Source organism: Streptomyces sp. NPDC003284 (assembly GCF_053589675.1).
In genome coordinates, this window is the sequence record NZ_JBSFSI010000014.1 from 1 (window position 1) to 115343 (window position 115343).

The following is a 115343-nucleotide window of genomic DNA, read 5'->3' on the forward strand; positions in this document are numbered from 1 at the left end:
GCCAGCCCCGCCCGGTGCCCCAGATCCGCCGCCAGCGCCTGCTCCTGCTCGTCGAACACGGCACCCGGCGCACGCCGCACGAACGTCAGCGCGCCCAGTGTCTGCCGTCGTACGCGCATGGGCACGATCAGCGCCGTCCCTGCGCCCAGCATGCGGTACAGCGCCCGCTGGGCGGCCTTGAGGGGGTCCTGCGGGTCGGGTTCGCCGAAGTCGGTGATCTCCAGCGGGCCCGCTCCGCGCAGCACCTTCGCGACGGCGGCGCCCGAGTCGTCCGGGCCGGGCAGGAATCCCCCCGGCAGCACCCGCAGCGCCCGCTCCGGGTCCCGGTCGGTGACCGTGAGACGGCGCAGTCCCTCGCCGTCGACGACGTCGACCACACAGGCGTCGGCCAGGTTGGGCACCACCACCCGGGCCAGGCGGCGCAGCGCCTCCTCCGCGTCCAGGCCCGAGGCCAGCGCCCGGCTCGCCTCGGCCAGCAGCCGCAGCCGGGCCGCCGCGGGCTCCGGTACCGGCTCGCCGGACGGTCCTCCCGGCGGTGCGGGCTCCCGCTTCATCACGCTCCCTCCTGACGGCGCCGCCGCCGGTGCCGCCGCCGTGCGGGACGGCGGGGAGGACCGGCGGATCGCCTCCAGTCTGCGGCTCCGGCGGGCCGAGGACATCCGGGCGCGCCGGGCGGCCGGGAGGTCGTCGGCGGAGCGCCGGGCGCGGGGCGGGCGCGGGCAGCGGTACCGGCGCGTCGCCGGGTGTGTCAGCCGCCGGTCTCCTCGGCGAGCTGCTTGATGCCCTGGAGGGTGGTCTCCATGCCGCGGCGCAGTTCGTCCCGGCGGTAGGCGAGGATCGCCTCCTTCCGGTCGGGCCGCTGCTCGATGGCCACGGTGACCCCGCTGCGGCCGGGTCCGCCGCGCATCGACTGGCGCAGCAGGGTGCCGCCGTCGTCCGCCTCCAGTTCGTAGCGCCAGAAGGCGAGGGCCTGGGCGAGGTCCTGGGCCGGTGCGCCGTAGCGGCCGTCCGGGTCGGTGACGGCCCAGGCGAAGACGCGCCGTTCGTCCAGTTCGACGACGTGGGAGACGGTGCGCCAGTCACCGGCCAGGGGGTTGCTGTTGTGGCCCTCGAAGCGTGCGCCGAGGGCGGGCCGGTCGGCGCCGTCGAGCCACTCGGCCCGTTGCAGTTCCGGGCTGAGCCGGGCGGGCAGGTGGATGTCGGTCACCAGCTGCCACACCCGGGCGGGATCCGCCCGGACGCGGACCTCGCAGCGGACGCGCAGACCCTCGGCATCGTGCATCTCTTCCCCCAGGTGAGAACCGTCGCCGACCGGCCACCGGGTCCCGCGTCCGCGGGCAGGCCGATCATGCGCAGGCTAGTCCAACGCGCCGCCCGCGCGGGTGTGTTCCATCTCCCGTTTCAATCTCCCTCGCTCCCCGCGGTCCCCTCGACCAGGCGGCGCAGCGAGGGCAGCAGCGCGTCGAGGTCCTGCCCGGTGCGGAAGGCGACGACGGTGGTGCCGCCGTCGCCGCCCTCCGCGGGGCGCGGGCGGGTGCCCGGTGCCGGGAACAGGTCCAGCACCTCGCGCATCGCCTCGTCGATCTCCGCCACCGGGTCCGCCGACTCGCCGCGCAGCCACCGCCGCAGCACATGGTTGTGGGCGGCGACGACCGAGGCCGCCATCAGCTCGGCGCGCAGCGACGCCGACGCCGTGGGGGCGCCCATCCACTCGGCGATGAACTCGCGGAACAGCCGCTGGTAGCGCGCCACGCTCGCGATCTCCCGGTCGCGCAGGACGGCCACCCTGCTGGTCAGCGCGTAGCGGCGGCGGGCGAGGCCGCCCTCCTCGACGTAGTGCAGCAGGACCAGGCGCACCGCGTCCGAGACGGCGGCCAGGGCGGTGCGGTGGCTGGAGGTCGCCAGCCGGTCGCGGATCAGCTCCAGCAGCCGGTCGTGGTCGGGGAAGACGACGGCTTCCTTGGACCGGTAGTTCCGGAAGAACGTCGTACGTCCCACTCCGGCCCGTTCCGCGATGTCGTCCACGGTCGTCTGCTCGTACCCGCGCTCGTCGAAGAGCGCGAAGGCGGCGTCCGCCAGCCGGATCCGCGTGGGTGTCTTGCTCATGACCGCTCATCCTCCCCTGTCCCGGCCGGTGTCCACCACAAGGGGCCCGCGCGGGCGGCGGCGGTTCAGTGCGGGCGGCCGCGGGCCCGGCGGAAGCGCGCCAGGCCCTCGGACAGCCCGACCACCGGATCGGGGTAGTCGAGCGCGGCGCGCTCGGGTCCCGGCAGCTTCCACGGCTCGTGCACCCGGCGGCCGTCGACGTCCGCCAGTTCGGGCACCCAGCGGCGGACGTAGGCGCCGTCCGGGTCGTACCGCCTGCCCTGGGCGACCGGGTTGAGGACCCGGTTGGGGCGGCTGTCGGTGCCGGTGCCGGCCGTCCACTGCCAGTTGAGCTGGTTGTTGGAGATGTCGCCGTCGACCAGCCAGTGCAGGAAGTGGGCGGCGCCGACGCGCCAGTCGACGTAGAGGGTCTTGGTGAGGAAGCTCGCGGTGAGCAGGCGGGCGCGGTTGTGCATCCAGCCCTCGTGGCGCAGTTGGCGCATCGCCGCGTCGACGACCGGGTAGCCGGTGCGGCCCTCGCGCCACGCCTCGATGTCGGCCCGCGCGGCGCGCTCGGGGCGCCAGTGGTCGTGCCGGGTGCGGTAGTCGGCGTGGGCGGCGGCGGGGCGGGCGGCGAGGACCTGGCGGTGGAAGTCGCGCCAGGCGAGCTGCCGTACGAAGGCGTCGGCTCCCGGGCCGCCGCGGCGGCGGGCCCGGTGCACCAGTTCCACCGGGGACAGGGTGCCGAAGTGCAGGTGTGCGGAGAGCCGGGAGGTGGCGTCGCCCGCCAGGTCGTCGTGGGTGCGCTCGTAGTCGTCCAGGCCGCTGCGCCAGTACGCGGTGACGCGGCGGCGGGCCTCGCGCTCGCCGCCGGGCGGCAGGGCGGGCGAGAGGCCGCCGACGTCGGCGCGCCGCGGCAGCCGTTCGCCCTGCACACGGTCCGGGACGGGGACGCGGCGCGGGGCGGCCGCGGCCGCCCGCAGCGGGGCCTTCGCCCAGCGCCGGTGGTACGGCGTGAAGACGGCGAAGTGGTCGGAGGAGGCGGGGGTCACCTCGCCGGGCGGTACCGCCACGGTGACCGCGTCGTGCGCGGTCAGGCGGCGCCCGTCGGCCTCCAGCGCGGTGCGCAGCCGCTCCTCGCGGCGGACCGCGAACCGGCTGTGCGCGGCCGACAGATGGACCTCGGCGGCGTCCGCCTCGGCCGCCACCCGGCACACCTCCTCCACCAGGTCGCCGCCGCGCACCACGAGCCGTCCGCCGCGCTCGCGCAGCGCGGCGTCCAGGTCGGCCAGGCAGTCGGCGAGGAAGGCCGCGCGGTTGGGCGGGTCGAACCCGGCGGCCGTCACGGCGCGGTCGCGCACGAAGAGCGGGACGACGGCGTCGGCGCCCGCCAGGGCGGCGCGCAGCGGCGGATGGTCGTGCACCCGCAGGTCGGAGGTGAACAGGACGACCGAAACACGCATGGGCTCAGTTCCTCCTCCGTGGCCGGGCTCGGCCCGGGGCGACGCTACCGGCTCGCGGCCGCCGGGTGCGGCACCGGCGCGGGGCGGTCCTCCTGGGCGCGGGAGGCGGCGCGGACGATGTTGCGGGCCATGCCGCCGAAGACGACGGCGTGGAAGGGCGAGACGCTCCACCAGTAGAGGTGGCCGAGGAGTCCGCGGGGGTGGAACAGAGCCCGCTGCCGGTAGCGGACGGGGCCGGCGCCGTCGCCGTCCACGCGCATCTCCAGCCAGGCCAGGCCCGGCAGCCGCATCTCGGCGCGCAGCCGCAGCAGCCGGCCGCGTTCGATCTCCTCCACCCGCCAGAAGTCCAGCGAGTCGCCGACGCGCAGCCGCCGGGCGTCCCTGCGGCCCCGGCGCAGTCCCACCCCGCCGACGAGCCGGTCCAGCCAGCCGCGCACCGCCCAGGCCAGCGGGAAGGAGTACCAGCCGTTCTCGCCGCCGATGCCCTCGACGACGTCCCACAGGGCGCCGGGCGACACGTCGGCCTCGCGTTCGCGTTCGTCGGTGTAGAGGCTGCCGCCGGACCAGTCGGGGTCGGTGGGCAGCGGGTCGCTGGGCGCGCCCGGTACGGAGGCGGAGGACCAGCGGGTGCTGACCTGGGCGTCCCGGATGCGTTGCAGGGCCAGGGAGAGGGCCCGGTCGACACCGAAGGGGTGGCCGGGCGGGCTGGGCACGTACCGTTCGATGTCGTGGTCCCGGCAGACCACCTCGTGGCGCAGGGACTCCGTGAGCGGGCGGGCGATCGAGGCCGGTACCGGGGTCACCAGGCCGACCCAGTGGCTGGACAGGCCGGGGGTGAGCACGGGCACGGGCACGATGAGGCGCCGGGGCAGCCGGGCGACGGCGGCGTAGCGGCGCATCATGTCCAGATAGGTGAGGATCTCCGGGCCGCCGATGTCGAAGGCGCGGCTGACGTCACCGGGCAGGGCGGCGCAGCCGACGAGGGTGCGCAGCACGTCGCGTACGGCGATCGGCTGGATGCGGGTGTGCACCCAGCGCGGGGTGACCATCACCGGGAGGCGTTCGGTGAGGTAGCGCAGCATCTCGAAGCTGGCGGAGCCGGAGCCGATGATGACGGCGGCGCGCAGCACGGCGGTGGGCACGCCCGAGTCGAGCAGGATGCGGCCGACCTCGGCGCGGGAGCGCAGGTGCGGGGAGAGCCGGTCCTCGGGGACGCCTTCGGGGGTGAGTCCGCCGAGGTAGACGATGCGGCGCAGGCCGCTCCCGCGGGCCTGCTCGCCGAAGACGCGGGCGGCCTCGCGGTCGGTGCGTTCGAAGTCGCGGCCGGTGCCGAGGGCGTGCACGAGGTAGTAGGCGACGTCCACACCGGCCATGGCGCGCGCCACCGAGTCCGCGTCGGTGACGTCGCCGCGGACGGTCTCCACCCGGTCCGCCCAGGTGTGGTCGCGCAGTTTGGCCGGGGTGCGGGCCAGGCAGCGCACCCGGTACCCGGCGTCCAGCAGCTCGGGGACCAGGCGGCCGCCGATGTAGCCGGTGGCGCCGGTGACCAGGCACAGCGGGGCGCGGCCGGCCGTCCCTGTGCCCCGGGGATCCGGCCGCTCGTCCCCGCTGGATCCGGTGGTCCGCTCCTCGTGCATGGTCCCGCCTCCGCCGCCTTCCGGGGTGTCGTGGTCGGGGGTACGGGTTCCACCGCGCGGGCGGTCCAACCGGACCGGCCGGGCGGCGGGCGGCTCAGCCGGGTGTGAAGCGGACCGGTGTGCCGACCGCCGCCTGGGCGGCGGCGGCCAGGCCGGGCGCAGCGACGACGCCGATCACCGGGTAGCCGCCGGTGGTGGGGTGGTCGTGCAGGAACACCACGGGGCGGCCGTCCGGCGGGACCTGGAGCGCGCCGAGGACCATGCCCTCGCTGGGCAGCTCGCCGGGCACGGCCCTCTCCAGCGGCGGTCCCTCGGTGCGCAGGCCGACGCGGTTGCTGTGCGGGGAGACGCGGTAGGCCGCCGAGAAGAGGGTGCGCAGCGCCGCCGGGGTGAACCAGTCGGCGCGGGGGCCGGGCCGCAGCGGCAGGACCAGTTCGGCGGGCGGCGCGGGCCAGGGGGCGGCGCCGGGCAGCGCGGCGGGGCGGGCGGCCGCGTCCGGCGGGGGGCTGTCGCCCAGCGGGAGGACGTCGCCCGCGCGCAGCGGGGCCGGGCCCAGGCCGGAGAGCAGGTCGGTGGAGCGGCTGCCGAGGACGGGTGCGACGGCGATGCCCCCGGCGAGGGCGAGGTAGGCGCGCACGCCCGCGGTGACGGGACCCGCGTCGAGGACCGCGCCCGCGGGCACGTGCACCGGGGCGCCCCAGGCGGCGGGCCGGCCGTCGACGGTCACCGGGCAGGGCGCGCCGCCGACGACCACGGTGACGGGGCGGTCGGGGCGCAGGGCGCAGCCGGTGACGGTGGTCTCCAGGACGGCGGCGCCGGGGTCGTTGCCCAGCAGCCGGTTGGCGAGCCCGGCCGCGGGGGCGTCCAGGGCGCCGGAGCGCGGCACGCCCAGGTGCGCGTGGCCGCGCCTGCCGGTGTCCTGCACGGTGGTGAGGGCGCCGGGGCGGACGACGGTGACGGTGGTGGTGGTGCTCATGCGGCGGTGTCCTCGGTGACGAACCGGACCCGGGTCCCGGGGGTGAGGAGCGCGGGCCGGTCCCGGGTCAGGTCCCACAGCGCGGCGGGGTCGGGCATGGTGCCGATGAGCTGCCAGCCGCCGGGGGTGGCGCGCGGGTACACGGCGCTGTAGGGGCCGGCGAGGCCCAGCGCGCCGGCCGGGACCCGGGTGCGGGGGGTGGCGCGGCGCGGTACGTGCAGGGGCTCGGGCAGCCCGGTGAGGTAGCCGAATCCGGGCGCGAAGCCGCAGAAGGCGACGCGGTAGGTGTACGAGGAGTGCCGGGCGGCGACCTCGTGGGCGCCGATCCCCCACAGGGCGGCCACGTCGGCGAGGTCGGGGCCGTCGTAGCGCACGGGGATCTCGACCACCTCGCCGGTGTCGGCGGCCCGGTCGGGGACGTCCCAGCCGGTGAGGGCGCGGGCGAGGGCGTCCGGGTCCGGTACGCCGTCCAGCAGCACGGTCCGCTCGCCGGGCACGATCTCCTCGACGGGCGGCAGGGTGCCGGCCGCGCGCCGCCGCAGCAGTTCGGCGTGGAAGGCGGCGGTCCGCTCGGCGTCGGGCAGGTCGACGAGCAGGGCGTGCCGGCCCGCCGGGCGCAGGGTCGGGGACCGGTCCGGGCTCATGCGAAGGCACCGACCGCGACACCGGCGGTCTCCAGGGCCGTACGGACCCGGGCCGCGATCCGGGCGGCGCCGGGCGTGTCGCCGTGCACGCACAGCGACCGGGCGGCGACCGCGACGGTGCTGCCGTCGACCGCGCGGACCGCGCCGTCCACCGCGAAGGCGAGGGCGCGCCGCACCACGGTGTCCTCGTCGGTGACCACGGAGTCCGGCTCGCTGCGCGGCAGGAGGGTGCCCTCGGGGGTGTAGGCACGGTCGGCGAACGCCTCCGGCACGGCGGTGAGGCCGGCCTCTGTGGCGGCGGCGAGCAGCCGGGAGCCGGGCAGGCCGAGCACGGGCAGCCCACCACCGGCCAGGCGCACTCCGGCGATCACCGCCGCGGCCTGTCCGGCGTCGTGGACCGTACGGTTGTAGAGGGCGCCGTGCGGTTTGACGTACACCACGTCGGCGCCCGCGGCCTGGGCGAAGACCCTGAGGGCGCCGATCTGGTAGGCGATCTCGGCCGTGAGTTCGTCGCCGGGCACGTCCATGGCGCGCCGGCCGAATCCGGCCAGGTCGCGGTAGGACACCTGGGCGCCGATGCGTACGCCGCGCTCGGCGGCGAGGTCGCAGACGCGGCGCATCACGGCGGGGTCGCCCGCGTGGAATCCGCAGGCGACGTTGGCGCTGGTGACGACGGACAGGAGGGCGTCGTCGTCGGTGAGGGTCCAGCGGCCGAAGCCTTCACCGAGGTCCGCGTTGAGATCGATCACACCCTGAACGTAGACGATTGTTGAACGATCCGACAAGGGGGTGGCGGGCGATCCGGCACAGGGGGAACATGTCGGCCCGATGACAGGAGTGTGAATTCACCCCTTGTTCGATCGTTCAACGATCGCCTAAGGTCCGTGCATCTTCCCCATGGATCCGGTCCCCGGATCCGCGTCCCCCGCGGGACGCCCCCGTCCCCAACGCCCGAAGAAGGCCGCGCATGATCGTTCTCCTCGGTGTGGTCGTGGTGATCCTCGGATTCGTCACCCGCCGCAACCCCGTCCTGGTCGTGGGCGTCGCCGGGATCGTCACCGGCCTGCTCGGCAAGATGAACCCGCAGGAGGTCCTCGCGGCCTTCGGCCGGTCCTTCGCCGACAGCCGCTCGGTCACCGTCTTCGCCATCGTGCTCCCGGTGATCGGCCTCCTGGAGCGCTACGGCCTGCGCGAACAGGCCCGCAATCTCATCGGCCGCCTCGGCAGCCTCAGCGCCGGCCGGTTCCTCACCGTCTATCTGCTGGTACGCCAGGTCACCGCGGCCTTCGGCCTCAACAGCATCGGCGGCCCCGCGCAGACCGTACGGCCGCTCGTCGCCCCCATGGCCGAGGCCGCGGCCGAGCGCACCACGGGCGCGGCGCTGCCCGAGCGGATGCGCGAGAAGGTCCGCTCCTACGCCGCCTCGGCCGACACCGTGGGTGTCTTCTTCGGCGAGGACTGCTTCATCGCGATCGGCTCGATCCTCCTGATCACCGGATTCGTGAACTCGACGTACCACCAGGAACTGGAACCGACCCAGCTGGCCCTGTGGGCGATCCCGCTCGCCGTGTGCGCCTTCCTCATCCACGGAGCCCGGCTGCTGCTCCTGGACCGGCAACTGGAACGCGACATGGCGCTGGCCGCCGCCGAGCACGAGCTGCCGCTCCCGAAGGGAACCGCCAAGTGATCAAGGTCGAATGGCTCTACTGGCTGGTGGGGCTCGTCTTCGTCGTGATGGCCGTGCAGATGGCGGCCGACCGCAGCAACCCGAAGCGGTGGACCTCCGCCGCGTTCTGGGGCCTGCTCGGGCTCACCTTCCCCTACGGCACCGGCGTCGCCAACGGCGAGGCGCACAACGGCGGCTGGACGCTGCCCGCCGAGCCGCTCGGCGTGGCGGTCCTCGTGCTGATCGTGCTCGCCGGGTTCAACTTCCTCGGCAAGGGCGTCCCGGTCACCACCACCGCCGAGCAGCGCGAGGCCTCGGCCGCCCGGCTGGGCAGCAAGATCTTCGTTCCGGCCCTCACGATCCCGGTCGTCGCGATCATCTGCGCCTCGGTGCTCGACGACTCCGGCCTGTTCGAGACGGGCAAGGCCACCCTGATCGGCCTGGGGGTCGGCTGCGTGGTCGCCCTCGTCGTCGGCATGCTGGTCACCGGCGAGCGGAAGATCTCCGTCCCGCTGCACTCCGGGCGCTCGATGCTGGAGGCGATGGGCTCCGCGCTGCTGCTGCCGCAGCTGCTGGCCGTGCTCGGGTCGATCTTCGCGCTGGCCGGGGTCGGCACCCAGGTCGGCAAGATCGTGGACGATGTGCTGCCGGACAACTCGAAGTACCTCGCCGTGCTGGCGTACTGCCTGGGCATGTTCCTCTTCACCGTGATCATGGGCAACGCGTTCGCCGCGTTCCCGGTGATGACCGCGGCGATCGGCTGGCCCGTCCTCATCCAGCAGATGCACGGCAACGAGGCCGCCGTCCTCGCGATCGGCATGCTGGCGGGCTTCGCCGGCACGCTGTGCACCCCGATGGCCGCCAACTTCAACATCGTCCCGGCCACCCTGCTCGAACTGAAGGACCAGTACGGGCCGATCAAGGCACAGATACCCACGGCGATCCCGCTGCTGGGCTGCTGCATCGTGATCATGGCGGTCTTCGCCTTCTGAGCCCGCGGGCCGCCGCGCCCGCCGCACCGCCCGCCGCACCGCCCCCCGCCCTGCCCCCTGGCCCTCGTACCTCCTCAAGGAAGTCCCATGACCCGTGTGCTCGTCACCGGCTTCGCCCCGTTCGGCGGCGAACAGGTGAACCCGTCCTGGCAGGCGGCCTCGCTGCTGGCCGCCGAACCGCCCACCGGCCTCGGTGTCACCGCCGCCGAACTGCCCTGCGTCTTCGGCGCCGCCCTCGACGCGCTGCGGGACGCCGTCCGGGCGAGCGCCCCCGACCTCGTCGTGTGCCTGGGCCAGGCGGGCGGCCGGCCCGCCGTCACCGTCGAACGCGTCGCCGTCAACATCGACGACGCCCGCATCCCCGACAACGCCGGCGCCCAGCCCGTCGACGAGCCCGTGATCCCCGGCGGCCCCGCCGCCTACTTCTCCACGCTCCCGGTGAAGGCGTGCGTGGCCGCCCTGCGCGCCGCCGGTGTCCCGGCCGCCGTCTCGAACACCGCGGGCACCTTCGTCTGCAACCACGTCGCCTACGGCCTCGGCCATCTGCTCGCCACCGAGTTCCCCGGCGTGCGCGGCGGCTTCGTGCACGTGCCCTGGGCGCCCGAGCAGGTCACCGACGGCTCCGCGCCCGCCCTGGAGCCCGCCACCGTGGCCCGCGGGCTGCGCGCCCTGCTGGCCGCCGCCGCGAGCACACCCGCCGGACAGGACCTGCGCGTCACCGAGGGGGCCACCCACTGATGCCCCTCGCCTCCCACGCGGCGCCCTTCGCCCGGCTCGCCCTGGCCAACATCACCCGCGAGTACCCCCACTTCCCCGCCCACCTGGTGGCCGCCCCGGACGAGGACACCCGTCCCAGCACCCTCCACCCGGCCTTCTACGGCGCCTACGACTGGCACTCCAGCGTCCACATGCACTGGCTGCTGGTACGGCTGCTGCGCCGCTACGGCGGCACCCCCGCGCTGCCCGGCACCGCGCCGTTCACCGCCGTGCTCGACCAGCACCTCAGCACCGGGCACATCGCCGCCGAGGCCGCCTACCTGCTCGACCGGCCCTCCTTCGAGCGGCCCTACGGCTGGGCCTGGCTCCTCGCGCTCGCCGCCGAGTGCCGCGCCCACGGCGGCGAGCCGGGCGCCCGTTGGACCGAGGCGCTGGCACCGGGCGTCGCCGCCGTCGACCGGCTGCTGGCCGACTGGCTGCCCAAGGCCACCTATCCCGTACGCCACGGCAACCACCCCAACAGCGCCTTCGCACTCGGCCTCGCCCTCGACTCGGGCGAGCTGTCCCCCGCGACCGACCGCGCCGTACGGGACCGGCTGCTGGCCTGGTTCGCCGACGACCACGACGCGCCCGCGCACTGGGAGCCCTCCGGCCAGGACTTCCTGTCCCCCGCCCTGACCGAGGCCGACGCCGTGCGCCGGGTGCTGGAGCCGGAGCGGTTCGCGTCCTGGCTCGACCGGTTCCTGCCCGCCCTGGGCACCGGGGCGCCCTGCCCGCCGCTGGACGTGCCCGTGGTCTCCGACCGCGCCGATCCGCAGATCGGCCATCTGCTCGGCCTCGCCCTCAGCCGGGCCGCCGCGCTGCGCTCCCTGGCGGCGGCGCTGCCGGACGGACCGGTCCGCACCCGGCTCGCCGGGGCCGCCGACGCCCATCTCGCGGCGGGCCTGCCCGCCGTGGAGCGCGGCGACTTCACCACCGACCACTGGCTGGCCACCTTCGCCGTCCTCGCCCTGGACCCGGAGCCCGGCACCGGCCGCTGACCCGCCCCTCCCCTCCCCCGCCCTGCCCTCCCCGACGCCGCCGGGGAGGGCGGAGCTATCCTGACCGGCGTACCTGGACACGGGGTGCCCCCGCACGGGGGCTGAGATCACACCCGTCGAACCTGAACCAGTTAGGACTGGCGGAGGGATGTCACATGTCAGTGCCGTATGCCCGCGGTGAAGCGGCCCCCGGAGATCCCCGGCACGTCTTCGACGGGCGGATGCCGACGGCTCCGGGCGATCTGCGCGTGGAGGCGCGGGGCATCACCCCGGTCCCCGAGGACGCCCGCTACGGCAGCCCCGCGCGGCTGTTCACCGTCTGGTTCGCCCCCAATCTGACCATGACCGGCGTGTTCACCGGCACGGTCGGCATCACGCTCGGCCTGGACTTCCCGACCGCGCTGGCCGCCGTCGTCCTCGGCACCCTGCTGGGCGCGGTGCCGACCGCCTATCTGGGCACCTGGGGCAGCCGGACCGGTGCGGCGCAGCTGCCGCTGGCCCGCCTCGCCTTCGGCCGGGCCGTCACGGTGCCGGGCGCGCTGCAATGGCTGTCCTCCATCGCCTGGGACGCCCTGATCGGCCTGTTCGGCGGGGACGCGCTGGCCCAGCTCTGCGGCTGGCCGTTCTGGGCCGGGGTGCTGGTGATGATGGCGGGGCAGGGCGCGCTGGGCGTGCTCGGCTACGAGGCGATCCACCGCCTCCAGACGGTCATGACGTTCGGGCTCGCCGCGGCCTTCACCGTCGTCGCCGTCAAGCTCGCCGACGGCGGCCACACCGGCGCGAGCGCCACCGCGCACGGCGCCGACCGGGCCGGGGCGTTCGTCCTGACCTGCACCGTCGCGCTGAGCCTCGCCCTGTCCTGGGCCCCCTACGCCAGCGACTTCAGCCGCTATCTGCCCCGGACGGCCTCCCGTCCGCGCATGTTCTGGTGCACCCTGCTCGGCATCGGCCTGTCGTTCGTCGCGGTGCAGGCGCTCGGCCTGTGGGGTGCCGCCCAGTTCACCGACCAGACCGCCCGGGGCGTCGACCGGCTCCTCGGCGGCGGCGCCCTCGGCGCGTTCGGGCTGCTCGCGGTCGCCCTGGCGGCCCTGTGCAGCAACGCCATGAACGACTACAGCGGCTCGCTGGCCCTCCAGACGATGGGGGTGCGCCTGCCGCGCCCGGTGGCCGCCGCGTTCGCCGCGGTCCTCGGCTTCCCGCTGGTGCTCTGGATGCACGCCGCCGACACCACCGCCCGCTTCCAGAACGTCCTGCTCTTCGTCGGGTACTGGATCCCCGGCTTCTGTGCCGTCGTCATCGTCGACTGGGCCGCCCGCGCACGGGCCCGCGGCGGCCGCCCGGTCGATCTGGCCGAGGAGACGGCCCGCCCGCAGCCGTGGTGGCCCGCGCTGACGGCGTTCGCCGTCGCCTTCGCCGCCGCGGTGCCCTTCATGAACACCGGCCTCTACCTGGGTCCGGCCGCCGAGGCGCTGCACGGCGCCGACCTCGCCTATCCGGTGGCGTTCGTGGCCGCGCTGCTCGTCTACGCGCCGCTGCGGGGACTGCGGCCGCGGCGCTGACGGCACCGGCCGCCAAGAGCACCGATCTCGCCGAAACCGTGCGCGCCAAACCGTAGTTGGGCATGCTCACCGCAGCGAGGTGTCCCGCGGACGGGCCGGGCGGGGCCGCAGGGGAAGGCGGTGGGCCGGGTGGCGCACGAGAAGGCGGGGAACGCCACGGGGGCGCGGGCCGCGCGGGCCGGGGCGGTTGCCGCGACCGAGCATGCGGCCCGGGTCGCGGAGCGGCACGGGTTCGGCGCGCACCGCGCCACCCGCGCGCTCGGCGGCGGGGACGTCGGCTGCGCGGGCTTCGGGGCGGGAGCCGTCCTGCTGGCGCCGGGGATCGGCCTGACCGCCGGTTCCCACGGCACGGCGGTCACCGCGCTCGGCGCCGCCTTCCTGGCCCTCGCCGTCGCGCTGCCTCTCGCGGCCCTGCGCCACGAGAGGCACCGCGACGGCCGCCTGCCCCGCCTGCATGCCTTCGACGGCGGCCTCGTCCTCACCGGCAGGGACGAGGCCGTCGCGCACCCCTGGCGGGACATCCGCGTGGTGGAGCGCACCGAGACCACGACGGTCGGCCAGGGCGGCAACCGCATGACCGTCCGGCGCATACGGTTCCAGCACGTCGGCGGGCAGGTGCTGTGCTCCATGGCGGCGGACGCCACCGCCGTCGAGATCGCCAGGGTCGCGCTCGCGGGCGGCGCACACACCTGACGGACCCTCAGGTCACCTCTGTCTCACGCCCGTTCACCCGCCTGCGCCAGCACCCGGGAACCCTGCCCGGCCGCGTCGGCGGCGGCCGTGGCCGTGGCCGCGCGTTCGGCGTCGCGCCTGGCGACCTCCTCACGGACGAGCGGGATCACGTACCGGCCGAAGTCGATCGCGTCGTCCAGCAGGTCGTACCCCCGGGCGGAGAGGATGTCGACGCCGAGGTCGTAGTAGTCCAGGAGCGCGCGGGCGACCGTCTCCGGGGTGCCGACCAGGGCGTTGGAGTTGCCCGCTCCGCCGGTCGCGGCGGCGGTGGGGGTCCACAGCGCGCGGTCGTAGCGCTCGCCCTGCGCGGCGATGTCGAGCAGCCGCTGGGAGCCGGTGTTCTGCGGCGCGTCGCCCCGGTGGTGCCGTACCGCACCGGCGGCCCGCCGCTCCCGGATGGCGCCGACCGTGCGGTGGGCCTTCTCCCACGCCAGTTCCTCGGTCGGGGCGATGATCGGGCGGAAGGCGGCCTGGATGCGCGGGAGGTCGGTGCGGCCCGCCGCCCGCGCGGCGGCGCGCACGGACTCGATCTGCTCGGCGGTCCGGGCCAGCGGCTCGCCCCACAGGCAGTAGATGTCGGCCTCGGCGCCGCCCGCGGCGTACGCGGCGGGCGACGAGCCCCCGAACGAGACGCCGGGGCGCGGCTGCTGGACGGGGAAGACATCGCTGACGAAGTCGTGGAAGCGGTAGTGCTCGCCCTCGTGGTCGAAGGGTTCGCGGGTGGTCCAGATCTTCTTGACGACACCGATGTACTCGCGGGTGCGGGCGTAGCGCTCGTCCTTGGTCAGGGTGTCGCCCTCGCGGCGCTGCTCGTGGTCGCTGCCGCCGGTGATGAAGTGGACGGTCAGCCGGCCGTCGCTGATCTGGTCCAGGGTGGCGAAGGTCTTCGCGGCGAAGGTGGGATAGGAGACGTTGGGCCGGTGGGCGAGCAGGATCCCCAGCCGCTCGGTCCGGCTCGCCACGTACGCGGCGGCCGGCGCGGGGTCCGGGGATCCGGAGCCGTAGGCGAACAGCACCCGGTCCCAGCCGTACTCCTCGTGCGCTCGGGCGAGGCGGAGCGTGTAGTCCTTGTCGAAGGCGGCGCCGGAGCGCGGGGTGGTCTCGGAGCCGTCGTTGGTGGCGGCGATGCCGAGGAATTCCACGGGCATGCGAGGGGCCTTTCGTCTGCTGGGCCGGGGAGAAGCCGGGGTGGCGGTGGGCGCGCGGGCGCGGCGGCGTCGGCTCGCCGCGCCGCCGGTTCAGCGCGGCGGGGACGCGAGGAGGGACGATGCGACGGCTTCGGGCGCCGGGTGCGGATCCGGGCGTCGGGTACGGGCGTCGGATACGGACAGGTGCGCTGCGCAGAGGAAGCGCCGGGGGCCGCGGACGTGCGCGGAAGCCGCTCGGTCCGCGGTGGGGTCACCCGGAGGCAGCGGGGCGGGCCGGTCGGGCGGGCCCTTGCCGGGTCAGGCGCGACACGCCGCGGACCACACCCGACCGAAGTCGATGTGGTCGCGCGTGGTCAAGCGCTGCTGCCGGGCCGTCATGCCCTCCATTGAGCAAGAGATCGCGCCGCGCGTCAACAGGTGACCGGATGCCGGACCCTTCCCGACGGGCCGACTGACGGGTCGCCCGACGGGCCGTCGGCGGGGCGGCTGACGGGCCGTCGGCGGGGCGGTCGGCCGGGGCGGTGGTGGCGGGGCCCGGCGGTCCGGGGGCTCAGCTCCAGGGGGCCGCAGAGGCCCGCGCGCCGTGCAGGAAGTGGTCGCCGAGGGAGCGCAGGAGCGGGGCGGCGGGGCCGCGTCCGGTGAGCACCCGGATGTTGCGCCAGAACCGGTCGAGCCCCTCGGCGTCCGCCAGTTCCAGGACCCCTTCCCCGGCGCGCAGGGCCGACCGCGCCGTGACGGTCTCGGCGGCGGCGACGAGGGCGGCGGTGTCCGCGCGCCGCTCGGTGTCCAGCTCCGGTCCGGCGTCCAGGCTCCGTGCCATGGCGGCCGTGGCGCGGTCGACGACCGCCGAGGCACTGTGCACGGCCAGCGCCAGTTCCCCGAAGGCGAACAGCACGTCGGCGTCCGCGCCCGGGGGCAGGTCGGGACAGAGCCCCGTTCCGTTCACGGGCCGGGCGTGGGAGGCGGCACGGGCCAGGTCGCGCGCCTCGGCGAGCGCGCCCTCGGCCACGCCGAGGACGACCTGGGCGAGCATGAGCCGCAGGGCCAGCGGGGCGAGGGTGGCCGAGGGAGCCACCGCGTCCTCGTCGTGCGCGGCGGCCCCGATGACGTCGGACGGGCCGACCGGGACGTCCTCGAAGACCACCGTGCCCGCGCCGGTCAGCCGCTGGCCCAGCCGGTCGGTCACAGAGGTGCGGCCGGCCCCGGGGTGGTGCGGGTCCACCAGGACGACGAGGGCGTCGCCGCCGGACACGCGGACCGCGTCCAGGACGAGCCGGTCTGCTGTGTCCACGGCGGTGGGCAGGGCCCGCCGGCCGTTGAGGCGGTAGCCGTCACCGGTCCGGGTCAGGGTCAGGCCGGCACCCGGGTCGCCGGGGTGCCGGGCCTCGTCCGTGCCGTCCGGTCCGGTGCCGCCCGCCAGCAGCCACTGCTCGTGCGCGGCACGGGACTCCAGCTCGGCCGCGCGCCCCGGCTCGGCGAGGAAGCGGGCGGTCCAGGACAGCACGTAGTGGCGGCCGAGGAGTTCACCCATCGAGCCGTCGGCGACCGCGATCCGGCGGACGATGTCGCAGGCGTCCCGCCACCCGGTGCCCGCGCCCCGCGCGCCCGGCGGTACGAGGGCGGCGGTGAGGCCGGAGTCGCGCAGCCGGGCCACCTCGTCGTAGGGCGGCTTTCCGGCGCGGTCGCGGTCGATCGCGTCCACCGCGAGGTCGTCGGCGAGGTCCTGGGCGACCCGCTGCCAGATCCCGGTCCCCCCGGCCGCGTCGTCGGTGCCACCGGCGGCGCCGGCCTCCGCGGCCCCGCTCATCGTCGTACCCCGGACGGACGCGCAACGGGTGTGCTCACGGCGACCCCCACCATTCTCCATTTTTCCTATCGGATAAGTAGGGAATCATCCTGAGCGCGCGGCACGGCCCCGGCAAGAGGGCGTCCGCCAGGCGGACATGGCCGTCCCGCGCCTCGGGACGCGGCGACGCGGGGAAACGGGGAAACGGGGATCCGACGGGTGGCCGGGGCGGCGCGCACGACAGGTCCGTACGGCGTGTTTGTCAGGGCGGCCCGGGGAGCGTCCGGCGGGCGCTCTCGGCGACGCGGTCCGCGAACGCGGCGACGAGGCCGCGGAGTTCGCCGGGGCGCTCGACGGCGAAGGGCAGGTCGAGCGAGGCGAGGACCGGGGGCAGCCAGTCGAGCCGTTCCACGCGCAGGGTGACGCGGTACCAGCGTTCGGGGACAGGATCCGCGTCCGGCACCTCCTCCACGGTCGCGACGGAGGCGGGCAGCCGGGTGCGGATGCGGGCGGGCGTCCCGTGGACGTGCAGCACCACCTCGTGCCGGTAGGCGGCGGTAGCGAAGCCGGTGAGGACCCGCTCCGCCGGTTCGGGCCCGGCGGCGGGCGCCTCGAACGTCCCGGGGAGGGTGCGCGCGCCGGTGATGCCGTCCAGACGGAACGTGCGCTCCTCCCCGATGCCGGGGTCGGTTCCGGTGACGTACCAGCGGCCCGAGTGCACCACCAGACCGTCCGCGTGCAGGGTGCGCTCGCTGTGCCTGCCGCGCCGGTCGGTGTACCTGATCGACAGGGGCCTGCGGTGGCGTACCGCGTCGGCGACGGTGAGCAGGACACCGGCGTCGGGGGCGGCGGCCGGGCCGGGGCCGGGCGGCCCGGTGAAGGTGAGCGAGTCCAGCACCGCGTCGAGCCGGTGCGCCAGACGGCGGGGCAGCACGCGGCGGATCTTGGCCGCCGCCGTCTCGCTCGCGGTGGCCGTCGCCGCCGTCAGACCGGTCCGGTGCGCGGCGACCAGGCCGAGCAGGACGGCGAGTGCCTCGTCGTCGCCGAGCATGAGCGGCGGCAGCCGGTGGCCGGGGGCCAGCCGGTAGCCGCCGTAGCGGCCCCGCACCGCTTCGACGGGGATGTCGAGGTCGTGCAGATGGCCGATGTACCGCCGCACGGTGCGCGGGTCCACGCCGAGCCGGTCGGCGAGTTCCGCGAGGGTCCGGGTGCCGCCCGACTCCAGCAGTTCCAGGAGGGTGAGCACGCGTCCGGTGGGTCGGGTCATGCCGTGGAGGCTAGCCGCAATAGTGGACCGGTTCTGTCCACTATCTGTCCTACCTTCGAAGACGCAGCGGCCGCACGAGCCGCAACCGCCCCATCGGGCATGCCGCAGAAGCACAGGAGAACGCCATGGACTTCGTCTCGATCCGCATCATCACCGCCGACGTCGCACGCCTCGTCGCCTTCTACGAGCGGGCCACCCAGGTGGCGGCGACCTGGGCCACCGAGGACTTCGCCGAACTGCGCACCCCCACCGCGACCCTGGCCGTCGCGGGCACCCGCACCGTGCCGCTCTTCGCGCCGGGCTCCGCCCGCCCGGCCGACAACCACAGCGTGATCGTCGAGTTCCGGGTCGACGACGTGGACCGCGTCCACCGGGACCTGGCCGGTACGGACACCGACTTCGTCACCGAGCCGACCACCATGCCCTGGGGCAACCGCTCGCTGCTGCTCCGCGACCCGGACGGCAACCTGGTCAACTTCTTCACCCCGCCGGCCGCCGCGGAGTGAGGGCCGGACCGTTTGCCATACACCCTGTATCGGATGCACCATGTATCCGATACAGGGTGTATCGCACAGCGGCCACCCGCGTCCGGAGCCCGTGGAATGCGGAGAGCGGAAGAGAGACGACCATGACCTTCACCGTCCCCGAGGCGGTCGGCGACCGGCCCGTGACCGTGATCGGCGCCGGTACCCTGGGCCGCCGTATCGCACTGATGTTCGCCGACCGCGGCGGCGAGGTGCGGATCTACGATCCGTCCCCCGGCGCCGCGCGGGCCGCCCGCGCCTATGTCGAGGAGCACCTCGGCGAGGTCGCCGCGAAGGTGCCCGGCGGGGCGCCCGGGAAGGTCGTCGCGAGCGAGGACGAGGCCGCGGCGCTGGCGGGCAGCTGGCTGGTGGTCGAGGCGGTGCCGGAGAAGCTGGAGCTGAAGAAGGAGGTCTTCGGGGAGCTGGACAGGCTCGCCGACCCGGACGCGATCCTCGCCAGCAACTCCTCGTCGTACCCGGCGCGGCAGTTCACCGACCGGGTGCGCTGGCCCGAGCGCGTGGTGAACCTGCACTTCTACATGCCGCCCGAGCAGCCGGCCGTCGACCTGATGTCCGGCGGCAGCACCGACCGCGCGGTCCTCGACCTGCTGCTGCGGGTGCTGCCCGGGTACGGGATCCACCCCTTCGAGGCCCGCCGCGAGAGCACCGGCTTCATCTTCAACCGCATCTGGGCGGCCATCAAGCGCGAGGCGCTGGCCGTGGTCGCCGAGGGCGTCTCGACCCCGCAGGAGGTCGACCGCATGTGGCAGATCAACACCGGCTCGCAGGCCGGTCCCTTCCGCATGATGGACAAGGTCGGCCTCGACGTGGTCCTGGACATCGAGGACCACTACGCCGCCGAGCGCCCGGAACTGCCCGCGGGCCCGCGCGAACTGCTCCACCGGTACGTCGACGCCGGGCACCTCGGGGTGAAGAGCGGCCGGGGCTTCTACGACGACTACGGCACCGGCGGCTGAAGCACCGGGCGCGCCGTTGGACACTGGTCCCGCAGAGGCCCTCGCGCCACCGCCGTACGAAAGGTCCCGTCTTGCCCAAGTCACCCACGAAACGACGTCCGCGCACCGTCGCCAGCCTGCTGGAGAGCGCGCTGGCCCTGTTCACCGAGAAGGGCTTCCACGCCACCTCGGTGAGCGACATCGTGGAGCGGGCCGGACTGACCCGCGGCGCCTTCTACTCCAACTACCGGGACAAGGAGGAGCTGTTCCTCGCCCTGTACGACGCGCACACCGACCGGCTGCTGGCCCGGCTGGAGGAGACGGCGGCGGGGCTGGACCCGCGGGCCGATCCCGTGGCGCAGTTCCTGGACCGGATCGCGGAGCGTCCCGAGGAGCGGCGCTGGTTCGTGGTCTCGATGGAGTTCACGCTGCACGCGGCGCGCTCCCCGGAGACCGCGCGGGCGCTGGCCGCGCACGAGGAACGGCTCACCGAGGGCCTGTCACGCCTGGTCCTGCGCGCGCTGAGCGCGACCGGCCGCCGGCCGTCCGTGCCCGCCGAGGACCTGACCCGGCTGATCGTCGCGTTGTCCGAGGGCCTGACCGCGCTCCAGCTGATCCAGAGCACCCGGGACGGCGACGTCCGGGGCCTCTCCCACCGCCTCGTCCCGCATCTGATCGAGGCCCTGACCGAGGAGGCGCCGAGGACGACCGCGCCGCCCGCCCGGACCCCGGCGGACGACAGCGTGGGCGGGCCGTTCCAGGGGTGAGCCGCACAGGTGCCCGGCGCGTCCCGTCCCCGGCGGTGCGCGAGCACCGCGCGGGACGCACCGGGCGGGCGGGTCAGGCGCCGCTCTGGACCGGTCCGACGAGGGTGCCGGGGGTCACCGTGAGGGTGCCCTCGCCGACGGACGTGCCGGGGATCTCCCCGTCCGGGGCGCGCAGCGTGAAGGCGACCTCGTCGGCGGCGGCCCCGCGGCCCTGGCCGGGCACCTGGATGTCGAAGTGCACCGGGTGGCCCGGTCCGAAGGTCACCGGCGCCTTCTGATCCCCGTAGCGGCCCGCGGCGACGGCGACCTGTCCGCCGTCGCGGGAGAACCGCACATCGGTGGGCGAGCCGGCCAGTGTGCACGGCTCGTACCCGCGCGGCGCGGTCAGGGTCACGCGGTAGTGGCTGTGTCCGGAGCTGGCCTGGTCCTGGGTGATCCGGGCGAGATGGTTGGCCGGACGGCAGGCCGAGGGGGCGGCGGCGCGGGTCGTCGCGGAGGCGGTGCGGTGCGCCGTGGGGGACGCCTGCGCGACGCCCGTACAGGCGGCCCCCGTGAGCGCGGCGGTGGCGACGGCGATCGCGTACTTCGTGTGGGAACGCATGCTGAACACTCCTTGCCTTGCTTGATGGTCCCGCCGGGTGTCCTCCGCCGGAACCATGGTCGACACCATCTCTGCCCCCTCCCCCGGACCGGGAATGTCTCAGGACTGCCACAGGCGGCCGGGGGCCCGCCGCGGGCGTCCCGGCGGCTTCAGGACTCCGGCCCGGCCGCCTCCGCCGCCGGGAAGGTCCACCGGGTGTGCGTGTAGACACCCTGGTCGCGGCCGAAGCCGTACGCCGTGACCGGGGCCACCGCGAAGACCACCGCGCCGCCGTCGCGGAAGGCGTCACCGATGCCGTGGAAGGTGCCCTCGGGCGAGGTGATGTGCGGCCCGTACTTCGCCTCGTAGGCCGCGATCACCTCCTCCAGGAGGGCCGGATCGGTGACCTGTTCGGCGCACCCCTCGACCACGAGGTCGAGCCCCTCGGTGAGCGCGTTCGCCCCGGTGGTCAGCGCGCACTGCGCGTGCCGGGCGAGGTTCCTGGCCTTCTGCTCCCCGGGGCCGGTGGAGAAGTACAGCGTGCCGTCGTGCCAGGCCGCGATCACGGGTGTGACGTGCGGCCTGCCGTCGGGGCGCACCGTGGAGACCCAGAAGATCTCGGCCGCCCGCAGCCGCCGCTCGGCCTCGGGCCACGGGGTGGCGGTGGCCTCGGCGGCACCCGGGCGGGGGCGCAGCGCGGAGCTGTAGCGGGCGTCGAAGTCGGTCGTGGGTCGCTGTACGGGCATGGCGGTGTTCCTTTCCGTTCCTTCTCGGTCACGTTCCTTCTCGGTGTTCCTCTCCCGTACTACGACCGCCGGGCCGCTCCGGAGTCATCGCCGTACGGCGGTCCGTCGTACGACAGACCCGCGCGGCCCGACGGACGCGTACAGCCGGTCGTGTCACACCCAGACCGTGGCGAGCCGGACGGTCAGCGCCGCGGTGAGCAGCAGGGTGATGTTGAGGCCGATCGCGCGGTCCCCGCGGCGCAGGTGGACCCCGGTCGCGCCGGTCTGGAGGACGACGAACCCGAGGGCGGCGGCCAGGGCGAGCCCGGGGGCGATGCCGGTGAGCGGCGGCAGGACCAGTCCGAGCGCGCCGAGCACCTCGACCGCGCCGAGGGCCCTGACGGCGGGCATCGGCATGGTGTCGACCCAGGCCATCATCGGCTGGAGCTGTGCACGGCTGCGGACCGTCTTCAGCGCGCCCGAGTAGAGGGAGAACAGGGCGAGCAGACCGGCGACGACTCCGTAGGCGAGGGTCATGAGGGGCGCTCCCCGGGACGCGGGGCGAGGTCGGTGGCGGGCTCCGTGGCGTAGCGGCGCATCGTGCGGACGGTCTCCCCCGGGTCGGGCGTCCCGCCCCCGGCGTACAGGTCCCGCAGGTCCCGGAAGTACTGCACGTACAGGTCCGGTGTGAAGGTGCTGACCATGACGGCCGGTTCGCCGGTGATGTTGGCGAAGGTGTGCGGGGCGCCGGGCGGGACCATCACGAGGGTGCCCGCGGTGGCGTCGTGGACCTCGTGGCCGACGGTGAAGCGCACCGTGCCGGAGACGATGTAGAAGCCCTCGTCGTGCTGGGCGTGGCGGTGCTGCGGCGGGCCGGGGGTGTGCGGGGCGAGGACGGATTCGGCGAGGCCGAGGCGGTGCCCGGTGGTGCTGCCGTCCTCCAGGACGCGCATGCGCGTGGTGCCCAGCCGGATCGTCTCACCCTCGTCCGGGCCGACCACCGACACGGCCGGGGCGGTGTCCGGCCGCTGGTGCTCCGGGAGGCCGGCGGACGCGCCGGAGTGCGGTTCATGTGTCATGTTCCGATTCCACGGCCGGGCCGCCCGCGCTGTCCAAGACCTGTTCCGCGGCCTCGATACCGTACGGGTATCGTCGCAGCATGGAGCTGCGGACCCTGCGGTATTTCGTGGCGGTGGCCGAGGAGCTGCACTTCGGCCGGGCCGCCGCGCGGCTGCACATGAGCCAGCCCCCGCTGAGCCGGGCCGTCAAGCGGCTGGAGGCGGACCTGGGCGCCGCGCTGTTCGACCGCTCGCCCACCGGTGTGGCGCTCACCGGGGCGGGCGCGGTGCTGCTCGACGAGGCGCGCGCCCTGCTCGACCAGGCCGACCGGGTGCGGGTGCGGGTGGCCGCGGCGGCCGGGACCGCCGTTCTCACCGTCGGCATCCTCGGCGACAGTTCCGATCCGGGCGCCAACCGGCTGGCCGGTGCCTACCGGCGGCGGCACCCGCAGGTGGAGGTCCGGGTCCGCGACACCGATCTGACCGACCCGGCCTGCGGGCTGACGGCGGGTCTGGTCGATGTCGCCCTGACCCGGGGCCCGTTCGACGGGACCGGCCTGACCGTGCGCGAGCTGCGCGCCGATCCGGTGGGCGCGCTGCTGCGCGCCGACGATCCGCTGGCCCGCCGGGGCGGCCTGCGGCTCGCGGAGCTGGCCGACCGCCGCTGGTTCCTGTTCCCGGAGGGCACCGACCCCGCCTGGCAGACGTACTGGAGCGGTGGTGAGCCGCGCCTCGGCCCGGTGGTGCGCACCGTCCAGGAGTGCCAGCAGGCCGTCCTGTGGAACGGCACGGTCGGCGTGACGCTCCTGGACCATGTGCCGCCCGCGGGACTGACCGTGGTGCCGCTGGTGGACATGCCGCCCAGCCCGGTGGTGGTGGCGTGGCACGAGGACGACACCGATCCGCTGGTCCGCTCGTTCGTGCGGATCGCGGTCGCCGCCTACCGCGACTGAACCCCCGCCACCGGTCGCCGGTCGCGGCGGCCGTGGACTGACGCGTCGTCAACTTGCTTACCGCACAAGCCTCCACCTCCGGGCAACCGGTCCCCCTGTGTCACCGTCTCCTCAACCACGGGTGCACAGAGGAGGGTTCGAGCGGGTGACCGATGACACGGAAGTCCTCAGGCCGCTGCACGAGACGCTGCGGGAGCACGCGCGGCGCCTCGGGGAGAAGACCGCGTTCCAGGACCGGCGTACGCGGCTGACCTACCGCGCGCTGGAGCGGCGCACCCGGCGGCTGGCCGGTCGGCTGGCGGGGCTCGGCCTGGCGCGGGACGAGCGGGTGGCGATCCTGCTCGGCAACCGGGTGGAGGCCGTCGAGAGCCTGCTCGCCGTCACCCGTGCGAGTGGTGTGGGCGTACCGCTGGATCCCGGGAGCACCGGGGCGGAGGCGGCCCGGCTGCTGGACGACTGCGCGGCACGCGTGCTGGTCACCGACGACGGCCGTCTGGCGCGCCACCCCGCGCTGCTCTCCCGCCCCGGGCTCACGGTGGTCGCGGTGTCCGGCGACGGGACGGACCCCGCGCGCGAGGCGGACCATGAGCGCGGGCCGGACCCCGAGTGCGAGGCGGGGAGCGGCCCCGGGGAAGCGGCGGCGACGGCCGGTGTCCCGCGCGTGCTGCGGTACGAGGAACTGGCCGGTGCAGAGCCGGATGTGCCCGCCCGGGACGACCTCGGTCTCGACGAGGTGGCCTGGCTGCTCTACACGTCCGGGTCCTCCGGTGCGCCCAAGGGGGTCCTGTCCACCCAGCGCAACCGTCTGTCGTGCGTCGCCGCGGGCCTGGTCGGCGTCCTGGGTCTGGGCGAACAGGACCGGCTGCTGTGGCCGCTGCCCCTGCACCATGCCATGAGCCAGGTGGTCTGCGTCCTCGGAGTGACCGCGAGCGGGGCGAGCGCGATGCTGCCGGACCGGTTCTCGGTGGCGGAGACGCTCGGCGAACTGCGCCGCGAGGACGCCCCGTACACGCTGCTCGGCGGGGTGCCGACGACCTACTCGGCGCTGCTCGACGCGGTCCGGCGCGAGGCGGGCGGCAGAGCCGAAGTCGGGAACGAAGAGGGGGACGGGGACGGGGACGGGGACGAAGAGGGGGATGGGAACGGGAGCGGGCGCGGGCTGGGCACACCGGCGCTGCGGGGCTGTGTCAGCGGCGGTGCCCCGGCGGGCGCCGCGTTCCGCAGGGCGTTCGAGGCGGTCTGCGGGGTGCCGTTCCTGGAGCACTACGGCAGTACCGAGGCGGGGCCCGTCACCATGGCGGCGCCGGGCGAGGCGACCGCCGCCGGTTCGTGCGGCCGGGTGCTGCCCGGCACTCGGGTCCGGGTCGGCGGCGGCCCCGACGGTCGGGACACCGGCGAGGGCGAGCTGTGGGTGAGCGGGCCCGGCGTCATGCCCGGCTACCACGACCGCCCCGAGGCCACCGCCGAGGTGCTGCGCGACGGCTGGTTCCGCACGGGCGACCTGGCCCGGATCGACCGCCGCGGCGACATCGTGATCACCGGGCGGGCGGGCGACCTGATCGTCCGGGGCGGGGTGAACGTGCATCCGGCCGAGGTGGAGGCCGTGCTGCGGCGGCTGCCCGAGGTGGCGGACGCCGCGGTGTACGGGCGTCCCCACCCCCTCTTCGGTGAGGTGCCGGTGGCCCAGCTGGTCGCCACGCCGGGCGGTGCCCGGCTGGACCGGGGCCGGATCCTCGCCGCCTGCCGCGCGGAGCTGTCCGCCGCCAAGGTGCCCGCCGACCTGTACGAGGTCGGCCACATCCCCCGTACCGCCTCCGGGAAGATCCTGCGGTCCGCCCTCGCCGACCGCCCGGCACGGCCGCTGGAGGCGGACGACATGACCGGCGCGCCGGTGGTGGCGGCCGGGGGGCCGGATCCGGTACGAGGACCGGCGGGTACGGCCGGAGGAACAGGCGCGGCAGGAGAGCCCGGCGAGGGCGAAGGATCGACTCCGGCCGGAGGAAGGCCCCCGGTCGGAGGAACGCCCCCGGCCGGAGGGACGGCCCCGGATCTGCTGGGCCTCGTGCGGCGGGAGGCGGCGGCTGTGCTCGGCTGTGCGCCGGGGGCGGTGGATCCGGGCACGGCGCTGCGGGATCTGGGCATGGACTCGCTGGCGGCGACGGCGCTGCGCGAGCGGCTGGCGGCGGCGACCGGCCTGCCGCTCGGCGAGGCCGTCGCCTTCGACTTCCCCACGGCCGCCGCGCTCGCCGCCCATCTCCGGTCGCGGACCGCCGCCGCGCCCGTCGCGCTCCTGCCCGCGCGCCGGACCGCGGTCCCGCCGGACGAGGACCCGGTGGTGATCGTGGGGATGGCCTGCCGCTACCCGGGGGGCGTGACCTCCCCCGAGGAGCTGTGGCGGCTGGTCGCCGAGGGGCGGGACGCCATCGGCCCGTTCCCCGCCGACCGCGGCTGGGACACCGAGGCGCTGTACGACCCGGACCCGGGGCGGCCGGGCCGGACGTATGTGCGCGAGGGCGGCTTCCTGTCCGGCGTGGACCTCTTCGACCCGGGTTTCTTCGGCATCTCCCCGCGCGAGGCGACGGCCATGGACCCGCAGCACCGGCTGCTGCTCGAAGTGGCCTGGGAGGCCGTCGAGCACGCCGGGCTGCTGCCGCGTGCCCTGCGCGGCTCCGCGACCGGGGTCTACGCCGGTCTGATGTACAGCGACTACGCGGGCCGGCTCGCGCAGACGCCCGAGCAGGTCGAGGGGTATCTGAGCATCGGCAACGCGGGGAGCGTCGCCTCCGGCCGGATCGCCTACACCCTGGGGCTCGAAGGCCCGGCGGTCACCGTGGACACGGCGTGCTCGTCGTCCCTGGTGGCCCTGCACCTGGCGGCGCAGTCGCTGCGCCGGGGCGAATGCGGGTACGCGCTGGCCGGCGGGGCGACGGTGATGTCGGGACCCTCGTCGTTCGTGGAGTTCAGCCGCCAGCGGGCGCTGGCACCGGACGGCCGCTGCAAGGCGTTCGGCGCGTCCGCCGACGGCACGGGGTGGGCCGAGGGCGCCGGGATGCTGCTGCTGTGCCGCCGCTCGCAGGCGCGGCGCGCGGACCTCTCCGTCCTGGCCGTGGTGCGCGGCACGGCGGTGAACCAGGACGGGGCCAGCAACGGCCTGACGGCACCGCACGGCCCGGCGCAGCAGCGGGTGATCCGGCAGGCCCTCGCGGACGCGGGCCTGGCGCCCGGAGACATCGACGCGGTGGAGGCGCACGGTACGGGCACCCGGCTGGGCGACGTCATCGAGGCGGAGGCGTTCCTGGAGGTGTACGGGCGGCAGCCGCGCGAACGCCCCCTGCGGCTGGGCTCGGTGAAGTCGAACATCGGGCACACGCAGGCCGCCGCCGGGGTGGCCGGTGTCATCAAGACGGTGCAGGCGATGGCGCACGGTGTGCTGCCGCGCACGCTGCACGCCGACGAACCCTCCCCTCGGATCGACTGGTCGTCGGGCCGGGTGGCGCTGCTGACCCGGCCGGTGGAGTGGCCGGTGACGGACCGCCCGCGCCGGGCCGGGGTGTCCTCCTTCGGGATCAGCGGCACCAACGCCCATGTGGTGCTGGAGGAGCCCCCGGCGGATCACGATGCCTCCCCGCCGCCGCCGATGACGACGGCGGACGCGGCGGCGGCGCTGCCGCCCACCTCGGCGCCCCCGGAACCGGTTCCCGTGCCGTTCCCGGTGTCGGCGCGGACCGAGACCGGCCTGCGGGCCCAGGCCCGGCGGCTGTACGAGTACGTCGGCGCCCGCCCCGACGCCGCACCGGTGGACCTCGGCCACTCGCTCGCCACCACCCGCACGGCCTTCGAGCACCGGGCCGTGGCGGTGGCCCGCGACCGTGCCGGACTGCTCGACTCGCTGCGGCTGCTGGCGGACGGCGAGACCAGGTCAGGGGTGCGCGGGGGAAGTTCCCGCAGCCGTGGCCCACTGGCTTTCCTCTTCACCGGACAGGGCAGCCAACGCCTGGGCATGGGGCGCGAGTTGTATGCGACGCGGGTACAGTTCCCCGCCTTCGCCCGGTCGTTCGAGGCGTGTTGCGCGCTGCTCGATCCGCTGCTGCCCGTGCCCCTGCGGGACGTCGTGTTCGCCGACGGCGGCACGGAGAAGGCGGCGCTGCTGGAGACGACGCGGTTCGCGCAGCCCGCGCTTTTCGCCGTCGAGACGGCCCTGTTCGGGCAGTTCGAGGCATGGGGGGTGCGCCCGGACCTGGTGGCCGGGCACTCGGTGGGCGAGGTGGCCGCCGCCCATGCCGCCGGGGTGCTGTCCCTGGCGGACGCCTGCACACTGGTGGCGGCCCGAGGGCGGCTGATGGACGCGCTGCCGCCGGGCGGCGGCATGGCCTCCGTCGCCGCCGGTGCCGACGAGGTGGCCGCCGCGCTCGCGGGGACGGGTGGCGCGGTGGAGATCGCCGCGGTCAACGGGCCCGCCTCGGTGGTCGTCTCCGGGGACCTGGACGCGGTGCGGGAGACGGCCGCGTCCTTCCGGGAACGCGGCCGGTCGGTGACACATCTGCGGGTGAGCCATGCCTTCCACTCCGCGCGCATGGATCCCATGCTGTCCGGCTTCTCGGAGGCGGTGCGCGACCTCGCCTTCGCCGCGCCGCGCCTGCCGCTGGTCATGGCCGTGCGGCCGGACCGGGCGGCCACCGACGCGGAGCTGGGCACGGCGGAGTTCTGGGTGGACCACGTCCGCCGCCCGGTCCGCTTCGCCGACTCCGTGGCGCTGCTGCGGGACCGGGGCGCGGCGCACTACGTCGAACTGGGCCCGGACGCCGTGCTCACCGGCCTGGTCCGCCGCTGCCTGGCCGCGCCCGGACCGGTCCCCTCGGCCCCGGAGCAGAGGGGCGGCGCAGACGGCACAGGCAACGCAGGCAGCACAGGCAGCACAGGCAGTGGGGTCGGTGCCGGAACGGAGGCGGGTGCCGGGCGGGCCGCGCCGCCGCTGCTGCTGTCCGCGCTGCGCGGGGCGCGGCCGGAGGCGGAGTCCGTCCTCGACACCCTGGCCGCGCTGCACACCCACGGGGTGCCGGTCGACTGGCGTGCCGTGTTCGCCGGTCGCGGCGGACGGCGCGTCCCCCTGCCCACGTACGCCTTCCAGCGCCGCCGCCACTGGCTCGACGCGGCCCCGCCGCACCGTTCCACGGCATCCGCGGCCACGCCGTCCGCCACCGCCGCGCTCCCGGGCGCCGGTCCGGTCCATCCGTTCCTGCGCACCCGCGTCACGACGGCCGACGACGGCGGGCTGCTGCTGGGCGGGCTGCTGTCGGTGCGCGACCACCCCTGGCTGGCCGATCACGTGGTGGCCGGGTCGGTCCTGCTGCCCGCGACCGCCTTCGTGGAGATGGCCCTGCACGCCGGTGCCGCGACCGGAACGCCCGTCCTCGGCGAACTCACCCTGACCGCGCCCCTGCCGTTGCCGTCCGACGGCGCGGTCGAGGTCCAGGTCAAGGTGTCGGGACCGGACGAGCCGGGACGGCGCACCGTGCTGTTCCACGCCCGGCCGCACACTCCGGCGGGCGACCGGCCGTGGCAGCGGCATGCCTCGGGCACGCTGGAGCCACCGGGGCGCACCTCCGCGGATCCGCGTGCGGACGACGGGGAGGGCGCGGGATCCGCCAGGTCCGGGAAGGGGACGTCCTGGCCGCCGTCCGGCGCGCTCCCGCTGCCGTCGCCGTCGTCCGCCGGGGGCGCGGAGCAGGATCCGTACGAACGCCTTGCCGGGGACGGGCTGCGCTACGGGCCCGCTTTCCGTGGCCTGCGGGCCGGCTGGCGGCGCGGGCAGGAGCTGTACGCCGATGTCGTCCTGCCCACGGCCGCAGTCGCCCAGGGTCCGGCGGCCGGTCCCGGGCAGGGCCTTTGCCAGAACTTCGCCCTGCATCCCGCCCTGTTCGACGCCGCGCTGCACATCCTGGCGCTCCACAGCACCACCACGGACTCCGGGGACTCCGGGGGCTCCGCGGACTCCGGAAACCGGCCCGGTGGTGACACGTCCCGTCCGGCCCTGCCCTTCGCCTTCGATGGGGTCCGCCCGCACCGGCCGACGGCCGGTGTGCGGCGGCTGCGGGTGCGGATCGCTCCCGGCCGGGCGGGTCGGTGGCGGGTGGACCTGGCCGACGAGACGGGTGTGCCGGTGGTGTCCGTCGACGCACTGACGTTGCGTCACCTTCCCTCGCTTCCCTCGCTTCCCCCGCAGTCGGCGGCTCCGCTCGGCGGAGGACTGCACCGGGTGGACTGGGTACCGGCGGACGGGGCGCCGCCGCCGGAGGCGGTGCCGCGCTGGGGGGTGCTGGGCGAGACCGGCACCCCGCTGGTGGACGCCCTGGCTCCCCCGGGATCCGGTGTTCCCGTGCATGCGGCCCTCGCCGCGCTCGGCTCCCTCGGCTCCCCGCCGCCTGTGGTCGTCGCGCCGTGCCCGGCGCCGCCGGACCCGGCCGTGGGAGCACAGGACGACGCGGGGCGGACGCGGTGGGCGGCCACCTGGGCGCTCCGGCTGGTCCGGGAGTGGCTCGCCGTACCGCGCCTGGCGGCGTCCCGCCTGGTCCTGGTGACCCGCGACGCCGTCCTCCCGGCCGACGCGGATCCCGCTCCGGCGGACGGCACCGGGTCCGTACCGGCAGCGGCGGAGCCGTCCCTGCCGACCCACGCGCCGGTGTGGGGCCTGGTCCGCTCGGCGCTGCGGGAGAACCCGGGCAGCTTCGCGCTCGTCGACGTCGACGGGGATCCCGCGTCGTGGCGGCTGCTGCCCGCCCTGGCGGCCTCCCCTGCCCCGGAGACGGCCGTACGGCGGGGCGTGGCACACGTCCCGGAGCTGGTCCGGGTGCCCTTGGCCCCGGCCGGGACGAGGCGGCGGGCCGGGCGGCGACCGGACCCCGGCGGCACCGTGCTGGTCACCGGCGGTACCGGCGCCCTGGGCGCGCTGGTGGCCCGGCATCTGGTCGCCGCCCACGGTGTACGGCATCTGGTGCTGGCCGGCCGACGCGGGCCGCGGACTCCGGGGGTGGACGGACTCGTCGCGCAACTGCGCGCCGCAGGCGCCCGGGTGAGCGTCCGGGCGTGCGACGTCGGGGACCGCACGGCCCTCGCCGCCCTGCTCGACGGCGTACCGGAGGACCGTCCGCTGACCGGGATCGTGCACGCCGCCGGGGTGCTGGACGACGGGATCGTCCCGGCGCTCACCGACGACCGGCTGGCGCGGGTGCTGCGGCCGAAGGCGGACGCGGCCCTCGCCCTGCACGAGCTGACCCGGGGGCGTGACCTGGCGATGTTCGTGCTGTTCTCGTCGGTGGCGGGCACGTTCGGGTCGGCGGGGCAGGCCACCTACGCGGCGGCGAACTGCGTCCTGGACGCGCTGGCGCGGCACCGGCGGCGGCTCGGGCTGCCCGGCACCTCGATCGCCTGGGGCCCCTGGCGGCAGCACGACGGCATGATGGCGCACCTCACCGACGCGGACCTGCGGCGGATGGCCGCCGCCGGGTTCGGCCCGCTCGGCGACGACGAGGGACTGGCCCTGTTCGACGCGGCGGTGGCGGGGGACGATCCGGTGGTGGTGGCGGCCCGCCTCGACCCGGCCGCCCTGCGCGCCGGTCATCCCGTCGCCCCGCACGCCGGTGGTCCGGCGGCCGGGCGTCGCCCGCCGTGGCCGGTGCGCGGTGGGGCGGACCCGGCCGGTGACCCGCTCGCCCGGCGGCCCGGACCGCTGCTCGCGCAGGTGCGGGCGCTGGCGGCCTCGGTGCTGGGCCACCCGGAGGGGGCGGACGCCGTCCACCCGGACGACCTGCTCGCGGACCAGGGCCTCGACTCGCTGGCCGCCGTCGAACTGCGCAACCGGCTCACGGCCGCCACGGGACTGACCCTGCCCGCCACCCTGCTGTTCGACTTCCCGACCCCGCGCGCGGTAGCCGCCGAACTGGCGCAGCGGTACGCCCGGGAGGCGGCCGCCCCGGAGAGGGGCGCCCCCGCCGCAGCCCCGGCCCCGGCCCCGGCCCCGGCCTCTGCCCCTATCCCCGCTCCGGCTCCGGCTCCGGGACGCGGCGGCTCCCCCGACGCGCACGGCGGATCCGACGCGCACGAGGAGTCCCCGGCACACGACAGGCCCGCGCCGGACTCCCTGGGCGGGCTCTTCCGTACGGCCTGCGACCAGGGGCGGACCTGGGACGGCATGGTGCTGCTGACCGTCGCGGCCCGCTTCCGGCCGGTCTTCGACCGTGCCGGGGCCACCGGGGAGGCGCACGGCCCGGTGCCGCTCGCACCGGACACGGCCGGGCCCCGGGTGGTCTGCTTCCCCGCCCTCAGCGCGCTCTCCGGACCGCAGGAGTACGCCCGTCTCGGCGCCGGACTGCGGGGCCTGCGCCCGGTGTCGGCGCTGCGGCACCCCGGGTTCGGCGCCGGGGAGGCGCTGCCCGCCACCCTGGACGCCCTCCTGACCGCCCAGGCGGCGGCGGTCCGGGCGGTCGCGGACGGCGGTCCGGTGGTGCTGCTGGGCCGCTCGGCGGGCGGCTGGGTGGCGCAGGCGGTGGCGGAGCGGCTGGCCGCCGCGGGGGCCGCGCCGCAGGCCGTGGTCCTGCTGGACACCCACCCGAGCCCGGACGCGGACCGGGACCGGGCGCTGCCCGCGATGACGGTGGACATGCTGCACCGGGCGGCGCGGTTCGCCTCCGCCGAGCCGGACCGGCTGACGGCCATGGCCCGGTACGCGGAGCTGTTCGCCGGCTGGGTGCCCCGGCGGCTCGCCGCGCCCACCCTGTTCGTCCGCGCGCGGGACCCGCTGCCCGGTACCGATTCCGCTCCGCCCTGGCGGCTGCCGCACACCGAGGTCACCGTGCCCGGCGACCACTTCACGCTGCTGGAGGAGCATGCCCGGACGACCGCGCTCGCCGTCCACGACTGGCTGGCGGCCGGTGCGATCTGACGGCGACGACAACGGCGGCGACGACGACAACGACGACGTGGCGAGAGCGAGGGGCGTCCGGGTGTCTCGGGGCGTGCGCCCCCGCCCCGGTCAGGTCCAGGCCAGCCGTTCGGCCCGGTGCGGATCGTCGGTCTGTGTCCATTCGGCGCCGATGCGCATCGTGGTCCGGCGCCCGGTGCCGTACGGGTCCCAGCCGGGGTCGCCGGTGCGGGCGAAGCGGATCCAGGCGCCGTGCATCCGTGCCGCGAGCCCTGCCGGGGGTTCGGCGGGGCCGAGCAGGCCGTCGGCGCCGCGCAGCGCGGGCAGGTGGACGCGGTCGAAGACGAAGGGGAGTTCCACCGCGTGGGCGGCGCCGAGCGCGCCGTCCAGGGCGGTGGAGCGCCAGGCGAACTCGTAGGCGTAGGTGGCCGATCCGGGGTGTGCCGCGTGGGCCTCCGCCAGGGCGCGGCTGCCCGCGCCGAACAGGGCGTCGCCGAGGACGGCGGACCGCAGGGCGCCGGGTGACGCCCCGGGGCGCGCGGTCCGGTACGCCGCGACCAGCCGGTCCGGGTCGGGGTGGGCGCGGGCCGCCGTGTCGTGCACGTCCGCGTCGGTGGAGCGGGCGTACGCGTCGACGGGGACCAGATAGAGGTTTCCCTCCTCGGAGTTGGTCCCGATGAGCAGGTCGACGCCGGAGCCGAGCCCGGCGGCCACGGACCGGGCGGGCTGGGTGCCGAGGACCGGGCCGAAGGGGCTGAGGCCCATGAGCGGGTCGTGGTCGGTGGCGGTGCGCAGGTCGATGCCCGCGAGCCCGGCGGCGGCCTCGACCAGGTGTTCGTCGGGCAGGTCGGCGAAGCCGTCCGCGTGCGGTGCGACGCCGAGGATCCCGGCGGCGGCCGCGGTGACCCGGGCGGCCTGCTCGGGCGTGAACGCGCCCAGGCCGTTGCCGCTCTGGACGATCGCCCGGCGGAGCAGGCCGGTGGCCTCGGGGGCGGCGAGGACACCGCCGACGAGGGTCGCCCCGGCCGACTGCCCGAACAGGGTCACGTTGCCGGGGTCGCCGCCGAACGCGGCGATGTTCGCGCGGACCCAGCGCAGGGCGGCGATCACGTCGAGCAGGCCGCGGTTGGCGGGTGCCCCGGGCAGGTCGAGGAACCCGGCGATGCCGAGCCGGTGGTTGACGGTGACGAGGACGACGCCGTCCCGGGCGAAGGCGGTGCCGTCGTACAGCGGCGAGCGGGTCGATCCGGCGACGAATCCGCCGCCGTGGACGAACACCATGACGGGCAGGCCGTGTTCGGCGGCCTTGAGGGTGCCGGGGGTACCGGGAGTGCCAGGGGTATCGGGGGTATCGGCAGCGCCAGGGGAACCGGGAGCGCCGGGAACACCGGGGGCGGCGGGTGTGCGGACGTCGACGGTGAGGTAGTCCTCGCCGCGGACCCAACCGGGCGCGAAGTAGGGGGACATGTCGACTCCGCCGAGGCTTCGGGCGGACTGGGGCGCGGTGGGTCCCGGCGCGGTGGCGTCGCGCACTCCGGACCAGGGCGGGTGCGGCCGCGGGGCGGTGAACCGGCCGCCGCCGCGGGGCGGGGCGGCGTAGGGGATGCCGTGGAAGGCGAGGGTGCCGTCGTCCTGGCGCAGGCCGCGGACGGCTCCCCGTCCGGTGGTCACGACGGGGTCGGGGCGGTGGTGCACGGGTGTGCCTTTCACGGGGCTCAGTCGTGGTCGGTGTACGGGGTGAGCGGCGCCCAGCCCTTGACGGCGAACTTGCTTCCGTCCCGCACGACTTCGACGGCGCCGTGGCCGCCGAAGTGCGCGGGGACGACGAGGGCGTTGTGGTCGGCGGCCCAGCCGAGGATCCTGCGGCGGGTGGCGCGGGCGCCCGCGGGGTCCTCGCAGAAGCAGCTGTTGGCGTCCGGTTCGAGGATCTGCGCCGGGCTGTGCAGCAGATCGCCGACGAACACCGCGCGGTCGGACCCGGAGGCCAGGGTCAGCACGGAGGAGCCCGGGGTGTGTCCGGGCGCCGCCTCCAGACGCAGCCCGGCGTCGATGCGGTGGCTGTCCTCCCACAGCAGGGTCAGGCCCGCCCGGTGCACGGGGGCCACGCTGTCCTCGAAGACGTTCAGATGTCCGCGGCCGACCCTCGGGGTGTGGCCGTTGTCCGGGTTCCAGAAGTCGAATTCGGTCTTCGGGATGAGATAGGTGGCGTTGGGGAAAGTGGGGACCCAGTGCCGGTCCTCCAGGTAGGTGTTCCAGCCGACGTGGTCGTTGTGGAGATGCGTGTTGATCACGATGTCGACGTCCTCGGGGCGGACCCCGGCCTGTTCGAGCCGGGCCAGGAAGTCGGTGTCCAGGTGGTTCCAGAGCGGCGCGTACGGACGTTCCTTGTGGTTGCCCGCGCCGGTGTCGACGAGGATGTTCCTGCCCTCGCTGCGTATCAGCCAGGTCTGGACGGCGGCGTTCACCACCTGTGTCCCGGGGTCCAGGAAATGCGGGACGAGCCAGGAACGCGCGTTCTCCCAGGTCTCCTTCGGTATGTCCGGGACGATGTCCGCGGGGGCGAATCCGATGGGTCCGTAATATTCCCGGATCCGGGTGACGGTGATGTCGCCGAATGCGATGCTTTCCATTTCTCTTCTCTCGTTCTCACCGGTGTGCGGGCTTTTCCAGAACCGTAGGAGCGGCGCCGGTGCGGCGGGTATCGGTCACGTGACTGCACCCGCCCGAGCACCCCGGGGGCCGCGGGCGGACGCGCCGGTAACCTGGTGCGGGCAAGGGCGAGGCGGCTCCGATCGGCGGGCCACGACTCCGGGAGACCCCGTGGACGAGCACACGGACGGCGGCCGGGCGGCCGTCGGCCCCGAGGCGGCCGGGGACCCGCCTCTCGTCGGCCGGGACGCGGAACTGGCCCGTGTCCTGCGCGCGGCGGACGTGCCGTCGCCCGATCCGGTGCTGCTGCTTCTCGGCGAGCCGGGCACGGGGAAGAGCGCGCTGCTGGAGCGGACGGTGCGCAGGGCCCCGGCGGCGGGCACGCGCGTGCTGCGCGCCGAGGGCAGCGAGCCCGAGAAGGGGCTGCCGTTCGCCGCGCTGCACCAGTTGCTACGGCCCTCGGCGGCGGAGTGGGACGGGCTGGAGCTGGCCGGGGAGCGGCGGGAGGTACTGCGCGCACTGCTCGCGGCCCGGCCGGTCGCGGCGGACGGCGGTGTCATGGCGGCGGGTGTCGCCGTGCTGGAGCTGCTCTCGGCCCTGGGCGGCCGGTGCCCGCTGCTCGTGGTGGTGGACGACGCGCAGTGGTGCGACCGCGCCTCCCTGGAGGTGCTGTCGTTCGTGGCCCGGCGGCTGGCGGGCGAGCCGGTCACGATGCTGTTCGCGGCCCGCCCCGGTGACGGCCTGCCGGTCCTCGGCCCGCGGGCGGCGGCACTCACCCTGGGGCCGCTCGACGCCGCCGCGTCCGACCGGCTGCTGGACCTGCGTCCCGACCGCCCCGTCGGCCGGCTCCGGGCGCGGATCCTCGCGCAGGCCGCGGGAAATCCGCTGGCGCTCACCGAACTGGCGGGGACCGCCACCGCGGACGCGGCCGGAGCGGCGGGCCCGCTGCCGCTCGCCGCCCATCTGGAGCGGATCCACGCGGCCCCGCTCGGCGCGCTGCCCGCCGCCGCCCGCCGGGCCCTGCTGCGCCTCGCCGCGCTGGAACCCGCCGACTCCCCCGCAGCTCCGGCGGCCGTGCTCGCGGACGCCGGGGACGCGGCGTGGGCGGCCGCCGAACAGGCCGGTCTGGTGCGGCGCACCGGTGACGGCCCGCGCTTCGGCCATCCGCTGCTGCGGTCCGCCGTGTACCACGCCGCGCCCTTCGACGCCCGGCGCGAGGCCCATCTGGCGCTCGCCGGTCTGCTGGGCGAGGAACCGGACCGGCGGGCCTGGCACCTGGCCGCCGCGACGGCGCTCCCGGACGCGGCCGTCTCCGCCGAACTGGAGCGGACCGTGGGACCGGCCCGCCGCCGGGGCGGGCACGCGGCGGCGGCCGAGGCGCTGCACCGTGCGGCGGAGCTGGCGCCGGACCGCGCGGACGGCGCGCGGCTGCTGGTGGCCGCCGCCGAGGAGGCCGTGCTCACCGGCGACCTCGCCCGGGTGGAGGACCTGGCCGCCGCGGTACGGGCCCGCACCGACGACCCGTCGCTGCTGGCGGACACCGCCGCGCTGGTGGGCCGGCTGGCGGCACTGACCGTACGGCACAGCGTGGTCTTCGCCCGACTGGCCGACGCCGCCGAGGAGTTGTGCCTCGTACGGCCCGACACCGCGCTGGATCTCCTCGCCGACGCCGTGGTGGTCCGCTTCTACTGCGGGCGCGACGTCCAGCGGCGGCGGATCGAGGACCTGCTGCGGCGCCTGCCGGAGGATCCGTCGCGCGACTGGCTGCGCACCTGGGTGCGGGCCGTGTGCGATCCGTTCACGGACCGGGCGGAACTGCTCGGCGTACTGCCGTGGATGGCGGCCGAGGCGCGGCGGCGGCCCGACCGGCTGGCCGCTCTCGGAGTGATGGCCTGGCTGCTGGACGAGACGCCGCTGGCCGTCCGCGCCTTCGACGAGGCCTTCGACCGCTGGGGTTCGCGCGGGCCGCTGCCGGACGGTCTGGGCGGCGCGGCCGCCTGGAGCTATGTGGACCAGGGCCGCTGGGAGCGCGCCCGGCAGGCCTGTGCGCGCAGCGCCGCCCTCGCGGCGGCGACGGGCCTCGACCACGCCGTGTCCTGCGCCGCGGCCGTGGACGCCATGGTGCTGGCCCACCAGGGCGACACGGCGGCGGCCCGCGCCCGCGCCGCGGAGGCGCTCGCGCTGGTCGACCCGCTGGAGAGCCGTTCGGTGACGGTCTACGCCCGGCGCGCGCTCGGTGCCGCCGACCTCGCGGAGGGCAACTTCGAAGCGGCGTACGACCGGCTCCGTACGGTCTTCACCGCCGAGGGCGCGCCCGTCCATTACCACGCCTCCGGTCCGGCGCTCGCGGAGCTGGCCGCCGCGGCGGCGCACAGCGGGCGGCGGGCCGAGGCCGCGGTGGTCGTGGAGCGCTGCGCCCGCGGCCTCGGGGACGGCGCCTCGCCCCGGCTGCGGGCGCTGGTCAGCCGGGCGCGGGGGCTGCTGGCCGGTGCGGAGGACACGGCCGAGGCGCACTTCCGGGCGGCCCTCGCCGACCCGGTGCTGGAGCACTGGCCCTTCGAACTGGCGCGGACCCGGCTGGACTTCGCCGAGTGGCTGCGGCGCCGGCGGCGTATCGCGGAGGCGCGGGCGCCGCTCGGCGAGGCCCTGGAGACCTTCCGGCGTCTCGGGGCGCGCCCGTGGGCCGAGCGGGCGCGGGCCGAGGCGCGGGCCGCGGGTCTCGGGGTCATGGACCGGGAGCCGGACGCGCTCGCCCGGCTGTCGCCACAGCAGCAGGAGATCGTGCGGCTGGCGGCGCGCGGGCTGACCAACCGCGAGATCGGCGAGAAGCTGTTCCTCTCCCCGCGCACGGTCGGCTCGCACCTCTACCGGAGCTTCCCCAAGCTGGGGATCACCGCCCGCTCCCAGTTGCGCGACCTCGTCGAGAAGACCGCCACGGCACCGGTCCGCCGGCCCTGACGGACGGCCCGGCCCCCCTGTCCGCGCCGGGCGAACCTGCTGTGTCCGGAGGGGAGTTGCCGCGAGAGGGGGGTGTACCCCACCCCCGGCTCTCCGGCTGGCTCCAGGGTCTGCGCGACCGGAACAGGGAAGAGTGATCCGCATGAGAACATCACTCCACTCGGCCGACGCGTGGAAGCCGGGCGGCGCGGCCCGGCCGACGGGACGACTGCGGCCGCCGAGGCGGCGCGGGGCGGCCCTGGCCGCGGGCGTCGCCGCGCTGGCCGCGTTCGCCACCACGGCACTGACGGCGCCCGCCGCGTCCGCGGCGTCCACCACGGCCGTGGCCACGGCCGCCGCGCGCACCGGCGCCGGGCCCGCGGTGCCCGCCCTGCACTGGACCTCCTGCCCGTACCCCGACGCCCCCGCCGAGCTGCAATGCGCCTCCATCGAGGTGCCGGTGGACCACGCGCACCCGGACGGGCCGAAGGCGACGGTCACGGTGGACCGGCTGCGGGCGACCGGCGCGCATCCCGTGGGCAGCCTGTTCTTCGACCCGGGCGGTCCGGGCGGGTCGGGCACGGAATTCCTGTACGGCGAGGCCATGGGCACGCGGCTGTTCTCCGCCGCCACCCGGGAGCACTTCGACGTGATCGGTGTGGATCCGCGCGGTGTCGGTCTGAGCAGTCCGGTGCGGTGCGATCCGGCGCTGCTCGACCGGCGGGTGTCGCTGTTCCCCGAGGACGAGGCCGCGTTCCGGCGCCTGGTGGACCGGAACCGGGAGCTGGGCGAGAGCTGTCGCCGGCTGACCGGCCCGCTGCTGGACCATGTGGACACCGTCAGCGCGGCGCGCGACCTCGAACTGCTGCGCAGGGCCCTGGGGCAGGGCAAGCTCAACTACCTCGGCCTGTCCTACGGTTCGCAGCTCGGCGCGACCTACGCCGAGCTGTTCCCGGACCGCATCCGGACCATGGCGCTGGACGGCGCCCTCGACCACTCGCTGTCCACACCGGCGCTGATGCGCGGCGAGACCCACGCCTACGAGGACTCTCTCGACCGGTTCGCCGACTGGTGCGCGCGGGACACCTCGTGCTCGCTGCACGGCACCGACGTGGGGTCTCTCGTGGACGCGCTGGTGGCGCAGGCCGACCGCACCCCGATCCCGGCCCCGCAGTGCGCCGAGGACGGCGACTGCCGGACCTCGGTGACCGGTGAGGACATCCTCCTCAACGTGCAGAACCTGCTGCTGTTCCCGGCCCGCCGGGCGGATCTGGCCCTCGCGCTGGGCCGGGCGCGCGACGGTGACGCCTCCGCGTTCTCCCCGGCCCTGGCCGCCGGTCCGAGCGACCCCATCGCCAACGGCAGTGCCCTCGCGATCGAGTGCCAGGACTGGCCGACGCCGGTGCGGACCCTGGACGACCTGCGGCGGCTGCGGCGGGACGGGCAGGCGGCGGCGCCCCGGCTGGGCGGCGCGTCGCAGTCGTGGACCATTCTGGCGGGCTGCGCCGGCTGGCCCGCGCCGGTGACGAATCCGCCCCGGCCGCTGCATGTGCGCGATGCCCCGCCGATCCTGATCACCAACGCGACCCACGACCCGTCGACGGCGTACCCGTGGGCCGTGCGGCTGGAGCGCGCGCTGCCCTCCGGTGTGCTGGCGACCCGCGACGGCGACGGCCACACCAGCTATCTGGCCCACGGCACCAGCCGTACGCGGGATGCCATCGACGACTACCTGCTCACCGGCCGGACCCCGCCACGGGGCACGGTCTACACCGACTGACGCGACTGACCCGACTGACCCGGCCGACCCGGCGCACGCGCGGACCTTGTGGCCCTCACGACCTCACGACCCTCACGGCCCTCACGGCTCTCAAGGGCAGGCCCCGGACCTCACCTCACCGGTGGGTTCCGGGGCCTTGCCGCGGACCGCCGGGTCAGTGCGTCCGGTGGTGGTGGGCGCGGGCCTCGGCGGTGGACTTCAGGTCGAGCAGCCACTGTTCGAGGCCCTGGCGGAGGATCGCGGTCGCGGTGGGCACGTCGGCGTCCACCTGGGGGCCGGTGTGGGTCTCCTCGGTGCGTACCAGGACGCCTCCCCTGACCTCGGTGAAGTTCCACACGTGGACGCCGTCGATGTGCAGGCCCTCGCCGTCGGCGGGTCCGGTCCAGCGGATGCAGTCGCCGGACCGGATCTGACGGACGGTCGAGGTGATGTCCAGGCGGGTGGCGGGCGTCGAGGGGTTGGGCGGTACCGGGGTGGTCCACCGGAAGGCCGAGCCGGGCCGCAGCGGGCCGTGGTCGAGGCGCTGCGCGGTCGTGACGGCGGCCTGCCAGGCGGGCCAGCGCTCGATGTCGGTCTGGACCTTCCAGACGGTGTGCAGGGGCGCGTGGATCACGGTCTCCGTCCGGTGGCGGACCCGCGCGCCGGGGTCGACGCCCGCCCCGCGGCAGGTGAGGGAGGCGGCGGGGCGGCCGGGGTGCGCCGTGGCGGCACCGGCGGGTACGGCGGCGGTGCCGAGGACACCGACGACGAGCGGGACGGCGAGCAGGGCGGAGCGGAGCGTGCGGGACATGGCGTTCTCCTGTGTCGAAGGGTGGCTGGAGGCAGAAGGGTGGCCGGAGGCAGCAGACGCGGCAGAGGCGACGGACGCGGCGGGACGGGGCCGGGCGCAGCCAGCAACGACTAGAGCCCCGTCCGTTCGTTAGAAGTTATAACGTGCGGCGGATCGGCCGGTCAACAGCCTTCGTGATACCTTCTAACGAATCCTTGAGCACATAGCCGAGGCGACGGGGAAGGAGGCACCATGGCGGAGACGGCGGCGGAGGCCAGGAACCCGCGGGAGCGCTATCGCGCACAGGTCCGGGCGGAGATCAAGGAGCACGCCTGGGAGCAGATCGCCACCGCGGGGGTGCCCGCGCTCTCCCTCAACGCGATCGCGCGGCAGATGGGCATGAGCGGACCCGCGCTGTACCGCTACTTCGCCAACCGCGACGATCTGATCACCGAGCTGATCCGGGACGCGTACCGCAGTCTCGACGAGACACTCGCCGCCGCCGCGTCCGGCGGCGCGGACCTGGCCGGACTGGCGCACGCACTGCGCGAGTGGGCCCTGGCGGACCCGCAGCGGTACTTCCTCATCTACGGCACCCCGGTCCCCGGCTACCACGCGCCGCAGGACACCACCGAGACCTCCGCGCGGATCATGGCGACCCTGCTCGACGCCTGCACGGCGGCGCTCGCCCCGGACGCCCCCGCGACTGCGTTCGGCGCCCATCTGGCGGACCACCGGGACTGGGCCCGCGACCATCCCGCCCCGCCCGAGGCCCTGCACCGCGCCCTGTCCTTCTGGACCCGGCTGCACGGCCTGCTGTCCCTGGAACTCGCCGGTCACTTCACCGGCATGGCCTTCGACCCGGCCCTGTTCTTCGCGGCGGAACTGGCCGACCTCACGGACCGCGCCTGACACGGCCATGACGTCGGGGCACCGCGCCGGGACCTTCCGCCGGGACCTCTCCCGCCGGGGCCTCCGCCGCCGGAGCGCCCCGCGCCCGTACCATCCGTTCCCGGCGGACCGCTCCCCCGACCGGACCGCGCCCCGACGACCCGGAGGACACCCTCATGAGGATCCATCTCTCCAGCGTCTTCGTCGACGACCAGGAGAAAGCCCTGCGCTTCTACACCGAGGTGCTCGGCTTCGTGAAGAAGCACGACGTCCCGGTGGGACCGGACCGCTGGCTGACCGTGGTCTCGGCGGAGGACCCGGACGGCACCGAGCTGCTGCTCGAACCCTCCGGCCACCCGGCGGTACGGCCGTACAAGTCGGCGCTCGTCCAGGACGGCATCCCGGCGACCTCCTTCGCCGTGGACGACGTGCACAGCGAGTTCGAGCGGCTGCGCGGCCTCGGTGTGCGCTTCGTCCAGGAGCCGCTGGAGACGGGCCCGGTCACCACGGCGGTGCTGGACGACACCTGCGGCAATCTGATCCAGCTCGTCCAGTCGCGGTGAGCCCGCCCGCCGGGTGAGCGCGCGGGACGGTCAGTCGGACTCGTACTCCGACTCCGAGTCGGGCGGTACATGGACGAAGTCGCCCTTGGCCATGTCGCCGTCGACGACCCACTCGCCGGTCAGCCGCGCGCCCACGTCACCGGCGCGCGAGCGGATCGCGTCGACGACGGCCCGCTCCCCGCGCATCCACTGCGGCATCAGCCAGTTGGGGAAGAACTGCCCGTGGGCGCCCGCGGCGACCACCCGGTAGCCGAGCTGCCGCCCGATGTGCTCGTTGACCGCCTCGAACGCCCACTGGCAGGCGACGCAGGCCAGCTTGACCCCGCCCATGTACACCGTCTTGGGGTCGCCCGGGTCCCTGGGCGCCTTCTTCCACGCGGCGACCTGCTCGCCCAGCAGGGTCATCTCGCCGTGCTGGGCGGGGACGCCCTTCTTGACCGGCGCGCTGATCGCGTACCAGGTGAGCGGCTTGTGCAACGCGGCCCGGATGGCCTCCAGTTCGGGCGACTCCGCGTGCTGGGCGGCGTACGAACCGGCGTCCAGGGCGCGGAGCTTGCTGCGGTCCTGCCGCTCGCGCTGGCGCTCCGCCGGGGCCGAGCCCCAGCCGTGGTGGCCCGCCCTGGGCGCGGCGCCCCCGGCGAAGCCCCGCACCTCGGCGTCGATCGCCTGGCGCTGCTGCTCGGTGACCACCCGCTTGCCGGTGTTGCCCGCGATGCCCAGGGTGCCGTCGGGCAGCAGGTTGACGGCCAGGTGCGGGGTGAACTTCTTCCCGGCGCGCGGGTCCGTGGCGAGGATGACGCGTTCGGCGGTACGGGCCACCCGGTCCAGCATCCGCAGGGCGGCGTCCCGGTCGGACTCGCCGGACTCCTCGGTCTGCCGGAACGAGGGGGCGCGCTGCACGGCGGCGCGCTGCACGGCCGCCTCCGGCGCGGACCGCCGCTGCGCGGCCCCGCCCGTCCCGCCCGTGTCCTCGCGCGTCGTCGTGGGGAGCGCGGCGGCCAGGACGCGGTGCGCGTTCGCCTCCGCCTCGCGTTCGAACCGGTCGCTGGGGTCGCTGACCCGCAGGCCGTCGCCGTGGTCGGTGCCGGCGACCGGTCCCTGGCGCTGCTGGACGACATGGGTCAGCTCATGGGCCAGGGTGTGCCGGTCGGCGCCGCCCTCGCCGACGACGACATGGCTGCCGGAGGTGTACGCGCGGGCGCCGATCTCGGCGGCCGAGCGCCGTGCCGCCTGGTCGGTGTGCATGCGCACGTCCGAGAAGTCCGCTCCGAGCCGGGCCTCCATCTCGGAGCGCAGCCCCGCTTCCAGCGGCGCGCCGGGAGTGCGCAGCACCTCGTGCACGGCGGAGCGCTGGACGGGCGCCGCCTCGCCCGCTGCGGTGCCGTGTCCGCAGCCCGGACCGTGGCTGTGGCGTTCCTGGTCGAGCATCCGGGCCACGGCGGCGTTGCCCGCCGTGCGCTGGAGGTGCAGGAGCGAGACGGCCTCCGGTCCGGCGGCGGGCGGGCGGCCCGTGCGGTCCTTCACGGGCCGCGTGCCCGTGTCCCGTTCCGAGTTGTCCTGCGGGCGCGCGCGCATGACGGTCAGTCCACTCCTCCGGTAGCTCTCCCTCCATGGGAAGGGGCCGGGGGTGCTCGGGGCAAGGCACTTTCGGGCAGGGCCGGGGGCAGGACAGCCGGGCTCCGTACGGGCACACGGGCACACGGGCACACGGACCGGCGGATGACGCGTCGGCCGGGAGCGGCCCGGCCCGGGGGCGCTACCGACACCCGACCGTACGGTGGGAGGGCCCGGCGGGTGTCGGCCCCGCCGGGCCCTCCCACCGGGGCCGCCACCCGCCGCTGTCCGCGGGCGGTGTGCCGTCAGTCCGTGCCGGACTCCATGGCGGCCCGGTCCAGCATCTCGTCGTCGGAGCCCTCGCCGCGCGAGGCGATGGCCTCGGCGCCGCCCTCGGGCATGCTGCCGATCAGGCCGGTCGCGGCGGCCTGGGCGGCGCCGATGGCGGGGGTGCCGCTGCCGATCAGGCCGATCGCCGCGTACTGCTCCAGCTTGGCGCGCGAGTCGGCGATGTCGAGGTTGCGCATGGTGAGCTGGCCGATCCGGTCCACCGGGCCGAACGCCGAGTCGACGGTGCGCTCCATGGAGAGCTTGTCCGGGTGGTAGCTGAACGCGGGGCCCGTGGTGTCGAGGATCGAGTAGTCCTCACCGCGGCGCAGCCGCAGGGTCACCTCGCCGGTGACGGCCGCGCCGACCCAGCGCTGGAGCGACTCGCGGACCATCAGCGCCTGCGGGTCCAGCCAGCGGCCCTCGTACATCAGGCGGCCCAGGCGGCGGCCCTCGGTGTGGTACTGGGCGAGGGTGTCCTCGTTGTGGATCGCGTTGACCAGGCGCTCGTAGGCGGCGTGCAGCAGGGCCATGCCGGGCGCCTCGTAGATGCCGCGGCTCTTGGCCTCGATGATGCGGTTCTCGATCTGGTCCGACATGCCCATGCCGTGCCGGCCGCCGATGGCGTTGGCCTCCATGACCAGGTCGACCGGGGAGGAGAACTCCTTGCCGTCGATGGTCACCGGGCGGCCCTGGTCGAAGCCGATCGTCACGTCCTCGGTGGCGATCTCGACCTCGGGGTCCCAGAACCGCACGCCCATGATGGGCTCCACGGTCTCCACGCCGGTGTCCAGGTGCTCCAGCGTCTTGGCCTCGTGGGTGGCGCCCCAGATGTTGGCGTCGGTGGAGTACGCCTTCTCCGTGCTGTCGCGGTAGGGGAGGTCGTGGGCGAGCAGCCATTCCGACATCTCCTTGCGGCCGCCCAGCTCGGTCACGAAGTCCGCGTCCAGCCAGGGCTTGTAGATCCGCAGCTGCGGGTTGGCGAGCAGGCCGTAGCGGTAGAACCGCTCGATGTCGTTGCCCTTGAAGGTCGAGCCGTCGCCCCAGATCTGGACGTCGTCCTCCAGCATCGCCCGCACCAGGAGCGTGCCCGTGACGGCGCGGCCGAGCGGGGTGGTGTTGAAGTAGGAGCGCCCGCCGGAGCGGATGTGGAACGCACCGCAGGTGAGCGCGGCAAGGCCCTCCTCGACCAGCGCGGCACGGCAGTCGACCAGGCGCGCGACCTCGGCGCCGTAGGTCTTCGCACGGCCGGGCACCGAGGCGATGTCGGGCTCGTCGTACTGGCCGATGTCGGCGGTGTACGTGCACGGGACGGCGCCCTTGTCGCGCATCCACGCGACGGCGACCGAGGTGTCGAGGCCGCCCGAGAAGGCGATACCGACGCGCTCGCCGGCCGGAAGGGAGGTGAGGACCTTTGACATAGGAAGAGTATGCACCCTCACGCATGACCATGCAAAGCCGCCCGTCCGCGCGCCGTCGTGATGGACGGCGCGCTCGGCGCGTTGCTACCCTCCGAGCCGAGTCCGAGAGACGCTGCACTGGGCCGGTCCCGCCACGCTCGGACTCCCTTGCACCCGAAGGGCGTCTACCCTCACAGGGAGACGCCCCGTGCATCCGGACACGAACGAGTCGATCACCTACGCCGCCCCCGAGGCGGCCCGCCACGAGGCGCTGAGGGCGATGGCACGCACGTCGTTCTCCGCGACCTTCGGACACCTGTACGACGCCGACCCGTTCACCGCGTTCCTCGACCGCGCCTACGGACCCGGGGGCGCCATGGAGCAGGATCTCGGGGACCCGGCGGTCCGCTGGCTAGTGGCTTCCCACCGGTCCGCACCGGTCGGCTTCGCCAAGCTCACCCCGCTCCGGGCCCCGGCCCCGGCACCGTCGCCCGGCGCTCTCGAACTCCAGCAGATCTACGTCCTCGCCGAATGGCACGGCCGCGGGGTCGCCGCCCGCCTCATGGAGTGGGCCCTGACCACCGCCACCGCCGACCGGGCCCCGGAGATCTACCTCACGGTCTTCGACCACAACGAGCGCGCGAAGCGCTTCTACCACCGGTACGGGTTCACAGAGGCCGGACACTGCACCTTCACCCTCGGCGACCGCACCGACGACGACCGCATCTGGCGCCGCGGCCTGTAAAGCGCCGCGACGGCCGCTTCGTCAAGCACTGAGCTGGACGCGTTCATCGACGCGTCGCCTGCTCGGCCGGGTCAACGTCCTCGGTGACTCGCTCTCCTGGGCCGGGATCCCGCTCGGCGGCCTGGCCGCCGGGGCGGCGGGGAGCCCGCGGGTGCGCGGTCGTGGGGATCCGCGAGCGTGCCGCGCGGCCCCGCGGGCCGCGGTCACGTGTGGTCGGCGCTCCCCCGTACCGGCCTGGTCGAGGCCCGGGGCAGCAGTTTCGCCGGGACCAGGCGGTGGCGGGGGGCGGTGCCGGGCGCCGGAGGGTGGCGGATCACGTCGATGAGGAGTTCCGCGGCCTGCCGGCCGATCTCCTCGGGGGCGAGGTCGAGGGCGGTGAGGGCGGGGCGGGCGCCGCGGGCGAACTCCCCGTCGGCGCCGACCACGATCTGCACGTCGTCCGGGACGGTGAGACCGAGTTCCCGGCACACGGCCACGGTGGCGAAGCCGAACTTCTCCATCACGACGTAGAGGGCGTCGGGCCGGTCGGGGCGGGTGAGCAGGCGCCGGGCGGCGGCCGTGGAGTCGGTGCCGGGCTCGGCGCGGTCCATGAGGACGGGACGGCCGGTGCGGGCGCACCAGTCGCGGTAGGCGCTCGCCGCGTCCTCGTCGTAGGACTGGCCGGTGGATCCGGTGAGCAGCCCGATGCGGCGGGCCCCGGTGGCGGCGAGGTGGTCGAAGGCGGAGACGGCGCAGGTGGACAGTTCGTTGTCGACCGAGGGGAAGGTGTCCTTGCGGGACAGGTCGCGGCCGGTGGTGACGACGGGCACCCCCATGGCGGAGAGCCGGGTGAGCAGCGGGTCGTCGGTGAGCGGGTCGATGACGATGGTGCCGTCCAGCGGCAGCGAGTCGAAGGGGCGGCCGTCGAGCGAGGGCGGCACCAGCACCAGCGAGTACTCGTGCGCCATCGCCGTCCAGGTGGCCGCGTTGACGATCTTGACGAAGTACTCGATGTCGGTGATGCCGCCCTCGACGGCGGTGCGGTGGGTCAGGCCCAGCAGTCCGGTGCGGGCGCCGCGCAGGCCGCGCGCGTTGGGGTTGGCGCGGTAGCCGATCTCGGCGGCGACCGCGAGGACGCGGGCGCGGGTCTCGGCGCCGACCCGGCCCACTCCGTTGAGCGCGTGCGAGGCGGTGGTGACGGAGACACCGGCCCGGCGGGCGACCTCGCGCAGCCCGCCGCCCCCCTTGGCCGCACGCGGGGCGCGGTGGCTGGTCGGCTCTGTGACGTCTGGCATGCGGCGAGCCTACCGGTTGACTGCCAAAACGTTTGGGCAGTACCGTCCACCTCAATGCCAAAACGATTGGGCAGTGTCGCCCGGCTTTTTGCCAAAACGTTTCGGCACCTCTTCCGGCCGCGTGCCGGACCTCCCCGTACGCCCGCCCGTCCCGTCCCTCCAGGCCGGGACGCGAGTCCGCAAAGGACGCCTGCACCCATGGCCGAGGCCAACGCCGCCGCCCCGCCGGGACCGCCCGGGACCTCCGCGCCCGCCGGTTCTCCCGGACCCTCCGCGTCAGCTCCGTCCGCCGCGTCCGGCACGTCCGGCGCATCTGCCGCCTCCGGTGCCCCCGGCGCCTCCGGCACGTCCGTCTTCGCGGTCGAGCAGCGCGGCATCGACGCCGTGCCCGCCGAGGAGCGCCAGGGCGGCCCGAGCCGGCTGCTCGGCCTGTGGGCCGGGACCAACACCACCGTCTTCACCGTCGTCTACGGAGCGCTCGTCGTCTCCTTCGGGCTGTCGTTCTGGTACGCGGTCGCGCTGATCGTCGTCGGCAATGTGCTCGGCTTCGCGGTCACCGGTCTCACCAGCCTCCAGGGGCCGCGCACCGGCACCTCCACGCACTCCGTCTCCCGGGCCGCGTTCGGGCCGCGCGGCGGGAAGCTCCCGGCCCTGCTGAGCTGGGTGATGCTCGTCGGCTTCGAGGCGGGCGGCATGGTGCTGATCGTGCTCGCCGGACTCGCCCTGCTCGGCCAGGCCGGCATCACCGCCACCACGCCCGTGAAGGTGCTCGTCATCGCCGCCGCGGCCGGGCTCCAGATGCTGCTGCCGCTGGCCGGCTACCACCTGATCATGAAGGTGCAGAAGTACTTCGCCTGGATCTTCGCGGCGATGTTCGCGGTCATGGCCGTCCTCGTCTTCCCGAAGGCCGACCTCGCCGGACACGGCCAGGCGCCCTCCCTGGTGACCGTCTCCCTGGTCCTCGCGATGGTCACCGCCTCGGGCGGTCTGTCCTGGGCGGACATGGGCAGCGACTACTCGCGCTATCTGCCGGCCGGCTCCCCGCCCCGCAAGGTGTTCGCCTGTGCCGCGCTCGGCGGCATGGTCCCCAACGTCCTGCTCCAGATCCTCGGCGCCGCCGTCGCCACCGCGACCACCGACGCCGCCGACCCGGTCTCCGGGCTGCCGCAGATCCTGCCCGGCTGGTTCACCACCCCGTACCTGCTGCTGGCGATCGTCTCGCTGCTCGCCGTGAACACCACGGACATGTACTCCTCCGGCCTGAACCTGCTGGCCGTCGGTCTGCCCGTCAAGCGCTGGATGGTCGTCTTCGTCGACCTCTCGCTGTGCACCGGCATCACCCTCTGGGCGGTCTTCTCCGCCGACTTCTACACCCTGCTCTCCGACTTCCTCAGCCTCATCGTGCTCTGGCTCGCCCCCTGGGCCGCCGTCTACCTGACCGACTGGGCGCTGCGCCGGGGCCGCTACGACGTGCCCTCGCTGTTCCCCGACGGGACCGGCCGCAAGGGCGTCTACTGGCACAAGGGCGGCGTCCGCCCGGCCGGACTGCTCGCCGTGCTGCTCGGCTGCGCCGCCGCCGTGCTCTGGGTCGACTCGGCCGTCTTCACCGGTCCGCTCTCGCGCGCCGCGGGCGGCCTCGACCTCTCCGTGTTCGCGGGCGCCCTGGTCGCCGGGGGCGTGTACTGGCTGCTGGCCCGCCACACCGTACGCGCCGAAGCCGCGACCGCGCCCGTACCCGCGACCGCCGCCTGAGCCGACCCCGCACCTCCCGCACCTCCCACTCTCTGGAGCCCCTCCATGAACCACCCCACCCTGCGCCAGCTCATCGACGCCTCCGAGGGCGTGACCAAGGCGGACCGCGTCATCCGGGGCGGGCAGCTCGTCAACGTCTGCACCGGCGAGATCTACCCGGCCGACGTCGCCGTCACCGGCGACCGCATCGCCGCGACCGGTGACGTGAGCGCGTACGTGGGACCGGACACCGAGTTCGTCGACGCGAGCGGCAAGTACCTGACGCCGGGGCTCATCGACGGGCATCTGCACCTGGAGTGCTCCAAGCTGTCGGTGACGATGTTCGCCGACGCGGTCGTCCGGTACGGCACCACCTCGGTCGTCTCCGGGCTCGATCAGTTCCTCGTGGTCGCCGGTCTGGACGGGGTGCGCGAGGCGCTGCGCGAGGCGGAGGCCGGACCCATGAAGATCTTCTGGGGCGCCCCGTTCAAGACGCCCTACACGCTGCCCGAGACGACGGTCGGCTTCACCTTCGGGCCCGACGAGCACGCCGAGACACAGGGCTGGGCGGACTGCTTCGGCGTGTGGGAGACGGTCGCCGAGTTCGTCCTCAACCGCGACGAGAAGGTGCTGCGCGCCCTCGAACTGGCCCACCGCAACCGGCTGCCCGTCTTCGGCTGCGCCCCGATGGCCGCGCCCACCACCATCAACGCCCTGTCCGCCGCCGGTGTCCGCCTCGACCACGAGAGCTACACCGCCGAGGAGGCGCTCCAGAAGCTGCGCGCGGGCATGTCGCTGCTGATCCGGGAGTCGTCGGTGGCGCACTTCATGAACGAGAACGTGCGCACCGTCACCGAGTTCGGCGCCCAGTCGCGGCGCGTGGGCTTCTGCACGGACGACATGCACGTCGCCGACATCCTGCGCGAGGGCCACCTCGACAAGCTGGTCCGCATGGCGATCGCCGCGGGGGTCCGGCCCGTCGAGGCGATCCAGATGGCGACGCTCAACTGCGCCGAGATGTACCGCATCGACCACCTCGTCGGCTCGCTGACGCCGGGCCGCTACGCGGATGTGCTGATCATCGACTCCCCCGAGTCCTTCCAGGTGGAGCAGGTGTTCGCGCGCGGGAAGCTCGTCGCGCGCGACGGCCGCGGCACCGAGGCGCCGCGCGCTCCCGAGCGCTCGGCCGCCCTCTCCCCCGCCTTCCGGGTGAAGCCGCTCACCGGCGAGTCGATCGGGGTGGCGGCCGAGGGCGACGAGGCCCGGGTGCTGGTGGTCGAGATGGACCGCACGGTGCCGTTCGTGCGCCAGGGCGTGGAGCTGACGCTGCCGGTCGTGGACGGCACGGTCCGCGCCGACCCGGCCCAGGACGCCCTGTACGTCACAGTCTCCGAGCGCTACGGGAAGAACGGCGGCGGGACCGTCACCGCGATGATCAACGGGTTCGGCCTGCGCTCCGGCGCGATCGCCTCCTCCGCCGCCCCCGACGACAACAACATCGTCTGCGTGGGCGCCGACCGCGCCGACATGGCCCTCGCGGTGAACCACCTGGCCGAACAGGGCGGCGGACAGGTCGTCGTGGACGGCGGCGAGATCCGGGAGTTCCTGCCGCTGCCGGTGGCCGGCATCGTCGCCGACCTCGCCCCGGAGGAGATGGCCGCGGCCGAGGACCGCCTGGAGGCCGCCGCGCGTGCCCTCGGCTGCGCGCTGCCGTCCGCCTTCGGCTATCTGATCTTCCTGGAGATCACCGCCATCCCCGAGTACGCCGTCACCGACCTGGGCGTCGTCAACTACCGCACCCAGGACGTCGTCGACATCGTCCGCCCCGCCAACTGACCTCACCCGCCGAGGAGTTCCCGTCATGACCACCGCTCCCGCACCCGTGGACGCGTTCATCGCCGGCCTGCCCAAGTGCGAGCTGCACCTGCACATCGAGGGCACGCTGGAGCCCGCCCTGAAGTTCGCGCTGGCGCAGCGCGGCGGCATCGCGCTGCCGTACGCCGACGAGAGCGCGCTGCGCGCCGCGTACGACTTCCACGACCTGCCCGGCTTCCTCGCCGTCTACTACGAGGGGATGTCCGTGCTCCGCACCGAACAGGACTTCTACGACCTCGCGGCGGCCTACGCGGCCAAGGCGCACGCCCAGAACGTGCGGTACGCGGAGATCTTCTTCGACCCGCAGGCGCACACCGCGCGCGGGGTCGCCTTCGACACCGTCGTGCGCGGACTGACCCGGGCGCTGGACGACGCCGAGCGCGCCACCGGGTTCCGGGGCCGCCTGGTGATGTGCTTCCTGCGCGACTTCCAGGCCGAGTTCGCGATGGCCACGCTGGTGCAGTCGCTGCCGTACAAGGAGTGGATCGTCGGCGTCGGCCTGGACTCGGACGAGGCGGGCAACCCGCCGGTGAAGTTCCGCGAGGTGTTCGCCCGCGCGCGGGCCGAGGGCTACCGGCTGACGATGCACTGCGACGTCGACCAGGAGAACTCCACGGAGCACATCCGCCAGGTCGTCGAGGAGATCGGCGCCGACCGCATCGACCACGGCGTGAACGCCCTGGAGGACCCGGCCCTGCTCGCCCGGATCCGCGAGCGCGGCCTCGGGCTGACCGTGTGCCCGATCTCCAACGCCCATGTCACCGACGGCATGAAGGCCGCCGAGATCCGCGCGCTGCTCGACGCGGACGTGAAGGTGACGGTCAACTCCGACGACCCGGCGTACTTCCCGGGCTATGTCGCGGAGAACCTGGCCGCCCTGCGCGGTCCGGCGCAGCTGTCCGACGCCGACCTGGTGCGGCTCCAGCGCAACGCCATCGAGATCTCCTGGGCGGCGCCCGCCGTGCGCGAGGAGTTCCTCGCGGAACTGGCGGCGTACGCGGAGAACGCCGGACGCTGACCCGCTGCCCGCCGGGCCCCCTTCCGGTGGGGGGCGGCCCGGCCGCGTGGGGCGGGTCCCGGCGGGCGGGCCGGTGGCGGCGCTGTCACAGGTGTCTCGTAGGCTCGGGTCCATGAGCGAGGGGGGTTCCGTGCGGCGGGTCATCGACGGCCGCTTCGAGCTGGAGGCGCGGCTCGGCGGCGGAGGCATGGGCACGGTCTGGCGGGCGCGCGACCTGGTGCTCGACCGGGTCGTGGCGCTCAAGGAGGTACGGCCGCCCGACCCGACGCTCGCGGAGTACGACCCCGAGGCTGCGGCCCTGCTGCGCGCCCGGGTCCTGCGCGAGGCCCGCGCCCTCGCCCGCGTCGACCACCCGAACGTCGTCACCATCCACCACGTGGTCGACGCGGGCGAGGGCACCTACCCCTGGCTCGTGATGGAGCTGGTGACCGGCGGCTCGCTCGCCGACCGCCTCGCCCGGGGCCCGATGGAGCCGCGGGAGGCGGCGCGTCTGGGCCGCGACGTCCTCGCCGCGCTGCGCGCCGCCCACGAGGCGGGCGTCGAGCACCGCGACGTCAAGCCCGCCAACGTACTGCTGCGGCCGGACGGGCGCCCGGTCCTCACCGACTTCGGCATCGCGGCCGTCCGCGAGGCGACCGCGCTCACCGCGACCGGCTCGGTGATCGGCACCCCCGACTACATGGCACCCGAGCGGGTCTCCGGCGGCGAGGGCGGCCCCGGCGCGGACCTGTGGTCGCTGGCGATGATGCTGTACGTCGCCGTGGAGGGCCGTCACCCGCTGCGCCGGGCGTCGACGCTCGCCACCCTGGCGGCCGTGCTCAGCGAACCGCTCCCGCCGCCCGAGCGGGCCGGTGTGCTCACCCCGTTGCTGACCTCCGTGCTGGTCAAGGATCCCGCCGCGCGCCCCGGCCCGGCGGCGGTCGACGCGCTGCTCGCCGAAGCGGCCGAGGACGGGCCGCCCGCCGCCGGTGCCCCGTCCGGGCCCGGTCCCGCGGCAGGCGGCGCGCCCGCCGGGACACCCGGTCCCGCCGCGGGTGCGGGTGCGGGGGCGGGGTCCACCGTCACCTCGTACCCTCTGGCTCCGCCCGTGGCCGGGGGACCCGGCGCGACGACCGCCTCCGCCTCCGCCTCCGTCCAGGACGCCGTCCCCGGACGGCCGGTGCCCGGCGGTGACCCCGGGCGGCCGGTGCCGGACGGTCGCGACCCGCGTCACTCTTCCGGGGCGTCCTGGCCCGGCAGGCGGCGCTGGTTCGCGCTCGGTGCCTCCGTCACCGTGACCGCGCTCGCCGTCACCCTGCTGTGGACGTTCCTCCCGGACGGCGACTCCGCCGACGCGGGCGACCGCGGCAGCGGCCCGGCCGCCTCGGGCAGGTCCACGCCGGGTCCGTCCGCGTCGTCCACGGCGAGCGGCACCGGGGCGGCGCCGTCCGCGCGGACCGAGGACACCGACCTGCTGACCCCGGCCGGCATCCGCTCCGCCGTGCAGGCGCTCAAGACCGCGACGGGCACGGACCGGATGAGTTCCTTCGTCGTCTACTCCGACCACGCGTCGGCCAGTGTGATGGTCGCGGGCAGCAAGACCCGCTACGACAACTGGACCTACCGCCCCGGCGAGGGCGCGCGCAAGGGCATCATCAGCGGCACGGTGACCCCGTTGGAGAGTCCGTTCGACATCGACGACCTCGACTGGGACGCCGTCCCCGCGCTCCTGAAGCGTGCGGACCAGGTCCTGAACGTGAAGGAGGTGTCGAGCCGTTACGTCGACGTACGGGCCCCGAACCCGACATGGGACACCCCGCTCGGCATGGCCGTCTATCTGAGCAACAAGTACCACGAGAGCGGCTATCTCGAAGCGACCGCCCGCGGCCGGGTCACCCGGACGATGCCCAACGACAAGGACTGAGGCGCCCGGCGGGACGGAGCCGGGAACCGGAGCCGCCCGTTCCCTGACGTCGTGACAGCTCCGTGACGGGCAAACGTGCCGTGCGTCACAGCCCCGGGGCGGCGCGGATGATCGACTTGGCCCATGCGCCGCGCTCTCCTCGTCCTCCCCGCCGCCCTCGCCACCGGCGGACTGCTGCTCACGGCCTGCGGCACGGAGCAGTCCGCCGCCCGAGGGCCCGGCGCCGCGCCCGGCCGGCCCTCCGCCGCCTGCGCCGTACCCGCCCCGTCCGGAACTCCCGGCACCCCCGGCACCGGCGCGAACCCCGACTACACGGCGACGGACCGGGTGAGGACCGTGATCGAGAACGGCTGCCCGGCGTTCGAGGTCACCAACGACACGCGGCAGACCCTCACCTACACGATCACCTACCAGTTGCTCACCAACTCCGCGACGGCCCAGGTGAGCGCGGTGCAGACGGTGACACCGGTCGCGCCCGGCCGTACCGTGCGGCGCACGGTGGACCCCGGTGTGCTGCCGCCGGGCTCGGACGGCGTGGCGCAGGTACGGGTCATCAAGGTGAGGAGCGTCCCCACCGCCGAGGCGCCGTCCGAAACAGGCCCCTGCCCGCCGTCCGGGGTACGTGTCTACGCCGACCGGGGCGACGCCGCCATGGGGCTGCGCGTCGTCGGCCTGCATCTGGCGAACTGCGGGACGCGCGCCTACCGGCTCGACGGCTATCCGCAGCTACGGCTGTTCGACCAGCGGCACCGGCCGGTCGACGGTGTGCGCGTCCTGCACGGCGGCGCCGCGATCGCCACCGGGACCGGCGCCGACGGCGAGCCCACGCCCCTGGTGCTGGCGCCCGGGGAGAGCGCGCGTGCCACGCTGGTCTGGCGCAACACCACGGGCCTGGAGAGCGATCCCGTCGACGCGCCCTATGTGCGGGTGGTCGCCGGGCCCGGCGCCGCCCCCGTGACCGTGACCCCCGAACTGGACCTCGGCACCACGGGGAAGCTCGGCACCGGCGCCTGGCAGAAGGACGCGACACCCGACCGGCCCGCCACCCGCGGCCCGGCGGCCACCGGGTGAGCCGCCCCTCCCCGGGGCCGCTCCGCCACGGCCGCCGCGGGCCTCACCGCACGGCGTGTCCGAAGCGCGCGGCGAGCGCCCGCACATCGGGCTCGCCGAACTCCGCGCGCAGCCGGTCGAAGGAGCGGACCTTGTCCGCGCCGAACCGGACGACGTGGCGCGCGTAGGCCGCCGCCGTCAGGAAGACCGGCGGCGCGGTCTTGCTGTGGAACTTGTCCGCGTACATCACCGCCCGCTCCTCCATGGTCTCCGCGAGGTAGTCCCCGGGCGGCAGCGGGAGCCGCTGGGCGCGGACGTCGTGCGCGGTGAGGCCGACGCCGGTGTGGTGGGAGCAGAAACGGCACAGTTCCTCCGGCAGCCCTTCCTCGCGCAGCAGTTCGTGTCCCAGCACGCCGTGCCGGACGTAGTCCGCGCCGTCCAGGGTGCCGTCGGGGCCGTAGAGCCGGTAGACGCCGATGTCGTGCAGGAGCGCACCGGCCGGCGCCAGTTCGGTGTCGGCGCGCACCGGGGCGCGGGCGAGCAGTTCGCGGGTGATGTGCCGCACGATCACGCAGTGCGTGTGCACGAGGTCGAACGCCTCCTGCGTCGGTGCGTGCCGCAGGTGCAGCGCGCGGATCTCTTCCGCTCCGGGGAGGGCCACGACGTGAGCCTAGGTGGTGTGCGGGCGCGGCCCGGCCGATTCCCGCTATCCGGACCCTTCTTGACGGGCCGACGGGTGCGCTGGCAGCCTCGCTCGGCATGAGGCCGCCCGCTGATCGCCGAGGTGCGTGCGCCGCGCTCGTGGAGCGGCGGCACGTCGATCTGTGCCGTCAGTCCAGCGCGATCTGTCGCTGAGCCCTCAAGGGCCCTCGGCCCTCTCCTCGCAGTGATCCCGCTTCCCGGTTCCGGGGAGCGTCTTCGTACGCCGTCGCCGCGCGCCCCGCGCGCCCGGGTCCGCAGGGCCGGGCGTGCCGTGCGCCGTACGCGGCGGCGCTCCCTCCACTGATGCGCGCCCCGCCCCCGGGAGCGCCCGGACAAGGATCCCGCATGCCCGACACTTCGAACATCTCCCGCCGCGCCTTCGGCGGCCTGGTGGGCGGCGGCGCGGTCGGCGCCGTCGCCGCCCCGGCCGCCGACGCGGCGACGGCGCCCGCCCAGGACCGGGACGAACGGCCCTTCAGAGCCCGCCGGGGCGCCCGGCCCGGCGGGCGCCCCAACTTCCTGTTCATCCTCGGCGACGACCTGGGCTGGGCGGACCTCTCCTCCTACGGAGCCCCGCACATCCGGACACCGAACCTGGACCGGCTGGCCGCCCAGGGAGTGCGCTTCACCGACGCGTACGCCGGTTCGGCGACCTGCTCGCCCACCCGGTTCAGCCTCTACACCGGCCGCTACCCGGGCCGTACCCGGGGCGGTCTGGCCGAGCCCATCGGCGACCGGACACAGGGCCTGGACCCGGACCACCCCACTGTGGCGTCGCTGCTGAAGAAGGCCGGGTACGCCACCGCGCTGATCGGCAAGTGGCACTGCGGCTGGCTGCCCGACCACAGCCCCACCAAGTCGGGCTGGGACGAGTTCTTCGGCAACTTCGGCGGCGCGCTGGAGTACTTCTCCAAGCTGGGCCAGCTCGGCGACTACGACCTGTACGAGGGCGACGCCACCTACCAGGACCTGCGCTACTACACCACCGTGCTGACCGAGCGGGCCACCGAGTACGTGGCGCGCCGGCACGGCAGGCCCTGGCTGCTGAACCTCAACTTCACCACTCCGCACTGGCCTTGGCTGACCGAGGGGGACGAGGAGACGGCGGCCCGGATCGCGGGGCGGATCCGCGCGGGCGACGTGCTCGGCGCTCTTGTGCACAGCGACGGCGGCTCGGTGGAGAAGTACCGGCAGATGGTGGAGGACCTGGACGCCGCGGTCGGCCGGGTGCTCGCCGCGCTGCGCCGCTCGGGGCAGGAGGAGAACACGGTCGTCGTCTTCGCCAGCGACAACGGCGGCGAGCGCTTCTCGTACCAGTGGCCGCTCAGCGGCGGCAAGTCGCAGCTGCTGGAGGGCGGTATCCGGGTGCCGACCGTGCTGCGCTGGCCGGCCGCCGTCGACGCCCGGCAGGTCAGCCACGAGCCGGTGTACTCCCCCGACTGGACGGCCACCCTGCTGGAGCTGGGCGGTGCCCGCCCGGACCCGGCGTACCCGCTGGACGGGCACAGCCTCGCCGGACATCTGCTGCGCGGCGAGGACCTGCCCGAGCGCGATCTGTTCTGGCGGGTGCGCGGCAACCGGGCGCTGCGGCGCGGCCGTTGGAAGTACTACCGGGACGCGAACGGCCGGGACCATCTGTACGACCTCGTCGCGGACGCCCGCGAACAGGCCGACCTCGCCGCGGACCGGCCGGCGCTGCTCGCCGGGCTGAGGTCCGCCTGGGAGCGGATCGACAGCACGCTGCTGCCCTATCCGGCGGCCTGAGCGGCGAGTCGGCGGGCGGTGCGCGGGCCGGGTCCTCCCGGCGCACCGCCCGCCGCGCGCACCACCCGCCCCACACGGCGCGCCCACCCTTCACGCTTTGGTCGGTTTTTCTTCCGGAAACCCCCAAGGACGTGCCAAGGTTTCGAATCCATGATCAAGTTCTGTCCCGGCGGCCGCCGTTCCGACCCCCGTTCAACAGCGGCGATCTCCAAACGTAACCGCGCTGTCACATCGTGCTGGTGAAATTCCCCCGTCAGGTCCAGGCGTAGCCTTCAACAAGTTGTTGATCACGCAGCTTCTCGTCGTGCGTCAGCGTTCGTTGGTGCCCCGAGATGTTCCCTGACGAGGAGAAGGCATGCCTGCTGGAGGGCGGGGTGGACAGTCCGGAGGCTGGGTTCCCGCCGGTGTGGGGCGGCTGGGACGGACCCACTTGCGGGGCATCGCGCAGGTCGCCCTCAGCCCCAGTGCCTGGACCGGACTGCTGTTCGCGCTCGCGCTGTTCGCGGGCGGCTGGCACGTCGGCTGTTACGGGCTGCTCGGCGTGGTGTCGTCCACCGCGGCCGCCACGGTCCTGGGCGCCGACCGGGGCGGGCTGGCCAAGGGCCTTGAGGGCTACTGCGGTTGCCTCACCGGCATCGCGGTCGTCGTCCGGCTCGGCGCCTCGTGGCGGACCGCCGTGCTCGCCGTGCTGGCCGCCGCGGTGTGCGCGGTGATCGGCGCCGCGGCCGGGCGGCTGCTCGGCCGGATCGGGCTGCCCGCGCTGACCGCCCCCTTCTGCCTGGTCGCCGGGGTGCTGGCGATCGCCCTGCCCACGGCACCGGCCGCCGCCGCGCCGCCGGTCGCCGCGGACGGCTTCACCGCCCTGTCCGCCGCGGAGTTCGGCCGGGCCTGCTGCGACGGCATCGCGCAGATCTTCCTGCTCGACCAGTGGTACGCGGGCCTGATCCTGCTCGCGGGGCTGCTCGTCGCCTCCCGCACCGCCGCCGTCGCCGCGGTCTGCGGCAGCGTCGTCGCGGTCCTCACCGCCTGTGCCATGGGCCTGCCCGCCGACCGGATCGAGGCCGGTCTGTACGGCTACAACGCGGTCCTGGTGGCGATAGCCCTGGCCGCCACCTTCCTGCCCCTCACCCCGTGGACCGCCGGGTACGCCGCGCTCGCCGCCGTGGCCTCGGTGCCCTTCACCGCCGCCTGGCAGGCGTTCGCCCAGCCGTCCGGCGGATCCCCCTTCACCTGGCCGTTCGTCGTGACGACCTGGCTCTTCCTCGCGGCCGTTCCAGCCCTGGACCGGCCCGGCATCTCGTTGGAGAAAGCGAAGTGACGCCATGAACCTCGCACCGCGCGAAATCGACAAGCTCCACGTCTACGTGGTGGCCGACCTGGCCCGCCGCCGCCGGGCCCGGGGCACCAAGCTCAACTACAGCGAGGCCGCCGCGCTGATCACCGAGGCCGTCCTGGAGGCCGCCCGCGACGGGCACACCGTGGCCGAGTGCATGGAGCTGGGCCGCAAGGTCGTCACCGCCGACGACGTCATGCCCGGGGTGCGCGAGATGCTCACCGTCCTCCAGGTCGAGACGGCGTTCGTGGACGGGACCAAGCTCGTCACCTGCCACGACCCCATCAGCGCCTGAGACCCCGCCTGATTCACCGCCTGGAACTAGGAGACAACGATGTCGGGTGGAGCCCACTACCTCTACGGGGACGACCCCGTGGAGATCAACCCCGGTAGGGCGAAGGCCAGTCTGACCGTCGCCAACACCGGCGACCGCGCCGTGCAGATCGGCTCGCACTACCACTTCTTCGAGGTGAACCGCGCCCTGCGGTTCGACCGCGAGGCCGCCTACGGCATGCACCTGGACATCCCGTCCGGCACCGCCGTGCGCTTCGAGCCCGGGGACACCCGCGAGGTCGAGCTGGTCGCCTTCGGCGGCACCCGGCGGCTCGTCGGCTTCGCCGCCCTGGTCAACGGCGGTCTCAACGCCGCCGACACCCGGCGCGCCGCCGTGCGCCGCGCCACCGAGCGGGGATTCGCCGCCGACGGCACCGACCGCGTCACCGACACCGAGAACGAGGGGGCCGACCGCTGATGGCGATCATCCCGCGCAAGCAGTACACGGACCTGTTCGGCCCCACCGTGGGCGACCGGTTCCACCTGGCCGACACCAATCTGGTCGTCGAGGTCGAGTACGACCACAACGCCGGTTCCTACGGCGACGAGGCCGTCTACGGCGGCGGCAAGGCCATCCGCGACGGCATGGCCCAGGACCCGGCCGCGCTCAACCGCGAGGGCGCCCTCGACCTGGTGATCACCAACGTCGTGGTGCTCGACCCCGTGCTGGGTGTCGTCAAGGGCGACATCGGCGTCCGCGGCGGTCTGATCGTCGGGGTCGGCAAGGCCGGCAACCCGCATGTGCAGAACGGCGTCGACCCCAAACTGGTGATCGGCCCCGGCACCGAGGTCATCTCCGGCGAGCATCTGATCGCCACGGCCGGCGGCATCGACACCCACATCCACTTCATCTCCCCGCAGCAGGCCCAGGAGGGCCTGTCCAACGGCATCACCACCTTCTTCGGCGGCGGCACCGGCCCCACCGACGGCAGCAACGGCACCACCTGCACCCCCGGCCCGTGGAACATCCACCGCATGCTGGAGGCCGTCGAGGACCTGCCGGTCAACGTGGGTCTGCTCGGCAAGGGCAACGGCAGCCTGCCCGAGGCGCTGCGCGAGCAGGTCGAGGCGGGCGTGGCCGGGCTCAAGGTGCACGAGGACTGGGGCGCCACCCCGGCCACCATCGACACCGCGCTGCGCGTCGCCGACGAGTACGACGTGCAGATGGCCGTCCACACCGACACCCTCAACGAGGGCGGTTTCTTCGAGGACACCCTGTCCGCGATCGACGGCCGGACCATCCACACCTTCCACACCGAGGGCGCGGGCGGCGGCCACGCCCCGGACATCATGCGGGTGTCCGGTGAGCCCAACGTGCTGCCGGCGTCCACCAACCCGACGCTGCCGTACACCATCAACTCGGTGGACGAGCTGCTGGACATGGTGATGGTCTGCCACCACCTGTCCCGGGACATCCCCGAGGACGTGTCCTTCGCCGACAGCCGGGTGCGCGCGGAGACCATCGCCGCGGAGACGGTGCTGCACGACCTCGGCGTGATCAGCATCTTCTCCTCCGACTCCCAGGCCATGGGCCGGGTCGGCGAGTCCTTCGCCCGTGCCTTCCAGACGGCGCACCACTGCAAGGAGATGCGCGGCGCGCTGGCCGAGGACAGCTCGCGCAACGACAACGCGCGGGTGCTGCGCTATCTGGCGAAGCTCACCATCAACCCGGCGATCGCGGTGGGCGCGTCCGATGTGATCGGCTCGCTGGAGCCCGGCAAGCTCGCCGACATCGTGCTCTGGCCGATCAACTCCTTCGGCGCCAAGCCCAAGCTGGTCATCAAGGGCGGCATGGTGAACTGGGCGCTGATGGGCGACCCGAACGCCTCCCTGCCCACGCCCCAACCGGTGTACTACCGGCCCATGTTCGGCAGCTACGGCCGGGCCAGGTCGCGCACCTCGGTCACCTTCATGTCGCAGGCGTCCATCGCCGCCGGTGTCCCCGGCGAGCTGGGGCTCCAGCGGCGGATCGAGCCGGTGCAGCGCTGCCGCACCGTCGGCAAGCAGCACATGGTCCGCAACGACGCGCTGCCGCGCATCGACGTCGACCCGGAGACGTACAAGGTCACCGTGGACGGCGAACCCGCCACCATCGAGCCGGCCGAGCGCCTTCCGCTCAACCAGCTCTTCTACATCGTCTGACCCCACCCCATGACGGTCCGCGGGGCGCCCGGCGTCCCGCGGACCCCCGCGGCCGGACGGCGACCGACGGCCACCGGCAGGAACGGACACCCGGCGTGAACGACCCGATGCCGATCCCGGCGCTGCTGACCGGGCTCCAGCTCACCGACTCGGCCTTCCCCAGCGGCTATTACACCCTCTCGCACGGCCTGGAGGGCTTCCAGCAGGCGCGCGCGGTCACCCCGCGCACCCTGCCCGCGCTCCTCGCGGACCTGCTCCGCCACAGCGTGGGCCCGTCCGACGCCACCGCGCTCGCCCTCACCCATCGCGCGGCCAGCGCGGGCGACTGGGACGAGGTGGTGGCCGTGGAACGGCGGCTGCACGCCACCAAGCTGGGCCGGGAGGCGCGGCAGGCCGCGGTGCGCACCGGGCGGCAGCTGCTCGACCTGGCCGCGGAGGTCTACGGCACGGCCCCGATCGAGCGCTACCGGGAGCTGTACCGGGACGGCGCGGTGCGCGGCTGCCAGCCGGTGGTCGCCGGTGTCGTCCACGCGGGCAACGGTCTCACCGTCGAACAGGCCGTCACCTGCGAGCTGTTCGCCTTCGCGGCCAGTTTCACCGGGGCCGCGCTGCGGCTCCGGCTCACCGACCACCGGCGGGCGCAGGTGGTGCTGCACGGCGCCGCCCCGGTGATCGAGGAGACCGTGGCGGCGGCCCTGGACCGCGAGCTCGCCGACCTCGGCGGCTGCGTCCCGGTGGCCGACGTCATGGCGGGCCGTCACGAACGCGCCGAGGCACGGCTGTTCGCGAGCTGAGCGCCCTCCCCCCTCCCCCGTCCCTACGTCCGACAAGGATCACCATGCACGACCCCACCCAGGTCAAGGGCTCCCACCACCACGACGACGACCTCGTCCGGCGCACCCCCGACGGTGTGCTGCGCGTGGGTGTCGCCGGGCCGGTCGGCTCCGGCAAGACCGCGCTGATCGAGGCGCTGGTCCCGGTGCTGATCGGACGCGGCCGCACCCCGGCCGTGATCACCAACGACATCTACACCTCCGAGGACGCCGCGCACGTACGGCGCACCCTGGACGGGATCCTCGCCGCGGACCGCATCGTCGGCGTCGAGACGGGCGCCTGCCCGCACACCGCCGTCCGGGACGACCCGACGATGAACCAGGCCGCCGCCGACGAGATCCTGGAACGCCACCCGGAGGTGGACACGCTGCTCTTCGAGAGCGGCGGCGACAACCTGACGCTCACCTTCAGCCCGGCCCTCGTCGACCTGTTCCTGTTCGTGCTGGACACCGCCGAGGGCGACAAGATGCCCCGCAAGCGCGGTCCGGGCATCACCGAGTGCGAACTCCTCGTCATCAACAAGGTCGACATCGCCCAGTACGTGCGCTGCGACCTGGCGCAGATGGAGTCGGACGCCTACGCGGTACGCCAGGGCCGGCCCGTGGTGCTCACCAACTCCCTGACCGGCGACGGCCTGGACACCATCGCCGACTTCGTGCTCGCCCACGAGGCCGCCCGCCCGGCCGGCGCCCCGGCGGCGTCCGCGTGAGGGGGGCGCCCGCGCGGCTGGACCCCGCCCACTACGAACCCCGGCGGGTGCCGGCCCGGATGCGCGAGCTGACCGGCGCGCCGGACACCCTGGCCGCCGGGCGCCCCGGCAAGGTCGGCCTGCTCGAACTGCGCTACGCCCGGGTCGGCGACCGCACCGAACTCGTGGACCGCTACCAGAAGTCGCCGTTGCAGATCATGCGGCCGCTGTACGTGGACCCGCTGCGGCCGGACATGCCGGTGACCTATCTGATGTCCACCGGGGGCGGCATCGTGCAGGCCGACCGCAACCGCATCGACATCGACTGCGGAGCGGGCACCGCCGTGCACCTGACGACGCAGGCGGCCACCAAGCTGCACCGGACGGAGTTCGACCACGCCACCCAGGTCGTCCATTTGACCGCCGGGGCGGAGAGCTACGTCGAGTACCTGCCCGACCCGCTGATCCCCTACCGGGACGCCCGCTTCTACCAGCAGACCCTGGTGACCGCCGATCCGACGGCCACCGTGCTGCTGGGCGAGACGGTCGCGGCCGGCCGGCTGGCCCGCGGTGAACGGCACGCCTACCGGCTGCTCTTCAGCGATCTGGAGATCACCCGCCCGGACGGCGAACCGCTGGTGGTGGACACCGTACGCCTGGATCCGGGCGCGGCGGGCGCGGTGACCGGCCCCGCGGTCTTCGGCGGTCATGACCTGATGGCCACCCTGCATGTGCTGACCCCGCTCGCCCCCGCGGCCGAGGTCGCCGACACCCTGCACGAGGCCCTGCGCGGCGCCGGGCCCGCCTTCGGCGTGAGCGTGCTGCCCGAGGACTGCGGGGCGTGGGTCCGGATCATGGGCAGCGACCCGCCCGAGGTGGCCCGCGCCCTGCGCGGGGCCTGGGACGCGGTACGCCGCCTGCTGATCGGCGTCCCGGCCCCCGACCTGCGCAAGACCTGACCCGGGGGTCCGGCGGCGCGGCCGTTCAGGCGTCGCCGCGGGTGTCGTGGGCGCGGTGGCCGAGGGCCGCGGTGCGGCCGGTGGCCAGGTGGTGCAGGACGAGGGCCTCGACGCGGGCGACGTCGCGGGCCGCGATCGCCTGGTACAGGGCCTCGTGTTCCCGGGCCACCCCCAGCAGGTCGTCGTGGCGGCCGCGGAACCACCGCATGCGGCTGCTGAGGACGCGGTCGAGTTCGTTCAGCAGTTCGTTGGCGGCCAGGGCGGTGACGGTCTGGTGGAAGTCGGCCGCCGACCGGCGGGCCCGGACCGCGTCACCGGCGCGGGCCGCCTCCAGCTCGGCGTCCAGGTCGGCGCGCAGCCGCCGCAGACCGTCGCGGGTGTGGCGCTGGGCGGCGAGCCGGAAGGCCAGGGTCTCCAGGGCCGAGCGGACCTCGTCGAGATCGGCGACGTCGCTGGCGGTGAACTCGCGCACCACCGCCCAGGTGCGCGGGCGCGGGGTCACCAGGCCCTCGGACACCAGGGTCTTCAGCGCCTCGCGCACCGGGAGCCGGCTCACGCCGAGCGCCTCGGCCAGTTCGCGCTCCACCAGACGGCTGCCGGGGCCCCGTACCCCGTCGAGGATCTCGTCGCGCAACTGCCGGGTCACCCGTTCGGACTCGGGCATGAAGTCCCCTGGCTCCGTCATCTTCGTCCTTCGTCCGCCGTTCGCCGCGGCACCGGCCGGGTCTGTGCGGACGCGCGGCGGGGCGGCCCGTCAGGATACCCCGGGGCCGCGGCGGCTCCGGGCGCCGCGGCCAGCGGGATCAGGCCGTGCGCGGGGGCCAGTTGGCGAGCCGCTTGGGCCGCGGCGGGGCGTAGGTGCGCACCTTGGAGGTGGTGAGGCCGAGCCGGACCAGTGACTCGGCGATCGTCACGGCGGCGCTCACCCCGTCGACGACCGGGACCCCGGTCCGCTCGGCGACCTGCCCGGCGAGGCCGGCCATGCCTCCGCAGCCCAGGCAGATCACCTCGGCGCGGTCGTCCGTCACCGCGCGCAGGGCCTGTTCGGTGATGGCGTCGGCGGCGGCGCGCGGGTCGCGTTCGAGGTCGAGCACGGGCAGGCCGGTGGCGCGTACGGAGGCGCAGCGGGCGCTCAGTCCGGCCACGTCGAGACGTTCCTCGATCAGCGGGACCGTGCGGTCGAGGGTGGTGACGACGGAGTAGCGGCGGCCCAGGAACCGGGCGGTGCTCGCCGCGGCCTCGGTGATGTCGACGACGGGGACGTCCAGCAGTTCCTGGAGTCCCTCGCGGCCGTGCTCGCCGTATCCGGCCTGGATGACCGCGTCGTAGGGGCCGGGGTGGGCGCGCACGGTCTCCATGACGGCGACGGCGGCGAGGTAGCTCTCGTAGTTGCCCTCGACGGACTCCGCGCCGAAGGCGGGGGTCAGCGGGACGATCTCGGTGCCCGGACCGGCCGCTTCGGCGGCCTGCGCGCCGATGGCGTCGGTGACGGACCGGGTGGTGTTGACGTTGACCACGAGGATGCGCATGGCAGGGGGCCTTCTGTTCGGTCGGGCTATTCCGCGGCGACGGCGATGGCCTCGCCGTCGAGGTCGCGGACGGGTGCGGAGCGGTCGGCGACGGCCGTGTGGAGCAGGGCGGCGAGGAGGGCGCCGACGAACCAGGAGAAGCCGGCCAGGGCGTGGAAGTACGGCACCAGGGCGACGGTGACGGCCGCGGCGGCGCTCGGCAGGAACGCGGCGACGGCGCGCGGGTTGTAGCCGCGGCGGTAGTGGTAGTCGGCGTCCGGGTCCTCGGTGTAGAGCGCGGGCACGTTCACCCGCGTCTTCCGCAGCAGCCAGTAGTCGGCCATGATCACGCCGAACAGCGGGCCGAGGAGTGCGCCGAGGCCGCCGAGGAAGTAGTTGACGACGACCGGGCTGTCGTACAGGTTCCAGGGCGTGATCACCAGGCCGAGGACGGCGCTGACCAGGCCGGCCCGCCGGAAGTCGAGCCTGCGGGGGAACAGGTCGACCAGGGCGTAGATGGGCGCCACGAAGTTGGCCAGCAGGTTGACCGCCACGGTGAGGGCGATCAGGGCGAGCGAGGCCAGGACCAGCAGGAACATATGGGGGACGGTGCGGACGATGTCCGTGGGGCTGGTGATGACGCGGCCGTCCAGTGTGAACTGGGCTCCGCTGAGGACGGCCACGATGCAGGCGAAGAAGAGCATGTTCACGGGGATGCCGACGATGTTGCCGCGGACGATGGCGGCGCGGCTGCGCGCGGAGCGGGTGAAGTCGCAGAAGTTGAGGACGAACGTGCCGTAGACGACCACCCACAGGGCGGCGGCCCGGAAGACCTGGAGCCACATGGCGCCGCCGGTGAGCGGGGCGCCGTCGTCGAGGGAGACGGAGCCGCCCGCGCGGACGAACATCCACACCGCGAGGGCGCACATGGTGAGCAGGGTGGTGGGCGCGGCGAAGGCCATGTAGCGGCGGATCGTCCGCATGCCGTAGCTGACGATGAGCACCTGTAGCGCCCACAGCGCCAGGAAGGTGATCCAGCCCAGGGTGGACTGGCCGAGCAGGGAGTTGGTGTCCAGGCGGCCCAGCGAGGGGATGAGCGCGACCAGGAGGATGCTCAGGACGGACGAGGCGAGATAGGTCTGGATACCAAACCAGGTGATGGCGACGACCCCGCGGACGGCGGCCGGTATCTTCGCGCCCCTGACGCCGAAGGCGATCCGGCTCATGACGGGGAAGGGCACTCCGGTCCGCTGGCCCATGAAGCCGGAGAGGGTCAGCAGGAGGAAGAGCAGGACGGAGGCGAGCGCGAAGGCGGCCAGGATGCCCCACACGTTCAGACCGAGGGCGAACAGGCCGAGGGCGAAGGCGTAATTTCCCAGGCTGTGCACGTCGTTGGCCCACAGCGTGAAGACGTTGTAGGCGCCCCAGCGGCGCCCTTCCCGCTTCGTGGGGGCGAGGTCGTGGGTGTAGAGGGCGGAGCTGGTGGCCATGGTGCCGCTGTGTACGGACGACCGGTCTTCCAGGGCAGTCATGCAGGACTCCTGGGATCGGGGGGAGGGACGAGGGGGTGCGTGATTTCCACAGAACGGAAGAGTGCTTCCGGGTGGACCAGAACGTAATGAGCGCCACAGAGCACCGTCAAGAGCCGGGGCCGAAAAATGGAATACCATTTTTCGCGGTGCCTGCCCCTGCCCTGGAGCGGTCCTGGCTGCGATCATGGGAGCGCCGCGTCAGCCGACGCCGCCCGGAGCCGCCCGCGCCCACCAGGAGTTCCCATGGCCCTCGACGTCGACGCGGTCCGCGCGCGGATCCCCGCCCTGAAGTCCGGCTCGGCGCGTTTCGACGCGCCCGGCGGCACCCAGACACCGCAGCCGGTCATCGACGCCGTCGCCGAGGCCCTGTCCCGTCCGCTGGCCAACCGGGGCCGCACCACCGAGGGCGAGCGCAACGCGGACGGCATCGTCGCGCGGGCGCGCGGCGCGCTGGCCGATCTGCTCGGCGCCGACCCGCGGGGCGTGGTCTTCGGCCGCAGCGCCACCCAGCTGACCTACGACCTGTCCCGCACGCTCGCCCGGACATGGGCGCCGGGCGACGAGGTGGTGGTGACGCGCCTGGACCACGACTCCAACATCCGGCCCTGGATCCAGGCGGCCGAGGCGGCCGGGGCGGCGGTGCGGTGCGCGGACTTCGACGCGGACACCGGCGAACTGGACCCCGGGCGGGTGGCGGCGGTGCTCTCCCCGCGCACCCGGCTCGTCGCGCTCACCGCGGCGTCCAACCTCATCGGCACCCGCCCCGACGTCCCGGCCGTCGCCGCGCTGGCGCACGAGGCCGGGGCGCTGGTGCACGTGGACGCGGTGCACCACGCCGCGCACGCGGCGGTGGACCTCGCCGCGCTGGGCGCGGACACCCTGGTGTGCTCGCCGTACAAGTTCCTCGGGCCGCATCTGGGGGTGCTCGCGGCCCGGCCCGAGTTCCTGGAGGGGCTGCGGCCCGACAAGCTGCTGCCGTCCAGTGACGCCGTGCCCGAGCGCTTCGAACTGGGCACGCTGCCCTATGAGTTGCTGGCCGGGGCCGCTGCCGCCGTGGACTTCCTCGCCGGTCTGGACGGCGCTGCGCGCGGCGGCCGCCGGGCGCGTCTGGCCGCCTCCTTCGCCGCGCTGGAGGCCCACGAGTCCGTGCTGCGGGAGCGGATCGAACGGGGGCTCGCGGACCTCGGCGGGATCACCGTCCACTCGCGCGCGGCGCACCGCACCCCGACGCTGCTGTTCACCGTGGCGGGCCTGCGCCCGGCCGAGGTGTCCGCGCATCTGGCCGGGCACGGCGTGGACGCGCCCGCCGGGTCCTTCTACGCGCTGGAGGCGTCGCGGCACCTCGGCCTGGGCGACGGGGGCGGCGTACGGGTGGGACTCGCGCCGTACAGCAGCGCCGAGGACGTCGACCGGCTGCTGACGGCACTGGCCCGCCTCCCCCGGTGACGGGCGGAGACGGGCCGGTGCGCGGCGGACCCGGCGGGGTCAGGGCGCGGTCGCGGACAGCAGTCCCGAGGTGTCGACGACCTGGCGCACCGCGCGGCCCGAGGCGAGTTCCTCCAGGGCCGTGTTGAGGCCGTCCAGCGGCAGGGTGCCGGTGTGCAGGTGCTCCACCGGCATCAGGCCGCTGCGCCACAGGCCGAGGAAGCGGGGGATGTCGCGGCGCGGCACGGCGTCGCCCATGTAGGAGCCGACGATGCTCTTGCCCTCGCCCGCGAAGGCCAGCGCGGGCACTTCGAGGGACCGGCCGGGCGCCGGGAGGCCGACCGGGACGACCGTTCCGCCGCGGCCCACCGCGTCCAGGCAGGCCGCCATCACCTGCGGGCTGCCGACCGCCTCGACGGCCACCTCCGCTCCCCCGCCGGTCAGGTCGCGCACCGCCTCCAGCGCCTCGTCGGGGGCGAAGGCGTGGGTGGCGCCGAGGCGGAGCGCGAGGTCGCGTTTGGCGGGCACCGGGTCGACGGCGACGATCGGGCTCGCGCCCGCGGCGCGGGCCCCGAGCACGGCCGACAGGCCGACCCCGCCGAGCCCGTACACCACGGCGGAGCGGCCGGGGCCCAGGCGCGCGGTGTTGATGGCGGCCCCGGCGCCGGTGAGGACGGCGCAGCCGAACAGCGAGGCCACGGCGAACGGCACGTCGGCGGGGATCGGGACCACCGACTCCTGCGCGACCACGGCGTGTTCGGCGAACGCGGAGACGCCGAGGTGGTGGTGGACCCGCTCGCCGGAGGCGTCGGTGAGCAGGGACGGGCCGTGCAGCAGGGCGCCGGAGCCGTTGGCGGCGGCGGCCCGGTCGCACAGGGCGGGCCGGCCCTCGGTGCACCGCGCGCAGTAGCCGCAGCTCGGCACGAAGACGAGCGCCACATGGTCGCCGGGGGCGAGCCGGTCGACTCCGGGGCCGGTCTCCTCGACCACGCCGACCGCCTCGTGGCCCAGGGCCATGGGCAGCGGCCGGACCCGGTCGCCGTTGACGACGGACAGGTCCGAGTGGCACAGCGAGGCGGCGGCCGTGCGCACCCTGACCTCGCCCGCGCGCGGGGCGCCGAGGTCCAGTTCCTCGATCTCGACGGGGCGGGTCGCGCCGTAGGGGCGGCGGCGGGAGACCTCGCGCAGGACGGCGGCGCGGGTCTTCACGCGCTCACCTCCGGGCGGGGCGCGCAGCGCAGCACGTCGCGGCTCTCCAGCAGGGGCACCACCTGGGCGAGGACGATGTCCTGGAAGTGCGCCGTGGCGCAGTGGGCGGTGAAGTCCGCCTCGGTGGCGTACTCCTCGTACAGGGCGAGCGCGCGGGGGTCCTCGGTGCCCTGGTGGACGCGGTAGCCGAGGCAGCCGGGTTCGGCGCGGGAGGCCGCCGCCATCCGGTCCAGGAGGCCGAGCACGGTGTCCTGGCGGCCGGGCAGGCAGCGGTAGCGGGCGATGACGGTGAAGCTCACGGTGGGACTACTCCTGGGGTGCGGGTGGGAGGTGGTCGCGGCGCAGATGCCACAGGCGGGGGTCGGAGGTGGCGGCGGCGACCGAGCCGAGGGAGAGGGCGAGGGCCACGTCCTCGGCGGTCTCGACGAAACCGGCGGCGACGGACGGCGACAGGGCGCGCCGGGCCTCCTGGCTCATCCGGCCGGTGATCGGCGCGGGCATGATCTCGACCAGGTCGGGGCCGCCGTGCGCGACGGCGTCCAGGCTGCGGCGCAGGTTGGAGCGGTCGGTGACGAAGACCTTCATCATGGTCAGCAGCCCGAGCGGGCGGCCCTTCTCGATGAGGTTGAGCCGGGTGCTGACCACGCCGTGCGCGCCGAGTTCCTTGAGGAACTCCAGCGCGCCGCGGTCCTGGGCCAGTCCCGGGCTGCTGTCCACGTTGACGAACACGATCCGCTGGGCCCGGCCCAGCGCCCCCACGACCTTGGGCAGTTCGCCGACCGCGAAGGAGGCGAGGATGCACACCCTGACGGGGGCCGTCAGGAAGTCCCGCAGGGGTTTGCCGCCCACGACGGACGCGACGACGGGCACGTCGGCGAAGGCGCGGGCGAGGCGCGGGTCGAGGGCGGCGCTGGGCCGGGCGGCGGGGTTCATGGCGGTGGCCTGACTCCTGGGACGGGGTACGCGCGGGTCAGGAGAGCGGCGGCGTACCGAAGCGGCTGGAAAGTCCCAGCTTGCCAGGGTTGAGGATGCCGGCCGGGTCCAGGGCGGCCTTGACCGCGGCGAAGGTGGCGAAGCCGGCGCCGAGGGAGTCCGCGACGTAGGGGCCGCGCAGCAGTCCGCAGCCGTGGTGGTGGCTGAGGGCGGCGCGGTGGGCGACGAGGACGGCGTTGGCGGCGTCCCACACCGCGCGGTACCAGGTGCGGCGGTCCTCGGGGGCCACCTCGCCGCGCAGCGAGAAGTAGACGCAGGCGCCGTCGGTGTAGGCGTGGGACTGGTGCGCGGAGACGGCGAGGGTGCCGGGCACCGCCTCGACGGCGGCCACCACCTCGTCGTAGATGGCGGGCAGGTCCTTCCAGGAGGCGGCCATCTCCAGGGTGTCGGCGACGAAGCCGGGGCCCGGGGTGAAGCCGTCGGAGGACTTGCCGACCAGCATCCGCTCGTCGAGCCAGCGGGCGAAGACGGCCTCGGAGTCGAGTTCGGGGCCGTGGGCGGAGCAGACGGCGGCGGCCACGTCCATCGAGGCGTCGACCACGGCCGCGTCGCCCTCGTCGGCGATGAGCAGCAGGTTGGTGTCCGGCCGGCCGAAGTGGGTGCCGGACTCCAGCTTGTCGTACAGGCGCAGCACGGCCGGGGTGGCGCCGCGCTGGAGGATGGCGCGGCAGGCGTCCAGGCCCTCGGCGAAGGTGTCGAAGCCGTAGGCGAGGGCGCGGGCGTACTCGGGCAGCGGGTGGACGCGCAGCCGGGCGGCGACGATGACGCCGAGGGTGCCCTCGGAGCCGATGAACAGCTGGCGCAGATCGGGGCCGACGGCGGCGCGGGCGTAGTCGCCGTAGGTGGCGCGGGTGCCGTCGGCGTGGACGACGTCGACGCCGACGACCATGTCCTCGATCTTGCCGTAGCGGGTGGAGAGCTGTCCGGCGCCGCGGCAGGCGATCCAGCCGCCGACCGTGGACAGGGCGAACGCGGACGGCCAGTGGCCGGTGGTGACGCCGTACTCCTCCTGGAGCTGCTTCTCGAAGAGGTCGCCGAACATCCCGGCCTGTACGTCGACGACATGGGAGGTGGCGTCGAAGCCGGTGATCCGGTCGAGGCCGCACAGGTCGAGGACGACGCCGCCGAAGACGGGCAGTGCGGCACCGGTGACGTTGGAGCGGCCGGCGGAGGGGGTGACGGGGATCCCGGCGTCGTGGCAGATGCGCAGGACGGCGGCGACCTGGTCGGCGTCGGCGGCCTCCACGACGACCGCGTCCGGGGTGGCGGGGCGGCCCTCGGTCTCGCCGATCATGGATCCGGCCCACCAGTCGCGGGTGCGGGCGACCACCTCGGCGCGTTCGGTGTGGACGGCTCGGGCGGCGCCGCGCAGCGCCTCGACGACGCTGTCGGGGACCTGGACCGGGTCGTTCTGGAGGGCCGCGGGTCCGTCGCCGACCGGGGTGTTCCGGGCCCACTTGGCGGGGCTGGGCGCGCCGACCGTGTAGGTGCCGCGGTTGAACGGGTGGGTGATGGTCTGACGGCTGATCATGCTGCTGCCCCTTCGAGGAGGATGGACCGTTCGTGACGGACGGAGGAGAGGTAGTCGGCGACGGAGCGCTCGATCTGGGCCTGGCTGAACCCGAGTTCGGCGCCGAGGAGTTCGCCGACGGCCTGGGCGGCACCGGCGGAGGCGTCGCGGGCGAACAGCCGGGCGCGGGTGCGCCGGGACAGGACGTCGTCGACGGAGCGGGCCAACTCGGCGCGGGCGGCGTAGACGACCTCGGCGCGGGTGTAGGGCAGCCCGGGGACGACCGGTTCGGCGAGGGTGGGGTCCTCCTGGACCAGGTCGCCGACGAAGCGGGCCTCGGTGCCGTAGCGTTCGCCCAGGTGGGCGGCGAGTCCGCCGGAGGCGGCCACGGCCTCGGCGTCGTAGCCGGCGCCGCCGAGCAGCGGCAGCCGGGCGGTGCGGCTGCGGGCGCTGCGGCCGAGGACGGTCATCACCTTGTCGATGACGAGTTCGCCCATGTGGCGGCTGGTGGTGAGCTTGCCGCCGGTGACGGTGACCATGCCGGTGCGGCCGATCGTGATGTGGTGGTCGCGCCGCATGTCGAGGGTGGCGCCCTCCTTGCCGCCGACCAGCGGGCGCAGTCCGCCGATGGAGCCGACCACGTCGTCCGGGGTGAGCTTGCCCTCGAAGGCGGTGTTGGCCCCTTCGAGCAGGAACTCCATCTCCTGGCGGGTGCAGTGCACGTCGTCCGGGGAGCCCCGGTAGTCCTCGTCGGTGGTGCCGAGGACGACGGTGTTGCCCCAGCGGGTGCAGGTGGCGCGGCGGGCGCGGCCCGGGATGGGCACGGTGACCGTGCAGTTGATGCGCACCTTGTCCCAGGGGACGACGATGTGGACGCCCTTGGCGGGCCGCACCTGCGGGGCGTGTCCCGCGTCGGCCTGCGCGTCGAGTTCGTCGGTCCACACTCCGGTGGCGTTGACGACGGCGTGCGCGCGTATCTCGAAGGTGTCGCCGTCGGCGGTGACCTTCGCCCCGGCGACCCGGCCGCCGCTCATCAGCAGTCCGTCGGCGCGGACGCCGTTGAGGACGGTGGCGCCGAGCGCGGCCGCGGTGCGGGCGACGGTCAGCACCAGGCGGGCGTCGTCGGTGCGGGCGTCGAAGTACAGCAGGCCGCCCTTGAGGTTCTCGGCGCGCAGGGTGGGGGCCTGGGCGAGCACCTCGGGCACGCTGAGCCGCTGGTGCAGCTTGCCGATGCGCCAGCCGCCGACCAGGTCGTAGGTCCACAGCAGGCCCTCGAAGCCCTTGGCGAGGCGGGCGTCGAAGACGCCTTCCTTCTCCAGGACCGGGAAGAGGAACGGCAGCCGGTGCACCAGGTGCGGGGCGTTCTGGCGGAAGCGGTGGCGTTCGAGGAGGGAGTGGCGGACCAGGTTGACGTTGCCCTGCTCGATGTAGCGCAGACCGCCGTGGACCATCTTCGAGGACTTCGAGGAGGTGCCGGAGGCGAAGTCGTCCTTCTCGATCAGCGCGGTGCGCAGCCCCCGGGAGGCCGCGTCCAGGGCGGCGTAGGCACCGGTGATGCCGCCGCCGACGACGAGGACGTCGTAGGTGTCGTCGGCCAGCCTGCGCCTGGCCGCCGCGCGGTCGAGCAGCAGCGGGGCTCGACGGGTCGCCGCGGCGGAGCGCCGCGGCTTCCGGGCGGGCATGGTGATCACAACATCAACTCCTGGGTGGTTCGGTGCGCGGTCCTCGGGCGGTCCGCGCGTGACGGCACGGGGGTGCCGTCAGTGGGGGGTCGGTTCGGGTGTGTCGAGATGGTGGTCGAGCAGTGCGCGCCAGTCGGCGCGGCGTGCGGCGCGTCCCGCGGTGTCCAGGGCGGGTTCGAAGGTCCGGCCGCGCGGCTGGGCCTCGACGACCTCTTCCAGGGAGGTCCACAGGCCCTGGGCGACGCCCGCGAGGTAGGCGGTGCCGCGCAGGCTGGCGGTGGCGGAGTCGGCGACGCGTTCGACGGCCAGCCCGGTCAGGTCGGCCTGGGTCTGCATCAGCGGGTCGCTGCCGGAGACGCCGCCGCCGACGCGCAGCCGGCTGAGCGGGGCGCCGAGGGTGCCGGCGACGCCGTCGACGAGATCGCACACGGAGTGCGCGATGCCGTCGAGGACGGCGCGGGCCAGGTCGTCGCGGGTGGTGGCCAGGGTCAGTCCGGTGAGGGCCGCGGTGGCGCCCGGCCGCCACAGGGGCGTACGGACCCCGGCGAAGGCGGGCAGGAAGCGGGGACCGGCGTCCGGCCGGGCGGTGGCGCGGACGGCGGCCTCGCCCAGTTCGCGGGGCGAGTCGAACAGGCGCAGGTCCTCGCAGAGCCAGCGCAGTGCGGAGCCGACCGTGGAGGTGTACGCCTCCAGGCTGTAGTGGGTGGTGCCGCCCTGGCGGCGGCCGGGCTGGGCGACGACCCCGGCGATGCCGGGGCGGGGCAGGGCGGGCGCGGTGCCGGTGGCGGCGTCGACGAAGGCGCCGGTGCCGAACATGCCCATGGCCTGTCCGGTGGCCAGGCCGCCCAGGGCGACGAGCGCGGCGTGCTGGTCGCCCATGGAGGCGGCCACCGGCACCCGCACGCCGAGCACCGAGGGGTCGGTCTCGCCGGACACGGCGTCGTCGGCGAGCAGGCCGGGCAGCAGGTCGAGGGGGAAGCCGAGCGCGTCGATCCACTCCTCGTCCCAGGCGTGCGCGGTGAGCAGATAGCCGCCGGTGGAGGCGGCGTTGGTCGGGGTGGTGGCGTGCACGGCGCCGCCGGTGAGGTGCCACATCAGCCAGGTGTCCACGGTGCCGAACCGCAGGCGCCCGGCGCGGTGGGCGGCGGCCACCTCCGGGTGGCGGGCGAGCTGCCGGGCGGCCCACAGGAACGGGGAGCGGGAGCCGACCGGGCGCCCCTGGCGTGCCGTCAGCACGCTGTCCCAGCGGGCTTCGAGACCGGCCAGCTCGGTGGCGTGGCGGCGGTCCTGCCAGACGACGGCGGGCAGCAGCGGCAGTCCGGTGGCGCTGTCCCACAGCATCGCCGTGGCGCGCTGGGTGCTGAGCGCGACGGCGGTGACGGTGATGCCGTCGCGGCGGGCGAGGGCGACCGCTTCGCGCGCCACGTCGAGCGTGGCGGTCCAGATCTCCACCGGGTCCTGTTCGACGCAGAGGTCGTCGGGGTGGCCGACCTCGATCGCCCGGTAGCGGACCTCGTGGGCGGAGCCGTCCTCCAGGACGAGTCCGGCCCGGGTGCCGGTGGTGCCCTCGTCGAGGGCCAGCACGGCGCGGCCCGTGCGGGCGCGGTGCGGTGACGTCTGCATCTGTGCGGCTCTTTCCTCGTGCTGCGTACGGCTGCGTACGGGCCTGCTGCGGCGGGTCCGGCGGTCCGGCCGTCCTGCCGGACCCGCCGGTCAGCCGGTGGCGGCGGTGGCCTCGGGGGTCGCGGCGGCGGGGGCACCCGGGTCCGCGTCCGGGTCGGCGGCGGATCCGGCGGACTTGATCGGGTCCCACTTGATCATCAGACAGGTGACCAGACCGAGCAGCGGCACCGCGGACAGCACGAGGAAGGTGTGTCCGAGGCCCAGGGCGTCCTTGATCTGCGGGAAGACATACAGTCCGACGACGCTGCCGAAGCTGCCGACCATGCCGGTGACGCCGGTGCCCAGGGCCCGTACGTCGCTGCTGTAGGAGAGGGCGGCGATCGACTTGCCGTTGGCGCCGGGGCCCGCCGAGTGGGTCAGGATGAAGAGCACCGGCAGCAGGAACGCCACGGCGGTGGGCACCTTGTTGAAGGTCAGCCCCATCAGTACGAGCGCCACGAAGACCCCGGCGAAACCGGCGGCCGAGCTGAGCCGCAGCCCGAGCCTGCGCCCGCAGTAGGCGGAGGCCAGACCGCCGATGATGCCGAAGGCGTTGAAGACCATCGATCCCACGGTGGCCTTCTCGAAGCTCTCGCCGAAGATCGCCAGGCTGATCAGGGGCAGGTACCAGCCGACGGCGAAGTACTGCATGGACTGGCCGAGGGAGATCACCGAGGAGAGCACGGTGCGCGGCAGATAGGCGCCCTTGAAGAGCACGCCCGCCTGGCGCATCCCGACGTCGCCGTGGCGTTCGGCGGCGCGCGCGGAGGCGGCGGGAGTACCGGCCTCGGCCTTGATGCCGTAGATGCGGTCGAGGCTGCGCACGGCGTCCGCGAGGCGTCCCTTGCCGGCGAGCCAGGCGGGGCTCTCGGAGAGCATGACGGCCTGGGCGGCGAGCAGCGCGAGGGCGACCGCGCCGGCCGAGCCGACCGACCAGCGCCAGATGTCGGAGCCGACGTCGAGGTGGAAGAAGACCAGGGCGAGCGCGAGGTTGCTGGTGCTGGCGCCTGCCACAGGTTGAGCCGGCCGCTGAGCTTCTTCGGGGTGTACTCGGCGAGCAGGGCCATGGCGACGGCGAAGTCGATGCCGTAGGCGACGCCGACCAGGACCCGGCCGAGCCAGACGGTGGTGAAGCCGCCGGCGAACGCGGCCAGCAGGGCTCCGGCCAGCGCGAACACCTTCGCCAGCAGCAGCGGGGGGACCCGGCCGATACGGGTGGCGAGCCAGCCGCCGAGCGGGTTGAAGACGATCGCCAGCGCGGGCGCGGTGGCGGTGAGCACCGAGACCTGGGTGCTGCTCAGCTCCATCTGCGCGGTCATCGGTCCGAGGCCCGCGCTCAACGCCGCGTTGGAGTAGGCGTCGAGGAACAGTCCGCCGAAGACCAGGTACCAGATGACCCTCGCCCGCCCGGAAATTCTTCCCAGCCCGTCGATGAGGGCCACGACGTCGGCGACGCCGTTGACGCCTGGACGCTGTGCCATGAGTCCGCCTTAGGGGAAGACCTGCCGGCGGCACGCGGGCACGAAAAAACAGGCACGACGACGCCACCGACAGGTGGTCTTTGTCTGTGCCTGCCCAAGCTCCGCGGAAAGTCCGGCGGAAGCTGGGATGACGTTAAGGACAAGTAACCGGCGCCGTCAAGAGTCCGCGGCGGGCGGGATCGGGCATCGCCCGTGGCCCGAATTTGCACGGCGTGCATTTTTGCATACCATGCATGCCGTGGGGGAGGTCATGGTGGAGAAGGCGGCAGCGGAGAGCGCGCGGGCCCGGGGCGGGCTGCGGGAGCGCAAGAAGCGGGCGACGCGCGCCGCGCTCGCCGAGGCCGCGCTGCGGCTGGCCGCCGAGCAGGGCGTGGACCAGGTCACCGTGGAGGCCATCAGCGCCGCCGCCGGTGTCTCGGTGCGCACGTTCTTCAACTACTTCGAGTCACGGGACGACGCCTTCCTGCTCCTGGACGCGGACGCCGGTGCCCGTGCCCGGCAGGCGGTGCTCGACGCGGACGCCGCGCTCTCCCCGCTGGAGGCCGTGCGCGACGCGGTGGCGGCCGAGCTGGTCGGGGTCGAGCAGAGCCACGAACTGTGGACGCTGCACGCCGACGTCCTGCACGCCGCGCCGCATCTGCTGGTGCGCGCCCTGGGCGCCCACATGGCCGACGAGACCCGGCTGGCCGAGACCATCGCCGAACGCCTGGCCCCCGCCGCCGGGACCGGCGCCGGACCCGCCGCGGACTCCCCCGGCCCGGCCGCCGGAGAGCGGGCGGACGCGGCCCGGCCGCTCGACCTGTACCCGCGGCTGGTGGCGGCGATCGCGAGCACCGCCGTGCGGGTCAGTGTGGAGCACTGGCGCTCCCGCCGGCCGGAGGCCGCCTTCGCCGACGTCTTCCGCGAGGTCTTCGAACTGCTCGCCGCCGGGCTGCCCACACCGCCCCGCCCGTAGCGCCCGCGCCTTCCCCCTCCGTACCGCATCACCCGTTCGACCATGCCGAAAGAGCTGACGTGACCACACCCCAGGCGTCCGAGCAGGCGCCTCCCACCGCCATGACCAACCGGCAGATACTCCAGGCCATGTCGGGCCTGATGGCCGGGATGTTCGTGGCGATCCTCGCGGGCACCGTGGTGTCCAACGCACTGCCCACGATCATCGCCGACCTCGGCGCCAGCCAGTCCGCCTACACCTGGGTCGTCACCGCGGAACTCCTGTCCATGACCGCGACGGTGCCGCTGTGGGGCAAGCTGTCGGACCTGTACAACAAGAAGCTGCTGCTCCAGCTCTCGCTCGGCATGTTCGTCGTCGGGTCGCTGCTGGCGGGCTTCTCGCACGGCGTGGGCCTGCTGATCTTCAGCCGGGTGGTGCAGGGCATCGGCGCCGGCGGCCTGACCGCGCTGGCCCAGGTCGTCATGGCCTCCGTCATCCCGCCGCGCAGGCTCGGCAAGTACGCCGGCATGTTCGGCGCCGTGTTCGCCGTGGGCACGGTGGCCGGACCGCTGGTCGGCGGTGTCCTCGTCGACACCTCGTGGCTGGGCTGGCGCTGGTGCTTCTTCATCGGGGTGCCGTTCGCGCTGCTCGCCATCGTGCTGCTCCAGCGCACGCTGACCCTGCCCACGGTCCGCCGCGAGGTGCGCATCGACTTCCTCGGCGCCTTCCTCATCGTCGGCGGCGTCTGCGCGCTGCTCATCTGGGTGTCCCTGGCGGGCAACCGGTTCGACTGGGCGTCCTGGCAGACGGCCGCGCTCACCGGCGGCGGCGTGCTGCTGCTGGTCGCCGCGGTCTTCGTGGAGGCGCGCACGGCCGAGCCCGTCATCCCGCTCGGTATCTTCCGCAACCGGACGGTGACGCTCACGACGGTCGCGAGCCTCTTCGTCGGTGTCGCCATGTTCGGCGGCACGGTCTTCCTCTCGCAGTACTTCCAGGTGTCGCTGGGCAAGTCGCCCACGGTCGCCGGTCTGATGAGCCTGCCCCTGATCCTCGGCCTGCTGGTGTCGTCCACCGTGGCGGGCCAGGTGATCAGCAGGACGGGCCGCTGGAAGCGGTACCTGGTGGCGGGCGGCGTCACGATGACCGTGGGTCTCGCCCTGCTGTCCACCATCGACGCCGACACGCCCTTCGCGCTGCTCAGCCTCTACATGGCGGTCCTCGGCATCGGCGTCGGCCTGCTGATGCAGAACCTGGTGCTGGCGGCGCAGAACGACGTCCCCGCCACCGAACTCGGCGCGGCCACCTCCGTGCTGTCCTTCTTCCGCAGCATGGGCGGCACGCTCGGCACCAGCGTCCTCGGCGCGATCCTCGCGCACCGCGTCACCACCGAGCTGGCCAAGGGCCTGAAGGCGGCCGGTGTCACGGCCCCCGGCGGCCAGGGCGAGGGCGGCGGGGGCGGTGTCCCGGACATGAAGTCCCTGCCCGCTCCGATGCGTTCCCTCGTCGAGCACGCCTACGGGGTGGCCACCGCCGACCTGTTCCTCGTCGCCGCGCCCTGCGCGCTGCTGGCGCTGGTCACCGTGGTGTTCATCAAGGAGAAGCCGCTGAAGACCACCAGCGGCATGGAGCGCCTGGCCGAGGAGTCCGCCGCCGAGCCGGGCGAGGCCGCGCGGGCCCCGGTCGCCTGACCTCGCGAGCGCCCAGGCGGAAGGGGGCGGTGCCGTGCGCACCGCCCCCTTCCGCGTACGGTCCCGCCGCGCGCGGGTTCCCGCCCCGTGTCCGGTCCGGCCCCGCGCACGGTCCTCAGCAGGGGACGCGGAACCCGTGCTCCGCGCCGTCCGCGCGGGCGAGCTGCGCCGCCTCGGCGCGCGAAGCGGCCGCGGTGCCGTCGGCGCGCCGTGCGGCGCGGGGCGGGGCGACCTGTCCCACCCGGGCAGCGGCGGCGGACGCGTTCTTGACGGTCACCCGGTCCAGGGCGGCCGGGGCGAGCACCTCGCGGCTGCGGACGTACGCCACGAAGCTCTCGAAGTCCCGTACGTGGCGCACCGGTTCGGTGAAACCGGCGAAGGCGGTGAACCCGTCGGCGCCCAGCAGGGTGTAGGCGGTCGCCGCCAGCCGGTAGCGACGGGCGAGGTCCAGCGGGCGCCCGTCGACGAGGACATCGGCCGGGTCGACGCGGTCACCGGCCGGGGCGGCCGCGTCGAAGGCGCAGCGCACATTGTCCGACACGGCCAGCGGCGCGAAGCGCAGGGTGCCGTCGGGCGCCTCGGTCCACTGCTGCTCCAGCGCGTCGTGGAGCTGGGCTCCGGTGACGGTGACGGTGAGGACCGGGTCGCCGTAGCCGAGGCTCTGCCAGGCCTGGCCGAGGGTGACGGTCCCGCCGGACGCGGTGTCCCGCACGAGGTCCCTGGCCAGGATGCTCTGCCCGGTCTGCGGCGCGGCCACGATCAGGGCGAGTTCGGCCGGGGTGTTCGGGTGGGCGTTGCCGTCGTTCATCGGGCCGAGCGGCTGCCGCCCGGCCCACAGCGCCCAGTCGGCGGCCAGATCGCCCAGGGTGCTCTCGCCGCTGCCGTCCCGTGCCCGGGTGAAGGAGGCGGTCTGCCGGCCGATGGGCGTACGGGCGCGCCGCGCGGCGTAGCCCTCCCAGTAGTCGGCGATCTGCTGCACCTCGCGGTCCGGGGCGATGTCACGGGTGTTGGGGTGGTTGACCGAGGTGGTCAGGGCGCGGACGACCTTGCCGGTGCGCGGGTCGAGGCGCAGGCTGATCTCGTTGATCAGCTGGCCGTGGCAGCCCGCCTCGACGAAGGGCCGGGGGACGCCGTCCGGGTCCGGGACCATCATGGTGAAGCGGCAGTGCCAGTGGCCGGTGACGATGACGTCGATGTCCGGGGAGACCCTGAGCGCCAGGTCGTAGGCGTGGCCCGAGGGGTTGCTCCCGGTGGTGAAGTCGCTCCCGGCGACCGCGCCGTCGTGCATGCTCAGCACGATCGCGTTGACGCCGCGCGCCTTCAGCTCGGCGGCGCGGCGGTCGACGGTGGCGATCTCGTCCAGCGAGGACAGCGCGGGCTGGTAGGAGGTGGGTCCGGTGTCGGTGCCCACGGCCGTCAGATGGATGAACCCGATGGGCAGTCTGCGTCCCCGTCCGGCGTCCACCCATTCGATGTTGTACGGCGGCAGCACGGTGCGGCCGGTGCGCGTCCAGACCATGTTGGCGCTGTAGTAGCGGAAGTCGGCGCCGCGGAAGCGTCGGCCGGTGGAGTCGGGGAAGGCGTCGTCCACGCCGATCCTGGGGAAGGGCACGCCGTCCTGCATGTGCGCGTTCAGGAAGGCCGGTGACTTGTCGAACTCGTGGTTCCCGGCGGTCGCGAAGTCCAGTCCGAGCCGGTTCAGCGCCTCGATGGTGGGCTCGTCGGCGAGGCTCTCGGCGTCGAACTCCCAGCCGGAGAAGAGGTCTCCGGGCGCGAAGAAGAGCGAGTTGCGGCGGCCGTCGCGCAACCGCTCCAGATGCGCGGCCAGATAGCCGACCCCGCCCACGGTGTACTGCTTCCCGGCGGCGCCGGTGACGACGGCGGTGCTGCCCGGCGCCGCCTGCAAGTAGCCGTGCAGATCGGTGATGTTGAGGAGTTGTACGTCCACCAGGTCGTGCGCGGTGCCCGCGTCCCGGGCGTCGTCGGTGGCGTAGGCGGGTGTGCCGACCGCGGCGGCGGCGACGGCGCCGCCCGCCGCGGTCAGGAAGGTGCGTCGTCCTGGCTCTCGTGCCATCTGGCCCTCCGGGTCATGGGAGCGACCACGGGAGTCAACCGGCCCTCCGGGGCCCCGCGGCCACCGTCGGGCGGACCGCAGATGAACAGTGGACGGACGGGACGGGTGAACCGCGGTCGGACGAAGCGTGCTGGTGCTACTTCCTTACCCACCGGCGCAGTTGGACGCTCCAGACGACGGCGGCGGCCAGGGCGACGGCCACGACCGCGACGGACATGCCGGCCCGGACGCCGAGACGCACGGTGAGCGCGCTCGCCACCAGCGCGCCCAGCGGCACGCCCAGGCCGGAGGAGAGCATGCGCCGGGTGGTGTTGACGCGGCCCTGGAGTGCGTCCGGGGTCACTTCCTGCGAGTACGTCATGGTGTTGACGAGGACGACGAGGTAGGCCGAGCCCCACGCGGCCAGCGCGAGCGCGGCGAGCCGCCAGTCCGGGGCGCGGACGACGGCGAGGCCGAGCAGCGCCCCCGCCGGGAGCACCCCGAGCAGCAGCGGGAAGGCCGCGAAGCGGCGGCGCAGCCGGGGCAGCAGCAGGGATCCGCCGATGCCTCCGGCGCTCCACGCCATGTACAGCAGGCCGATCCGCCCGTCGGACCCGTGGATGCCCAGTCCCCGGTCGGCGAAGACGACGAGCTGGCCGACGATCGCCCCGCCGGAGAAGGACTGGAGGGTGCCGACCACGGTCATGACGCGCAGGGTGGGATGCCGGCGCAGGAAGCGCAGCCCCTCCCGGACGGACTCGGCGAACGCCGGGCGCGGCGGCGGTGGCACGGCGGTGCCGTGCGCCGCCGCGGTGCTGCCGGTGCTGTCGGTGCTTTCGGTGCCGCGAGGGCCGTAGGTGCCGCGGGAGACGGACCGGACGAGCAGCGCGGACACGGCGTACGACACGGCGTCCAGCGCGAGTGTCCCGGCCGGCCGGAACACCAGGATCAGGCCGCCCGCCAGCGCGTTCCCGGCGATCCGTACGACGGTCTCCGTGCCCTGGAGGGAGCTGTTGGCGGCCGCCAGTCTCTCCCTGCCGACGATGTCCGGGACGACTCCGTAGACACCGGCGTCGAAGAAGAGGCCGAGCCCGGCCGACGCGAACGCGACGACGAGCAGGTGGCCGCCGGTCAGCACGCCGAGGGCCGAGGCGAGGGGCACGGAGGCGAGACAGGCCGCGTTGAGCCAGTCGCTGACGATCATCAGGCGGCGCCGGTCCGTCCGGTCCGCCACGGCGCCCGCGATCAGTCCGAAGACCACGTAGGGCAGGGTCCCGCAGGCCGCGACCAGGGACACCATCAGCGGCGAGTGCGTCTGCCGGTAGGCCAGCACGGGGAGCGCCACGGCGGTGACGGCGGAGCCGAGCCCGGAGGCGGCACGCGACATCCAGAAGTGGCGGAAGCCGGGGACACGGCGCAGGGGCACGCTCTCTTTCAGGGCAACGCCTTTGCTGGACAAGCCAGTTGGCGGTTCCGGCGGGCGCTGGGGCGAGGACGTCACAGGGGCTCCCGAAGGGGGTGGGTGGGCCGCGGCCGGGCCGCGGCGGACAGGTGGTCGCCCGGTGGCGCCGTGGCGGCGTCACCGGGGAGGGGAAAACAGCGAAACCCCACTGGCGGGAGCCAGCGGGGTGTGTCGTGCGGGTGTGCCGTACAGATGTGCTGTGCGGGTGGTCGGCCGGGGCCGCCGGTCCGCTGCGGGGAGGCCGGTCGCCGTCGCGTACGCCCGCGGGTCCGTGGACGCGCTCGGAAGGGCGCCGGATCATCGGTTTCGGGGCGGTGAGATGCGCGGCCGCTCGGTCGCACCGAGCCCGGGACGTCGAAGTGCCCCGGGGAATCGGACGAAGAATAGCAGGTGCGGGGCGACGGGGGGGGAGGACGGCCCACGACGGGTTCGGCCTCGCGGCGGGCCTCCCCCGCCGTGTCCAGGGCTTCCGCGTACCGCCGCAGGGCGCTCAGCAGCCGGGCCCGGTGGAGGCGCGGCAGCCAGGCTCGCGTCGCCGGATCGCCGGTGACGTCGGCCGGTTCGGCGCGCAGCGCGGACTCGTCCGGCACCAGCGGGGCCCGGCCGCGCAGGTGGAACGGCGCGGCCTCCGGCGGGCCGTCCCAGGTCCCGCCGCGTCGGGGACCGTCCCGGCCTTCGCGGCACGGCGGCGCGGGCGGACCCGCCTCGCGCGCCAGGTCCGGAGCGGTGCGGAAGTCGCCGGGACCGGGTGTTCCCGGCCGCCGGGGATCCGGCTGTCTAGACCGGGTCGGGGATGTGGTGCCAGCCGGTGCGGGTGCCGTCCCACGCGTACAGGTTGGCCCACGCGAGCCCGTCGCCGCCGGTGGCGGCGACGCCGAACTCGAAGTTCCCGCGGTTCACCTTGTCGGGCCTGAGGCCGCTCCACCACTGGCCGCCCATGTCCGACCAGTAGCTCCAGTTGGAGGAGGACGTCTTGGTGCGCACGTAGGCGGCGCGGTCGGTGCCGACCACGAACTCGTACTGGACACCGGCCTGCGAGGTGTAGGTGCCGATGCCGTACTCGCAGGTGATGGGGACGCCGCCGTACTTGCAGGTGCTGAGCGCCTGGGCCGGAGTGGCCGCCAGGGCCGTTCCGGCGACGATCGCGGCCGTCAGCACGGCCGCCTTGATCTTCTTCATCCTGCTTCTTTCTCTGTCTGTGTGGGTGGTGTGCCCAAAGCTGAGAGGGAGCGGGATCGCACACCCCGTTCCCTCCCGGTCTCACCAGAGTCAGTCCACCACCGGGCACGCGGCCGTCACCAGGCAGTTTCCCCTGCGGAAGTAGCATGTCGCGTACTTCTGCCGGACCGAAGGCCGGCCGCACTCTGCAGGGGAGAACCGCACGATGAGCACCGCCGACACCGCCCGCGGAGAGTTCGCGGCGCTGCTGCGCGACCTGCGCCGACGTGCCGGGCTCGGCCAGGAGGAACTGGCGCACCGGGCGGGGGTGAGCGTGCGGGCGCTGGCCGACATGGAGCGGGGCCGCAGCCGGGGCCCGCAGCGGCGGACGGTGGCCGCGCTCGTGGCGGTGCTCACGCCGGACGGGGCGCAGGCCGAGGCGCTGGAGCGGGCGGCGGCCTCGGGGCGGCCCCGTCCGAAGCGCGCTCCGGTGGCCCAGGCCGGGCTGCGTCTGCCGCGTGACGTAAGGGACTTCACCGCCCGCACGGCCGATCTGGCCCGGCTGCGGACGGTGGCCGAGGAGGAGGCCGCGCCGGTGGTGCTGGTCACGGGCCAGCCGGGACTCGGCAAGACGGCCTTCGCCGTACGGGCCGCGCACGGCCTCGCGGACCGCTACCCGGACGGACAGCTCACCGTCGACCTGCGCGGTACGCACGCGGAGCCGGCCTCGCCGCGCGAGGTCCTGGGACGGCTGCTGCACGCCTGCGGGGTCGCCGTGGCCGCCCTGCCGCAGGACACCGACGGCCGGGCCGATCTGTTCCGGACCGTGGTCGGGGAGCGGCGGATGCTGCTGCTTCTGGACGACGCCGCCGACGAGGAACAAGTCCGGCCGCTGCTCCCCGCGCACGGGCCCTCGCTGACTCTGGTGACCGGCCGCAGCACACTTGCCGGCCTGGAGGGCGTGCACCGGATCACCCTGGGGATGCTGCGCCGTGAGGAGGCAGTGGCCCTGCTGGCCCGGGTGATCGGCCCGGAGCGGGTGGCGGCGGAGGCACAGGCGGCGCGCGACCTGGCCGATCTGTGCGGGCGGCTGCCGCTGGCGGTGCGGATCGCCGCCCAGCGGCTGGCGGCCCAGCCGCAGGAGCGGCTCGCCAAACTCGCGTCCCTCCTCGCCGACGAGAGCCGCCGGCTGGACGCCCTGCGGGCCGGGGACCTCCAGGTGCGGGCGGCCTTCGCCCTCTCATACGCCCGCCTGGACCCGGCGGCGCGGCGGATGCTGCGGCGCGCCACGCTGGCCGCGGGGCCCGACTTCTCCCCGAGGACGGTCGCGCTGCTTTCGGGCACGACGCTGCGGCAGGCCGAGCTGTGCACACGGGAACTGGCCGACCACGGGCTGCTGCAACCCGCCCCGACCGCCGAGCGCTATCGCTTCCACGACCTCCTGCGGCTGTTCGCCGCCGAGCAACTGGACGAGGACGACCCCGCTGAACTCGCCCGTGCCCAGGAGACCTCGGCCCGCTGGACGCTGGCCCGGGCCCAGGCCGCCGCCTACCACTTCGACCCCGAGCGTTCACCGTTCGGCGATCCGGACCCGGCCACCGCGCCACGCGGACCCGAGCAGGCCCGGGACTGGCTGGAGGAGGAGCGGGCCCAGTGGCTGGACTCCCTGCACCGGGCCTTCGAGGACGGTCACCACCGGGAGGTCCTGGACGCGGCGGAGGCCATGCACTGGTTCTCGGACCGCGTCCAGCACTGGGAGCAGTGGCCGGAGGTGTTCCGCCGCTCGGTGGCGGCGGCCCGGGTTCTGGACAGCCGACGCGAGGAGGCCACCCACCTCAACTACCTGACCTGGTCGTACAACCTCTGCCTCCACGATCCCGCCCGCGGACTGGCCACGGCCCGTGAGGCGCTGGCCGTCGCGCGCGAGGTGGGCGACCCCCTCCAGACCGGTTGGGCCTACGGCTACGGGGCAGGATCGCTACACCGCCTCGGGCGGGCCAAGGAATCGGTGGCGTGGCTGGAGGAATCCGCGGCCTGCCACCGGCGGAACCCCGCGCCACAGGCCCGACTCGCGGAACTGACGACACTCAACGCCCTGGGCGGATACCTGCGTTCCATGGGGCGGCCGCAGGAGGCCCTGACCCTCCACCGGCGGAGCAAGGAACTGTGCCTCGCCGGAATCCCCGGCCAGTCGGCGGACCTCCTGAACCTGTACCGGGCCAGTACCCTCCACCACCTCGGCCAGGACCTCGGCGCGCTGGACCGCTGGGAGGAGGCCACGCCCCTCCTGCGCCGCGCCCTCGACGGCCTCGAATCGGCCGGCATGGCCGCGTGGAGCGAACCGGCCCGCCTCGACCTGGCCATCGCGCTGCGCCGACTCGGCCAGACGGCAGAAGCCTCTACGGTGCTGGCGGAGGCCCGCCGGGGACTGGCCGAACAGAACCACCCCCGACTGGCGGAGGCCGACCGGGAACTGGCCGCGAACACCACCCCCGGCCCCTGATCCCACGGACGTCGTGGACGGCCCCGGGCAGCATGGGGACCCCGCGCAAGCGGCCGGCCAGAACGGATCAGCGACGACCCGTACGTGTGCCACGTGTTTCTCGTACCTGCCCGAGCCCGTCCGGACCCGACGGGCAGGCAGGCATCCGAAGCCCCTGGTGGGCGCGGAGATCCGCCGGACAGTGCCTAGGCCGCCGGGACGTGCAGGCCCGGTGGTCCGGGGACGCAGTGGGCGGTGTAGAGGCGGACGGCGTCGTGCAGCCGGTAGCGGGTCCCTCCCCCGTCGTCGCCGGTGCCGCTGACGTGGGTGACCTGGCGGTAGAGCAGTTCGTCCAGGAGGTCCACCGCGTGCTCCCTGGACGGGGTGACGCGGGCCATCACCTCCGCGGTGCCGAAGTCTCCGCGCAGGTCGACGAGTCGGTGCAGCGGGGCGGCGATGTGCGCGGGCAGTGCCCGGTGGTAGGCGGCGACGCTGTCCTGGAGCGACAGGTCGCCGACGCGCAGGAAGCGGATCCGCTGCTCCTCGTCGGCCAGGCGGTGGGCGAGGTCGCGCAGCGAGCGGTGGGGACGGGTGGAGAGCCACAGACCGGCGATGTGCAGGGCCAGCGGCAGCCGGGCGCAGAACTCGACGACAGCGGTGGCGGCCGGGCGTTCGGCCCGGGTGCGGGCGGCGCCCACGAGGTCCTCCAGCATCTGGTGGGCATCGGCGCGGCCGAGTTCCCTCACATGGTGCGCGAACTGCCCCGGCAGCGCGGACAGTTCGCGGCGGGCGGCCACCAGGACAGCGCTGCGCACGTCGTCCACGAGCAGGGGGCGTACCTGTGCCTCGGTGTCGGCGTTGTCGAGGACGACGAGCACCCGGCGCCTGCTGAGCATGTCCCGCAGCCGTGCGCCCGCCTCCTCGGGGCCGTCCGGGGCGGGGGTGCCGCCGAGCGACCGCAGCACGCGGCGGACGAGCCGGTCGGGGGTGAGCGGGGCGGAGGCCGGCGGGTGCAGGTCGACGAAGATCTGCCCGTCCGGGAACCGGTCGCGCAGGCCGTGGGCGGCGCGCAGGATCAGGGAGGTCTTCCCGGCTCCGGGCGGTCCGACCACGACCGCGAGCCGCTGGTGGTCGGGGCGTTCACGGGCCGAGAGATGGGCGCGCAGGGAGTCGACGAGCGGCTGCCGGCCGGCCAGCCGGGGGCGGGGGGCCGCGGGGAGTTCGGCGGACAGGGCCGCGGGCCGTGGTGCGGGGCGCGGCTCGGGACGGGGGGTGCGCAGCAGGTGTCCGACCTCGCCGGGTGGCAGACCGAGGGCCTGGGCGAGCAGGCGCAGGGACTGCTTGCGGGGGCGTGCGGTGTGGCCGGTCTCCAGATTGCGGATGGCCCGGACGCTCAGCCCGGACCGGCGGGCCAGGTCCTCCTGGGTGAGGCAGGCCGCCTCCCGTGCGTCGACCAGGGTCGCCGCGAGCGCGTCCAGGGTGATGGTGTCGGTCACGTCATGTCCATCTCGTCGTGCTTGTCATGACATCTCTGGATCGGTGTGTCGTGGGGTGCGGAAGTCGGTGAGCCGGGAGGGGGGGAGGGCGCGCGGGCAAGGGCGTGGGGGGGGCGCGGCGGTGGTTCGGCGGCGGGCGGTTCGTCAGGGCGCCGTGCGGGCGCGGTGGCGGGGGCGAGACCGGGCATGGCTGGACCGCACCCGCGGGGTGCCGCCGTCGCGCGCGGGGCGGGGCGCGGGCGGTGCCGTGAGGGCGGGCGCGGCGACCGGTCCGGGCGCGGCCGGGCGGGTGCCGTGGTGCTCGGCGGGCGGGGTGTGCGGCGATACGGGGGCGGGGGGCCGCCGGTGCGGGCCGGGGCGGCGGCGCGCCGACCGGTGCGGCACCGTCCCGGACGGCGCGGGGGCCGCGCGCGTGACGCGGGTTCCGGGGGTGCCGGGAGCGGCTCCGGGGGTGCCGGGAGCCTCGTACGTGCCGGGGATCCCGGGGGTGCGGGCGGGCCGTGGCCGGCGGCCGCCCGCGCGGTCGCCCGGCGTCTGCCGGGCGGCGGTGCGCGAGGGGGCGGGCCGGAGGGCGAGCCATGGTTCGGCGGGCCTGCGTAAGCGGGGCACCAGCGCCTCCGTCGTTCAGAACGTGCTGCTCTTGCGGTTGCGTTCGGGCACCCGAGCGGCACGGCCGTGGCAGGCCGCGCACCGGGCGCCGATGACATCGTTGGCCGCGGCCCGCCTTCCCGGCCGCCTCAACGGCCTCCCGTTATAGCCCCCAACCCGCCATTGGTCCAGTCCAGTTGAGTGAACCACGGGTCGGCTGTGCCCCTTCGGGCACAGCGGTGCACGACCGGCCGCGACAACGGATTCCCGGTGGTCGGACCTCCTTGACGCCGGGTAAAAGTCTAGGCCAAGCTCGCCGGTGAAGGTCTACACCAATCGGTGCCGGGCCCCGTGCACCGATCCGACGGTGCTGCGCAACGGGCCCCGCCGACAGGCGTACACCGGCGCACGACCTGTAGGAGGGGGCCCTGCCGCACGTCCGCGAGGAGACCGTGCCGGCGCCGTCCCCGGCGACGACCGGGACGATGCCGACGACCGGGCGGCCGCCCGTTCGGGGGCGCCGTTCCGGCCGGTCGCCCCACCCCGCAAGGCAAGGCTGTGAGCGCGGTCCGAGCGACGGCGCCGCGAAAGGATGACGCCCCCGATGACCATGAGTGCCACCGGCAACGAGTCCCTGTCCCGCGACGCCCTCGCGGTGCTTCAGCCGGGTTTCGCCGGCACCACGGCGCCCGACTGGGTGCACCGCAGGATCGACGAGGGCCTGGCCGCCGTCGCCCTGTTCGGACGCAATGTCGCCACCGTCGGCCAAGTGGCCGAGCTGACCGCGCGGTTGCGCGCGCAGAAGGACGATCTCCTGGTCGCGATCGACGAGGAGAGCGGTGACGTCACCCGGCTGGACGTGCGGACGGGTTCCGCCTTCCCGGGCAACCACGCGCTCGGCGCGGTCGACGACACGGACCTCACCCGGCGCGTCGCACGCGAGCTGGGCCGCCGCCTCGCGGAGTGCGGCGTCAACCTCAACTGGGCGCCGTCCGCCGACGTCAACGCCGACCCGGGCAACCCCGTCATCGGCGTACGGGCCTTCGGCGCCGACACCGACCTGGTGGCCCGGCACACCGCCGCCTATGTGCGCGGCATGCAGTCCAGCGGCGTCGCCGCCTGCACCAAGCACTTCCCCGGCCACGGCGACACCAACGTCGACTCGCACCACGCGATACCGCGCATCGACGTCGACGCCGAGACGCTGTACAAGCGCGAACTGGTGCCGTTCCGCGCCGCCATCGAGGCCGGTACCCGGGCCGTCATGAGCGCGCACATCCTGGTGCCCGCCCTCGACCCGGAGCGCCCCGGCACCCTCTCGCACCGGATCCTCGTCGAGCTGCTGCGCGGTGAACTCGGCTACGACGGGCTGATCGTGACCGACGGCATCGAGATGCAGGCCATCTCGCGCGCCTACGGCCTGGAGCGTGGTGTCGTACTGGCCATCGAGGCGGGCGCGGACGCGATCTGCGTCGGCGGCGGACTGCACGACGAGGCCACCGTGCTGAACATGCGCGACGCGCTGGTCGCCGCCGTGCGCGGGGGCGAACTGTCCGAGGAGCGGCTGGCGGACGCCGCGCGGCGGGTGCGCGAGCTGGCCCACTGGACGGCGCGGGTCCGCGCCGAGACCGATGTCGCGGCCGACGAGGAGGTGGGGCTCGTCGCCGCCCGCCGCGCGCTGGCCGTCACCGGCGAGGCGGCCCGCGTGGACGCGCCGGTCTACGTCGCCACGTTCAACCCGGCCCCGAACATCGCCGTCGGACACGAGACGCCCTGGGGGGTCGACACCGAGTTGGAGCGGCTGCTGCCGGGCACCACGACCGGCACCTTCACCGACGCGGAGGCCGGCCCGGACGCCGGGGCCGCGGCCCTGAAGGCGGCGGGCGAGCACCGGATCGTGGCCGTGGTGCGCGACGAGCACCGGCACCCGTGGATGCGGTCGGCCCTGGACACGCTGCTGGCCGCCCGCCCGGACACGATCGTGGTGGAGATGGGCGTCCCGCAGTCCCCCGCGCGCGGCGCCGTGCACATCGCCACACACGGCGCGGCCCGCGTCTGCGGGGTGGCCGCAGCCGAGCGCATCGTCGCGGGCTGACCGGCACCGGCCGGTCCACCGCCGCCCGGCACACCCGGCGGCGGAACACCTCACCAGGGCGGCGCGGTCCCTCCGCGCCGCCCTTCGGCGTACCGGCAGTTCCGCAGGGGCGCGGCCGACGACCGGCACTTCACAGGCACTTGGGGGCAGCTTCGGCAGACCCGCGTTGACACCACAAATGGTCTAGTCCACCTTGGGAGGGCCTCGGTTCGACCAGCGCGCCCAACGACCCCCGCGCAGAACCGAGTTCCGGCCGTTCGGCCCCGCACGCACCACACGCCCTGGAGTGATCCCATGCCGGAATCCGCCCCGTATCTGCATCGCGCTCCCTCGGCCCGCCCCTACTTCAGCCCGGACGGCGAGACCTACCTCGCCCAGACACCGCTGCGCGACATCGAGAAGTCCCGGCCGCTGCGCGTGCTGTCCGAGGAGGACTTCGCCTTCTGGCAGACCTACGGCTACGTCGTCGTCCGCGACGCCGTCTCGCCGGGCGCGGCCAAGAGCCTGCTGGAGTTCGCCTGGGAGTTCCAGGGCCTGGACCCGGACCGCCCCGACACCTGGTACGAGGAGCGCGAGTTCCGCTCGGACCTGGACCGCGACCTGCATGTGTACGGCTTCGTCGAGGCGTACCACCACCAGCTCCTGTGGGACAACCGGCAGGACCAGCGGGTCTACGACGCCTTCGTGGACGTGTGGGACTGCGAGGAGCTGTGGGTCACCCTCGACCGGCTCAACCTCAACCCGCCCAACCGGGGCAACCGTTCGCGCTCGCTGATCGCCCCCACCGACGAGGGCTTCGACATCGAGCTGCACTGGGACGTCGACACCACGCTCGGTGTGCTGCCGCAGCGGGTGCAGGGCATCCTCGCCCTCAACGACACCGACGCGGCGCTCGGCGGCTTCCAGTGCGCGCCCGAGCTGTTCCGCCGGTTCGAACAGTGGCGGATCGAGCAGCCGCAGGACCGCGACCCGATCCGGCCGGCCGTCGACCGCGCCGACTTCCCGGTGGTCCGGCCCGAACTGCGCGCCGGTGACCTGCTCATCTTCAACGGGCTGCTGGCGCACGGGGTGGCGCCCAATGTCTCCGAGCAGGGCGTGCGCGCCGCACAGTACCTCTCCATGATGCCCGCGCTGGAGGAGCACGAGCAGCTGCGCCGCTCGCGCGTGGAGTCGTGGCGCACGCTCAGCACCCCGGACTGGAACCCGACGCTGCTCGGCCACGCCGTCCGGCCCGAGGCCGATCGGTACGGCCCGGCCACCCTGAACGGCCTGGGCCGCAAGCTGCTCGGGCTGGACTCCTGGAGCGGACGCGAGGACGCCGAGTGACCGGGCCGAGCGCACCCGAGCGGATCTGCCTGGCCCTGCCCACCAACAGGGCGTGCTCCCCCGCCCTCGCGGCCGTCGCCGCCGAAGCCGCCCACGCGGCCGGGCACTTCGGCGTCGAGGTCCACCTGCTCGTGCTCGACTCGTGCGACGAGCCGACCCGCGCCGAGCACGCCCGTGTCCTGGCCGCGCTGCCCGCCGCGCCGGGTGTGGTCACCCACCACCTCGACGAGGAACGGCAGCGGGTCTTCCTGCGGCGCGTGATCGAACGCTCCGGATGTGCCGACGCCGACCGGCTGCTGTCGCTGCTGCTGCCGGACGACGTCTCCTACGGCGCCTGCACCGACCGGGTGTTCCTGATCGCCGCCACCCTCGGCTGCCGCTCGGTGCACCGCAGGGACTCCGACAGCGCCTACCAGACCTTCGAGGGCGCGCCCGTCTTCCCCGTCCACCACGAGGTGGCCGCGCTGGGCCGGCCCGCCGCGCAGGTGGCGGACCTGGTGTCCGAGACGGTACTCGACCCGGCCCTCGCCCGGCGTCCCGTCTCCATGGCCGGTGCCTCCTTCATCGGTGAACTCTCCGTGGACATCGGGGAGATGGCCGAGCTGGACGCGGCCGTCTACCACGACGTGGTGAGCCTGTGGGCGCCCGGCCACTGGTCCGAGGAGAGCCGGCGGGAGCTGGTCGAGGAGTCCTTCCGGGGCGCCGGGACCGATCCGTTCACCGGCGACCGCTCGACGCTGACGCTCGTCGACCCCATGCGGGTCGACATGTGCAACATCGCCTTCAGCAGCGCCGTGTACGAACGGGTGCCGCTGCCCCCGGCCACCCGCACCATCGGCAGCGACTACTTCCTCATCCACCTGGTGCACGACGCCACCCTGCCCGGGGTGCTGCACAACCGGCACATCGAGAACTTCTACACCCCGGAGCGGCGCACGGACGCCGGATTCCACGCCTACCAGACACGGTTCGTGAAGTTCCTGCTGTCCATGCTCTACTTCCACTTCGTCTACGAGCGGATGGCCGCCGCGGGCCCCGCCCTGCTCGACGACGACCAGCAGGTCCGGCCCGCGGCGGTCGCCGGACTGCTGCGCGAGAGCACGCGCCTGGACCGGGACGAGAACCGCTGGCGCCTGGACCGCGTCGACACCGCCTACCGCAAACTCGGCGGCCGGTACGCGCAGTTCGCCGAGTCGCTGAGCACACGGCGCGAGCTGCTGCTCGACGAGGCCGTGCGCGACATCGAGGAGTTCGCCCTGCTGACCGACTCCTGGGCGGCGCTCGCGCGCGCGGCCCGCGAGGACGCGGCCGGGCCCGACGGGACCGGGAGCACCAGCGGGTGAGCACGGACGACATACCGGCGCGGCTGGCCCGCGCCCTGGCCGCCGCGGACTCGGACCGCCTCGTCTACGACCTCGCCGGGATCAGGGACCAGTACCGGCGCCTGCTGGCCGAACTCCCCGGTGTGCGCGTGCGCTTCGCGGTGAAGGCGTGCCCGGTCGACGAGGTGCTGGACTGCCTCGCCCGGGAGGGCGCCGGATTCGACGCGGCGAGCCCCGCCGAGATCGAGCAGGGCCTCGCCCGGGGCGTGCCCCCGGAGCGGATCCACTACGGCAACACCGTGAAGTCCGACGCGGCCGTCGCCGAGGCGTACCGCCTGGGTGTGCGCACCTTCGCCACCGACAGCGTCCAGGACGTGGCGGCCCTCGCCGCGCACGCCCCCGGCTCCCGTGTCTTCTGCCGGCTGTCCACCACCGGCCAGGGCGCGCTGTGGGGGCTGAGCCGCAAGTTCGGCTGCTCGGCCGAGGACGCGGTGCGGGTGCTGGAGACGGCCCGCGCGGCGGGTCTCGTCCCCGCCGGGCTGTCCGTGCACGTCGGCTCGCAGCAGATGACGGCGGAGGCGTGGCGGGACGCGTTCGACACCCTCGCCGACGTGCTGACGGCGCTCGCCGCGCGGGGCATCGTGCCCGATCTCGTCAACCTGGGCGGCGGGCTGCCCGCGCTCGGCTATCTCGACCGGCACGGCCAGCGGCTCGACCCGCCCCTGGACAAGATGTTCGCCGTCGTCCGGGAGGGCATGGAGCGGCTGCGCGAGACCAGTCCCGTGCCCCTGGACTTCGTCATGGAGCCCGGCCGGCACCTGGTCGCCGACCACGGCGCGGTCCGCGCGCACGTGTACCGGCTGACCACCCGGCGGCAGCCCGGCGGCGCCACCGCCCGCTGGCTCTACCTCAGTTGCGGCAAGTTCAACGGCCTCTACGAGATGGACCAGCTCTGCCACCGGCTGGTCTTCCCCGGCCGCACCGGCGCTCCGCTGGTGCCCGCGGTGGTCGCGGGCCCGACGTGCGACAGCGACGACACCTACGGCGCGGACGGCCACCGGACGCCGGTGCCCGAGGACCTCGCCTCCGGCGACCCGGTCTGGATCCTGTCCGCCGGTGCCTACGCCACCAGCTACATGACCCAGGGCTTCAACGGCTTCCGCCCGCTGGACTGCGCCACGACGGACACCGCGCCGGACGCCCCGGCGGACACGACGGCGGACACGCTGGCGTACGCCGTGCCGGGCACCTGGGTGGCGGCCGGGCCGGAGGGGACGGACTGACGTGGACCACGCACCGCGCGTCCGCGCCCTCGCCGACGCCGACTGGCCGCGGGTCGCCGCCCTGGAGGCGGCGGCCTACGCCGGAAGCGGCCTCACCGAGGGGCAGGCCGCGCTGGAGTCCCGGGGCCGCGTCTCGCCCGGCACCTGCTTCGTGCTCGACCTGGGCGACCGGCTCGGCGGGTACGTCCTGGCCCTGCCCTACCCGGAGTCGGCCTTCCCCGACCTGGCCGCACCGGAGCGGGCCGCCCACCGCACCGCCAACCTGCATCTGCACGACCTGGTCGTGGACGAGCGCCTGCGCGGCCGGGGCCTGGGCGCCCGGCTGGCCGGGCATCTCACCGCCGTCGCGGCGGACCGGGGCTTCGAACGGATGTCGCTGGTCGCCGTCGCCGGACTCGAAGGCTTCTGGCGCGGGCTCGGCTACCGGGCGCACCGCGACATCGAGGTCCCGTCCGGCTACGGCCCCCACGCGCTGTACATGTCCACCAGGGTGCCTGTGCGCGGCCCCTCCAACAGGAAGAAGCGGGCCGATGACGGTGCTCCGCGTCCGTGACGAGTCGGCCCGCGCCAAGTGGGCCGTCGCGGCACTGTTCTGTTTCCTCGGCTTCCAGTACGCCACCTGGACGAGCCGGCTGCCCGCCCTCAAGAGCCGGCTCGACCTGTCCGAACAGGAGCTGGGCCTGCTGCTGATGGCCTGCGGGGTGGGCGCGGCGGTGTCCTTCCCGCTGGTCTCGTACCTCATGCGGCGGCTCGGCTCGCGGCGGCTGTCGCTGCTGTCCGGGCTGTGCCTGGCGGTGCTGCTCGCGGCCCTGTCGAAGGCGCCGGACTACCCCGTGGCGCTGGTGATCATCTGCGCCGACGGGGTGGCCGTCGGCGCGCTGAACGTGGCCATGAACGCCCAGGGCGCCGCGCTGGAGAAGCGGTTCCGGCGCACGGTGATGTCCCAGTTGCACGCGACCTTCAGCGCGGGCCTGCTGGGCGCCGCGCTGCTGGCCTCCGGGGTGAACCTGGTGACCTCGGCCGTCACGGCGCACTTCGCCGTGGCGTTCGTGCTGCTGCTGGTGCTGCTGGCCTGCGCGCGGCGCGGTCTGCTCGACGAGCCCGAACCGGCCGCGGGGGCGGCACCGGAGGAGACCGGTGCGGCCGAGGGCGCGGACGCGGCGGCGGACGCACCCGCCGGGCGGCGCCGCAAGGGCCTGAGCCTGCCCGGCCGCGCGACCCTGTGGATGGGCTGCGCCATGGTGTTCGGCACCATCACCGAGGGCGCCATGAACGACTGGTCCGCGCTCTACATGAAGGACATCGCCAAGGCGTCGGCGACCGTGGCACCGCTGGGCATCGCCGTCGTCTCGGTCATGATGCTGCTGGCCCGTGTCTTCGCCGACCGCTGGCGCACCCGCTGGGGCGACGGCCGCGTGGTCGTCTGCGGGAGCGCCGTCGCGGGCGTCGGACTGGCCCTGGCGCTGCTGGCCGGCGGTGTCGTGCCGACCCTGCTCGGCTTCGCCTGTGTGGGCCTGGGCGCCGCCGCCGTCACCCCGTGCGTGTACGTGGCCGCCGCCGCGGGCGGTTCGGACGCGCTCGCGCTGGTGGCGGCCATGGGCACCACCGGTCTGCTGATCGGGCCCGCCCTGATCGGCTTCATCGCGGGCTGGGGCGGACTGGTGGTCGGCATGTCCGCCGTGGCGGTCTCGGCGCTGATCGTCTCCCTCGCGGGCACCCGGATCAGCTGGAGCACCCACGCCCCGGCCGCCCCGGCGGCGGCTGCGGACGACCGGGCGGCCGGTGACCGCCCGGTGGCCGGCGAGCCGCGGGCGGCCGAGGACCGGCCGGTCGCCGAGGGCCTCACTCCCTGAGTGTCGTCGCGGTCGGCCGGCGGGACGCGCCGGTCGCACCGCGCACACCGCTCAGCGGACGCAGCCGGTAGGTGTAGCGGTAGTCGCGGTCGGCGAGCAGCTTGTACTCGTCATGGGTGTGCGCGCCCCAGCTGTTGTCGCCGCCCACGCCCATCTGGCGGTGGTTCAGCCGCAGGACGACCTCCTCGCGCGCGGTGAGCTGGTAGTCGTGGCGCGCGCCGAGCGACAGGTCCTCCGGGGTGAAGTGCGAGGCGTTGAACTCCAGCAGCGGTTCGCCGGAGGCGAGCAGGCCGTTGCCGTCGCCGTCGGTCAGCGCGACCCAGCGGACGTCGGTCTTGTTGCCGTTCTCCTGCGGGCGGATGTACGGGGTCCACTGGCCGGACACGGTCCCGGAGTACAGCCCGACATCGGTGCCGTCGTTGCGGTCCCAGTGGTTCTCCTCGGGGCCGCGCCCGTAGTAGTGGAGGTGCTCCAGGCGGCCCGGCAGGAGCAGCAGCGTGCCGACCTCCGGCAGGTAGGGCAGGCTCGCCGCGCCCGGGTGCACGGTGTTGTCCACCTTGATCTCGGCGTTGCCGAACACGGTGTACGTCGTGGTGTAGGCCGAGGCGACGGTGGTGGGCAGGGTGCCGGTGACCGCGATCTCCACGGCCCGCTCGCCCAGGGCCCGTACGGCGACGCCGGTCACCGCGCGGCGGGCGCCCGCGTCGCGCCAGGTCTGGTTGCGGGTGTGCTGGCCGTTGCCGCGGTCGTTGTCGGTGGGGGCCCGCCAGAAGTTCGGTACGGGTCCCGAGCTGATCAGGCGGCGACCGCGGGCCTCGTAGGAGGTGATGACGCCGGTGCTCCGGTCGACGGTCACGGAGAAGTCCCGGCCGGTGACGGTGATCGTGCGTCCGTCGTCCCGGTGACGCAGGGCCGGGACGCTCTCCAGCGGCCGCGGGGTGACGGCCGGGCTGCCCGCGTCGACGGGGAGCTGTGCCTTGGCCACCTCGAACCCGGCGTCCGCCCATGGGGTGGACTCCCTTGTGGTGAAGGAGAGTTCGAGGAAGTACTCGGTGCCCGGGGCGGGTGCGGCGGGCAGGACGAGGGGCACGGTGATGTCCTTGCGGGACAGCGGGGCCACGTCGAGCTGCGCGCGGGTCAGCCTGCCGCGGCGCACCGCCTTCCCGTCCGCCACCAGCGTCCAACCCGCGTCGAATTCGCGGAGGTTGGTGAACAGGTACTCGTTGGTGAGGGTGAGCGCCCCGGAGGTGAGCGTCCCGGAGGAAGGGGCCCCGGAGGCGCGCGCCCCGGCGCCCGCGGCCGGGCTCACGCCGATCGCCTGGTAGATCCGCTTGACCTCGGCCGCCTTGCCGGTGTGGCCGCGGTCGGCGGTGACGATCCCGTCGGCCTGGAAGTTGCCGTCGTTCGGGTTGTCCCCCCAGTCGCCGCCGTAGGCGAGGAACGTCCGCTCCCCGGGCCGCTCGCGGCGCACCCCGGCGGTGGCGGCGTCGAACCAGAACCGTACGCCCTCGTCGCCCGGTGTGCGCGCGTCGGAGGCGAGTTCGGCCGCGCTCAGGGCACGGGCGTACACCCGGGCCCGGCGGATGGTGCCGCTGAACGCGCGGGTCGGGTTGTCCACGTCGCCGCCGAGCGCGAGCGGCGACGTGGTGGAGCCGGGCCGCACGGTGGTGGCCCGGGTGGCGCGGGCCGCGCCGTCGGCGTACAGGGTGAGGGTGCCGGCCCGGTCGTCGAAGACACCGGCGACGTGGTGCTCGGTCCCGGTCCAGCCGTCCGGCAGTTCCCAGCTCGCGGTGATCCACTGCCCGGCGGCGTGGATGAAGAACTCCAGCCGGGAGTCGGTCTGTTTCAGCGCGTACTGGGTGTCGCCCTTGGCGATCAGCGGCTGGTGGTAGCCGGTCACGCGCGGGGTGATCCACGCCTCCAGGGTGAGGGAGCCGGTGAGGTCGAGGCGGTCGTCACGGGCGAAGACGGTGGTGCCGGAGACGCCCTCGCCGCGGGTGAAGCCCGCGTGGGCCGGCAGCACCTCGCCGGTGAGCCCGGCGGGTCCCGTCTCGGTCAGCGACGTGCGTTCAGGAGTGGGCCAGTTGAGGCCCTGGTCGACGAAGTCCCAGATCCAGCCGCCCTGGAGCACGTCGTGGCGGCGGACGACGTCCCAGTACTTCTTGAGGTTGCCGTTCGAGTTCCCCATCGCGTGGCAGTACTCGATCATCACGTACGGCCGGGTGTCGCCCGTGTCCGCTGCGCGCTGCTCGACGCGGGCGGGGCTCTCGTACATGGCGGAGCGGATGTCGCTGATCCCCGGCCGGTCGTCGCCCTCGTACTGGATGACTCTGGTGGTGTCGTAGGAGCGGATCCAGTCGTGCATGGCGACGAAGGTGCTGCCGCCGCCCGCCTCGTTGCCCAGGGACCAGATGACGGCGCAGGCGTGGTTCTTGTCGCGGTGCACCATGTTCTGCGCGCGGGCGACGCAGGCACGGGTCCAGTCGGCGTGGTCGCCGGGGAACCGGTCGCGGATGCCGTGTGTCTCCAGGTTGGTCTCGCCCACCAGGTACAGCCCGTACTCGTCGGCCAGTTCGAGCCAGTGCGGGTTGTTGGGGTAGTGCGAGGTGCGGACGCTGTTCATGTTCAGCCGCTTGATGGTCCGGATGTCCTCGGCCATGTCCGCGCGGGTCAGTGCCGTGCCGCGGTCGGGGTGCATCTCGTGGCGGTTGGTGCCGCGCAGGGAGACGGGCCTGCCGTTGATGCGCATCAGCCCGTCCCGCAGGGCGAACTCGCGCAGGCCCACCCGGTGCGAGAGGGTCTCGGTCACCTTGCCCGCCGGGTCGCGCAGCCGCAGCACGGCGGTGTACAGCTCGGGGTGCTCGGCCGACCACAGCCGGGGCGCGGGGACGGCCCGGGAGGCGTGCACCGTCACGTCCTGTCCGGCGGGCACCGAGCCGAGGTCCGCGCTCTGCTCCAGCGGGCGCGGCCAGACGGCGTGGCCGCGCGGGTCGTACAGCTGGGTCTCCACGGTGTACCGGCCCTCGTGCGCGCCGCCGTAGGCCCGTACGCTCGCGGTCACCGCCAGGTCGGCGGCGGTGTATCCGTCGCGCAGCGGGGTCTCCAGCCTGAAGTCGCGCAGATGGACGGCGGGCGTGGAGTACAGGTAGACCGAGCGGAAGATCCCGCTCACCCGGATCATGTCCTGGTCCTCCAGCCAGTCGCCGTCCGAGTAGCGGTACACCTCGACGGCGATCTGGTTGGTGCCCGGCTCCAGGTACGGCGTGATGTCGTACTCGGCGGGGGTGTACGAGTCCTCGTGGTAGCCCGCCGGCTTGCCGTTGATCCACACGTAGTGCGCGGACTTGACCCCTTCGAAGTGCAGGAACGTCCGCCGCCCCGCCCAGTCGCGCGGCACGGTGAAGGTGCGCCGGTAGCGGCCCACGGGGTTGTAGCGGGTGGGCGCGGCGGGCGGCTGTGGCTCCTCGCCCAGGCCGTTGGCTCCCCAGTAGGGGTAGGTGATGTTGACGTAGATCGGGAAGTCGTGGCCGTGCGTCTGCCACACGGAGGGGACGGGGAGGGTGTCCCAGGAGGAGTCGTCCAGGTCGGTGCGGTAGAAGGTGTCGTCGCCCTGGTCGGGGCGGGCCGACCAGGCGAAACGCCAGGTCCCGTCGAGGCTCTGCCGGTAGGGCGAGCGGGTGCGGTCGGCCCTGAGGGCCTGGTCCGTGTCGGCGTAGGGCATGAGCGTGGTGTGCGGGGGCTCGGTCCCGAGCCGGAAGACGTCGATGTGGCCGTTCCACTCCGTGCCGGTGGCCGTCGGCCCGTCGGCGGCGGCCGCGGACGCCGGGCCCGGGAGCGCGGGCACGGCGAAGGCTCCGAGGACCGCGGCTCCCGCTCCGATCAGACGGCGGCGGCTGACGACCGGCCGGGCGGGACCGTGCGCGGCGGGCGGGTGCGGGTGCTGCATGACCATGGCCTTCCTCGATGCTGGACAGTGCGCCGCCGTGGGGAGCGGAGCGCCGGCAACTGTCCGATGCTGTTGGTAAACCGAACACGAGCTTTCGTCGGTCGCCGGGTCGGCGACAGGAGCGATGTCGGTATGTCGAACGGAAGTTGACGCCGGTACAGATCGCTGACGCTGGTGGCAGAGGGGGCTGTGGAACCAGGCACACCCTAGGACCCGGACGCAACCGAGGCAATGATGCTGTCGGACTGTGTTCGTTCTTGATGAACGGCCGGAAGCGTATCGGCCCACCCCGCCACGACGTCCGGATAATGAGACAGCGTTGCCGCATATTGATACATGGTATTTACATGCGTCTTATGCGCAGCCCAGACACCCCGACCGCCCCCACCGGTACCCCCACGCCCCCGGCCGGGACCTCCCCTGCCGACCGCGCCGCCCGCCGGGCCGTCACCGTCTTCCCCGTCCTCGTCATCGCCGCGGGCGCCGCCGGTCTCGCCTTCCCCGGCACCTTCGCCGGATACGGCACCGACGTGCCCTATCTGCTCGGCGTGATCATGTTCTGCATGGGGCTCACCATGTCCCTGGAGGACTTCAAGGGCGTGGCGCGACGGCCCTGGGTGGTCCTGCTCGGTCTGGCCGCCCACTACGTGATCATGCCGGGACTCGGCTGGCTGATCGCGCACCTGCTGCACCTGTCGCCCGCGCTCGCCGCCGGTGTCATCCTCGTCGGCTGCGCGCCCAGCGGCACCGCCTCCAACGTGGTCACCTACCTGGCCCGCGGCGACGTGGCCCTGTCGGTCTCCGTGGCGACCGTCTCCACCGTGCTGGCCCCGTTGCTGACCCCGCCGCTCACCCTGCTGCTCGCGGGCCAGTACCTGCCCGTCGACGCGGGCTCGATGGTGACCGACATCCTCAAGACGGTGCTGCTGCCCGTGCTCGGCGGTGTGGTGGTGCGCCTGGTCGCCGGGCGGTACATCGGCCGGGTGCTCGGCGCCATGCCGTGGCTGTCCTCGCTGGCCATCGCCGCGATCGTCGCGGTGGTCGTCGCGGGCAGCGCGCACGCCCTGAAGTCCGCCGCCCTCACCGTCCTGCTGGCGGTCGTGCTGCACAACGGCTGCGGGCTCGCCCTCGGCTACGGCTGCGGCCGGCTCACCCGGCTCGGCCGCCCCGCCTCCCGCGCGATGGCCTTCGAGGTCGGCATGCAGAACTCCGGCCTCGCCGCCTCGCTCGCCACCGCCCACTTCAGCCCGCTGGCCGCCCTGCCCGCCGCCGTCTTCTCCGTCTGGCACAACATCTCCGGCGCGCTGGTCGCCGCGTGGATGGCCCGGCGCACCCCCCGCGCGGCAGCGGCCGCCGAGGGATGATGCCCCGCGGCTGACCCGTCCCTCCTGGCGTCCGCTCCGGCGGCGGACGCCGGGACGGAGGCCAGGAGGGACAGGTCAGCCGTGCCACGGCTCGTCGGCCTGCTCGTCGGCAAGCTCGTCGGTCGGCTCGTCGGCGCGGCCCGCCGGGGCCGTGGCGTCCGGCAGCAGCAACCGGAAGGTGCAGCCGCGGCCGGGCCGGTTGTCCAGTTCGAGGCGTCCGCCGTGCGCCGCCGCGATGGCGGCGGCGATGGCGAGCCCGAGGCCGGACCCCGGTTCGGCGCCGGGCCCGGTGGCCGCTCCCCCGCAGGGGCCGGGCGGGGTCGCGCGGAAGAAGCGTTCGAAGACGTGCGGGGCCTCGTCGGGGCGGATGCCGGGGCCGTCGTCCGCGACCTCGACGACACAGACGGGGCTGCCGGGCGGCAGCCTCCGGCCGCTGCCGAGGGTCCCCCCGGCGTCGGCGCGGGTGGCGCCGACCCGGACCCGCACGCCGCTGCCCGCGGGTGTGTGGACACAGGCGTTGGAGAGCAGATTGCCCACGACCTGTGCCAGCTGGTGCGGGTCGCCGGGCGCCTCGATGACGTCCAGGGCGTGTTCGGCCTCGGCGGGACGGGTCACGAGCGGTTCCAGGGCGATGGCCCGGTGGGGGTGGCGTACCGCGGTGGTGGCGATGGCGTCGGCCGCGAGGGAGAGCAGGTCGACCGGTTCCCGGTGCGCCACCGGGGCGTCACCGAGCTTGGCGAGCAGGAACAGGTCGTCGACGAGCCGGCTCATGCGGTCGGCGTTGTGCGCGATCAGAGCGTGCGCCTCCTGGCGCCTCCGGTCGGACATGCCGGGTTCGTCGAGGAGGAGTTCGGCGAACCCCTGGATGGCGGTGAGCGGGGTGCGCAGCTCGTGCCCGGCGTCCGCCATGAAGTGGCGCAGCCGCGCCTCGGAGGTCTCCGTGCGGTGCAGGGCGGTGCGCAGACGGTCGAGCATGGTGTTCAGGGCCCGGCCGAGCCGGCCGACCTCGGTGTCCGGTTCGGCCACCGGGACATTGAGTTCCAGGGCGCCCTCGGTGATGCGCTGGGCGGTGTGCTCGACGCGGGTCAGCGGGCGCAGCCCGAGCCGGACGGCGCTGCTGCCGAGGGCGCCGACCGTGACGGCGACGGCGGCGCCGAGACCGAGGCTCAGCCAGAGGAGTTTCGCGGTGGCGCCGTCCACGGTGTCCAGCGGCAGGGCCACGACGGTGCGCATCCGGTCGGGCCCGGGGTAGGCGATCACGCGCCAGCCGGAGCCCGGGGACCCGTCCTCGGCCGCGACGGTGCTCGGGCGCCCGGCCGGCAGATCCAGTTCCGCCGCGTGCCGCGGCAGCCGGGGTCCGGGCCCGTCGTCGCTGCCCAGCGACGCGGGCAGCAGGTTGCCGCCGGTGTCGTAGAAGTAGACGCGGTAGTCCGAGGGCAGCGCGTCGTCCGGGCGGGGCGGCCGTGGCGCTGTACCGGCGGCCAGGTCCGCGTAGACCCCGTCCGGGGGGCGGAAGTGGGAGAGCCGGTGGTCCACCTGGTCGGTGAGCCAGCCGCGCAGGACCGTCAGCCCGGCGAGCTGGCACAGCAGGACGGCGCCGGTGGCCAGCAGACAGGAGAGCAGCACGAGGCGGCTGCGCAGGGACCGCGGGCGCAGCCGGCGCAGCCCTCTCACCGGCCGGCCGCGCGCGTGTCGTCGCGCGGCAGCCGCAGGCAGTAGCCGACCCCGCGCACGGTGTGGATCAGCGCGGGAGGAAAGCGGTCCACCTTGCGGCGCAGGTTCTTGATGTAGGTGTCGACGATGCGGGTGTCGCCGGAGAAGTCGTAGCGCCAGACCTGCTGGAGGATCTCGGCCTTCTCCAGCACCCGTTCGGGGTGGGCCAGCAGACAGGCCAGCAGCCGGAACTCGGTGGGCGAGAGCTTCAGCGGATGGCCGGCGCGCCGTACGTCGCGGGTGGCCTCGTCCAGGGTGAGGTCGGCGTAGCGCAGGGGCGGGCTGCTGCCGGTGGTGGAGGCGGGGGCGTTGCTGCGGCGCAGGATGGCGCGGATGCGCAGCAGCACCTCCTGGACGTGGAAGGGCTTGGTGACGTAGTCGTCGCCGCCCGAGCTGAGGCCGATGATCCGGTCCTCGACCCCGGTCCGTGCGGTGAGGAACAGCACCGGGGTGTACACGCCCTGTGCGCGCAGCTCGCGGGTGAGCCGGAAGCCGTCGGTGTCGGGCAGCACGACGTCCAGGACGATCAGATGGGGACGGCGGCCCGCGGCCTCGGCCATGGCCTCCTGTCCGCTGGCCGCGCTCGCCACGGCGTATCCGGCCACGCCGAGCGCGGAGGTGAGCAGGGCGCGGATGCTGGCGTCGTCCTCCACCACCAGGACCGTGTGCCCGGCGGCGGACGTGCGCGGTGAGCTGTGCGGGTCGGTCACGTGCTGGCACCTCGGGATACGGACGGGGCGGGAGCGGGGCCGGGCGGTCGCGGCCTCGGCCCGCGCAACGGTAGGCGGCGCGGCTGTGCGGTTCTTGTGAGCCGCCCGGGGTGCGGTGCGGCAAGGGGTCCGGCGCCCCGGGCGGCTCCGCCGTGGCGGGCGGCCCGGGGCGCCGGGGCGGTCAGCCGGTCACCTCCTTGTCCCCGGCCAGGGCCCGGGTGCGGTCGGTGACGGTCTTGGTGAGCTTGGTCAGCGCGGTGTCCAGCTCCTTGGACGCGGCGCCGGTGGCGCGCACCTGTTCCGCGAGGGACTTCAGCTGCCGGTCCGCCTCGCCCGAGCCGTAGAACTCCCGGTAGAGCCGCTGGTACGCCTTCTTGTAGACGGCGTCGAAGGCGTCCGACCCGAGGAACCTGGTCTTCAGGACGTGCTGCATGAAGCCCCCTCGGCCCGCCGGTGCGTCCGCGCCCCCGCCGCCGCCGGCCGCTTCGCCGGGCATGCCTTCCGGCGCCTTCTCGGGCATACCCTGCGGCGCCTGGTCCGGCATCCCTTCCGGTGGCTGGTCCGGCATCCCCTCCGGCGCCTTGCCGGGTGTCCCTCCGGGCGTGCCGCCCGCCGCTCCCCCGGGCCCTCCGCCCGGCATGCCGACGGAGTCGTCCGGGCCCGCCTTCGCGTCACCGCTGAAGGTGAGGTTGTAGTCCCAGCCGAGGACGGAGAACTTCCTGGTGTCCAGGTCGTACCACAGCAGGTAGTTCTTGCCGGGACCGGCCATGTCGTCGAAGTTCAGCAGCAGGTTCTGTGTCGCCAGGTAGGCGGCCAGCGAATCGACGTCGACATATCTGCCGAGGTCCCGGGCGAACTCCTCGTCCGAGGCGCCGTTGACCCATTTGATGAGCCGCATCACCGGTTCGAGGTCCTGGCTGCCCTTCTTGTCGAGCTGGGCGAAGGAGGTCTCGTACTCGGTCGGGTCCTCGCCGCGGTACTCGAAGCTGCCGCCCGCCTTCGCCTTGTACAGCACGCCGTTGCCGTCGCCGACGTCGGCCGCGTAGTCGGTGTCGGGCGCCTCGACCATGAGCCGGGTGGCGGCGGGCCGATTGTTCACCTTCAGCTCGGTGAAGCCGTACCGCTCGGCCTTCTGCCCGCTCTTCCCGGTCAGAGTGAGGGACAGCGCCTCGTTGAGGGGGACTTGGCCGTTGCTGCCGGGGCGCAGCGAGATCTCCCGCTCGCCCTGGTAGGCGCGGCCCTCCACATACTCGTCGATCTTGACCAGCCAGGGCAGCTCCTCCGGTCTGCTCGGCGAGAGGTCGTACTGCACCATCCCGCCCATGCCGCCGGGCCCGCCGCCCGCGGGCCGCCCCTGGCCGCGCTGCGCCCCCGCGCCCGCCCCGGGGGCGCCGGCCGTGGGAGCGCCGCCCGCCGCGGCGCCCTGGGGGGCACCGGGCAGCTCGCGGCCGCCGCCCGGCAGACCCCGGCCGCCCCGCAGGGAGGACAGCGTGGAGTTGCCCTTGAGGCGGATCCCGACGTCGTTGAGGTAGACGCCGTCGACGACGAGGTCGGCCTCGATGTAGTCCTTGGTGCCGTCCTTCTTGAACTCCTTCATCATCTTGTCGAACTCGGTCTGCCGGTAGGTGAGCTGGATCGAGTGCGGGACCGATGTGTCGTACAGGTCCACCGAGCCTCGGACGTCGTCGGTGATGGGGTCGCCCTCGGCCCGGGAGGACGACGTGACGTACGGGGAGATCCGCGCGTCGCCCAGGAAGACCACCATCGCGGCCAGTCCCACGCCCAGGCTCGCGGCGGGTCTCCAGTGGTGGCGCAGCCGTACGGGGAGCCGGTCGCGCAGCCTCCGCCCGCGCCGCACGGGGGTGTCTTCGGCCATCACAGATCCGTGGTGTCGTAACCGGTCAGGACCGTGACCCGCTGGCCGGACGTCCGCTCCTGGAGCGCGCTGACCAGGTCGCCGGGTTCGGCGCCCTTCTTCAGCCGCACCGTGTAGAAGACCTCGGTCAGCGCGCCGCCGCGGATGGTCTCGGTGCTCACCAGCTCGAACTCGCTGGTGTACTTGATCAGTACGTCCCTGATCTGCGGCGTGTGGTCCTCACCGGCCGGCACCTGGACCTTGACGACCTGCCGCTGCACGTTCAGCGCGAACCAGTCGAACTTGAACATCACGACGACGACGGCGCAGACGACCACCGCGCCGACGGCGGCCAGCGTGTAGAACCGGGCGCCGCAGGCCATGCCGATCGCCATCGCCAGGAAGATGAACCCGACGTCCCTGGTCTCCTTGACGGCGTTGCGGAAGCGGACCACGGACAAGGCGCCGACCAGGGAGAAGGCCCGCGCCAGGTTCGAGCCGACGACCAGCATGATCAGCGCGACGATCATGCCGACGATCACGAGTGTCTGCACGTAGGACTGGCTGTAGGAGACATTGCGGTGCGTGTACCGGTACACGTAGCCGATCAGGGTGGACAGGACGAAGGACAGCACCATCGCCACCACGACGTCGGCCACGCTGAACGTGCCGCTGAGTTCCTGCAAGTCGAAGTTCACTGTGCTCCTACCTTCAACGACGCGTTCCGCGCCGGCCGCTGCTGCGGCAGACCTTCGGTGGTGGGGTGCGGCGGGACGTCCGTCTCGCCGATGTGGAAGACCGAGCGGGGTGCCAGGCCGAACGCCTCGATGGACTGCACGTACTTCGAGACGCGGACGAGGTCGAGATTGCGGCGGGCGGCCAGGTCGGTGATCCAGTGCGGGGTGCGCTCGTTCACCTTGATCTCCATGACCGACAGGTGCGGCGGGACCGTGAACCGGTTCTCCGGCGTCCGCGTGCCGAAGTGGAAGTCGCGGTCCCGGCCCCGGATCCGCCGGTCGAAGGTGACCCGCAGCCCGGTGTCGGCGGCCCGGCCGACCAGTGCCTCGCGCTGGTAGCCGGTGATCGCGGTGGGCCGCAGATCGAGCCGCACGACCAGTTCGAGGACCTCCTGGACGAAGGCACGTTCCTTCGCTGAGTGCTCCACCAGTTCCCGGTCGTCGCACAACTGCCGTGCCACGGCGTAGGGAAGGGTGATACGGCGCTTTTGCGTGACCCGGTTCACCCGCTGCTTGATCTCCACGCAGACCGGGGATTCCTCGGTGACCCCGTCGAGGTCGCCGTAATGCCGGATGCGCAGCTTGCGGCGGAACTTCAGGCCCTCGATCTTCTCCCAGTAGAAACGGAGCCGGGGGCTGTCGTAGTACAGGCTCCACACGCCGTAACCGCCGACCGGACTGTGCAGATCCCGGTCCATCCGCTCGGCCAGTTCGTCCCGGATCTCCGCGGCCTGCTCCACCGGGACCAGGTATTTCAGCTCGAACCGGTTGAACGCGTGCAACCGGCTGGCCACATGCAGCGGCTCCTCGCTCCCCTCGTCACCGCTCGCGGCCACCTCAGACACGGACACCATGCGCCTCCTCGCTCCTACGTCGCCGACCGCCCGCCCCGGCCATACGCAACCAAGAGCACATGAGGAGCCGATGAGAATCGCGGGTCGATTCCAGGAGTCCTGTAAATGGCCGAAAGATGAACGAGAGGTGAAGCACGCTCCGCGGCCGACCGGGAAGCAGCAGGAACACAAGAAAGAAGGACCGCAAGAAAAAGAAGGAAAAGAAGCGAAAAGCACGGAAGAAAGGGAAGTGCCGGGAAGCGCTGAAAAGGCGACGGAAGAGCAGAAGGAGCCGTCGGGGAAGCGGAGGGGTCAGCCCATCTTCCGGTCGAACCAGAGCGTCACGAAGGTGGGCAGCAGGCCGGCCCAGAACAGGAACTCGGGCCCGGTGCGCTCCGTCCACGGCACCTGGGTGAGCAGCAGGGCGCAGACCATCGCCCAGGCGGCCTGGCCCAGGACGATCCGCGGCCACAGACGGCGGCGGACCAGCGAGAGCAGATTGATCCGGACGCCCGCGCGCAGCCTGCGGTAGCGCAGCAGCGCGCCCACGCCCCAGATCACCGCCATCGGAACGAGGTCCCACAGCCGCTGCCCCGGCGAGAGGGGCAGCGCGCGGGAGGTGTCCGAGGAGAACAGCCCCACACCGGCGCCGGAGAGCGCCACACAGAGCAGGGCGAGCCAGCGGGTCCCGCGCAGCAGGCGGTAGGAGGCGTGGTCCAGGCCCTGCCGCATGGCGGCCGAGCCGGGGGTGACGGCGAGCGCGTCCGCATACAGGGCGGCCGCCTCGGCGGCCCTGACACCGGCCGCGCTCGCCACCTTGCGGGTGCGCCTGGCCAGCGCCTCCGGGTGCTGCGGGTCGAGCCGCAGGATCGCCCGGTCCAGCGCGTCGGCGGCGGCCGCGTCGCCCGACAGCCGGGCGATCAGCTGGGCGACCTCATGGGCGTACACCTCCTCGGGACCCAGCCGCAGCGCCTCGCGCGCGAGGGCGGCCGGCTCCGCGGCCAGTTCGGTCAGGTCCCGCGCCTCCAGTTGTCCGCCCCTGGCCTGGCCGCGCCGGACCAGCCGGGCCCGGAAGACGAGGTCGGCGAGCCGGGCGTACGGGTACCAGTGGTGCGGGGCGAGGCGCACCGCCGCGCGCAGCGCCTCCTCGGCCTCCTCGAAGCGGCCGTCGACGTGCCGCAGCACGGTGCCGCGCAGGATCAGCGCGTCGACGTAGTGCGGGTCGGCGCCGAGCGCCTCGTCGCAGGCGTCGAGGGCTTCGCGGTACCGCTGGAGGGCGTGCCGGGCGCGGCCGAGCAGCAGCCAGGCGCGGGCGTCGTCGGGGTGCTCGGCGAGATGGCCGCCCAGCAGGGCGGCGGCCTCCTCGTACCGCCCGAGGCCCAGGAGCCCGTCGGCCCGGCCGACCGCCGGGTGCGCGGTGGTCACGACCGGGCCACCCCCTTCCGGACGGCGGTCACAGCTTGCGCTTCTTCCTCAGATAGGCGACCAGGTCGTCGTACATGCCGCCCTCGTTGGCGAACATGGCCACGTTGCGGGCCGAGGCGAACCAGGGGCCGGTGGAGGGCACCACGTCCTGGGCCGCGGCCAGCAGGTCCTTCGTGCCGATCATGCGGACGGTGCCGGTGCGCGCGGAGTCGAGCAGGGCGCGCTCGGCGGCGGCCTCGCACACATGGGCGAGGTCGGCCCCGGAGAAGCCGTCGGTGGCCTTGGCCAGGCGGCCCAGGTCGATGTTCTCGACGGGGCGGTCGCGCAGGTGGTAGCGGAGGACCGCCTCGCGGGCCGGGGCGTCGGGCGGCAGGACGAGCAGGGTGCGGTCCAGGCGTCCGGGGCGGCGCAGGGCGAGGTCCACGTCCCAGGGGACGTTGGTCGCGGCGAGCACGAACACCCCTTCGTTGGCCGCCGAGTCGATGCCGTCCAGCTCGGTGAGCAACTGGTTGACGGTGTTGCGCATGCCGCTGTGCGCGGTACGGCTGCGCTTGGCGCCGAGCGCGTCGAGTTCGTCGAGGAAGACCACGCAGGGCGCCTGGCGGCGGGCCGTCTCGAAGATCTCGTGCATGTTGCGCTCGGAGTTGCCGACCCACATGTCCAGGACGTCGTTGACGGACACGGACAGGAAGCCCGCGCCGAGTTCACCGGCGACCGCGCGGGCGATGAACGTCTTGCCGCAGCCGGGCGGCCCGTACAGCAGCAGCCCGCCGCGCAGGCTCTTGCCGTAGAGCCTGCGCAGTTCGGGGTTGCGCATGGGGGCGAGGAAGGCCGCCTCCAGCCGGTCCTTGACCTCCCGCATCCCGCCGACGTCGGCGAGCCGCACCGTGCCGGGCGCGTCCACGTCCCAGGCGTCGGCGCCGCCCGGCGCGTCCTGCCCGTCGGCGGCCAGCGGGGTCTCGGTGAAGCGCGGCGGCACGATGTCGCCGACCTGCTCCTCGGCGGCCCGCCAGTCGAAGCCCTCCGGGGCGGGCGGCCGGGGCCCGCGCGGTGCGGCGGGCTCCTGCGCGGGGGCGGCCGGGAACCCGGGGGCGGCCGGAGGCTCGGGCGTGGCCGGAGGTTCGGGCGTGGCCGGAGGTTCGGGCGTGGCCGGAGGTTCGGGCGTGGCCGGAGGTTCGGGCATGGCCGGAGACTCGGAAGCGGGCGGCGGCTCGGCAGCGGGCGCGGATGCGGATGGGGGCTGCTGCGGCACGCCCATGGCGCGTGCCATCAGCTCCCGGGCCTGCGCGTCGCCGGGCGCGTGCTGGAGGGCCGCGGCGACCTCGGCGACCGCCGCGTCGGACCGGCCCGCGCCGAGGAGGAGTTCGGCCAGGTGCAGACGCAGGGGTACGTCCGCGGGTGCCGCCGCGACGGCCGATCGCAGGCTCTGGATCAAGGGAGAGTCTTCCGCCATGGCGTCCAGCCTACGGAGGCCGTGATCAACGCCCGCGCCCCGCCCCCGGGTCCGCTCCCGGCCCGCCCCCGCGAACTTTGCTTCACCGTACACGTAGATGCATAATGCGCTTATGCATAAGCGGGTTATGGACCAGCCGGAGGCGGACGCGACCGCCGAGGACCTGATGACCGCCGTGGAGCAGATGGTCCGGTACGTGCGCCAGAGCGCCACGGCCGGCGGTCTGAGCACCGCGGCCTCCATGGCGCTCGGGCGGCTGGGCCGCGAGGGGCCGCAGCGGCTCACCGAACTCGCCCGCGCCGAGAACGCCTCGCAGCCCAACATGACCCAGCTCGTCACCCGTCTGGAGCGCGCGGGCCTGGTGCGGCGCACCGCCGACCGGACCGACGGCCGGGGCGTCCTGGTGGAGGCCACCGAGACCGGCCTCGCGCTCTACCGGCAGCGGCGGGCCGAGCGGATGCGGGCACTGGAGCGGCTCGTCGGGGAACTGACCGGACCCGAGCAGCACGCGGTGCGCGTCGCCCTGCCCGCACTGGCCCGCGCGGTCCAGGACCGGCCCGTGCCGTAAGGGCACGGCGCACCTGCCCCCGTGCCGCCACCGCGGCGGCCCGCCCCGTCGTGCCCCGAGAGCGTTCCATCCCGACACACCCGAGTGGAGAGAAGCGGCAATGAGTGCACCGCACGGAAAGACGGCCAGCCCGTTCCGGCAGCCGAGGGCCGTCTGGGCCGTGGCGTTCGCCTGCGTGATCTCGTTCATGGGGATCGGCCTGGTCGACCCGATCCTGCCCGCCCTGGCGGAGAGCCTGCACGCCACGCCGAGCCAGGTGTCGCTGCTGTTCAGCAGCTATCTGATCGTCACCGCCGTGGCGATGCTGTTCGTCGGCTGGTTCTCCAGCCGCTTCGGCGCCAAGCGCACCCTCGTCATAGGTCTGGCCGTCATCGTCGTCTTCGCGGCGCTGGCCGGCTGCACCGGCTCCATCGACGGCATCGTCGGCTTCCGGGCCGGCTGGGGCCTCGGCAACGCCCTGTTCATCGCGACCTCGCTGGCCGTGATCGTCGCCTCCGCCAGCGGCGGCTTCGCGGGCGCGATCATCCTGTACGAGACCGCGCTCGGCCTCGGCATCGCGGTCGGCCCGCTGCTCGGCGGCGAACTGGGCGCCGTCAGCTGGCGCGGCCCGTTCTTCGGCGTGGCCGTCCTCATGGCCGTCGCGCTGGTCGCCACCCTCGTCCTGGTGCCCTCGCTGCCCAGGCCGAAGCGGCCCACCTCGCCGCTCGCCCCGCTCAGGGCGCTGCGCCACCGCGGTCTGCTGACCATGGGCATCATGGCCCTGCTGTACAACTGGGGCTTCTTCACGATGCTCGGCTACGCGCCGTACCCGATGAAGCTGAGCGCCCATGAACTCGGGCTCGTCTTCACCGGCTGGGGCCTGCTGGTCGCCGCGTTCAGCGTCTTCTTCGCACCCCGCCTCCAGGCGCGGTACGGCACCGCCCCGGTCCTGTACGCCAACCTGCTGGGCCTCGGCATCGTGATGGCGGTCATCGCGGCCGGGGTGTCCACCCCCACCGTGGTCATCGTCGCGGTCATCGTCAGCGGCGCGTTCATCGGCATCAACAACACCCTGACCACCCAGGCGGTCATGCTCGTCTCGCCGGTCGAGCGCCCCGTGGCCTCCTCCGCGTACGGCTTCCTGCGCTTCATCGGCGGCGGCCTGGCGCCCTACGTCGCCGGGAAGCTGGCCGACGCCACCGACCTCAGTGTCCCCTTCTACCTGGGCGCCGCCACCTTCCTGCTCGCCATCCCGGTCCTCGCCAGCGGACACGGGCTGCTGCGCCGGGCCGAGGCGCACACCGGTGACGGAGAGCCCGTCGCCCCGGCGCTCACCCCCGTGGGCGCCCCGGCCGCGGCCGGTGCCCGGCCGGTCGTCGTCGCCGTCGGCGCCCATGACGGGGCCGCCGCCGTCGTCGACGCCGCCGCCCGCGTCGCCCGCGACACCGGCAGTCCGCTGGAGATCGTGCACGTCGAGGAGACGGCCGTGGTGGAGGAGCAGGCCGTCGACACCGAGTCCGACGAGCGGGCGCGGGCCACGGTCACCGCCCACCTCGACCGGCTCGCCGCCCGGGGCGTCGCCGCCTCCGGCCAGATCCTGACCGGCGTCGGCGACCACGCCGCCGCGGGCCGCGCCCTGGCCCGGCACGCCGCCGGAGTCGGGGCGCGCGCGGTCGCCGTGGGCCGCTCGCCGCGCGGGCCGCTCGCGCAGTTCGCCGACGGAAGCTTCACGGCCGCCCTCACCCGCGCCGCCGAGTGCACGGTCGTCCTCGTCGACGCCGACAGCGCTCCCCGGAAGCTGACCGAGGACACGCTGAGCGAGCTGCGCGACAGCGTGGTCTGACCCGGCCGGTCCGGTGACCCGGCCGGTCCGGTACCGCACGGGCCGCGGCGCACCCCCGGGCGCCGCGGCCCGCCGGTGTCCCCGGGCCCTCCCCACGCGCTCCGCGGGCTCTACGCGCCCTCGGCGAGCAGTTCCGCCAGCGCCTCGGCGAACGCCGTGAGCCGGTCCAGTTCCGCTCCCCGGCGGGCCACCCGGAACCCGTGGCGGCGCCCCCAGAACGCCGCCTGGACGGCATGGAGTTGGGCCCACCTCAGGACGCGTGCGCGGTCGAGCCCGGCGGCCTCGGAGAAGACGTCCAGGATCCGGTGCGCGGCCCTGGCGAGGTCGTCGGCGCCGATGAGGGACAGCGCCCGGGACTTGAGCAGTGTTCCGCCGTCGTAGGCGGGATCCCCCGCACATCCCTTGGGGTCGACGGCGAGCCACGGTTCCCGCTCGCCGGGCAGGATGTTCCCGGCGTGCAGGTCGTCGTGGACGATCAGTTCCGGCTGGGCGCGGCCCTGTTCGCGGACGGTGGCGAGCGCCGCGCCCAGCGTCCCCGGCGCGAGGCGGTGCGGCAACTCCTCTGCGTCCGCTTTCAGTTGTGCCTCCCACTCGGGGGCACGGTCAGCGAGCCGGGGCAGCCCCGGCGGGGCCGGGACGGCGAGCCGTCGGCTCAGCCGGCCCGCGACCGCGACCAGTTCGTCGCCGTCCGCGAGCCGGCCCAGGGGCGTGGTCCCGGCCCGCTCCAGCAGCAGCGCGTAGCGCGCGTCGTCGCGCGCGTGCAGCAGGACGGCGCCGCGCCCGCGCCACGCGGCGAACGCGTCCGGCTCATGGATGTTGCCGGGGTGCGGAAACGACACCTTGAGCACGGCGGGCCGCCCGCCCGGCCGGAGCACGGGGACCACCAGCCCGACTCCTCCGTGCAGCACCGCCCCGTCGGGCACGCACTCCCAGCGCCGCATCAGCTCTTCCGCCAGAGCGGGCAGCCGCGCGATCCAGGCCGCCCCCGGCGCCCCCTCGCGCGCGACGGTGCCCCGGGCAAACGCCTCCGGAACCACGATCATCCGGGCACCTTACCGGCGGCCGCGTGTACTGCCGGGAACCGGCAACTCCACTGCCGGGCAAGGCCCGTGGAACGGGTCGGTGCGCACTCTGGTCAGCGGGACGGCGGTGCGCTATACCTTCTTCGCGTGATTGATTCTGCTTGTTTGAGCACCCTACCAAGCACGTTCAATCATCATTGTCCGGTTCAGTGACGTGTGCGAAGGGATCGACATGACCGCTCCACCCCGCAGACGAAAGGCCCGCCGCTCCTCGGGGGCGGCACTGGCGGCCGCGGCCGTGCTCGCGGTGCTCGCGACCACGGCCGGCCCCTCGGCACCGGCCCTGGCGGCCGAGCCGGCCGGTGCCACGGCCTCCTCCGTGATCGGCGCGGTCACCGGCTTCGCGCACTCCGGCGCCGCCTACACGTTCACGGCGGGCACGGCCAAGGCGCGGGTCACCTTCGTCACGGCCGACACCTTCCGCATCGAGGTCGCCCCCGACGGCACGTTCACCGACCCGGTCGGCACCGACATCGTGCTGCCCCAGGGCAAGGCGCCCGCCACCCGCTGGCGCGACCGCGGCGACCGCTACGAGCTGTCCACGGACAAGGTGACCCTGCGCGCCTACAAGTCGGCGCTGCGGTTCGGCCTGTACCGCGCCGACGGCACCCGGCTGTGGGAGGAGTCGCGCGGCATCAGCTGGGACGGCACCGCCACCACCCAGACCCTGGCGCGCGGCGCCGACGAGCAGTTCTACGGCACGGGCGAGCAGAACGGCAGCGGCAACACCTCGCACCGCGGCAAGACGCTCCAGGTCGGCGTCGACTACAACTGGAACGAGGGCGGCCACCCCAACTCGGTGCCGTTCTACCTCTCCTCGGCGGGCTACGGCGTCTACCGCAACACCTACGCGCCCGGCACCTACGCCTTCACCGACCCGGTCACCACCACCGAGCGGGAGAACCGCTTCGACGCCTACTACTTCGCCGGGAACACCGCCAAGGACGTCATCGGCCAGTACACCAAGCTGACCGGCCGCCCGATGCTCCCGCCGGTCTACGGCCTGGAGGTGGGCGACTCGGACTGCTATCTGCACAACGCCAACCGCGGCGAGCGGCACACCCTGGACTCGCTCAAGGTCGCCGACGACTACGCCAAGAACGACATGCCGCTGGGCTGGATGCTCGTCAACGACGGCTACGGCTGCGGCTACGAGAACCTCGCCGAGACCGCCAAGGGCCTCAACTCCCGCAAGATGCAGATGGGTCTGTGGACCGAGGACGGCCTCGACAAGCTGGCCGACCAGGTCAAGGCGGGCCAGCGGGTGGCCAAGCTGGACGTGGCCTGGGTGGGCGACGGCTACAAGTTCGCGCTGGACGGCTGCAAGGCCGCCTACCAGGGCATCGAGGACAACAGCGACGCGCGCGGCTTCACCTGGGCGCCGGAGAGCTGGTCGGGCGCGCAGCGCTGCGGGGTGCAGTGGAGCGGCGACCAGTCCGGCAGCTGGGACTACATCCGCTGGCAGATCCCGACGTACGCGGGCGCCACCATGTCGGGGCTGGCCTACACCTCCGGTGACGTGGACGGCATCTTCGGCGGCAGCGCCAAGACGTACACCCGCGACCTGCAATGGAAGTCCTTCCTGCCGGCCGTGATGACCATGGACGGCTGGGCCGCCAAGGACAAGCAGCCCTATCAGTACGGCGAGCCGTACACCAGCATCAACCGCAAGTACCTGAA

88 protein-coding genes, 1 pseudogene and 1 riboswitch (1 of these 90 running past the window's edge) are annotated in these 115343 nt (G+C 74.4%); of the genes and pseudogenes, 44 read left to right on the forward strand and 45 right to left on the reverse strand.

Annotated elements, in window-relative coordinates; all coding sequences use genetic code 11:
• From ACWDYF_RS26050 to ACWDYF_RS26085, 8 genes are all read right to left on the reverse strand, one after another.
• Nucleotides 1-554 (reverse strand): GAF domain-containing protein (locus ACWDYF_RS26050; RefSeq protein ID WP_389471334.1); only part of this gene is annotated, 554 nt, incomplete at its 3' end.
• Nucleotides 555-748: 194 nt separating this feature from the next.
• Nucleotides 749-1282 carry an SRPBCC family protein gene (locus ACWDYF_RS26055; protein WP_381744809.1) on the reverse strand — a complete coding sequence of 178 codons (534 nt, stop codon included), beginning with the start codon at nt 1280-1282 and terminating at the stop codon, nt 749-751.
• A gap of 119 nt (nt 1283-1401) precedes the next feature.
• Nucleotides 1402-2106 carry a TetR/AcrR family transcriptional regulator gene (locus tag ACWDYF_RS26060; RefSeq protein ID WP_389471338.1) on the reverse strand — a complete coding sequence of 235 codons (705 nt, stop codon included), beginning with the start codon at nt 2104-2106 and terminating at the stop codon, nt 1402-1404.
• A gap of 65 nt (nt 2107-2171) precedes the next feature.
• Nucleotides 2172-3548: a cryptochrome/photolyase family protein gene (locus ACWDYF_RS26065; protein WP_389471341.1), complete on the reverse strand. Its 1377-nt coding sequence runs from the start codon at nt 3546-3548 to the stop codon at nt 2172-2174.
• Nucleotides 3549-3592: 44 nt separating this feature from the next.
• The gene (locus ACWDYF_RS26070) at nt 3593-5185 is read right to left on the reverse strand and encodes an SDR family oxidoreductase (RefSeq protein ID WP_389471344.1); all 1593 of its coding nucleotides are present in this window, start codon (nt 5183-5185) and stop codon (nt 3593-3595) included.
• A 94-nt stretch (nt 5186-5279) separates the two neighbouring features.
• Entirely contained in the window at nt 5280-6161 is an 882-nt protein-coding gene (locus tag ACWDYF_RS26075; RefSeq protein WP_381744805.1) for a 5-oxoprolinase subunit C family protein, read from the reverse strand.
• The gene (locus ACWDYF_RS26080) at nt 6158-6805 is read right to left on the reverse strand and encodes a 5-oxoprolinase subunit B family protein (protein WP_018566610.1); all 648 of its coding nucleotides are present in this window, start codon (nt 6803-6805) and stop codon (nt 6158-6160) included. Before ACWDYF_RS26080 ends, ACWDYF_RS26075 begins: the two co-directional genes overlap by 4 nt.
• Entirely contained in the window at nt 6802-7554 is a 753-nt protein-coding gene (locus ACWDYF_RS26085; RefSeq protein ID WP_389471349.1) for a LamB/YcsF family protein, read from the reverse strand. Before ACWDYF_RS26085 ends, ACWDYF_RS26080 begins: the two co-directional genes overlap by 4 nt.
• A 218-nt stretch (nt 7555-7772) precedes the next feature.
• On the opposite strand from ACWDYF_RS26085, the gene ACWDYF_RS26090 reads away from it, so the two are divergent.
• The 6 genes from ACWDYF_RS26090 (at nt 7773) to ACWDYF_RS26115 (ending at nt 13472) form a co-directional block, all read left to right on the forward strand.
• The gene (locus ACWDYF_RS26090) at nt 7773-8492 is read left to right on the forward strand and encodes a DUF969 domain-containing protein (RefSeq protein WP_018566608.1); all 720 of its coding nucleotides are present in this window, start codon (nt 7773-7775) and stop codon (nt 8490-8492) included.
• Nucleotides 8489-9463: a DUF979 domain-containing protein gene (locus tag ACWDYF_RS26095; protein ID WP_037895101.1), complete on the forward strand. Its 975-nt coding sequence runs from the start codon at nt 8489-8491 to the stop codon at nt 9461-9463. Before ACWDYF_RS26090 ends, ACWDYF_RS26095 begins: the two co-directional genes overlap by 4 nt.
• 87 nt (nt 9464-9550) lie before the next feature.
• Complete coding sequence (pcp, locus tag ACWDYF_RS26100; protein ID WP_018566606.1) at nt 9551-10201, forward strand: pyroglutamyl-peptidase I; 651 nt, start codon at nt 9551-9553, stop codon at nt 10199-10201.
• Nucleotides 10201-11220: a DUF2891 domain-containing protein gene (locus tag ACWDYF_RS26105; protein ID WP_389471355.1), complete on the forward strand. Its 1020-nt coding sequence runs from the start codon at nt 10201-10203 to the stop codon at nt 11218-11220. The genes pcp and ACWDYF_RS26105 overlap by 1 nt, the downstream gene beginning before the upstream one ends.
• 70 nt (nt 11221-11290) lie before the next feature.
• A riboswitch (TPP riboswitch) is annotated at nt 11291-11386 on the forward strand.
• Nucleotides 11376-12779, forward strand: a complete 1404-nt coding sequence (locus ACWDYF_RS26110; RefSeq protein ID WP_389471358.1) for a purine-cytosine permease family protein — start codon at nt 11376-11378, stop codon at nt 12777-12779. It overlaps the preceding riboswitch by 11 nt.
• Before the next feature lie 129 nt (nt 12780-12908).
• A complete protein-coding gene (locus ACWDYF_RS26115; protein WP_389471361.1) occupies nt 12909-13472 on the forward strand; it encodes a hypothetical protein in 564 nt (187 codons plus the stop codon).
• A 23-nt stretch (nt 13473-13495) separates the two neighbouring features.
• On the opposite strand, the gene ACWDYF_RS26120 is transcribed toward ACWDYF_RS26115, so the two are convergent.
• The 3 genes from ACWDYF_RS26120 to ACWDYF_RS26130 all read right to left on the reverse strand — a co-directional run bounded on the left by ACWDYF_RS26120 (nt 13496) and on the right by ACWDYF_RS26130 (nt 17712).
• Nucleotides 13496-14659, reverse strand: coding sequence for an LLM class flavin-dependent oxidoreductase (locus tag ACWDYF_RS26120; protein ID WP_389471364.1), 1164 nt, complete (start codon nt 14657-14659; stop codon nt 13496-13498).
• A 550-nt stretch (nt 14660-15209) separates the two neighbouring features.
• Nucleotides 15210-16466, reverse strand: a complete 1257-nt coding sequence (locus tag ACWDYF_RS26125) for an acyl-CoA dehydrogenase family protein (RefSeq protein ID WP_389471367.1) — start codon at nt 16464-16466, stop codon at nt 15210-15212.
• 241 nt (nt 16467-16707) lie between these two features.
• Nucleotides 16708-17712: a helix-turn-helix transcriptional regulator gene (locus ACWDYF_RS26130; RefSeq protein ID WP_389471370.1), complete on the reverse strand. Its 1005-nt coding sequence runs from the start codon at nt 17710-17712 to the stop codon at nt 16708-16710.
• 125 nt (nt 17713-17837) lie between these two features.
• Here ACWDYF_RS26130 and ACWDYF_RS26135 point away from each other — a divergent pair, with 125 nt between their 5' ends.
• The 3 genes from ACWDYF_RS26135 to ACWDYF_RS26145 all read left to right on the forward strand — a co-directional run bounded on the left by ACWDYF_RS26135 (nt 17838) and on the right by ACWDYF_RS26145 (nt 19959).
• Nucleotides 17838-18218 carry a VOC family protein gene (locus tag ACWDYF_RS26135; RefSeq protein WP_018566599.1) on the forward strand — a complete coding sequence of 127 codons (381 nt, stop codon included), beginning with the start codon at nt 17838-17840 and terminating at the stop codon, nt 18216-18218.
• Nucleotides 18219-18340: 122 nt separating this feature from the next.
• Nucleotides 18341-19213: a 3-hydroxyacyl-CoA dehydrogenase family protein gene (locus ACWDYF_RS26140; RefSeq protein WP_389471373.1), complete on the forward strand. Its 873-nt coding sequence runs from the start codon at nt 18341-18343 to the stop codon at nt 19211-19213.
• Nucleotides 19214-19284: 71 nt separating this feature from the next.
• Entirely contained in the window at nt 19285-19959 is a 675-nt protein-coding gene (locus ACWDYF_RS26145) for a TetR/AcrR family transcriptional regulator (protein WP_381744795.1), read from the forward strand.
• A gap of 73 nt (nt 19960-20032) precedes the next feature.
• On the opposite strand, the gene ACWDYF_RS26150 is transcribed toward ACWDYF_RS26145, so the two are convergent.
• From ACWDYF_RS26150 to ACWDYF_RS26165, 4 genes are all read right to left on the reverse strand, one after another.
• A complete protein-coding gene (locus ACWDYF_RS26150; RefSeq protein ID WP_381744794.1) occupies nt 20033-20560 on the reverse strand; it encodes a DUF4232 domain-containing protein in 528 nt (175 codons plus the stop codon).
• Nucleotides 20561-20709: 149 nt separating this feature from the next.
• Nucleotides 20710-21285: a pyridoxamine 5'-phosphate oxidase family protein gene (locus ACWDYF_RS26155; RefSeq protein WP_389471377.1), complete on the reverse strand. Its 576-nt coding sequence runs from the start codon at nt 21283-21285 to the stop codon at nt 20710-20712.
• Between the two features lie 153 nt (nt 21286-21438).
• Nucleotides 21439-21801, reverse strand: a complete 363-nt coding sequence (locus ACWDYF_RS26160) for a DoxX family protein (protein ID WP_389471380.1) — start codon at nt 21799-21801, stop codon at nt 21439-21441.
• Nucleotides 21798-22343 (reverse strand): cupin domain-containing protein, encoded by a 546-nt coding sequence (locus tag ACWDYF_RS26165; RefSeq protein ID WP_389471383.1) that lies wholly within the window; start codon nt 22341-22343, stop codon nt 21798-21800. Before ACWDYF_RS26165 ends, ACWDYF_RS26160 begins: the two co-directional genes overlap by 4 nt.
• Nucleotides 22344-22423: 80 nt before the next feature.
• On the opposite strand from ACWDYF_RS26165, the gene ACWDYF_RS26170 reads away from it, so the two are divergent.
• Nucleotides 22424-23275, forward strand: coding sequence for a LysR family transcriptional regulator (locus ACWDYF_RS26170; RefSeq protein WP_389471388.1), 852 nt, complete (start codon nt 22424-22426; stop codon nt 23273-23275).
• Nucleotides 23276-23420: 145 nt separating this feature from the next.
• A complete protein-coding gene (locus ACWDYF_RS26175) occupies nt 23421-32213 on the forward strand; it encodes a type I polyketide synthase (protein WP_389471394.1) in 8793 nt (2930 codons plus the stop codon).
• A gap of 90 nt (nt 32214-32303) precedes the next feature.
• Here ACWDYF_RS26175 and ACWDYF_RS26180 read toward each other — a convergent pair whose 3' ends face one another.
• Entirely contained in the window at nt 32304-33887 is a 1584-nt protein-coding gene (locus tag ACWDYF_RS26180; RefSeq protein ID WP_389471536.1) for a carboxylesterase/lipase family protein, read from the reverse strand.
• 20 nt (nt 33888-33907) lie between these two features.
• Nucleotides 33908-34822 carry an MBL fold metallo-hydrolase gene (locus ACWDYF_RS26185; protein WP_389471397.1) on the reverse strand — a complete coding sequence of 305 codons (915 nt, stop codon included), beginning with the start codon at nt 34820-34822 and terminating at the stop codon, nt 33908-33910.
• A gap of 190 nt (nt 34823-35012) precedes the next feature.
• Between ACWDYF_RS26185 and ACWDYF_RS26190 the strand changes: the two genes are divergently transcribed.
• Nucleotides 35013-37799, forward strand: coding sequence for a helix-turn-helix transcriptional regulator (locus ACWDYF_RS26190; RefSeq protein ID WP_389471400.1), 2787 nt, complete (start codon nt 35013-35015; stop codon nt 37797-37799).
• Nucleotides 37800-37941: 142 nt separating this feature from the next.
• Entirely contained in the window at nt 37942-39558 is a 1617-nt protein-coding gene (locus tag ACWDYF_RS26195; protein WP_389471403.1) for an alpha/beta hydrolase, read from the forward strand.
• A gap of 154 nt (nt 39559-39712) precedes the next feature.
• Here ACWDYF_RS26195 and ACWDYF_RS26200 read toward each other — a convergent pair whose 3' ends face one another.
• Nucleotides 39713-40348, reverse strand: a complete 636-nt coding sequence (locus ACWDYF_RS26200) for an SRPBCC family protein (protein WP_389471406.1) — start codon at nt 40346-40348, stop codon at nt 39713-39715.
• 231 nt (nt 40349-40579) lie between these two features.
• On the opposite strand from ACWDYF_RS26200, the gene ACWDYF_RS26205 reads away from it, so the two are divergent.
• Both ACWDYF_RS26205 and ACWDYF_RS26210 read left to right on the forward strand, forming a co-directional pair.
• Nucleotides 40580-41239 carry a TetR/AcrR family transcriptional regulator gene (locus ACWDYF_RS26205; RefSeq protein ID WP_389471409.1) on the forward strand — a complete coding sequence of 220 codons (660 nt, stop codon included), beginning with the start codon at nt 40580-40582 and terminating at the stop codon, nt 41237-41239.
• Nucleotides 41240-41394: 155 nt separating this feature from the next.
• The gene (locus ACWDYF_RS26210) at nt 41395-41781 is read left to right on the forward strand and encodes a VOC family protein (RefSeq protein ID WP_389471413.1); all 387 of its coding nucleotides are present in this window, start codon (nt 41395-41397) and stop codon (nt 41779-41781) included.
• A 30-nt stretch (nt 41782-41811) separates the two neighbouring features.
• On the opposite strand, the gene ACWDYF_RS26215 is transcribed toward ACWDYF_RS26210, so the two are convergent.
• On the reverse strand, nt 41812-43356 hold the full coding sequence (locus tag ACWDYF_RS26215; RefSeq protein WP_389471416.1) for an eCIS core domain-containing protein: 1545 nt from the start codon (nt 43354-43356) through the stop codon (nt 41812-41814).
• A 284-nt stretch (nt 43357-43640) separates the two neighbouring features.
• Nucleotides 43641-45083 (reverse strand): argininosuccinate synthase, encoded by a 1443-nt coding sequence (argG, locus tag ACWDYF_RS26220; protein ID WP_018566584.1) that lies wholly within the window; start codon nt 45081-45083, stop codon nt 43641-43643.
• Between the two features lie 187 nt (nt 45084-45270).
• Here argG and ACWDYF_RS26225 point away from each other — a divergent pair, with 187 nt between their 5' ends.
• A complete protein-coding gene (locus ACWDYF_RS26225; RefSeq protein WP_389471420.1) occupies nt 45271-45807 on the forward strand; it encodes a GNAT family N-acetyltransferase in 537 nt (178 codons plus the stop codon).
• A gap of 203 nt (nt 45808-46010) precedes the next feature.
• Here ACWDYF_RS26225 and ACWDYF_RS26230 read toward each other — a convergent pair whose 3' ends face one another.
• Nucleotides 46011-47081: a LacI family DNA-binding transcriptional regulator gene (locus tag ACWDYF_RS26230; RefSeq protein WP_389471423.1), complete on the reverse strand. Its 1071-nt coding sequence runs from the start codon at nt 47079-47081 to the stop codon at nt 46011-46013.
• 198 nt (nt 47082-47279) lie between these two features.
• Between ACWDYF_RS26230 and ACWDYF_RS26235 the strand changes: the two genes are divergently transcribed.
• The 5 genes from ACWDYF_RS26235 to ACWDYF_RS26255 all read left to right on the forward strand — a co-directional run bounded on the left by ACWDYF_RS26235 (nt 47280) and on the right by ACWDYF_RS26255 (nt 54679).
• On the forward strand, nt 47280-48833 hold the full coding sequence (locus tag ACWDYF_RS26235) for a purine-cytosine permease family protein (protein WP_389471426.1): 1554 nt from the start codon (nt 47280-47282) through the stop codon (nt 48831-48833).
• 45 nt (nt 48834-48878) lie between these two features.
• The gene (locus ACWDYF_RS26240) at nt 48879-50648 is read left to right on the forward strand and encodes an adenine deaminase C-terminal domain-containing protein (RefSeq protein WP_389471429.1); all 1770 of its coding nucleotides are present in this window, start codon (nt 48879-48881) and stop codon (nt 50646-50648) included.
• A gap of 25 nt (nt 50649-50673) precedes the next feature.
• Entirely contained in the window at nt 50674-51705 is a 1032-nt protein-coding gene (gene add, locus ACWDYF_RS26245) for an adenosine deaminase (RefSeq protein ID WP_389471432.1), read from the forward strand.
• A gap of 112 nt (nt 51706-51817) precedes the next feature.
• The gene (locus ACWDYF_RS26250; protein WP_389471435.1) at nt 51818-53608 is read left to right on the forward strand and encodes a serine/threonine-protein kinase; all 1791 of its coding nucleotides are present in this window, start codon (nt 51818-51820) and stop codon (nt 53606-53608) included.
• 123 nt (nt 53609-53731) lie between these two features.
• On the forward strand, nt 53732-54679 hold the full coding sequence (locus tag ACWDYF_RS26255) for a DUF4232 domain-containing protein (protein WP_389471438.1): 948 nt from the start codon (nt 53732-53734) through the stop codon (nt 54677-54679).
• 43 nt (nt 54680-54722) lie between these two features.
• On the opposite strand, the gene ACWDYF_RS26260 is transcribed toward ACWDYF_RS26255, so the two are convergent.
• Nucleotides 54723-55319 (reverse strand): HDIG domain-containing metalloprotein, encoded by a 597-nt coding sequence (locus ACWDYF_RS26260; protein WP_389471441.1) that lies wholly within the window; start codon nt 55317-55319, stop codon nt 54723-54725.
• A 98-nt stretch (nt 55320-55417) separates the two neighbouring features.
• Between ACWDYF_RS26260 and ACWDYF_RS26265 the strand changes: the two genes are divergently transcribed.
• The 9 genes from ACWDYF_RS26265 (at nt 55418) to ACWDYF_RS26305 (ending at nt 63413) form a co-directional block, all read left to right on the forward strand.
• Nucleotides 55418-55513 carry a putative leader peptide gene (locus tag ACWDYF_RS26265; RefSeq protein ID WP_381744774.1) on the forward strand — a complete coding sequence of 32 codons (96 nt, stop codon included), beginning with the start codon at nt 55418-55420 and terminating at the stop codon, nt 55511-55513.
• Between the two features lie 192 nt (nt 55514-55705).
• Complete coding sequence (locus ACWDYF_RS26270) at nt 55706-57124, forward strand: sulfatase family protein (protein WP_389471444.1); 1419 nt, start codon at nt 55706-55708, stop codon at nt 57122-57124.
• Nucleotides 57125-57554: 430 nt separating this feature from the next.
• Nucleotides 57555-58442, forward strand: coding sequence for an urea transporter (locus ACWDYF_RS26275; protein ID WP_389471447.1), 888 nt, complete (start codon nt 57555-57557; stop codon nt 58440-58442).
• A gap of 4 nt (nt 58443-58446) precedes the next feature.
• The gene (locus tag ACWDYF_RS26280) at nt 58447-58752 is read left to right on the forward strand and encodes an urease subunit gamma (protein ID WP_018566573.1); all 306 of its coding nucleotides are present in this window, start codon (nt 58447-58449) and stop codon (nt 58750-58752) included.
• Between the two features lie 39 nt (nt 58753-58791).
• The gene (locus ACWDYF_RS26285) at nt 58792-59208 is read left to right on the forward strand and encodes an urease subunit beta (RefSeq protein ID WP_381744771.1); all 417 of its coding nucleotides are present in this window, start codon (nt 58792-58794) and stop codon (nt 59206-59208) included.
• On the forward strand, nt 59208-60932 hold the full coding sequence (gene ureC, locus ACWDYF_RS26290) for an urease subunit alpha (RefSeq protein ID WP_389471453.1): 1725 nt from the start codon (nt 59208-59210) through the stop codon (nt 60930-60932). The genes ACWDYF_RS26285 and ureC overlap by 1 nt, the downstream gene beginning before the upstream one ends.
• A 107-nt stretch (nt 60933-61039) precedes the next feature.
• Nucleotides 61040-61726 carry an urease accessory protein UreF gene (locus tag ACWDYF_RS26295; RefSeq protein WP_389471539.1) on the forward strand — a complete coding sequence of 229 codons (687 nt, stop codon included), beginning with the start codon at nt 61040-61042 and terminating at the stop codon, nt 61724-61726.
• Nucleotides 61727-61770: 44 nt separating this feature from the next.
• Entirely contained in the window at nt 61771-62475 is a 705-nt protein-coding gene (gene ureG, locus ACWDYF_RS26300) for an urease accessory protein UreG (protein ID WP_381744769.1), read from the forward strand.
• A gap of 59 nt (nt 62476-62534) precedes the next feature.
• Entirely contained in the window at nt 62535-63413 is an 879-nt protein-coding gene (locus tag ACWDYF_RS26305; protein ID WP_018566568.1) for an urease accessory protein UreD, read from the forward strand.
• Between the two features lie 25 nt (nt 63414-63438).
• Here the strand turns inward: ACWDYF_RS26305 and ACWDYF_RS26310 are convergent, their stop codons facing one another.
• From ACWDYF_RS26310 to ACWDYF_RS26320, 3 genes are all read right to left on the reverse strand, one after another.
• Nucleotides 63439-64098 (reverse strand): GntR family transcriptional regulator, encoded by a 660-nt coding sequence (locus tag ACWDYF_RS26310; protein ID WP_037895136.1) that lies wholly within the window; start codon nt 64096-64098, stop codon nt 63439-63441.
• Between the two features lie 118 nt (nt 64099-64216).
• The gene (locus tag ACWDYF_RS26315) at nt 64217-64942 is read right to left on the reverse strand and encodes an aspartate/glutamate racemase family protein (RefSeq protein ID WP_389471460.1); all 726 of its coding nucleotides are present in this window, start codon (nt 64940-64942) and stop codon (nt 64217-64219) included.
• A gap of 26 nt (nt 64943-64968) precedes the next feature.
• Nucleotides 64969-66453 carry an NCS1 family nucleobase:cation symporter-1 gene (locus ACWDYF_RS26320; protein ID WP_381744767.1) on the reverse strand — a complete coding sequence of 495 codons (1485 nt, stop codon included), beginning with the start codon at nt 66451-66453 and terminating at the stop codon, nt 64969-64971.
• A 243-nt stretch (nt 66454-66696) separates the two neighbouring features.
• Here ACWDYF_RS26320 and ACWDYF_RS26325 point away from each other — a divergent pair, with 243 nt between their 5' ends.
• The gene (locus tag ACWDYF_RS26325) at nt 66697-67899 is read left to right on the forward strand and encodes a cysteine desulfurase-like protein (RefSeq protein WP_389471463.1); all 1203 of its coding nucleotides are present in this window, start codon (nt 66697-66699) and stop codon (nt 67897-67899) included.
• A 39-nt stretch (nt 67900-67938) separates the two neighbouring features.
• Here ACWDYF_RS26325 and ACWDYF_RS26330 read toward each other — a convergent pair whose 3' ends face one another.
• From ACWDYF_RS26330 to ACWDYF_RS26360, 7 genes and pseudogenes are all read right to left on the reverse strand, one after another.
• Nucleotides 67939-69087 carry a zinc-binding dehydrogenase gene (locus ACWDYF_RS26330; protein ID WP_389471466.1) on the reverse strand — a complete coding sequence of 383 codons (1149 nt, stop codon included), beginning with the start codon at nt 69085-69087 and terminating at the stop codon, nt 67939-67941.
• Nucleotides 69084-69386, reverse strand: coding sequence for a putative quinol monooxygenase (locus ACWDYF_RS26335; protein ID WP_381744764.1), 303 nt, complete (start codon nt 69384-69386; stop codon nt 69084-69086). Before ACWDYF_RS26335 ends, ACWDYF_RS26330 begins: the two co-directional genes overlap by 4 nt.
• Nucleotides 69387-69393: 7 nt before the next feature.
• Nucleotides 69394-70020 carry a glycerol-3-phosphate responsive antiterminator gene (locus ACWDYF_RS26340; RefSeq protein ID WP_018566561.1) on the reverse strand — a complete coding sequence of 209 codons (627 nt, stop codon included), beginning with the start codon at nt 70018-70020 and terminating at the stop codon, nt 69394-69396.
• Between the two features lie 37 nt (nt 70021-70057).
• On the reverse strand, nt 70058-71611 hold the full coding sequence (locus ACWDYF_RS26345; RefSeq protein WP_389471470.1) for an FAD-binding oxidoreductase: 1554 nt from the start codon (nt 71609-71611) through the stop codon (nt 70058-70060).
• Entirely contained in the window at nt 71608-73281 is a 1674-nt protein-coding gene (locus tag ACWDYF_RS26350) for a glycerol-3-phosphate dehydrogenase/oxidase (protein WP_389471472.1), read from the reverse strand. The genes ACWDYF_RS26345 and ACWDYF_RS26350 overlap by 4 nt, the downstream gene beginning before the upstream one ends.
• 69 nt (nt 73282-73350) lie before the next feature.
• A complete protein-coding gene (locus ACWDYF_RS26355; RefSeq protein ID WP_381744760.1) occupies nt 73351-74895 on the reverse strand; it encodes an FGGY family carbohydrate kinase in 1545 nt (514 codons plus the stop codon).
• Between the two features lie 90 nt (nt 74896-74985).
• Nucleotides 74986-76415 (reverse strand): annotated as a pseudogene (locus ACWDYF_RS26360) (MFS transporter).
• A gap of 229 nt (nt 76416-76644) precedes the next feature.
• Here ACWDYF_RS26360 and ACWDYF_RS26365 point away from each other — a divergent pair.
• The gene (locus ACWDYF_RS26365; RefSeq protein WP_381744758.1) at nt 76645-77370 is read left to right on the forward strand and encodes a TetR/AcrR family transcriptional regulator; all 726 of its coding nucleotides are present in this window, start codon (nt 76645-76647) and stop codon (nt 77368-77370) included.
• 101 nt (nt 77371-77471) lie between these two features.
• The gene (locus ACWDYF_RS26370) at nt 77472-79037 is read left to right on the forward strand and encodes an MFS transporter (protein WP_389471542.1); all 1566 of its coding nucleotides are present in this window, start codon (nt 77472-77474) and stop codon (nt 79035-79037) included.
• 115 nt (nt 79038-79152) lie between these two features.
• Here the strand turns inward: ACWDYF_RS26370 and ACWDYF_RS26375 are convergent, their stop codons facing one another.
• The 3 genes from ACWDYF_RS26375 to ACWDYF_RS26385 form a co-directional block, all read right to left on the reverse strand.
• A complete protein-coding gene (locus ACWDYF_RS26375; protein WP_389471476.1) occupies nt 79153-81111 on the reverse strand; it encodes a bifunctional metallophosphatase/5'-nucleotidase in 1959 nt (652 codons plus the stop codon).
• A 136-nt stretch (nt 81112-81247) separates the two neighbouring features.
• On the reverse strand, nt 81248-82516 hold the full coding sequence (locus ACWDYF_RS26380) for an MFS transporter (RefSeq protein ID WP_389471479.1): 1269 nt from the start codon (nt 82514-82516) through the stop codon (nt 81248-81250).
• A gap of 813 nt (nt 82517-83329) precedes the next feature.
• The gene (locus ACWDYF_RS26385) at nt 83330-83731 is read right to left on the reverse strand and encodes a hypothetical protein (protein ID WP_389471481.1); all 402 of its coding nucleotides are present in this window, start codon (nt 83729-83731) and stop codon (nt 83330-83332) included.
• Nucleotides 83732-83936: 205 nt separating this feature from the next.
• Between ACWDYF_RS26385 and ACWDYF_RS26390 the strand changes: the two genes are divergently transcribed.
• Nucleotides 83937-86213 carry an ATP-binding protein gene (locus ACWDYF_RS26390; RefSeq protein WP_389471484.1) on the forward strand — a complete coding sequence of 759 codons (2277 nt, stop codon included), beginning with the start codon at nt 83937-83939 and terminating at the stop codon, nt 86211-86213.
• Nucleotides 86214-86398: 185 nt separating this feature from the next.
• Here ACWDYF_RS26390 and ACWDYF_RS26395 read toward each other — a convergent pair whose 3' ends face one another.
• Complete coding sequence (locus ACWDYF_RS26395) at nt 86399-87688, reverse strand: AAA family ATPase (protein WP_389471486.1); 1290 nt, start codon at nt 87686-87688, stop codon at nt 86399-86401.
• Nucleotides 87689-88880: 1192 nt separating this feature from the next.
• Between ACWDYF_RS26395 and ACWDYF_RS26400 the strand changes: the two genes are divergently transcribed.
• From ACWDYF_RS26400 to ACWDYF_RS26425, 6 genes are all read left to right on the forward strand, one after another.
• Nucleotides 88881-90371 (forward strand): glycoside hydrolase family 3 protein, encoded by a 1491-nt coding sequence (locus ACWDYF_RS26400; RefSeq protein ID WP_389471488.1) that lies wholly within the window; start codon nt 88881-88883, stop codon nt 90369-90371.
• 294 nt (nt 90372-90665) lie between these two features.
• Entirely contained in the window at nt 90666-91697 is a 1032-nt protein-coding gene (locus ACWDYF_RS26405; RefSeq protein WP_389471490.1) for a phytanoyl-CoA dioxygenase family protein, read from the forward strand.
• Nucleotides 91694-93040: a DUF6271 family protein gene (locus ACWDYF_RS26410; protein ID WP_389471494.1), complete on the forward strand. Its 1347-nt coding sequence runs from the start codon at nt 91694-91696 to the stop codon at nt 93038-93040. Before ACWDYF_RS26405 ends, ACWDYF_RS26410 begins: the two co-directional genes overlap by 4 nt.
• Nucleotides 93037-94302 (forward strand): type III PLP-dependent enzyme, encoded by a 1266-nt coding sequence (locus ACWDYF_RS26415; protein WP_389471496.1) that lies wholly within the window; start codon nt 93037-93039, stop codon nt 94300-94302. Before ACWDYF_RS26410 ends, ACWDYF_RS26415 begins: the two co-directional genes overlap by 4 nt.
• Nucleotide 94303: 1 nt before the next feature.
• Complete coding sequence (locus ACWDYF_RS26420) at nt 94304-94855, forward strand: GNAT family N-acetyltransferase (RefSeq protein ID WP_018566546.1); 552 nt, start codon at nt 94304-94306, stop codon at nt 94853-94855.
• On the forward strand, nt 94833-96155 hold the full coding sequence (locus tag ACWDYF_RS26425) for an MFS transporter (protein ID WP_389471500.1): 1323 nt from the start codon (nt 94833-94835) through the stop codon (nt 96153-96155). The genes ACWDYF_RS26420 and ACWDYF_RS26425 overlap by 23 nt, the downstream gene beginning before the upstream one ends.
• On the opposite strand, the gene ACWDYF_RS26430 is transcribed toward ACWDYF_RS26425, so the two are convergent.
• On the reverse strand, nt 96145-100101 hold the full coding sequence (locus ACWDYF_RS26430; RefSeq protein ID WP_389471503.1) for a glycoside hydrolase family 2 TIM barrel-domain containing protein: 3957 nt from the start codon (nt 100099-100101) through the stop codon (nt 96145-96147). The two genes, ACWDYF_RS26425 and ACWDYF_RS26430, sit on opposite strands and share 11 nt — an antisense overlap.
• A 356-nt stretch (nt 100102-100457) precedes the next feature.
• Between ACWDYF_RS26430 and ACWDYF_RS26435 the strand changes: the two genes are divergently transcribed.
• Complete coding sequence (locus tag ACWDYF_RS26435) at nt 100458-101465, forward strand: bile acid:sodium symporter family protein (RefSeq protein WP_381744747.1); 1008 nt, start codon at nt 100458-100460, stop codon at nt 101463-101465.
• 75 nt (nt 101466-101540) lie between these two features.
• On the opposite strand, the gene ACWDYF_RS26440 is transcribed toward ACWDYF_RS26435, so the two are convergent.
• The 7 genes from ACWDYF_RS26440 to ACWDYF_RS26470 form a co-directional block, all read right to left on the reverse strand.
• Nucleotides 101541-103139: a sensor histidine kinase gene (locus ACWDYF_RS26440; RefSeq protein ID WP_389471507.1), complete on the reverse strand. Its 1599-nt coding sequence runs from the start codon at nt 103137-103139 to the stop codon at nt 101541-101543.
• The gene (locus tag ACWDYF_RS26445; protein ID WP_381744745.1) at nt 103136-103888 is read right to left on the reverse strand and encodes a response regulator transcription factor; all 753 of its coding nucleotides are present in this window, start codon (nt 103886-103888) and stop codon (nt 103136-103138) included. Before ACWDYF_RS26445 ends, ACWDYF_RS26440 begins: the two co-directional genes overlap by 4 nt.
• Nucleotides 103889-104069: 181 nt before the next feature.
• Complete coding sequence (locus tag ACWDYF_RS26450; RefSeq protein WP_389471510.1) at nt 104070-105764, reverse strand: CotH kinase family protein; 1695 nt, start codon at nt 105762-105764, stop codon at nt 104070-104072.
• Nucleotides 105764-106441 (reverse strand): DUF4956 domain-containing protein, encoded by a 678-nt coding sequence (locus ACWDYF_RS26455; RefSeq protein ID WP_381744743.1) that lies wholly within the window; start codon nt 106439-106441, stop codon nt 105764-105766. The genes ACWDYF_RS26450 and ACWDYF_RS26455 overlap by 1 nt, the downstream gene beginning before the upstream one ends.
• Nucleotides 106438-107334 carry a polyphosphate polymerase domain-containing protein gene (locus tag ACWDYF_RS26460; RefSeq protein ID WP_381744742.1) on the reverse strand — a complete coding sequence of 299 codons (897 nt, stop codon included), beginning with the start codon at nt 107332-107334 and terminating at the stop codon, nt 106438-106440. The genes ACWDYF_RS26455 and ACWDYF_RS26460 overlap by 4 nt, the downstream gene beginning before the upstream one ends.
• A gap of 291 nt (nt 107335-107625) precedes the next feature.
• Nucleotides 107626-108738: a tetratricopeptide repeat protein gene (locus ACWDYF_RS26465; protein WP_389471515.1), complete on the reverse strand. Its 1113-nt coding sequence runs from the start codon at nt 108736-108738 to the stop codon at nt 107626-107628.
• 28 nt (nt 108739-108766) lie between these two features.
• Entirely contained in the window at nt 108767-110191 is a 1425-nt protein-coding gene (locus ACWDYF_RS26470) for an ATP-binding protein (protein WP_389471517.1), read from the reverse strand.
• A 112-nt stretch (nt 110192-110303) separates the two neighbouring features.
• On the opposite strand from ACWDYF_RS26470, the gene ACWDYF_RS26475 reads away from it, so the two are divergent.
• Complete coding sequence (locus ACWDYF_RS26475) at nt 110304-110759, forward strand: MarR family winged helix-turn-helix transcriptional regulator (protein ID WP_381744739.1); 456 nt, start codon at nt 110304-110306, stop codon at nt 110757-110759.
• Nucleotides 110760-110859: 100 nt separating this feature from the next.
• The gene (locus tag ACWDYF_RS26480) at nt 110860-112581 is read left to right on the forward strand and encodes an MFS transporter (protein WP_389471520.1); all 1722 of its coding nucleotides are present in this window, start codon (nt 110860-110862) and stop codon (nt 112579-112581) included.
• A gap of 110 nt (nt 112582-112691) precedes the next feature.
• On the opposite strand, the gene ACWDYF_RS26485 is transcribed toward ACWDYF_RS26480, so the two are convergent.
• Nucleotides 112692-113624, reverse strand: a complete 933-nt coding sequence (locus ACWDYF_RS26485; RefSeq protein ID WP_389471523.1) for an aminoglycoside phosphotransferase family protein — start codon at nt 113622-113624, stop codon at nt 112692-112694.
• Between the two features lie 211 nt (nt 113625-113835).
• Here ACWDYF_RS26485 and ACWDYF_RS26490 point away from each other — a divergent pair, with 211 nt between their 5' ends.
• On the forward strand, nt 113836-115343 hold the start of the coding sequence (locus ACWDYF_RS26490) for an NPCBM/NEW2 domain-containing protein (RefSeq protein WP_389471526.1). It continues 1579 nt past the right edge of the window; only the first 1508 of its 3087 coding nucleotides appear in the window; the start codon lies at nt 113836-113838; its stop codon lies beyond the right edge, outside the window.

Bases quoted from the DNA above. Each gene is read 5' to 3' on its own strand.
- ACWDYF_RS26185 (WP_389471397.1), bottom strand. From the start codon at position 34,822: ATGGAAAGCATCGCATTCGGCGACATCACCGTCACCCGGATCCGGGAA.
- ACWDYF_RS26055 (WP_381744809.1), bottom strand. From the start codon at position 1,282: ATGCACGATGCCGAGGGTCTGCGCGTCCGCTGCGAGGTCCGCGTCCGG.
- ACWDYF_RS26405 (WP_389471490.1), top strand. From the start codon at position 90,666: ATGCCGGAATCCGCCCCGTATCTGCATCGCGCTCCCTCGGCCCGCCCC.
- ACWDYF_RS26270 (WP_389471444.1), top strand. From the start codon at position 55,706: ATGCCCGACACTTCGAACATCTCCCGCCGCGCCTTCGGCGGCCTGGTG.
- add (WP_389471432.1), top strand. From the start codon at position 50,674: ATGACCACCGCTCCCGCACCCGTGGACGCGTTCATCGCCGGCCTGCCC.
- ACWDYF_RS26355 (WP_381744760.1), bottom strand. From the start codon at position 74,895: ATGCAGACGTCACCGCACCGCGCCCGCACGGGCCGCGCCGTGCTGGCC.
- ACWDYF_RS26310 (WP_037895136.1), bottom strand. From the start codon at position 64,098: ATGACGGAGCCAGGGGACTTCATGCCCGAGTCCGAACGGGTGACCCGG.
- ACWDYF_RS26075 (WP_381744805.1), bottom strand. From the start codon at position 6,161: ATGAGCACCACCACCACCGTCACCGTCGTCCGCCCCGGCGCCCTCACC.
- ACWDYF_RS26110 (WP_389471358.1), top strand. From the start codon at position 11,376: ATGTCAGTGCCGTATGCCCGCGGTGAAGCGGCCCCCGGAGATCCCCGG.
- ACWDYF_RS26070 (WP_389471344.1), bottom strand. From the start codon at position 5,185: ATGCACGAGGAGCGGACCACCGGATCCAGCGGGGACGAGCGGCCGGAT.
- ACWDYF_RS26305 (WP_018566568.1), top strand. From the start codon at position 62,535: ATGCGCGAGCTGACCGGCGCGCCGGACACCCTGGCCGCCGGGCGCCCC.
- ACWDYF_RS26240 (WP_389471429.1), top strand. From the start codon at position 48,879: ATGAACCACCCCACCCTGCGCCAGCTCATCGACGCCTCCGAGGGCGTG.
- ACWDYF_RS26400 (WP_389471488.1), top strand. From the start codon at position 88,881: ATGACCATGAGTGCCACCGGCAACGAGTCCCTGTCCCGCGACGCCCTC.
- ACWDYF_RS26250 (WP_389471435.1), top strand. From the start codon at position 51,818: ATGAGCGAGGGGGGTTCCGTGCGGCGGGTCATCGACGGCCGCTTCGAG.
- ACWDYF_RS26365 (WP_381744758.1), top strand. From the start codon at position 76,645: ATGCATGCCGTGGGGGAGGTCATGGTGGAGAAGGCGGCAGCGGAGAGC.
- ACWDYF_RS26470 (WP_389471517.1), bottom strand. From the start codon at position 110,191: ATGGCGGAAGACTCTCCCTTGATCCAGAGCCTGCGATCGGCCGTCGCG.
- ACWDYF_RS26210 (WP_389471413.1), top strand. From the start codon at position 41,395: ATGAGGATCCATCTCTCCAGCGTCTTCGTCGACGACCAGGAGAAAGCC.
- ACWDYF_RS26160 (WP_389471380.1), bottom strand. From the start codon at position 21,801: ATGACCCTCGCCTACGGAGTCGTCGCCGGTCTGCTCGCCCTGTTCTCC.
- argG (WP_018566584.1), bottom strand. From the start codon at position 45,083: ATGTCAAAGGTCCTCACCTCCCTTCCGGCCGGCGAGCGCGTCGGTATC.
- ACWDYF_RS26130 (WP_389471370.1), bottom strand. From the start codon at position 17,712: ATGACCCGACCCACCGGACGCGTGCTCACCCTCCTGGAACTGCTGGAG.
- ACWDYF_RS26065 (WP_389471341.1), bottom strand. From the start codon at position 3,548: ATGCGTGTTTCGGTCGTCCTGTTCACCTCCGACCTGCGGGTGCACGAC.
- ACWDYF_RS26265 (WP_381744774.1), top strand. From the start codon at position 55,418: ATGAGGCCGCCCGCTGATCGCCGAGGTGCGTGCGCCGCGCTCGTGGAG.
- pcp (WP_018566606.1), top strand. From the start codon at position 9,551: ATGACCCGTGTGCTCGTCACCGGCTTCGCCCCGTTCGGCGGCGAACAG.
- ACWDYF_RS26375 (WP_389471476.1), bottom strand. From the start codon at position 81,111: ATGGCACGAGAGCCAGGACGACGCACCTTCCTGACCGCGGCGGGCGGC.
- ACWDYF_RS26125 (WP_389471367.1), bottom strand. From the start codon at position 16,466: ATGAGCGGGGCCGCGGAGGCCGGCGCCGCCGGTGGCACCGACGACGCG.
- ACWDYF_RS26135 (WP_018566599.1), top strand. From the start codon at position 17,838: ATGGACTTCGTCTCGATCCGCATCATCACCGCCGACGTCGCACGCCTC.
- ACWDYF_RS26205 (WP_389471409.1), top strand. From the start codon at position 40,580: ATGGCGGAGACGGCGGCGGAGGCCAGGAACCCGCGGGAGCGCTATCGC.
- ACWDYF_RS26385 (WP_389471481.1), bottom strand. From the start codon at position 83,731: ATGAAGAAGATCAAGGCGGCCGTGCTGACGGCCGCGATCGTCGCCGGA.
- ACWDYF_RS26430 (WP_389471503.1), bottom strand. From the start codon at position 100,101: ATGCAGCACCCGCACCCGCCCGCCGCGCACGGTCCCGCCCGGCCGGTC.
- ACWDYF_RS26230 (WP_389471423.1), bottom strand. From the start codon at position 47,081: ATGCCAGACGTCACAGAGCCGACCAGCCACCGCGCCCCGCGTGCGGCC.
- ACWDYF_RS26475 (WP_381744739.1), top strand. From the start codon at position 110,304: ATGCATAAGCGGGTTATGGACCAGCCGGAGGCGGACGCGACCGCCGAG.
- ACWDYF_RS26215 (WP_389471416.1), bottom strand. From the start codon at position 43,356: ATGCGCGCGCGCCCGCAGGACAACTCGGAACGGGACACGGGCACGCGG.
- ACWDYF_RS26235 (WP_389471426.1), top strand. From the start codon at position 47,280: ATGGCCGAGGCCAACGCCGCCGCCCCGCCGGGACCGCCCGGGACCTCC.
- ACWDYF_RS26340 (WP_018566561.1), bottom strand. From the start codon at position 70,020: ATGAACCCCGCCGCCCGGCCCAGCGCCGCCCTCGACCCGCGCCTCGCC.
- ACWDYF_RS26120 (WP_389471364.1), bottom strand. From the start codon at position 14,659: ATGCCCGTGGAATTCCTCGGCATCGCCGCCACCAACGACGGCTCCGAG.
- ACWDYF_RS26295 (WP_389471539.1), top strand. From the start codon at position 61,040: ATGCCGATCCCGGCGCTGCTGACCGGGCTCCAGCTCACCGACTCGGCC.
- ureC (WP_389471453.1), top strand. From the start codon at position 59,208: ATGGCGATCATCCCGCGCAAGCAGTACACGGACCTGTTCGGCCCCACC.
- ACWDYF_RS26060 (WP_389471338.1), bottom strand. From the start codon at position 2,106: ATGAGCAAGACACCCACGCGGATCCGGCTGGCGGACGCCGCCTTCGCG.
- ACWDYF_RS26320 (WP_381744767.1), bottom strand. From the start codon at position 66,453: ATGACTGCCCTGGAAGACCGGTCGTCCGTACACAGCGGCACCATGGCC.
- ACWDYF_RS26450 (WP_389471510.1), bottom strand. From the start codon at position 105,764: ATGGCCGAAGACACCCCCGTGCGGCGCGGGCGGAGGCTGCGCGACCGG.
- ACWDYF_RS26325 (WP_389471463.1), top strand. From the start codon at position 66,697: ATGGCCCTCGACGTCGACGCGGTCCGCGCGCGGATCCCCGCCCTGAAG.
- ACWDYF_RS26150 (WP_381744794.1), bottom strand. From the start codon at position 20,560: ATGCGTTCCCACACGAAGTACGCGATCGCCGTCGCCACCGCCGCGCTC.
- ACWDYF_RS26480 (WP_389471520.1), top strand. From the start codon at position 110,860: ATGAGTGCACCGCACGGAAAGACGGCCAGCCCGTTCCGGCAGCCGAGG.
- ACWDYF_RS26165 (WP_389471383.1), bottom strand. From the start codon at position 22,343: ATGACACATGAACCGCACTCCGGCGCGTCCGCCGGCCTCCCGGAGCAC.
- ACWDYF_RS26200 (WP_389471406.1), bottom strand. From the start codon at position 40,348: ATGTCCCGCACGCTCCGCTCCGCCCTGCTCGCCGTCCCGCTCGTCGTC.
- ACWDYF_RS26170 (WP_389471388.1), top strand. From the start codon at position 22,424: ATGGAGCTGCGGACCCTGCGGTATTTCGTGGCGGTGGCCGAGGAGCTG.
- ACWDYF_RS26285 (WP_381744771.1), top strand. From the start codon at position 58,792: ATGTCGGGTGGAGCCCACTACCTCTACGGGGACGACCCCGTGGAGATC.
- ACWDYF_RS26280 (WP_018566573.1), top strand. From the start codon at position 58,447: ATGAACCTCGCACCGCGCGAAATCGACAAGCTCCACGTCTACGTGGTG.
- ACWDYF_RS26345 (WP_389471470.1), bottom strand. From the start codon at position 71,611: ATGATCAGCCGTCAGACCATCACCCACCCGTTCAACCGCGGCACCTAC.
- ACWDYF_RS26485 (WP_389471523.1), bottom strand. From the start codon at position 113,624: ATGATCGTGGTTCCGGAGGCGTTTGCCCGGGGCACCGTCGCGCGCGAG.
- ACWDYF_RS26435 (WP_381744747.1), top strand. From the start codon at position 100,458: ATGCGCAGCCCAGACACCCCGACCGCCCCCACCGGTACCCCCACGCCC.
- ACWDYF_RS26105 (WP_389471355.1), top strand. From the start codon at position 10,201: ATGCCCCTCGCCTCCCACGCGGCGCCCTTCGCCCGGCTCGCCCTGGCC.
- ACWDYF_RS26090 (WP_018566608.1), top strand. From the start codon at position 7,773: ATGATCGTTCTCCTCGGTGTGGTCGTGGTGATCCTCGGATTCGTCACC.
- ACWDYF_RS26080 (WP_018566610.1), bottom strand. From the start codon at position 6,805: ATGAGCCCGGACCGGTCCCCGACCCTGCGCCCGGCGGGCCGGCACGCC.
- ACWDYF_RS26370 (WP_389471542.1), top strand. From the start codon at position 77,472: ATGACCAACCGGCAGATACTCCAGGCCATGTCGGGCCTGATGGCCGGG.
- ureG (WP_381744769.1), top strand. From the start codon at position 61,771: ATGCACGACCCCACCCAGGTCAAGGGCTCCCACCACCACGACGACGAC.
- ACWDYF_RS26315 (WP_389471460.1), bottom strand. From the start codon at position 64,942: ATGCGCATCCTCGTGGTCAACGTCAACACCACCCGGTCCGTCACCGAC.
- ACWDYF_RS26460 (WP_381744742.1), bottom strand. From the start codon at position 107,334: ATGGTGTCCGTGTCTGAGGTGGCCGCGAGCGGTGACGAGGGGAGCGAG.
- ACWDYF_RS26255 (WP_389471438.1), top strand. From the start codon at position 53,732: ATGCGCCGCGCTCTCCTCGTCCTCCCCGCCGCCCTCGCCACCGGCGGA.
- ACWDYF_RS26390 (WP_389471484.1), top strand. From the start codon at position 83,937: ATGAGCACCGCCGACACCGCCCGCGGAGAGTTCGCGGCGCTGCTGCGC.
- ACWDYF_RS26195 (WP_389471403.1), top strand. From the start codon at position 37,942: ATGAGAACATCACTCCACTCGGCCGACGCGTGGAAGCCGGGCGGCGCG.
- ACWDYF_RS26425 (WP_389471500.1), top strand. From the start codon at position 94,833: ATGACGGTGCTCCGCGTCCGTGACGAGTCGGCCCGCGCCAAGTGGGCC.
- ACWDYF_RS26155 (WP_389471377.1), bottom strand. From the start codon at position 21,285: ATGCCCGTACAGCGACCCACGACCGACTTCGACGCCCGCTACAGCTCC.
- ACWDYF_RS26140 (WP_389471373.1), top strand. From the start codon at position 18,341: ATGACCTTCACCGTCCCCGAGGCGGTCGGCGACCGGCCCGTGACCGTG.